Here is a 114,796-nt window from a genome sequence, read left to right on the forward strand (position 1 = left end):
TTGCGGTTGTTTACGGAGAATGATATGCACCAGAAAACTGATTGTTGTCCGGCCGACTCCTCCAATGTTGGAAGACGTACCGTACTGAAGACTGCCCTGAGCGTCGCAGCCGTTGGGCTGGCGGGAAGCATGGGGGGCGTTGAATCGGCTTACGCGGCGGCGCTATCGAAGTCTGAGCGAGACAAGTTGACACCGGACCAGATTATCGAGAACCTGAAGCAGGGAAATCGACGTTTCCGTTTGGGGAAAATGCTGCCTCACGATTATTTGGCGCAAAAGAAAGCTACTGCCGGCGGGCAATATCCGGCGGCGGTGATCTTGAGTTGCATTGACTCCCGGGCTCCGGCCGAGATTATCCTTGATACTAGAATTGGAGATACTTTTAACGCGCGTATCGCGGGCAATATCGCTAATGAGGATCTCATTGGAAGCCTGGAGTTTGCTTGTGCGGCGGCCGGCGCTAAAGTTATATTGGTTATGGGGCACACCGGATGCGGGGCAATCAAGGGTGCCATTGATCACGTTGAACTGGGAAACCTGACGGGTCTCCTGGCCAAGATCAGACCGGCTGTGGATGAAACGCAATACTCTGGTGACAGAAGCAGTAAGAATTATGAGTTTGTCGATGCGGTGGCGAAAACCAATGTTCGACGCACGATCGACGCAATACGAAATGGCAGTAACGTACTGGCCCCGATGGAGAAGGATGGAAAAGTAAAAATTGTTGGAGCGATGTACCACCTAGACGGTGGGGTCGTCGAATTCCTGGTCTGAAAATGGACGTGGCACAGGGAATCCATGTCGCCGAACACCGCCTAAGGTGCCGGGTTCAGCACATAACCCGCGCCCACCACGGTATGAATCAGCGCCACCGGAAAATCGCGATCCACCTTCGCCCGCAGCCGATGCATGTGCATATCGATGATATTGCCGCGCGGCTCGAAATCGTAATTCCACGCCGCCTCGAGCAGCATGCTGCGCGTCACGACCTGGCCCTCGCGACGCGCCAGGCATTCGAGCAACAGAAACTCGCGATGCTGCAGGCGCAGATCGCGGCCGCCGCGCGTCGCGGTTCGCGCCCGGGTGTCGAGCACCAGATCCGCGCATTCGAGCCGCTCGCTCATCCTGCTGCGATCCGCGCGCCGCGCGAGCGCCTCGATTCTGGCCAGCACCTCGACGAAGGCATACGGCTTCATGAGGTAATCGTCGCAACCGGCGCGGATGCCCTCCACGCGTTCGTTCAGCCCGCCAACTGCTGACAGCATCAGCACCGGCGTGGTATCGCCACCGGCGCGCAATTGCCGCACGAGGGCGACGCCGTCGAGCGCCGGCAGGAGCCGATCGGTCACAATCACGTCGTAAATGCCCTCCCGCGCGTAGGCGAGCCCGGTCGCACCGTCGGCCACGGTGTCGACAATGAGACCGCTTTCACTCAAGCCACGCGCCAGAAAATGGCTGGCGCGCGTATCGTCTTCGACCAGCAGGATTCGCATACGCTAAACAGGGTGATGGGGCCTACATTAAAATTTTTTCATGTTGGCGCGAAACGCCTGTGCAGCTTCGCGCGGCATACTTCGGAACATCGTAGGTACGAACGTAGTGTAAACGGCCGGCTCGCACCGGCTCGCGGCGCGCTCACTTCTGGAAAAACGCATGTCGAACGTATTGGTCGTCGAAGACGACGAGCAAACCCTCGCGGAGATCGTTGAAGCGCTGACCGATCACGGCTGCAAGGTGCAGACCGCGAGTACGGGCCGCGACGGTTTGATGCTTGCGGTCGCCAACAGTTATGACGCCATCGTGCTCGATCGCATGTTGCCGGGCGGACTCGAAGGGCTCGGCATGCTGGCGGCGTTGCGCAGCGCCGGTGTGCTCACGCCGGTGTTGATTCTGAGCGCGCTCTCCGCGGTCGACGAACGTGTGCGCGGTCTGCGCGCCGGCGGCGACGACTATCTGACCAAGCCGTTCGAATTCATCGAGCTGACCGCCCGGCTCGACGCACTGATGCGCCGGCGCGAAGCGGCGCCCGGTGTGCAGGAATATCAGGTCGGCCCGTTGCGTCTCGACCCGCTCAAGCGCGAAGTGAGCTGCGCGGGCCGTCCGGTGCCGCTCCTGCCACGCGAATACCGGCTGCTCGAATACCTGATGCAGCATGAGGGCCAGGTGGTGAGCCGCACCATGCTGTTCGAAGCGGTATGGGATTACCGGCTCGACGAGCGGACCAATGTGATCGACGTGCATATCAGCCGCCTGAGAAAGAAGCTGGACCCGGACGGGACAGCTCCGATGATCGATACCGTGCGCGGTTCGGGATACATGCTCCATGCGCCTGACTGACCTGCACCGCACCACCGGCTTTCGCCTCGCCACGCTGTTCCTGATGCTGTTCGGCGTGATCGCGATACTGCTGTTCGGCTACCTGTATCGCGAGATCACCGGTTTCGAACAGGAGCGCATCGACGACTGGCTGATGCGCGAGCACGCACAGTTGCAACGCGAAGCACCGGACGAGCTGGTCGCGCGATTCGAACATCAAAACCAGTTCGATCCGCGCCACCAGCGCCCGTTCGGTCTGTTCGACGCTACCGGCAAACATCTTGCCGGCGGCTACGCGGGCGATCAGCCGGTTATCCCTGTTTTCGACCAACCGTTTTCCATGCGGCTCGCAAAGCTGCCCGGCCACCCGCCCGGCCGATGCATCGCCGCACGCGTGCCCGATAGCCGCATCGTGTTGCAATGCCAGAACACCCGCGAGCTCGACCACTTCGACGAAGAGCTGCTGCACGCGCTGCTTTCCACCGCCATGATCACGCTCGTAATCGGCCTGGTCGGGGCGAGCCTTATCGGCATTTCAGCAATGCGGCGGCTCGACGCGGTGACCGCCTCGATCGAGGAAATCGTCGCCGGCAATCTCAGCAGGCGTTTGCCGATGCATTCGAAACGCGACGACGTCGATCGCCTGGTCGGCGTCGTGAACGGCATGCTCGACGAAATCGAGCGGCTCATGAACGAGGTCAAAGGCGTGTGCGATGCGATTGCACATGATCTGCGCACGCCGCTCACCCGAATGCTCGCTGGACTCGAACGTGCGCAACGGCGCGCCAAAACCGAACCGGAGTATCGCGCGGCAATCGATGAAACCATCGTCGAGACTAGTGGGCTGCTGCGCACCTTCAACGCGCTGCTGCGCATTTCGGAAATCGAAAGCGGCGTGCGCCGCGCGGGATTCACAACGGTCGATCTGGCCGCCGTTGCCGATGACGTGTTCGAGTTCTACGATCCGACTGCCGAAGACAAGCAGATCGCCTTCGAACTGCAGCGAACGGTATCGGGGCTGCTCGACATCCAGGGCGATCCGAACCTGCTATTCGAGGCGCTGGCGAATCTGGTGGAAAACGCCATCAAGTTCGCGCCGTACGGCGGCCATGTGCGGATCACCGTGTTCCGCGACAAGACCGGCGCGGGCGTCACCGTTTCGGACAACGGGCCGGGCATTGCATCCACCGAACAGCAAGCCGTGCTGCGGCGCTTTTATCGCGGTGAGGCGAGCCGTCACACGCCTGGCAGCGGGCTCGGCCTGAGCCTTGCGCTGGCGGTGGCCGGCATGCACGGCATGTCGATCCGTTTCAAGGACGCAGCGCCGGGCTGCGAAGTCATACTGTGCAAACCAAACGAATAACACCGCGTGCATGTTCGATGCACACCGAGCGATTCACAGCTGCGCCAAAGGGCATTACGACGCCTCGGCAAACCGTTCGCACGACTCTTCTTCGCGCAGGATGTAGCCGAGGCCGCGCAAGGTCATGATCTTCGCGCTGGAACTTGCAAGATGCTTGCGCAAGCGGTGAATGTAGATGTCGATGGCATCGGCGCTGGGTTCGTCGTCGAGCGTGAAGACCTTGTCCATCAACGTGGACTTTGAGACCGTCTTGCCCTGCTTCAGTATTAGCGTTTCGAGAATGGCGTGTTCGCGCCGCCGCAACGGCATGGGTTCGTTTTGTAGTACGAACTCGCGGGAATCGAACAGATAGCGCAGATCGCCGCAGTCGATCGACTGGCCCTTGTCGCCGGCCGCCTGGCGGCGGATCAGCGCCTTGATGCGCGCCACCAGCTCGCGCGCGTCGAAGGGTTTGACGACATAGTCGTCCGCGCCGGCCGAGAAGCAGGCTACTTTGTCGTCGGTCGAGCCGTTGGCGGTGAGCATCAGCACCGGCACGTTGTCGCGTTTGCGGCGCAGTCGCGCCAGCACGTCCTTGCCGCCAATGCCCGGCAGCCGCAGATCGAGCAGCACCGCGTCGTAGCACTGCAAGCCGAGCAGCGTCTCCGCCCGCTCGCCGTCCTGCGCCCAGTCAATTGCGAAATTCTCGACCTGCATCAGGTTCATCACCCAGCGCGCGAGGTCAGCGTCGTCTTCAACGAGCAGCAGTTTCATAAGTATCTCCTGATGTGGCCGCGCATCAAACCGCCGCCGACCATAGTCGCATCTCGACGGTGGCGATCAGGCCGACACCGTCCTCTCCCGGCTCGAGCGTGACCGTGCCACCCTGCCGGTGGGCAATCTCGCGCACGATCGGCAAGCCGAGGCCGGTTCCTTCGGCGTGACTCGACGCACGATAGAAACGCTCGAACACGCGCGCCCTCGCTTCGGCTTTGAGACCCGGTCCATTGTCGATCACGCGCACGATAGCCCTGTCATTGCTGCGCTCCGTATGCACAGTGACGCGGCCGCCGGGTTGCGTATAGCGCAACGCGTTGTCGACGAGATTGGTCACGAGCGCCGCGGTCAACGCCTCGTCGCCGGTCACGTATAAACCGTCTTCCAGTTCCGCGCCCAGATCGATTGCACGCGACTGCGCGAATGCAATCAGTTCCTCCAGCACACCCGCGATCAACGCGCTCAGATCGACCCGTTCGCGCGTATTGGAGGGCGCCGCGGACTCGGCCTGGGCGAGCAGCAACAGTTTGTTGGTCAAGGTGGTCAGCTTGCGGCTGCTTTTATGCATGCCGGCCAGTGCTTCGGTGAGCGGCACGTCCCGATTCTCACGTTGCCGCGCGAACTGGATCTGCGCAACCAGCAGCGCGAGCGGCGTGCGCAACTGATGCGCGGCATCGGAGATGAATTGCCGCTGGGTCGCGGCCTGCTGGCCCATGCGCGCGATGCACTGGTTGATCGCTTCGACGATAGGCCTTAATTCCACATGCAAGCGCGCCACGCGTATCGGTTCAAGTTGCGACGCGTTGCGATCGGCGACGTCGTCTTTCACCTTCATCAACGGCCGCAATTCGAAGGTCAGCCCGAGATAGACGAACACCATCGCGAGCACCAGCGTGAGCACCTCGCCGAATAGTTGCGGACGCAACAGACGCCACACCATGGCATCGCGCGAGCCTTCCGTCTTCGCGACCGCTACGACGACTTCTTCGGTGCGGCCCGAGTCGTATAGCTGCCGCACGTAAGTAGCCGCGCGCACGGCGCGGCCGTCCGCGAGATGGGTGGAATAGACCATGGGGACGTCGCCCGCGCCGCGCGGCACCGGCAACTCGAGACTGCCGGCCAGCAGGCGGCGGCCGCTCGCTTCGACGCGATAGAACACACTGTCCTGTTCCGGCGACTCGAACAGCTCGAGCGCGGCCGGCGGAATCTGGACCGACACGTTGCCGTTATCCCAGTCGATGTCCTCGCCAATGATGCGTATCGACGATAGCAATGCGTTGTCCTGAACCAGGTCGGCCGTGGTTTGCGCGTTGCGATACGAAATCATGCCGGAAATGGAAACGAAGGCCGCCAGTGGCAGCAAGAGCCACCACAGCAAGCGTCCGCGCAAACTGCCTGAAAACACGATTTGTCGTTCCTCTCTTCTGGATGAAGCAGCTGATTTACCCGGGCTGAGGTCCTTCCGTCGCCGCACGCGGAAACGAGACAGTCATGTGTACGCCTTTTCCGCCTTCACCCGGCTTCAGCACGATCTCCCCGTGGTGCGCGTCCGCGATTTCGCGCACGATGGCGAGGCCCAGCCCCGTTCCTTCCGTATCCGCCGACGCCCGGAAAAACGGCTCGAACACACGGCTGCGCGACTCGGCCGGAATGCCGGGGCCGTCGTCCAGCACCGACACGGCAACCGAATCGGCGTGTGCGCTGACCGCTACCGTGACGTGGCCGCCACTGCCGGTATAGCGGATCGCGTTCTCCGCGAGATTGGCGATCAGCGCCTGAAGCAGGCCCCGATGCCCAGCCACCGGCGCGGGGCCGCTCAGTTCCGCGCCGAGATCGATGTCCCGAGCCTGCGCGAGCAGCGCCAGATCTTCCACCACTTCCATTGCCAGCGGCACCAGATCCACCGTTTCCACCGCCAGTTGCGTGTTGTCGGCGGCCTCGGCCTGCGCCAGCAACAGCAGCTTGTTGGTGAGTCCGACCATCGATCGGTTGCTGCGATGCATCGCGGCGAGCGCTTCGTCGAGCGCGGGATTCAGACCGTCCTGCTGGCGCGCGAACTGCAACTGCGTGCCGAGCAGCGTGAGCGGCGTGCGCAACTGGTGCGCGGCGTCGGCGATAAAACGCCGTTGTGCGGCCACCTGCACGCCGAGCCGCGCGATACATTGATTGATCGCTTCGACGATGGGCCGCAACTCGGTATGCAGGCGCTCGACGCGAATTGGCTCAAGCTGCATGGGGTCGCGGTCGGCGACTTCTTCCTTCACCTTCATTAGCGGCCGCAACTCGAAAGTGAGGCCGATGCAGGCCAGCGCGACCGCCAGCACGATCATCTCGATCTGCCGCACGAGTTGCGGCTGCCACAATTGCTGCGCCATCGCGTCGCGCGAGCGCACCGTCTTGCCCACTGTCACCCGTACGCGGCGCGTCGCGCCGTTGTCGTACATCAGGCGCACGAGGCCCACCGCACGCACGGACTGGCCGTGGAGGTCGGCGTCGTAGTAATCGGCCGTGTCGGGCGAAAGCGCCGAGCGCTGTGGAAAATCCGGCGTGCCCGCCAGCAGGCGGCCATCGTCGACCCGCACGCTGTAAAACGCCTGATCGCGATATGGCGACACGAACACTTCTAGCGCGGCGGGCGGCACGTCCACGCGCAGAAAACCGTCCACCCATTCCACTTCACCAGCGATCATCCGCGCCGACGAGATAAGCTGGTTGTCCTGCACCAGATCCGCCGTGTGCCGCGCGTTGTCGTACTCGGCTTTGCCGGTGACGAACACATATAGCGCGAGCGGCACCAGCAGCCACCACAGCAGGCGCATGCGCAGGCTATTGGTCATCTTCTTTCTTGCGCAGCAGGTAACCCAGCCCACGCAACGTGACGATCGCTGCCGAACTGCCGTCGAGCTTCTTGCGCAGCCGCGAAATGTAGATTTCGACCGCGTCTTCGCTCGGCTCGTCAGCGAGCGTGAAGATCGCGTCGACCAGCGCCGGTTTTGTCACCGTCTTGCCCAAACGCAGGATCAGCGTTTCGAGCACCGAGCGCTCGCGCGGCGTGACGTTCAGCGGCGCGCCCTTCAGCGTGAACTGGCGCGTGTCGATGTCGAACGAGAGATCGCCGCACACCACCTCGCTGGAATTCGACGGCGACTGACGCCGGATCGCCACCTTGATCCGCGCAACCAGCTCGCGCACTTCGAAAGGCTTGACCAGGTAGTCGTCCGCGCCGGCGCCGAGCAGTTCCACTTTTTCGTCGATGGAGCCGCTCGCCGTGAGGATCAGCACCGGCGTGGCGTCACCGCGCTGGCGCAGACGGCGCAGCACGTTCTTGCCCGACAGCTTCGGCAGATTCAGGTCGAGCAGGATCACGTCGTAGTGATTGGTGCGCAGCAAGCGGTCGGCGGAGTCGCCGTCCTGCACGGCGTCGAGCGCGAACGCCTCCTGCTCCAGCATCTTCGCGAGCCAGTGCGCCAGCGTGGGGTTGTCTTCGATAAGCAGCAGCTTCATGGCGGGGGCGGCGAAATAGGCAACTCAATGCGCGGCAAAAGTCAGGACGCCGATTGTGCCGTAAAACAAGGGCTTTGCGCGCGGCTTGCGTAGTTTGTGGCACACGTTGTGGGGTTTTCCTAGGGGTGGCGGACCCGTTGCGGTGGATTATCGGGTTAACACCCATGAATTGCCCCAGGCCTCGAAAGCTGCCAGAAGGTTTCCGATTTCTATAATCCCCGTCATTCATCCAGAAAGCGCCGCATCCGCACATCGCGGCGACCAAACCTAAGGAGACTGCTTCATGCGTACCTTGCGCCAGATTGCCGCTGTGTCAGGTGTTGCGTTCACCCTTGCCGCCGCTTCGGCCGCGGCTCACGCCGAGAAGCTGACGATCATGGTCGGCGGCGCCACCAAGATCATCTATCTGCCGGCCAAGCTCACGGAGCAACTCGGCTACTTCAAGGACGAAGGCCTCGACGTCGAAATCCTCTCGCAACCGGCCGGCGTGGATGCGGAAAACGAACTGCTCGCAGGCGCGGTGCAAGGCGTGGTGGGCTTCTACGATCACACCATCGACCTGCAGAGCAAGGGCAAGGAAGTCCAGGCGCTGGTGATTTTCGGTCAGGTGCCGGGTGAAGTGGAAATGGTCTCCACCAAGGCCTCCGAAACGTTCAAGAGCATGGCCGACTCGAAGGGCAAGACGCTGGGCGTGACCGGCCTCGGCTCGTCGACCAGCTTCCTCACGCAATACCTCGCGCAACGCGCGGGCGTGCCGTCCACGCAATACACGCTGCTGCCGGTTGGCGCGGACAACAGCTTTATCGCGGCCATCAAGCAGAACCGCATCGACGCGGGCATGACCACCGAGCCGACCGTCTCGCAACTGCTTAAGACCGGCGACGCCAAGGTGCTGGTCGACATGCGCACGGTGGAAGGCACGCGCGCCGCTTTGGGCGGCACGTATCCGGCTTCGAGCTTCTACGTGCAGCGCGCATGGGCCGAGTCGCACAAGGACGACGCCGCGAAACTCGCGCACGCGTTCGCGAAGACGCTGAACTTCATCGCGACGCATAGCGCCGAAGAGATCGCCGCGAAGATGCCGAAGGACTACTACGGCAACAACAAGGACCTGTACGTCGGCGCGCTGAAGGCGTCGCTGCCGATGTTCACGAAGGACGGCAAGATGCCCGCCGACGGCCCGGACACTGTTCTGAAGGTGTTGTCGGCATTCAATCCTTCGGTGAAGGGTAAGCATATCGACCTCGCCAAGACCTACTCCAACGACTACGTGTCGTCAGCGGTCAAGACCGCGGCGAAGTAACGCCCTTTCAACATCAAGAGAACTGCGAGGCACCAGCCGATGAATCAACCTATGTCCCGCGATACGCCCGCCATCGAGATGCGCAACGTATCGTGCCGTTTCATTTCTCCGGACGGCAAAGCGACGATCGCGTTGCGCGACTTCAGCATGTCGGTCGCGCGCGGCGAATTCGTCGCGGTTGTCGGTCCGACGGGCTGCGGCAAGTCGACCACGCTCAGCATGATCACCGGCTTGCTGAAGCCGACCACCGGCGAAGTGCGTGTGATGGGCGCGCCGGTGGACGGCATCGATCCGCGTATCGGCTTCGTGTTTCAGGCCGACGCCGTGTTCCCGTGGCGCTCGGTGATCGACAACGTCGCGGCCGGCCCGCTGTATCGCGGCCGTTCGAAATCCGCCGCCTACGACGAAGCCAACGAATGGCTGCGCCGCGTGGGCCTCGACAAGTTCGGCAAGCACTATCCGCATCAACTGTCCGGCGGCATGAGAAAGCGCGTGGCGCTTGCGCAAACCTTCATCAACAAGCCGGAAATCCTGCTGATGGACGAGCCATTCTCGGCGCTCGACATGCAGACGCGCACGCTGATGCAGGACGAACTGCTGCAACTGTGGGGCGGCGCCGGCTCGGTGGTGTTCGTCACGCACGATCTGGAAGAAGCGATTGCGCTCGCCGACCGTGTGTTCGTGCTGACGGCACGCCCGGCCACGCTGAAGAAAGTGTACGAAATCGATCTGCCGCGTCCGCGCGTCACGTCGGAGGTTCGTTACGACCCGCGTTTCATCGAAATCTCGCGCGACATCTGGCATGACCTGCGCGAAGAAGTGCAGATCGGTTAATCAAGGAACGGCAAATATGTCTACTACCCCTCAACAAACGATGCCTTCGGGCATCGATCCCGCGACGCTCGCCCAGGTCGAGCGTGTCGCGCAAAAACGTATCCGGCAACGCCATGCGCTGGTGATCTCGCTGCGCATTATCGTGCTGGTGGTTGTGCTCGGCGGGTGGGAACTGTCCGCACGCCTGAAATGGATCGATCCGTTCTTCTTCTCGATGCCGACCGCGATTTTCAATCAGATCATCGACTGGTTCGTGAACGGCACATCGCAAGGTCCATTGCTTACGCAGGTCTGGGTCACGCTGGAAGAAACCGGTCTTGGCTTCATCATCGGTTCAGTGGCGGGCGTGTTCTGCGGCATCGTGCTCGGCCGCAACAAGCTGCTGTCCGACGTATTCAGCCTGTACATCAAGATCGCCAATTCGATTCCGCGCGTGGTGCTCGGCTCGATCTTCGTGATTTCGCTCGGTCTTGGCATGGCTTCGAAGGTGGCGCTGGCGGTGGTGATGGTGTTCTTCGTCGTGTTCGCCAATGCGTTCCAGGGCGTGCGTGAAGCGGACCGCTACATGATCGCGAATGCGCAGATTCTGGGTGCGTCGCGCCGTCAGGTGACGACTTCAGTGGTGATCCCGTCGGCGTTGAGCTGGATTCTTGCCAGCTTGCACGTGAGCTTCGGCTTTGCGTTGGTCGGTGCGGTGGTGGGCGAGTTCCTCGGCTCGAAGCAAGGTATCGGTCTGCTGATCTCCACTGCGCAAGGTGCGTTCAATGCAAGCGGTGTGTTTGCGGCAATGATCGTGTTGGCCGTGGTCGCGCTGGCTGCGGACTATCTGTTGACGACGGTCGAACAGCGGCTGTTGAAGTGGCGGCCTGCAGCAGTTTGAGTTGACCGTCAGGTCGTATAGAAAGAAAGGGCGCCGTCGGCGCCCTTTTTTCGTTCCGCTTTGTTTGTTCCGCCTCGCACTCATTCAGCATAACGGATCGAAGCACAACACACTTTCGCAATGGCGCGTTTTGCGCTACGTTTGCAACGCTGGCATCACCTGATCGAGCTGACACGGAAGTACGCACAAAAAATCCATCCAATCCCCTGCTGGAGCGTTGAATATGAGTGACGTCCACGACGGCGAAGCGGCAGCAAGCGAGGCAAACACGTCAAAGGCGGCAACTGCGGCGAACGCGCCGAAGGACCGGATCGAACATGTCGTCCTGCTGTTGATGGAAAATCATTCCTTCGATCAGATGCTCGGCTGTCTGGACGAAGTGCACGCCGGTCTGGATGGAATACGCAACGCCGCGTCAAAGTCCAACGACGACGGTAAAGGCCATACATTCTTCCCTCAGGCGACGCAAGAGCGGCAGATGCAGCACGATCCGGATCACGGACACGAGGCTGTGCTGGCCCAGATCACGGGAAACAACGGCGGCTTCGTTCGATCGTTCGCGAACGACTACCCGAAGAGCACCCTCGCCGCGCGGCAAGACATCATGGGTTATTACCCGCGCGGTTTTCTCCCGGCATTACACACGCTCGGCGAGCAATTCACCGTGTGTGACAAGTGGTTTTCGTCGTTGCCCGGCCCAACCTGGCCGAATCGGTATTTCGCGCTGACGGGCACGTCGATGGGTGAAGTGGGGATGCCCGTGGGACTCGACGCCCTGAATCCGAGGTGGTACACGGAGCAAAACCAGGACACGATTTTCGACCGCCTGAATGACGGAGAGAAAACGTGGAAGATCTACTTCTACGACTTTCCGGCGTCGCTGCTGCTGAAAAACCAGCGTCGAGCGAAGAACCTCGCAAATTACCGGCGTTTCGACACATTCTTCGACGATGCGGCCGGCCCCGCGAACGAGTTTCCGGAGTTCGTTCTCATCGAACCGAAATACTTCGGTGAAGCACAGAACGACGACCATCCGCCGCACAACATCATGAAGGCGGAGAAGCTGATCGCCGACACCTACAATGCGTTGCGTTCCAATCAGGCATTGTGGGAAAGCACACTGTTAGTCATCCTGTACGACGAGCACGGTGGTTTCTTCGACCATGTGCCTCCGCCGTCGAACGCGGTAGCGCCCGACGAACACACGGACAGTTTCGACTTCACCCAACTCGGCGTGCGTGTGCCCGCCATTCTCGTCTCTCCATGGTGCGATAGAGGCGTGTGCCATACACAATTCGATCATTGCAGCCTGCTGAAATACCTCTGCGACAAGTGGGACCTTGCACCGCTCGGCAACCGCACGCAGGCCGCGGCAAGCGTCGGACTGGCGATCCGCTCTACAGGAATGGCCCGGACCGATACGGCGCCTTTTATCCGCGTGACCAATCAATCGCTGATTGCGGAGCACGTCGACCTGGAAAGAAAGTCGTCGAACAGCAATCAGCATGGACTCCATCATTTCGCGGACCACTTGCACGCAGAATTGGATAAATTGGCCGCGGATCTGGTGGAGTCGGCTTCGCGCCTCGCGCTTACCGAGACGGGGTGGGTTCGGTTAAAGAGCGCGCTCGGTTCCGCGATGATGCGTTTTGGGCAGTGGCTCAGCAAAGACTTCTATCAAGCCCGAGATGATCGTGAAGCGCGCACCGCGCAGGCATTCACGCGGCTGTCGCAGTCCGCAGAGGTCCCTGCGAAGACGCCGCAAGACGGCGCCCCGGTCGCAGCATCGCGCTCGTAGCAAGCCGTGCGCGCAAGGGCTCATCAATTGAAGTTCCCTTCTTTTATCTCAAATCTCGCAACAAACCTTACCTGAATTGCTGATTACTCCGGCCAGATCGCAAAACTACAATGCAATCACTGACTACGAACAAGAACGTTCGTAGCAAGATAAAGACCGAACTGGAGGTAGTTCATCATGAAATCGCTGATTCAAGCCGTTGTTATCGCGACTGTGCTGGCCGCTCCCGTTGCCTCGTTTGCGCAGTCCAACCAGCCCGTGACCCGCGCTCAGGTGCGTGCAGAATTGATTCAACTCGAAAAGGCCGGCTACGAGCCGGGCCGTGCCGACCCGTACTACCCGGCTGACATTCAGGCCGCGCAAGCCCGTGTCGCTGCGCAAAACGGTACCGCGCAATCCGCGGAAAGCGGTTACGGCGGTGCGGTGAGCGGCTCGTCGCAGTCGGGCCACCCGGTTCCGGCGAACGGTCCGAAGTCGGTTTACTTCGGCAACTAAGCTGCTAACTGCCCAGGCAACCCAGCGGGCAACTGAGCTGGCGAGCAGGCCGGCAACCCAGCTGTCCAGCGAAACGATCCGCAGAGGCCCCGCCCTTTGCCCTGTCGGCCGCTAAGCGCGCAAAACACCCGCGCGCTCTGATTCAAACGAACTGGCCCGCGACCGAGCATCCCCGATCGCGGGCCAGTTCTGTATTCGATACCTCCGTCATCGGGCTCCCGATGACTTCGCCCGGACCTTCACGGTCTGGGCGCTTTTTCTTTATGTAGTGTTACGCCCCGTTGAAGCCTCAGTGATGCCAGGCTGCTTGCGTCATTCGCGAGCGATCAGATCGCCCACTTGGCCACGCCCCGTGACAAGGCAGCTCGACAGGAAATTTTCGCCCTGGCTGCTGGCCCCGGCGTCACCGAAGCCTTTTTTCAACGCGTTCGACTTGACCAGTTCCGCGCCCTGGTGGCACGTTATTGTTCCCATTTCCCCCGCTTGTGCGCGCATCAGCGCCCTATCTGCCATCAGATAGCCAAGCAACAACACCACGGCAATATTGAACGCTTGTCTCATGGACCGTCTCCTCTTTTGAAGAGACTAACGCGAACTATCAATGCAGGATGCTAGGGGTTTCCCGATTCGGGGCTATTCAATGATGCGGATTAAGTTAAGGGGTACTGCCACGTGAATCAGCTATGCGGCATGGCTGGATCAGGCTTGTTCCGTAGAAAGCGGAATTGCCGGATGCCACGTTGCATGCGTTTCGCATTCTGCTCGAACAGCAGGTACGCCGTGAACGCATATACGTAGCAGATAATCAGCATGGTCACGAACACCAGCGCGCCCCGGCCGTCGAACGGGATGCGCTGGCCGAACATGATCGCCACTACCATGGATAACTAACTAACTGCAAAGCGGAAGCGACACTCAGAGTCGCGCTTCGATTTGCTTGATCCGCTTTTCAACCGACGCCCGCACCAGGCCATTCGAAGGCACCAGCAGCAGTGAATACGCGATGATCTGGTACACCTGATTGCGCCGGACCTTGGAGACCTTGGCCGGGTCGAGCCAGGCATCGTTATCCACCAGCAACAGCAGCGTCTCCAGACCGATCAGAATCGGCCACAAACAGGCGAGGCGTAAACGCACCGACAACGCGGGAATCGCCAGCGTGTAGTCCAGGGCCTCACGGAAATGATCTAGTGCCTTGCGCACGAGTTCGACCATCAGAGGCCGAGCGCGAACGGAGTTGACGGGCTGCAAGAGATCTTCCGCGCTTAGGCGATATTGACCGAGCATCGTCTGCGGAAGATAACAGCGGCCGATCCGCAAATCCTTGCCGCAATCGCGCAGCACGTTGGTCATCTGCAGCGCTTTGCCGAAACGCACGCCGCGGCGCGCCATGGTCTCGGGCCGCTCTTTCAGCGTGCCGGGCATGTGCGCGTAGGTCATGGTGGTCCAGAATTCGCCGACGCAGCCCGCCACCAGGTAGGTATAGCGGTCGAGTTCCTCGTACTCGCGTAGCGCGGCGATCTGGCCGGAACGTTCGTCGGGGAACGTGCGAAGGTCGAATTCCATGCCCTCGGTCAGCGTCGACACGATCTCGCGGACGGCCTTCCGGTCGGACTCGCTCAGTTGCGAAAGCACCTCGAGTGCCGGACCGAGCGATTCCAGCAGGACCTTTTCATCGGACTGGACCTGTTGACCCGCCACTTCGGCAGCCATGCGCTGGAACAGCGCGCCGTCGTCCGGGGCGCCGTTGACCTGGTCGCGCAGCGACAGCAGCAATGCAAGGCGTTGCTCGGGCGAGATCAGCGAGGTGTCCGCAATCGTGTCGGCCGCACGTGCCAGCAGGTAGGCGAGGCCGATCGGATCGCGCATCCCGACGGGCAGCACGCGCAGGGTGAGATAGAAGGAGCGTGAAACGCCTTTCAGGAGCGGGCCGAGAAGAAAGGCCCGGGTCGGATTCGGCATGAGTGGGATCAGGTCAGTATTGGGCAAAAGTCAGGCGCTGCCGAATTGTATACGGCGCGTTGAAAAACTTGCCTGCACGCCGGCGATAACTGCCGGTGAGCAATAGACCCCTCGCGCACGCTCCTGCACCCTCACTCGCATTGCGTTCCGCCGCCGACCCGCCGTTCGCCAACTGGCCGGGCCAGAGCGGAATCCGCGCATCCATTGCCTGCACGCGACGCCGCCACAACGAGCGGGAATGCGAATTGCTGACACGTTGCGAATGAGCGATACATGCGTAGCCACCCATGAAAACCATCCTGTTCGTGGACGACGAGTTCGACATCGTCACGGTCTGGCGACTGTTGCTGGAGCGGCACGGCTATACCGTGCTGACGGCGTCCAACGGCGGCGCCGCCCTTGAACAGATCCGCATGACCCGGCCCGACATCATCGTGTCGGACTGCATGATGCCGGTCATGTCGGGGCCGCAACTGTGCGCCGCACTGTATGACACCCCCGATCTACGCGCCATTCCGATCATCCTGTGCAGCGCGGCCGCGGAAATCCCCGCGCAGCCGAATCCCACCATCGAATACGCGCGCAAGCCGCTTTCATTCAACACCCTTCTCGCGATGCTGGAGCGGATGGCGGTTTGACGGCTGGGTAAACGCCCACTTCGAGGGCGAAACACGGCGAAGCGCGCGCTACGGCTGCACCTTGAGACGATCGCGCCATTTGTTGAGCCGTCCCCGCATTCACCGCTTTACCGCCGGCTTCTACAGTGCGTTATCGATCGCGCAAAGCTGGAGGGCCGGAGTGCCGGCCACCGGAGTGCCGGCCACCGGAGTGCCGGCCACCGGAATGCCGGAGCGCATCGCAACGTTTCGGAGGATGGGTGATGAACAGCAATCGTGGCACGATTCCGGTTTCTTTCTTCGGCATCGCGGTGGGCGCGCTGGCGTTCGCCAACTTGTGGCGTGTGGCGATCAGGGTGTGGCATCTGCCCATGGTCGCCGCAGACGTGTTGACCATCGCAGCGCTTGCGGTGTGGCTGGTGGTTCTGCTGGCCTACGGGCATAAGTGGCTGACGAATTCAGCCGAAGCTCGTGCGGAAATGCAGCATCCGGTGCAATCATCGTTTGCGGCACTCGGGCCGGTTTCGAGTCTGCTGGCAGCGCAGCTCTTGCAGCCTTATGCGCATTCGGTTGCGCTTGCGCTGTTCGGTGTGGCTGTGGCCGCCCAATTGGCGCTCGGCGTGTACCTGCATGGACGGCTCTGGCAAGGCGGCCGCAAGCCTGAGCTGATCACGCCCGCCATTTATCTGCCGACCGTGGCACCGAGTTTTGTCGCGGGCACGGCGGCGGCTGCCTTCGGTTTTCATCAGCTTGGCGGGCTGTTCTTCGGCGCCGGCTTGCTGTTGTGGCTCTCGATCGAATCGCTGATCCTGCACCGCGCCGCCGTACATGAACCGCTGCCCGAAGCACTGCGTCCCATCCTCGGCGTACAGCTCGCGCCGCCGGTGGTGGGCGGTGTGACGTACCTGAGCCTGAGCAGCGGGGCGCCCGACCTGTTCGCGCTGATTCTGCTCGGTTACGGGCTCTACCAGGCCTTGCTGCTGTTGCGCCTGCTGCCGTGGATTCGCCAGCAAGCATTCGTGCCGGGATACTGGGCGTTCAGCTTCGGTGTAGCCGCATTGCCGACAATGGCGGTCCGCATGGTCGAACGAGGCGCAACGGGTCCGCTCGAATGGATTGCGCCGGTTTTGTTCGTCGCGGCGAATGTGGTGATCGGAATCCTGGTGGTAAAGACGCTTGGGTTGCTGGTGCGAGGCAAGTTGATTCCGGCTGCAGTCGCCCCTCAGTCTGTAGCTCAAATTCCGGCCGACTCGCGTATTGCGCGCGCCTAGAAATGAAAACGCCCAAGTCCACGGATAGCCGACCGTCTGTTGCTAGTCAGGTATTTGTCGTGGCCCTTGGGCGGAAAAAATTGTGCGCGATGACGCATGGTTTGTCAACGCACGCCTCGATCAAACCAACGCCGCCACCAACGCACCGACGCTTGCAATCGCCGCATTGCAGCGTGCCGCATCGCCATTCGTCTCAGTAAGGTAGACCGTCACGAGAATCGGCCCGCGTCCCGGCGGCCAAAGAATCGCGACGTCGTTTGCCGTACCGTGATCGCCCGTGCCGGTTTTATCGCCAACGCCCCAATCCTTCGGCAGCTTCGCGCGAATCCGTTCGCCGCCGGTCTGATTGGCGGCGAGCCAGGCCAGCAGTTGCGCACGCGACGACGAGGACAAACGCTCGCCCAGCAGCAACTCGCGCAGATTGCCGAGCATTGCGTTGGGCGAGGTGGTGTCGCGCGGATCGCCGGGCGTCGCTTCGTTCAGCGTCGGCTCGTTGCGGTCAAGACGCGTGACGCCATCGCCGATACTGCGCGCGAACGCGGTCAAAGCGGCGGGGCCGCCAAAGCTCGCCAGCAGCAGATTGGCCGCGGTGTTGTCGCTGAGCGTAATGGCCGCCTTGCACAAGTCGGCGACGCTCATCCCCGCGTCGCCGGTGCGTTCGCGGGTGTGCTGGCTGGTGGCCGGCGAGTACGGCACAAGATCGTTTTTCGAAAACACAATGCGGCGTTCCAGATCCTCTTGTCCGTGATCCACGCGCGTCAGCACAAAGCCCGCCGCCAGCAGTTTGAACGTGCTGCACATCGGAAATCGCTCGTCCGTCCGCAAACCGGCATGCAATCCGGACGTCGTATCGACGATCGAAACGCCGAGCCGTCCGCCGCTTTCCACTTCGATCTGTGCGAGCCGTTGACGAATCGCGTCCGCCTTGGCCACGCCGCCTCCCTGCTTTATGGCGCCCGCCTTCACCACTTTTCCAAACGCGCCGCCACTACCAACCGCAACCCCAGCTATCGAAACGCCGAGCATCGCGCCCGCGAACTTCCGTCTTGTGATCATCGCCGCTCCTTATGTGAAGCCGCAACTATCGGTTTTCCGGCGGCTGCTGGCAAACGATGATAAGTTAGTCGATACCCTAGAAAAACTTATGCCTTCGCCATGAGACCGTATCTCCCGTTGAATGCGCTGCGCGCCTTCGAATCGTCCGCGCGACATCTGAGCTTTACGCGCGCCGCGCTCGAATTGAACGTCACCCAGGCAGCCGTGAGCCAGCAGGTCAGGACACTGGAGGAACGGCTGGGCACCGCGCTCTTCAAACGTCTGCCGCGCGGATTGGCGATGACGGACGAGGGCCTCGCGCTACGCCCTGTCCTCACGGATGCGTTCGATCGCATCGAAGCCGTACTCAAGCAGTTCGACGGCGGCCACTTTCACGAGGTATTGACGGTCGGCGTGGTGGGCACCTTCGCGGTGGGCTGGCTGATGCCGCGGCTCAAGTCGTTTCGCGACGCGCATCCGTTTGTCGAGCTGCGGCTGCTGACGAACAACAATCTGGTCGATCTCGCCACAGAAGGCCTCGACTTTGCGATTCGTTTCGGCGACGGCACCTGGCCAGGTTCGCTCGCTACCCGGCTGCTCGACGCGCCGCTCGCGATTCTGTGTGCGCCTGAAATCGCCAGGCGTCTGTCCGAACCCACGGATCTCGCCAGCGAAACCTTGTTGCGGTCCTATCGCGTCGACGACTGGATGACCTGGTTCGCGGCCGCCGGCATCCCGCCGCAGCCGATTCGCGGACCGGTGTTCGATTCGTCGCGGCTCATGGTGGAAGCGGCCATGCAGGGTGCGGGTATCGCGCTGGCGCCGGCGCTGATGTTCGATCACGAGATCAACACGGGCCGGCTGGTGCGCCCGTTCGAGGTGGAAGTTCATGCCGGCAGCTACTGGCTGACGTGGTTGAAGGGCAAACCGATGACGCCGGCGATGCTGCTGTTCAGTCAGTGGATCGTCAAGGAAGCGGCCTCGCATGCCCAAAGCTAGCAAACTGCCGCGCGGCGATGGCCGTTCATGGCAGGCCGCTCGGCTTGCGGCGGAAACACGTTCCACGAGCCGTCGTCATGACGGAAGAAGAAGATTGACAGCAAGCCGCTGGGCCGCAGTGCTTCCACGCAGACGTAGCGCTGATGCTGCGACGCGCGGTGGCAAAACCGCACGACACGCGCAGGCATCGACGGTGTCGGCGCGAGCCATTTATCGACGGCCCAGTGCAAGCTCTTTTCCGCGGTAACCATGATGCGCTCCTTGAATCCCTGAATTCCTCAACTCGTTCCCGCTCGCTCACGCGAGCTGGGCGGCAACCTGACCATTCTTCGCGGCGCTTTCGACAAACGCCTTAACCAGACACACCAGCGCATGCATGCCGGCGCGGGGATGCCTTAAGCAGCAATGCACCTGTTCGCTGCGGCTTTCGCCAAGCAGGCACCAAGAACAGAAGTGCTCGCAGTTATTCGTCAGCAGGCGGTAATGGTTTTCGCCGAGGCGGGAGCGCGCGCGGCGCACAGCTTCGTCGCCAACGTAGCGGGCGCTCGGAGTCGGGCGGATCGTCAATGGATGACCGGCGGCGAAGCGGGTTAATTCCACCTCTTCCACCGGGCCGCGATGCGCCGAGCTCGCAAAGCCCGCGTAATGGACCACGCGGCCATTGCCGACGTAAATTCCGTGATGTTCGTAGCCGCTCCGTTGCGTGACGAGGTGCGCGCCGATCGGCAGGTCGATGGTCGATGCTTCATTGCATCTTGCGTCGCGGCCTTCGCTGCTCGTCGGAAGATGGTTCGTGTTCATGGCTGGCCTCGCTTCAATATCCAACACTGTTGCGAGTTCTTTCGCATCATCCGGGCCAGGCGCGTAAAAGCCTTTATTTAAAGGGCTGGCAGGAATTGCAAGGGGGTTTGAGTCCAGCAGGTGTCCGTTGTGAGCCGACAGAAAACAAGCCGATGTGTTGGCCTACGTCGATCATTTCGGGGCGCCGGTTGAGCCGTCGCGAGCGTGTCCTTCAGGGTTCGGAAGACTGCCCAATGTGTTGGGTCCTGCATCGGTGCACACGCCCGGATGTTGGGTACGTCCCGACCTCTGCATCGCTGCATGAACAGGCGCCGCATACACAAGCGCACGGAATCGCCGCGCAATCAACGCGTTACGAGAAAGCGTGCGCGCGAGCCGCGAATTGGCATAGCACTTGCACCATCACGTCTAATTCCTTTTCAGCCGCGCGCCCGACGCAGGCGGCCAACCGGAGAACGACATGGCTTCAATCACTGTGAACGACCTCTCGCTCAACCTCGCGCTCGACCGTAAAGCGATGGCGGCGATCCGCGGCGGCGGCGGCGCGCCGTGGGTGTACGGCTGGATTCAGCCCTTTGTGCGGGAAACGCCGAGCATCGGTCCGGTCGTGAACCTGTACGACATTTCGAACAACTTCTATGCTAACCAGATGATCAACACGTTCCAGTCGGTGGATGTGCGCAACACCGGCGCGAACTCGAATATCAACGTCTCCCCGGACGCACGCAGCAGAAACGATACGGTGCAGCCCTTGTGACCTGTCCGAGCCAATTTCGATGGACGTCGTCCGCGCGTTCCGACGCCGGACGCGTCCGTGAAATCAACGAAGATGCCTGCCTCGACCAGCCCGAACCCGGGCGCTGGGCCGTCGCCGATGGCATGGGCGGGCATGCGGTCGGCGATCTGGCGAGCCGTCTGGTGATCGATGCGCTGAGCCGGCTCGCGCCGCCGCTCGCCATGAAAACCTGCATCGCCGACGCGCGGGCACGGCTGCAAACAGCCAACCGCCAACTGCGGGACGAAGCCGCTCGCCGCCAGGTGCAACGGATCGGGAGCACAGTCATCGTGCTGCTAGCCTGCGACCGCTTCTGCGGTTATCTATGGGCCGGCGACAGCCGCCTCTATCTGTATCGAGAAGGGCAATTGCGGCAACTCACGCGCGATCATAGTCAGGTGGAAGAACTCAAGTCGCTCGGCGTGATTACCGACGAAGAGGCGCGGCATCATCCGGCGCAGCACATGATCACGCGCGCGGTCGGCGCGACGGATGTGCTCGAACTCGATGACGATGCGATCGAAGTCGCGGACGGTGATGTCTTCCTGCTATGCAGCGACGGGCTCAGCAACGAAGTCAGCGATGCGGAAATACTGGCGGTGCTGACCTCGGTGGCGTGTGAGCGCGCGTCCGATGAACTGGTCGAATTGGCCATAGCGCACGGCGGACGTGACAATGTCACCGCGGTGGTGGTGCAAGCTGAAGATCTGTACGCGTCCGACAAAACCCTGCTGAACCCCGCGCCTTGAAAGCACAGGTTTGATTGCCAGCATGCAGAGGTAGGGCGGTGCCCGAATCGCCGATCGTCGTCCCAAAGGATGTGCCTGACGACTCAGCGGGTACAGTGCGACGCCGATCTGCCGCATTGAGCACGATCGTCGTCGCAACAGCCAGTCTCACGAGGTTTTCACACAGACGTCAAGGCATCAGCACCGTGTCTACGACATGAATCACACCATTGGATTGCATGACGTCGCCAATCGTCACATGTGCGACATCACCTTTGTCGTCGGTGATGGCCCAACCTTTGCCGTCCTTGCTGACGATAAGCGAATCGCCTTCAACCGTTTTCAGGCTTGCCTTACCGCCCCCCTGTTCGACGGCCATGGCGAGATCGCGTGCGGTGACCCGGCCCGGTACGACGTGATACGTGAGCACTTTCACCAGCGTCGTCTTGTTCTCAGGTTTGAGCAGCGTCTGGACTGTCCCGGGCGGCAACGCCGCGAATGCTTCGTTGGTCGGTGCGAAGACCGTAAATGGCCCCTTGCCCGACAGCGTATCCACTAGACCGCCGGCCTTGACGGCCGCAACCAGCGTGGTGTGGTCCTTCGAATTCACCGCGTTATCGATAATATTTTTTGACGGATACATCGCAGCGCCGCCGACTTCCACGGTGTTATCCGTGGACATCGATCCGGCTAATGCGGCCGGCGTCACCGTTGCCAAGGTCAGCGCGAGCGCGAACATCGCGCCGATAGTCTTCATATCGTTGCAGGATTGCATTTCGGTTCTCCCCGAAAGATCGACGCTTCCGGACTGGAAGCAATCGAAGATACGGGTCAAACGGACCGGCGGATGCACGCGCGTCAATAAAATGCTGATACACGTGAAGTACATGGCTGCAACAACAGTTCACGTCCCGCCGACAATCCCTTTCGCCAGCACCGGCCCGGTGGGTTGTCCGGTAGGAGAGCCGCCATGCGGCTCCAGCGACACGGCCAGGATCGCACGGGAATTCAATTGCGCGAGCCGGGCCTGCGGCAGCGACACGATAGTCGGCCGGTCCGCCGCAATGACACCCAGCGAGATGGGTCGAGCGCCCTGCGGGATGATCCACAGTTCGGTGGAACGGTCGGCCACCGCCGGTGCGCCGTCTGCGGGAACGATCACCATGCGGGCACGCTGAACGTCGACGGTGGCGGTCCACCCCGCCGCGCCGCCTTCCCGGACGATGCTGGCGACCATGTAGTCATGATTGCCCGGCACGGTAACGGGGGGCCGCCCGACAGGCACCACGGACACGATAGCGAGCGCCGCAGCCACGATGCTCGAACCGATACCGATCAAGCGCCACAAACGAAGGTTGTCCCATAGGCCGACACGTGGCGCGGGCCGCGCTAAACCCAGCTCGGACTGAATGCGCGCCCACACCTTCGGAGGAGCCGTCATCTCGGCGATATCCTCGTTCAACGGCATCAGGCGGTTCTGCCAGCGTGCCACGTTTGCCGCCAGTTGAGGATCGTGCTGCATCGCCTCTTCGATCTCCCTGCGCTCAGCAGCGTCGAGCACGCCCAGTACGTACTCGGCGCACCGCAGGTCGTCGGGGTCGTGTAATGGCGTATTCATTGCTCGAGACAGGCTCTAAGCTGGATCAGGCTGCGCCGGATCCAGCTTTTCATGGTGCCCAGCGGCACATTGAGGCGCTCCGCCAGCTCGGCATACGTTGCGCCCGTGAAAAATGCTTCCCGCACGATCTTTCCGTGTTCGGCCGGCAGCAACTCCAGACAATGCTCCAGACGCCGCCGCTCCTGGCTGCGCTCGGCCATCGCCGCCGGTGAAGGGGTTTCGTCGACGATTTCCTGTTCCGTCGACTCATCCATCGATTCCTCACGGCGGCGGCGCAAGCGATCGATCGCCCGGTTGCGCGCGATCGCCGCGAGCCAGGTGACGGCGCCGGCCAGTCCCGGGTCGAAGATCGCGGCGCGGCGCCATACCGTGACATAGACGTCCTGAAGCACGTCCTCGGCTTCACTGCGATCGCGCAGCATCTTCACGCAAATTCCGAACAGCTTTGCAGAAGTGCGCTGATAGAGCGTGGCGAATGCCGCCTGGTCGCCTTCACCGGTCCGCAACAGAAGCCGGTTCAGTTCGTCGCGACGCCGGGCCTCGAAGTCGCCCGCCTTACGGTCACTATCGGCCGCTGCATTTCCTTGCATGTGCATCGCGTTCTCTGCCGGTTGGCCGCGCATGATCGTGAATAGCGAAAGTGTAGCAGCGCGGCGGCTATTCGAAACGAGTGCTTCCTGTAGTAGTAGCCATCGCATCCTGACAATGGGCCTTACGGATTAAGCGGATTGCCGGATGCAGACTGGCCGAAAAAATATTCATCGCGTCAATTCTGATATCGGCGCACGTAGATGTACGACGTGGCTCGCGCTGGCTTCATCCATGCTCGATGCCGAGCAGCCGCGCGTCCAGCCGCCGCGCTAGCGCCGCGCCGCCTTCGCGCATCACTGCATCGTGGTTCCATCGGAAAACCGGTCGCAACAACGGCGCCAATGCATTCATCCATGCGCGGTTCGTATGCACGCACCAGTCATAGCGGACCACGGTAAGGTTGCGTCCGTCGGTTGAAAAGCTCCACCGGCCGGCGCCTTCGACGTCGCCACTGGCTTCCCCCTCCAGCGCGACCAACGGGTCGACGCGCGTCACCCGCATATCGAACACGAGGCGATAGGGCAACCAGCCTTTCCACGTATAGCGTTGTACGACGCCCACGCCCTGATCGGAGCCCGCCTCTAGCTGATCCACGCGCTCGACGTTATTCCACCACTCGGGCCAGCGCGCCGAATCCTGGATTGCCGTCCAAACTTCGTGCACTGGCGCATCGATGCGCCAAGTGGTGGAAAAGCGGTATTCGACCGTCCGCAAGCTGCCTCCATTCTTAGTATTGTTCTAGAGATTTTGTCAGATGCTCACTGCACTTGCCATCACCGACGAAACAGCATCGCGTTTCCACTCCTCGATATCTCGTCGAGCTATGTGCAACAAAACGTAGGACAGCTTGAGGCAGCCGGGCGGTGCACGAGAGCTGACGGCCGAGAGCTTCACCTCAACCAAACCCAGCCGACTGCTGCTTGACGCGACCGCCTCATGTCGACCCACAGCGGTCAATTCAACAATTGGGAAGCAGATATTCAACGCTCCGGTTCAGCGGCGGGCCGCGCAGCGGACCGTCCACTGCAACCGATTGTTAGGCCGCCCTCACTGACGCACATAGCGCAAGTGTGTGGCAGCTGGACCATCAAGAACCTTGTCAATGCGAAACTGCGGCCCGGGCTCGCGTAGGTTCTCGAAGAGACGCCGCCCACCGCCGAACAACACGGGTGACAAGGCGATTTCCAGCTCGTCAACGACACCCATGGTCAGGTACTGCTGGATCACATCGGCTCCACCCGCGATACGAATATCACGACTGCCTGCGGATTCCCGAGCCAGCTCAAGGGCACGCTCCGGCCCGTCATTGATGAAGTAGAAGGTCGTCCCACCCGGGCGCACCCAGGGTTCGCGTTTCTCATGGGTAAGAACGTATACCGGTGTGTGAAACGGAGCCTCCTCTGGCCAGGCGCGCTCGCCTTGGTCGAACATTCGCTTGCCCATAATGTTGGCACCGATGCGCTCCGTGGTGCTGCGAAGCAGGTCATTGACCGGGCCGGTCTCTCCCCCTGGTCCGAGCTTGAGGTTCTCGCGGAAGTACTGTTGATTGAGGATCCAGGCCATCAGCGCACCCCACTTAGCGCCCCAGTTCTTGTACTCAGGCTTGTCCCAATTCTCCATGGTCATTCCTTCCGGTGCCATGTAGCCATCGAGGCTAAGTCCAATGTTGACGAATACTTTACTCATGATTCTCCTCTCGCATGTTCGGATGTCGGCCTAACTTTGATATAGGGCGACAGTTTTGCGCCCTAACTTCGACGACTGCCGGTTAACTCGGCAGCTAGAACTAGAGATATATTGAATTAGATTAGATAGCTGCGCCATTTTTGACTTCTGCCAAGTCCATTAAATGAAATGCATAAAGCAGCATATCGGAGAATGATCTGCAAATCATCCCTATGACCGCTTTGGAGCGATTGACTGAGTGTCGCCTAGTGGCCCGATTGCGGCTTTCGCAGGTTGCGGCTCAAGCACTCGCGCTGAAGGTAGTCACCACAGTCTTCTCGTTGCGCTGCTCTTGATCTTCCTAAGGTTTATAGAGTTCGCTGACTTACGGATGTTTCCGAAGCGTTCGCCGTAGCGCGATCTTCCCGAAGCGCAGCCTGCAGTGCCGTCGCATCACGTTTCGGAGACGTGCCGAACATGCGAGCATATTCACGGCTGAACTGCGAGGGACTCTCATAGCCGACCTCAAAAGACGCCGTCTCGACGTTGGCGGCACAGGAAATCATCAGCCGGCGCGCCTCGAGCAAGCGGAGTTGCTTCTGATACTGCAATGGTGTCAACGAAGTCAGCGCCTTGAACTGGCGATGAAAAGCCGAAGGGCTCATCTGCGCAATATCCGCAAGGTCCTCTATGCGGACGGCTTCCCTGAAGCGACTGCGCAAGCTGTGCATGGCGCCGATCACGCGCTGCGACGGTCCGTTCGCCAGTGTCAGTCTCGCGACATCAACGCCATGCGGACCGGTGAGAAGCCAATAGCAGATCTCGCGCAGGATGAGCGGGTGAAGCACGGGAATCGCCTTGGGCGTGTCAAGCAGGCGCACGAGGCGTAGCGCGCAATCCGCCAGCGGTCCCTGGAAGTCGGTGACGAAGATGCCACGGCTTGGCTCCTCGCTGGCTAGGGGCGGCGCGTCCAATTCGTCCGCAACGCTTCGCATGACCGCAAGATCCAACTCGAACGCAAGAACGAGACAAGGCTCGCCGGGACTTGCCTCAACGACACGCCCTATCGAGGGCGCCTCGACGCCGATCAGGAGCGCCTGCCCGGCACGGTAGACGAGCCGGCTGCCGCCGAACGTCGCCCACTTCGCACCCTGCGCCACGATGCACAGAGCCGGCCTGGAGATCATGTGAGTGGGTTGCTTAGGGTGGTCTGATCGAAGGATGGCCAGTCCGTCGATCGCCGTCATGAAGGGGCTTTCTCCGGGCTGACGATTCGTATAGCGCAGAAGCGCTTCGGCCAATTGATCCGGCATCTCAGGTCTCCTTTCACGCTGATTCCCACTCGACGCTGGCATGCCGGGCAGGAATAGGCACGAAATTGGATAGTTTCGGCATTCTCGCGCCAGTATGCCGTCGACATAATAAGCCCAGACGTCGCCAGTAAATGACGGGATCTCAAAGGGAACCAACTTATGCCAGCTAGCAAAGTCGCGATCGTCACCGGCGGCAGCCGCGGGATCGGCCGCAACGCCGTACTGTGCCTCGCGAGGCAAGGGGTGCATGCCATCTTTACCTACAAGTCCAATCGGACAGAAGCCGACAACGTCATCGCGCTCGCCACGGATTTCAGTGGCGGCATCGTGCGCGACAATCCGCAGGTCAACAAGGCGGTCGCAGATCATGCGGCGCTTGGTCGTGCCGGCGTCCCAGAGGATGTCGGACCGGTCATCGCTGCGCTACTGTCTGACGATTTCGGCTGGGTCAACGCGCAGCGGATCGAAGTCTCGGGCGGCATGCAGATCTAGGAGCCAGCATGTCGAAAGCGTCCGTAAGCACTGCCGATCGCAAGGCGTACATCGTCACAGGTCCGACTTCAGGCATCGGTCGCCTTGCGGCAATCGAACTGGCAAAGCATGGCACGGTGATCCTCGTCGGCCGGAACCTGGGGAAGCTCGACGAGGTGGCGAGCGTTATTCAGCAAAAGAAACAGCTTGCGATATCGATCGCGTGCGACCTCTCGGACGTCCAGAGCGTTCGCCGCGCGGCAGCGGAGATCATCGCGTTGAATCTGCCCATAGCCGGCCTGCTCAATAACGCCGGGATCATGCAGATGCGTTCAACGACCAACGTGCTCGGCTGGGACACGACCTTCGCGACCAATCATCTCGGCCCCTTTGCGTTGACAGAAGCACTCTTGCCCCATCTTCCCGATAGCGCGCGCGTCATCTTTGTCGCCTCGGGCGTGGAAGACCCGAAACGTGTGCCAGCCAAGGCTGCGGGCTTCCGCGGTGGTCGCGTCATTTCGGTAGCTGCCAGCACGCGCGGCGAGTGGCAACCTGGCGGCTCCAGTAATCCGGGCTTCGATGCCTACGCGACGTCCAAGCAATGCATCCTCGCCGCGACGATGGCGCTCGCACGCGAGAACCCACGGCTACGCATCAACGCAATAGAACCGGGCTTTACGCCGAGCACAGGCCTGGCGCGCGATGCCAATGCGGCCCTCAGACTCGTTGCAAACTACATCCTCCCGCTGCTCGCGCCTTTCATCAGGTATTGGAGCACCCCGAAACGAGCCGCACGACTGGAGACGAAAGTGCTCACCGACCCGTCTGGTCAGACGGGCATTTACTATGACGAGCGCGGGGAGCCGATGCTCGGCTCCCCGCTCGTACAGGACCATGGATTCCAAGACCGTGTCGTAGCGGAGACGCGCGCGTTGCTGTCATCAGTTTGAGCGATAGATGTCCGGGCTGGCCGCATAAAAAGATACGAGATGTCTTATAAGCTCTCGAGATTGTCACGACGAAGCATTGGAGCGGAGTCGAGCACCAAGCCACCAAGCGGAGTCCAGCGGCCCAGTCCGCCCCATCAGAGACGTTCGGCCCGGCGCCACCGCAATGGCCGGTTCGAAGGTGCAACGGCCATTCATGCTGTCGCGTCGGTCGCCACTTGATCGGCCATTGCTATCGTTGGTCCATCAACGCGCCCCTCCCGACAATCGTAACCCTCGCCACATCGACGATCCATTCTGACGACCATCACCCAACAACAACGGGCCATAACGGCCCTTGTTGTTGATGCTTTTACTTAACCTTGCGCCGCCGTTTAGTGGCGCTTTTACACCGCCGCTAACAGCGGGGTTATGTACGATAGCTTGGATCGGCCCGATCGAGTTTGCGCAGCAGCGCGGGCCAAGCGAGGCCCCCACCGGCGCCCCTGGTCACCTTCTCCCACTGAGCCTGCGCGCCGTCGACGATTGACTCTCCGATTCGACGCAAGGGCCGACCACCGCTCAACGCGCGGACCTGGATCGTGCAGGTCGTCTCAAAGAAGTACATCGCCACGAAAGCGTCCGCGACCGACTGCCCCACCGTGAGTAGGCCATGGTTGCGTAACATGAGGAAGCGCTTGTTTCCGAGGTCGCGGACCAGCCGGGGCTTCTCGTCTGCCTCCAGCGCTACGCCTTCGTAGTCGTGGTAAGCAAGCGAGGACAGCACAAAGATCGAGTGCTGGGACAATGGCAGCACGCCTTCGTCCTGCGCTGATACGGCGACCCCATTCACGCTGTGCACATGCAGCACACAATTGGCATCCTCACGGGCCGCGTGAACGGCGCTGTGGATCGTAAACCCCGCCGGGTTGATGTCGTACGGACTGTCGAAAACCTTTGTGCCCTGCAGATCCACCTTGACCAGACTGGAGGCAGTTATTTCGCTGAACATCATTCCGTACGGGTTGATGAGGAAATGATGTTCCGGTCCGGGAACGCGGGCCGAAATGTGGGTGAAGATCAGATCGTCCCAGCCGAACATCGCCACCAGGCGGTAGCAGGCTGCCAGGTCAATCCGCTGCTGCCATTCCGCGGCGCTGACGGTTGGACGCAACTCGAAGGCCTGATCGCTCATGAGGGTTCTCCGTCCACCAGACGCCAACACTATAATATATAGACCGGTCTAGATACGGAGTCAAGATGAACACAAATACCGGCCTCGGCAGCCGCGAGCGCATGATCGAGGCGACGATTGCGCTGATGCGCCGATCCGGGCTATCGGGTGCCGGGATCAACGAGATCATTCGGGAAAGCGGCGCGCCCAAGGGGTCCGTTTATCACTTCTTTCCGAACGGCAAGCTACAGATCGCCACGGAAGCGTTGGCGATCTACTCCCAGCGAGTCCTGGATTTCATGGACCAGGCAATGGCCAGGAAGCGCCTTCCTGGCGATAAGGTGAGGGCCCTGTTCGATGCTTTTGCCAAGCGAGTTGAAGAAGGCGATTTTGAACAGAGCTGTGCCGTTGGTACGGTTACCCTGGATCTGGACACCGATCTGGAGGGACTGCGCGTTGTTCTCGCCGCCGCGTTTTCTGAATGGGCCGCGTTGATCGCACGGCATTTCGACTTTGCCGACACCCGGCGGATAGAATCGTTCGCGGGATTGGTTCTGACTGCGATTGAGGGCGCATATATCCGCTGTCGGGCTGAGCGCTCAAGTCGGCCTTTCAAGGAGGCCGGCGTATGGCTGGCAGAGCTCGCGGAGCGTCGCCGATAGACTCGGATTCCGGCGATACGCCCAGCCATCGCTACAAAAAGCAGACACGTGACGCACGTGATCAAATTGGAGTTGCTCCAATGCCGCTATCCATGTGCGTATTTCAAGTACCTGCAGCACGGATTGCCCGCGCGGCCTGTTAGCGTCCCGGGCTCACTCGCCTGGTGGCGAGCAAGCCTCAACCGCGGAGCGCCACAGTAACCACAACGAGAGCCGAGAAGATCAGCGCCGGGGCGAGATGCCCGAACGGCTCCCGGTTTCGTAGCAACGTGAAGAGCGCGACGACCATGATCGCACCGGCCAGCATTAGGCCCAAAACTCTGGATTGTTGTCCAAAAAGAAGTGCCGCACACAACAGCTCAAGAGCGCCACAGAGCAAATGAAACCATGCCGGGTAACCCCAGCGCGCGAAGTCGCGCTTCACCGCGCCGCGTCCTGCGAGATTGACCACCCCAGCAACCGCGAACAGAACCGCTACGATCATCGCGAGAATCGATTCGAAAGATGCACTGTTCCACGCCATGGTCATGCTCCGTTGATTTGCTGAAAGTGCTTTTGTACAGAGAGGTCCGCAATCAGGCCGGGGCCATGGGGTTTCCACGCAAGAACTCGCCGGGCATGCTGGCCGCTTACTGTCTGATCGAGCGCCAGTGCGTCAGCGAACGGTCCAAGCGATTTGCGAGCATCGTCGAGCGGCCAGGATTCGACGCGATCGGCGCCGACCGAGGCCCGAATCGCTTCACCCATTTCGGCAACGGCAACGGCATCTTCCGCGACCACGTTGAAGATCTGTCCCGCGACTCGACGGTCCCCACTTGCCGCCCGCTCCACCGCGCTCAGGTAGGCCGTGGCGAGATCATCGACGTGAACGGCAGGCCAGTGGTTGCGACCATCGCCGACGACCCTCACACTGCCGGTCTGACGGACCATGCCGGCAAGCATGCCGAAGACGCCGCCGCCGTAGCCGTGCACCATCGCCGGCCTGAGGATCACTGCAGCAATCGAGCGGCGTGCTGCTAGCGCCAGCACCTGTTGCTCCACTGCGGGCCGCCAGGCGATGAGTGGTGTCGGGTTCAGCGCCGATGCTTCAGTCGCGGGCTCCCCCTCCGTATTGCCGTAGACCCAGGTGCCCGACGTATAGACAAACGCCGCGCCCGGATGCGAATGCGAAAGCATCGCTACAGCCGCGGCCTCATCAGCAGCAGCGGCGGAAGCATCGTTGGTCGACGCGGCGTGCACCACGCCATCAGCGGCACCGGCAGTCGCAGCGAAAGACTGTGGCTCACGCAGGTCGCCGGAATGCAGTGTCACACCGAGACGTGCCAGCGCGCGGGCGGCCGCCGAGTTGTCCTCGCGCACCAGCGCCGTCACCTGATGGCCGAGGCTGATTGCCTTGCGCGCGACCGCTTGCCCGATGAAGCCAGTACCACCTGTAATGAACAGTTTCAAAGCGTTCTCCAATGATTGGCTGCGAAGTTGAATAGTCATACAGACGAGACCCGTCGGTCTCGTTTTGACAAATCTAAACGAGACCACCCAGTCTTGTCAACTACTCAACGATCTGTTATTTATCTCGCATGGACACTTCTTCTTTCCCCGGCCTGAGCCCGCTGCAATGCCGCAAGCGGTCTGCAATCCTCGACGGCGCGAGAACCGTTTTCTTACGCGAGGGTTTCGGTTTGGCAACGATGGACGATGTCGCCTCGGCCGCCGGCGTCGGCAAACAGACGGTCTACCGCCACTTCAAGTCGAAGGAGGCGCTCTTCGTTGGTCTGGTGAGCGCGATGTGCGCTCAGGTGGGCGCGCTGCTTGCCAGCGCTCAGGGCGAGCAATCCGATGGCGCACCCGAAGTCGAGTTGCGCGAGTTGGGATGGTTGCTGGCACGAAGCCTTATTACGCCGGATATGCTGGGGCTTTACCGGGCCATCGTTGCTGAGGCCGCACGTTTTCCGGAACTCGGCCAGGTGTTTTACGAAAATGGTGCAAAGGTCGTGCGTGCCTTCGCCGCAAAAATTCTGCGAAGGCGATTTGACGAATCGACTGCTGCATTGCGGGCAGCGACATTCGTTCAGTTGGTGCTAGGCGACGCGCATCTGGAACTGACACTTGGCTACACGGTGCCCGATGTTGAAGCACGCTTTGCGCTGCAGATTGACGAGGCGGTAGCGGCTGCACTTCGCTAAGGAGCGCCGCATAAGATGTCGAGCCGCTGCATGCGGAACGCAACAACGTGTAGCGCGGGAAGCAAGACACTGCGTGTCCGATTCCGAACGCAGTCGCGCACCGGTTTCCGTACGATCCAGGCGCGTTTCTAAAATTGTGAGTGTCGTTTTGTGGCCGGTCACTGCCTACCGCCGATCGACGGCACGCGACCCGGAGCAGCCACTCCATCCACATGAGTCTGCACGGCCGCTTACGGGCAAACTGCAGTCGATCGTTCGCCGCCGTGAACGCCGAATCGCCATGACTCACAGGACATCCCGAGACTTCGACACGTTGTCGGAGTGCGATCTCGATCGATATTCGCATACGAGAAACCATCGACATTTCCGCTTCGTTCTTTTACGACATTTCTAGTGCGTTATCGAAAAGGTGCCTCATCTTTATGAGCTAACTTTGAACCCTGGATATTTGATTGAAGTCGACTCATATTAAGGAGCAGATATGGATCAGCAAGATGAACAGAGCTCAGACAGAGAAACGGATGTGGGAAAGGTACAACCTGACGCAGAGGGATTGGAATCGGGAGAACGCCCGGACCGTACTCTCTTCCAGGTTTCGACGTCTGGCGCACTTGTCGCAGGTCTTTACCAAGGTGCCGTGTCGACAGCCGTCGTTCTGCAGCATGGAGACTTCGGGTTGGGGACGTTCGCCGACCTGGATGGTGAAATGGTGATCGTCGAAGGTCGCGTGTTTCAGGTGAAAGGCGACGGAACGGTGAATGAGGTCGGCGACGATGCGAAAGCACCTTTTGCGGTAATCACAAAGTTCGCCCCCGACATCGATACAGAACTTCCGCCAGCATCGAGCCTCGCAGAGCTGGAAGCGCTTTGCGATGAGCTTCGGCCATCGAACAACATCTTCTATGCGGTGCGGGTTGACGGCGTATTCACCTCTGTCAAGACCCGCGCAGTCTCGCCGCCGCCGGCGGATACGAGGCTCGTCGATGCCGCAAAGGTACAAGCAGAGTTCGAGTTCGCCAACGCATCCGGAACATTGGTAGGACTCTGGTCGCCGGGATTCTCCAGTGCGTTCAGCATTCCTGGCTACCACTTCCACTTCCTCTCGGATGCACGCGATCACGGCGGCCACCTGTTGGCGTGCAGTTCGGAACGCCTGCGCGTTCGAATCGAACGACTGACGGACTTCCATCTCGCGCTGCCTTCAAATGAAGCCTATCTGAAGGCAGATTTGAGCAGGAATTCAGCCGACGAACTCGCATATGCCGAACAGGCACACTAGGAGTGCTTTCATCATGGACGCAAAGACGATTATCAAACCCCAGACCGGCGCAGATCTTGTTGTACAGACGCTGGAAAACAGAGGTGTCGAGTACGTATTTGGCATACCCGGTGCGAAGATTGACGCTGTATTCAATGCGTTGGTTGATTCATCAATCCAGACAGTGGTGTGCCGGCATGAGCAGAATGCAGCTTTCATCGCAGGTGGCATTGGCCGCATGACCGGCAAAGCTGGCGTCGCGCTTGTGACGTCAGGACCTGGTGTATCCAATCTCGTTACCGGGTTGGCGACGGCGAATTCGGAGGGCGACCCGGTTGTCGCTCTCGGCGGTGCAGTGGCGACTGCAGAAGCTCTCAAGCAGATTCACCAGACGATGGATGCCGTACCCCTTTGCAAACCCATCACGAAGTTCAGTGCTGCCGTGCCTGCGCCCGAAGCCGTTGGAGAGGTTGTCGCCAATGCGTTCAGGGCCGCCGAATCAGGAAGACCCGGGGCGGCGTTCGTCAGCCTGCCAAAGGACATCATGACGGCGTCGGCGCGAGGCCGACTCATCGTGCCGCCGCGCTTCTACGGATCCGGACCGGCTGACGGTCAAGCGCTCGCGGAGGCCGGGAAGCTGATTGCTGCTGCAGAGAACCCTGTCGTTGTCCTTGGCCTGCTATCGAGCAAGCCTGTCAACGCTGCTGCAATTTGCAAGTTCATCGAGCACAATCACCTTGCTCTAGTCGGTACTTTTCAGGCGGCGGGCGCGGTCGGGGCCCACCTTCTCAGCAACTTCGGTGGACGTATCGGCCAGCTCGCGAACCAGCCTGCGGACCGTTTGCTTGACGCTGCGGATCTGGTGGTCACCATCGGCTATGACCCTGTCGAATACGATCCGTCGCTGTGGAACAAGGGCAAGGACCGCCCGATCATCCATATCGACGCGGTTCCGGCGGACCTGGACAACTGCTATTGCCCGGTGGTCGAACTCACCGGCGATATCGCGCAGACTCTCGATGCGCTTACGTCCCTCACAGGGCGTCCGGCGAAGCCGCCCATTTCGCAAGCAATCCTTGCCGAAATCAGGAAGCAGAGAGAACTACAGGTCGCAGAGGCTGCTGCGAAGAGCGGCACACCGATACATCCGCTTCGCCTGTGCTACGAGCTTCAGGATTTCATCGGCACGGACGTGACGGTTTGCCTCGACATGGGCTCTTTCCATCTCTGGCTCGCGCGTTACGTCTACAGCTTCCGGGCGCGGCAGATTTTGATGACAAACGGCCAGCAGACGCTAGGTGTGGCACTTCCATGGGGTATCGCTGCGACGCTCGTTCGTCCGTCTGAGAAGGTGCTGACGATTTCCGGCGACGGTGGTTTCCTGTTCTCTGCAATGGAACTCGAAACGGCCGTACGACTCAAGTCCAACGTAGTCCACATGATATGGATCGACGGCACGTACAATATGGTGGGCGTTCAGGAAGTCGCGAAATATGGTCGGGAATCCGGGGTCAAGCTCGGACCGATGGACCCTGTGAAGTACGCAGAGGCGTTCGACGCGACAGGGATGATGATCAACACGCCGGACGAGATCATCCCGACGCTGAAGCGGGCATTCGATGCACAAGGTCCCGTCATCATCGGCGTGAACGTGGATTACTCAGATAACCATAAACTGTTCGAAGAGGTCCACGAAGGCAGTTTTAACTGAGTACTTCTCGTCTCATCGTTCTCCGGTCCCGAACGCCAATTCGGGACTGGACTTAAATACACTCGAAAAGCATTGAACGCAGCCGGTTTAGCAAAACAAGGCGATTGGCAGCGGGGCGGTTCAACGTCACGACATGCGCCGCTCCCGACTACCTGTCAGGTCCGGTCGAGGCTAAATACAGCTTACAGGTTCTTTAGGAATCTCAAATAGAAGGCTGCAAAGACCAAGACAATGCCGATGTTCACTATCAGCCGTTCCCAGAATCGATTCTTAAAGAACAGTAAATCTACGCCAACGACAACGGCTATCATCACCACAATGTAAAGTACGACAGACGTGTTCCTTGTCATTCCAATCACCAGTTCAAATATACCGTTGGTATTCGTCGCGTGCAGCGGGACTGTACGCCACACCAATAGGTTCCCACACGTAGTGGAAAACCTCATCCACTCGCTTGTGTAACTCCAACGCGGAATCGGCCAATTTTCGCCCCATAACGCCCCACTCATTCGCAATGACGAACAATCGGCGGACAGACCCATCAATTGAACGATCTAGACGTAGCAGTCGACTGACCGTTCGTGGCCGCGTACTGCCCGTCGCCACCAACCGAACCAGGCTTTGGTCGGTGATCAATGTTGACATGCAGCATCCATTCGCAAACGCTGACCAGCGACTTACTCTTTTCGGGAATAGTCGCGCCGAACCGACAAGCAAAGCAACACGGCGCCTACGGTAACCATTTCGTCTCGATCGTCAGATGCGGATTCCGGTCACACTGAACATTGATTCCGGCGAGCACTGAACACCCTGCTGGTGCTGACCAGGGCCGGGTGGCCTGCTGCTGTCATGCCCCACAGGCTATATTCTGAAAAGGTCCGCTTTTGACCCAATGAAACGGACATTCTTGACCAGCAGGCAAAAATCATCGACTTGATCGGATCAATCCATAGAAGGGGGTGGCATGGAAACCAGACGTGAGCGAGCGTTGGTCCTCCATGGTGGTGGATCGGCCGGCAATGCGTGGGAGATCGGCGTCGTCGCCGGCCTGTTCGATGCCGGGTTGGATGTGACCGAGGCCGATTTGATGATCGGGACGTCGGCTGGATCGACTGCCGCGGCCCAGATCACTAGCGCGACCCCGACCGAACTGCTTGCCGCCATCCTTTCCGCTGCATCCCAGCAACGGACTGGTCCGAGCGGACCCGAGGGTGGACGCGTTCCCATTGGGCCGGCGGCGAACCATATGGAGATAACGAGCCGAATCATCGCCGCCGCTGAGGATGCGGCCGACATGCGCCGCAGAATGGGTGCGGCGGCGCTCGAAATGGACGCGGCGTCGGACGGCTCCGGGCAAACGCGGTGGCGTGCTGTCGTCGCCGCTCGGCTGCCCAGTCAGCGCTGGCCGGAACGGCCGTTGCTCATCACGGCGGTCGATGCCCATACCGGTGAACCGGTCGTGTTCGACCGCCACAGCGGAGTCGACCTCGTGGACACCGTCGCCGCCAGCACTTCCAACGGCTTCGGTGTCCCTCCCTACAGCATCGGCGACAACCGATACATCGACGGCGGCTACCGACGCAACGAGAATGCCGATCTGGCAGCCGGATACGCACGGGTGCTGGTGCTGTCACCCTTCGGTGGCAGATCACGGCATCCGCTGGAGTGGGGCATGCACCTTGCTGCACAGGTCGACGAACTCCGCGCGGGCAACAGCAGAGTCGAGACGATCTTCCCGGACGGCGACTCGCTCAGCGCGTTCGGTGTCAACATGATGGATCTGTCGACGCGTCCGCCCGCCGCTCAAGCCGGTTACAACCAAGGCAGAGCCCTTGCCGATCAGCTCACCGAATTCTGGCGCTGACGCCTAACATCCGCTTTCGACCGACTGCAGCCGGTCACTGCCTGACGGCGATCGGCGGCACACGACCCGCTACGGTCTCCGTATCCCGCTGCCGTTAACGGCAGCACCCGAAGACACAACGGTCATCCGTTCCATGTACGACCGGCAACGGGCCTTGCACGGGCTGATCGAAAACGCGGCACGCTGTCTCGTGCCACTCCCTCCGCGGCTGAACACACGCACGAGGGTTGTCGAATCATTGCCCGGCGACTGGCTTGAGCGAAGGATCAGCGCTCACTCCCGTGCGCCATCGCAAGCGGATTTCCGTCGCAACCGAGTCCGGCAGTGCGATGTAATCCAGGTCTTCCGCAGCCTGCGCCCCGTTCTTGAACGCCCAGTCGAAGAACTTCAGCGCTTCCTCGCCATGATCTGGCTGGTCCTGCGTTGTATGCAACAAGACGTAGGTCGCACCAATAATTGGCCACGCATCCTTGCCCGGTTGATTGGTCAGGAATTGATTGAGCGCCCCGAACCAATCAGCGCCGGCGGCCGCCGCTTTGAAGGTGCGCGCGCCGGGCTCGACTGCGACGCTCGACGCATTTTTCATGGCCGCGTATGTCATGTGGTTCTGCTTCGTGAAGTCCCATGCGACATAGCCTATGGCGCCCGGAAGATATCCGACGAAAGTGGCCACGCCTTCATTACCCTTGCCGCCTAATCCTCGCGGCCAGTGGACGCTGGTGCCCTCACCAACCTTGCGCTTCCACTCGGGACTAACTTGCGCAAGATAGTGCGTCCAGATGAGTGTTGTACCGGAGCCATCCTGACGACGCACTACGGCAATGGGGGTGTCAGGCAGTTTGATCTTCGGATTCAACTGGGCGATCGCCGGGTCATCCCAGTATTGGATCTTGCCGAGGAAGATGTCGCCGAGCAACGGACCTGACAGCGTCAACTCACCCGCCTTGATGCCGGGAAGGTTGACGACGGGCACGACGCCACCCATAGCCGTCGGGAACTGCAGCAACCCATCTTTCGTCAACTCACCGTCGGTAAGTGGCGCATCCGACCCCGCGAAGTCGACCTCCTTTGCAATGATCTGTTTGAGGCCATCCGATGAGCCAACGCCGTGGTAGCGCACCTTGCCGCCGCCGGACTTCTGGTACTCGGCGGCCCACCTGGCGTAAAGAGGAGCCGCAAACGTGCTGCCGGCGCCAGTAATGTCGGTGGCTTGAGCCGCGGCGACGAAAGACCCGCCAGCCAGAGCGCCAATCAACAGCCGAAAAAGTCTCGCGAATATATCGCTTTGAATTGTCGTGCGACATCGCTGAGCGGGGTTGGCCAGGCGACGAGATACGTCGTGGGAGGAGATTGCGTCTGAGGACATTTTTGCGCTGTCCGGCATGCGTATGTGGCTCAAGAATAATTGAGCATAGCCCCAGTTACAGGACGGTGAAAGTATCAATTGGTATTGATACATGGTCAAACGAACAGAATGATCGGGCAAGGTCCGTTACCTGAGCGCAACCGACGTTCGAATGTGCCGCTGAGACAGTAAATGGATTTACTGCTCACAGTTCCCCCGTGCAACGATCAAGCATCAAGGTAGTACTTACCGCGCAACAAGGTTATTCTTCGACACACCACACTACCCCGGAGTGCCCCATGCAGACAGTCCGTCGTTTCGCGTTCCTTGCTTTGACATGCGGTGTCATCAGTTTGTCCCATTCATCGAACGCATCGGCCGACTCTGCCGATTCGCAACGAAGCCTCATGCAGGTCGTCTCGTTCGGGGACAGTCTTTCGGACGTCGGTACCTACGCGTACGCCCGACAATTCGGCGGCGGCACCTACACCACTAATCCGGGCGCTATTTCGGTGCAGGTTATCGCGGAACATTATGGGTCGGGCCTCACTCCCGCGTTGACGGGCGGCTTCGGGCAACCGAGCGTCGTTCATCCGGAAGGATTTGGCTACGCCCAAGGGGGTGCCCGAGTCGCCGGGCCGCCGAACCCCGGCGATGCAACGGGCGACACCGGCGAGTTACAGACTCCACTAACCTCACAGGTGGCCGCCTATCTTCAGTCGCATACACGCTTCACCGGCCAGCAACTCGTACTGATGCAAGGCGGGGCCAATGACGTTCAGGACGCCTATGGCGCATGGGCGGGAATGGTTGCGAACGGCGGCAATCCGGGCGCCTCTTTGCAGGCAGTGCTACCTTCGCTGAGACAGGCAGCGCAACAATTTGCGGGACTGGTGCACAGTGTGCAACAACACGGCGCCACACATATCGTTGTGCAAAACGTACCGGACATCAGCAAGGCGCCGATCGCGAACCTTCTCGAGCAGCAACTGCCGGGCTCCGCAAAAGTGCTTCGGCGTCTGGCGCAGGTATTCAACACCGCGCTGGATGACGCGCTCCCTTCATCGCCGGCCGTGCTGCGGATCGACGCGTTCACGTTCATTGATGATGAATCAGAGAACTATCGCCAACTTGGTTTTCTCTTCAACGGCAGCATCGGCACCAACGTAGCATGCGCGCCGGCAAACCTGCCCCCGGCATTTCAAGCCGATGACACCAGCGCGCTCTTCTGCTCGCGTTCAACGTATGTCTCCCCCCATGCTGACAACATCTACATGTTCGCCGACGCTTATCATCCGACGACTCACCTGCAAAAACTCATAGCGGACTATGTCGTGGTCCAGATCGACACGTGGTTGCACTAATAGGTCATCGCCCTAGCCCTTCGTTGCCCCGAACGTCAGCCCGGCGACGAAGTGCCGCTGCAACGGTAATGGGCGCCGCCTCGTCTCCCGTGGTGAGGCAAAGCGCCCCTTATCCGTGCCCTGTCACGAACTTTTTCGTCGCGTGATAGCCGTGCTTTGTTGCATCGGCAACTGCATGGCCGGCCTGCTTCGTACCGTGGCCGACCGCGTGCGCGGCATCGCGCACAGCATGCCCGCTCTTCTTTCCTGCCGTCTTGGCATCGTTCTTGAACTCGTGGGCACCTGTAGCCAGGCTCGCATGCGCCAGCGGGCTGAGCAACGCCAACACGAACAGAATGATCGAAATTCTAGTCTTCTTCATCACTTTGGTTTTCCCACATAAGATTGGTGCGCACGATAGCTTGAGAACGCCGCTCGCACCCAGTATGACAGCGACCCGCCCGCTGGTCAGCAGACGCCCGCTAATATTGAATGTTATCCGACACCATCCGGCAATTGTTAAACGGAGCCGGCTAACCTCCGTTTTAAGCACCCAGCCTCAATTATCGCTGTCTTCCTCATCCTGCTCGTCAGCACCGTTTTTACTCGTAGGCGGCGCATTGCGGTTGCGAAAATCCTTTGAATGCAGGCCATGCTTCTTCAGAAGCATTTGCAGATGCGACCGGTTCATGTCAATGCGCCGGGCCAGTTCCGCAACAGTGCCGCTCACTTCGCGCAGGCCGCGCTCCAGGAAGGCTTTTTCCGCGTCGTCGCTCGCGGCGCGCTTCGCGTCGCTTAGCGACATCAGATTCGCCACGCTGATTGGCTCATGTCCCGTCGCAGTGGCTGCATGGGACAAAGCCGTGGCTGACCCAGGTGCGGCCGGCCGCATGTCCACCGGCAGATGATCGATATCCGCCACCTCCCCAGCCAGACACGACACCCGATACATCACGTTGCGCAGTTCGCGAATATTTCCCGGGTATGCGTAGTTCAGCAGAAAGTCCCGCAGACGCGGCGTCAATCTAACAGGCCTGCGTTTTAGCGTACCGGCGGCCTCGTCGCCGAACCACGCAATCAACAACGGGATCTCATCGCGCCTCTCGCGCAGCGGCGGCAATGTGACGTGAATCACGCTGAGACGGTAGAACAAATCCTCGCGGAACTTGCCCTCTTCGCTGAGTTGCCGCAGATTGCGATTGGTCGCCGCGACAATACGCGTATCGACAGCAATCGTTTCATCGGAGCCCACGCGCTGAATCTCGTGCGCTTCCAGCACGCGCAGCAGCTTCACCTGACCGGCCAGCGGCAACTCGCCGATTTCGTCGAGAAAGATCGTACCGGTATGCGCGCTTTCGAATTTGCCCTTGCGGTCATTCGAGGCCCCCGTGAACGCGCCCTTGCGATGACCGAACAATTCCGATTCCAGCAGATTGTCCGGAATCGCGCCGCAATTCACGGAGATGAACGGCTTGTCCGAGCGCGAACCGTTCGCGTGAATCACTTTCGCCATCAGCTCCTTGCCGGTGCCGCTTTCGCCGTCGATCAACACCGGCAAGTCGGTCGGCGCCGCCTTCTCGGCGATTTCGAGCGATTCGAGCAAACGCGGATTGTCGCCGAACGTCCCTTCGAAAATGAAACTGCGCTCGATCAATGCCTTTCTACGCGCGCCACGCGATTGATCGGCAGACGCAGCAGGCTCCGCGGCCGTTGCGGCCTGTACGAAGCGCTCCTTGTGCGAGAGCTGCATGACCTCGTCGCGAAGCGCGGTGGCTTGCCGGAGCAGCTTGTCGATGTCAGCGCGCTCGAGCCGTGATGACCAGCGCAGCGTCGAGCGCAAAATCTCGATGCGCTCGATCAGGCCCGCGTACGAAATCGCCGGGCTGAGCTCTTCTACCTGATCGAGTATCTTCATCACGCACTCAACTGTTTCTGGACCAACTGGTAGTACATGCCGCCGCGCTGGATCAGTTCATCGTGACGGCCCTGTTCGACGATCGCCCCTTCATACAGCACCAGGATCTTGTCCGCACGCATGATGGTGCTGAGCCGATGCGCAATGATCACCGCCGTTCGGCCCTTCAGAATATCGTGCATATTGCCGAGGATATTGCTTTCCGATTGCGAGTCCAGCGCTGAGGTGGCCTCATCGAAAACCAACAGACGCGGGTCGTGATACAGCGCCCGCGCAATGCACAGCCGCTGGATCTGCCCGCCGGATAGGCCAATGCCGCGTTCGCCAACAATTTGTTCGTAGCCGAGCGGCATCTTGCTGATGAACGCGTGCGCGTCGGCCATTTTTGCTACTTCCTCGATGCGGCGCCGTTCCGGCGCGTCGTCACCGCTTGCAATGTTCTCGGCAATCGTGCCGGAAAAGAGAAGATTGCTCTGCATCACATAGCCGATCTGCGCGCGGTAATAGGCTTTATCGACCACGCCGAGGTCGTAACCGTCGATAGTCATCTTGCCCTCGGTCGGCGCGTAGAAGCCGACCAGCAATTTGGCGAGCGTCGTCTTGCCGGAACCGCTGCGGCCCACAATCGCCACCAGTTCACCGGGTTTGATGTCGAAGCTGATATTTTCCAGCACATAGGCCGAGTCGTTTTCGCCGTAGCGGAAATAGACCCCGTTGAGGCTGATTTCGCCTTGCAGTTCAGGCAGCATCACGCGCGACGGCAAATCCTGCGGTTTCTGTTCCGGCTCGATATCGAGCACGTCGCCGAGGCGTTCCATTGCCACGCCCGCGTCGTTCAGCATGCTCCATAAGCCGACCAGTCCCATCAGTGGACCCAGCACGCTTCCCATGAACGCATTGAACGCGATCAGCTGTCCAATGGTCATTTCGCGCGCCAGCACCAGATTGGCGCCGACCCAAAGGATCGCGATCGTGGTCGCCGCGTTCAGCAACTGGCTGCCAAGCCCAATGAGAATGCTGAAGGCATGCGCGCGATATTGCACCTCGAGTGCCTTCGCGTATTTCTTCTCCCAGCGCAACCGTACCGGCCGCTCAATGCCCATGCCCTTGATGGTCTCGACACCGGCGAGCGCTTCCATCAGAAATGACTTCGATTCGGTCGACGCCGTGAATACCTCACGCGCGTAGTTCTTGATCTTCGGTGTGGCGAGCGCGGTCAGCGCCATGATCGGTATCACGAACGCGATCAGCACCAGCGTCATCTTCACGTTGTAGACGAACATGATCGTGAAGTAGATGAACACCATCAGCAGATTCAGCGCGGTGGTCACCGTGGATTCCGTGAGAAAGGCGCGGATCGTCTGGTTCTCCTGGAAGCGCGCGAAGATGTCGCCGGTCTTCCGTTTGGCGAAAAATGAAAACGGTAGCGACATGGTGTGCTTGAAGAACTGCGACATCATCGCGAAGTCCATGTTGCGCACCATGAAATTGGCCAAATACGCGCGAATCGACGACATCAATTGCGAAAACACGTTGGCGATGATCAAGCCGCCGATTAGCAGATGCAGCAGGCTGACGTTTTGATGCACGATCACGCCGTCGAGAATGTTCTGGATAATCAGCGGTGGAATCACGCCGAGCACCTGAATGACGAACGTGGCAAGGAACAGGTGGCCGAGAATCTTCTTGTACGGCCTGAGATAGCCAACAAAGCGTATCCACGGCGAACGCGCGGCCGACATCTGCAAGAGATTCGGTCCACCGGTAAAGAGCAAACACGTGCCGCTCCATCCGCGCTCGAAATCCTCAACCGTCATCTTCCTGAAGCCGAGCGCCGGGTCGGCGACCCACACGTACTCCTTCGAAAGCCCGTACACCACCACATAGTGATATCCCTCCCAATGCACAATGAAGGGCAGATCGAAGCCGCGCAAAGAATCGAATGTGCATTGCACGCCGCGCGCGGTGAAGCCGAGCGATTCGCCCGCGCGCGCGAGACTGTCGAGCGTCGCGCCTTGCGTCGTGACGTTGGCGAGTTCGCGCAGCTTGCCGAGCGTCATCGGGATGTTGTAGTGGCGGCATACCATGGCGAGGCACGCGGCGCCGCAATCCATTTCTTCAGCCTGTTCGACCAGCGCAAAGCGCTTGATGACCTTTTCGCCGAACTCGGGATTGGTCTGTAAATCGAGCATCAACGGCAACTTGCGCCGCTGTTCGAGGCGCTTTTGCCGTTGCAATTCGCGGTCGCCGTAACGAATCCGTTCAGCCAGGACTTCGCGCAGCTTCGGATTGCGCTCCAGAATGAAATGGACGGTGCGCTCCGGGATCACCAGCAGCCGCGTATCGGTCGTCGCCACCACCGACGCCATTTGCTCCTGCCGCATCAAACACGCCTTTTCGCCGAAGATTTCACCTTCGCCTAACGTCGCGAGCGTGTAGTCGTGGCCTTCCTCATGACGGACAATGCGCACTTCGCCCTGCCGCACCACGTAGAGCCGCCGGTCGTCGCGCCCGTCCTGCTTGAGAATTTCCTTGCCGGCGGCCACCTTTTTTACACCGACGCTGCGCACATATTCTTCGAGTTCCGCTTTGTTGAGCTTGCCGCGCAGATCGAATAACTGCGCGACGAAGCCGCCGGCCGAGTTGATCGCCACGTAGCTCGCGATAAATGCCAACGCGGCCTGATTGCCGGCGAGCACCGGTTCGATCGCAGCGCGGGGAATAAACAGCAACTCGGTTTTCGCCGACGCCCGCACTGACGCCTCATGCACATACGCGCGCAACATCGCAATGTCGGCGAAAATCTCGCCGGCTTTGCGCACGCCCATGCTGGCTTCCTTGCCGTGTTCCTCGGTGAAGATACGTACCGAGCCCGAGCGAACCACGTAGAGACCGTCGGCCGTCTCGCCCGTCGAGCACACCGTTTCGCCGAACGAATAGAAGCGTGCCTGCGCGTATTCGGCAAGACGCTCGATCTCTTCGCGCGAAAACGGCGAGAGGATCTCCACCGAGGTGAGAAACTCGGCAGCGGAGGGCGCGGTCTGGGGTGCATCCATGTGCTTGCGGACCTCGATTCGGTTTTGCGTTGCGTTGCTTTAGTCTGCGTTTCGATGTTGCGTTGCGTTGCGATTCGATACACGCGGCTAGCGCGCTTCGATCACATGCTCCTGCGCGCGCGCAATCAGCCAGCTCTCACGCAGCAAACGCCTGACTTCGGCGGCCACATCGGCATCGAGCGTCGCCGGATATTTCGCCGTCACGGCGAAAATCTCGAAACACGAACGATCCGCCGACGGAAACGGCCCAAGCAGATCGCCCACCGCCGCATTGAAAATCTTCGCTTCGATGTCCGGCTTCAACGATCCGCGCAGCACCTTGCCGATCACGCCGCCGGCTTCGCGCGTATCCGCAATCGAATGCTCGCGCGCCATGTCGGCGAAAACGTCGGGATCGTCGTGCAGGTACGAGATCATTTCCTTCGCCTTGCCCTCGCTGTCGAGCACGATATGGCTCACCTCGATCGCATCGAATTTCGGCGAATTCAGCGAGAAGTAATCCTTGATCGCCGCCTCATTGCCGACCACTTCGAGCATCTTCTCCTGATACAACCCGTCCGTAATGAACGCCTCGAACTCGTCGAGGCTCACGCCGAGCGCATCGAGGTACTGATTCATATCCGTCGCGCGGTGCAAACCGCGCACACGGCGGAACTGGTCGGCGCGCTGCTGGATTTCGTCCGCGGTGACGGCAATGCCCTGCTTTTTCGCCGCATGCACCGTAAGCTTGTCGCGCACGATCTGCTCGATCAGGCTGTCGAACTGCCCGGTCAATTTCAGAAGACGAATGAACTCGGAAACGTCCACGACTTCGTCATCGATTCGCACTATCGCGGTCATGTCATTCGCTCCTTTCTTTGATGTGTAATCGGCGCGCTCAACCCGCCACCTGCCTGAACGGATCGAGACCCAGATCGATCAGACGCCGTTCGCGCACCACGATTTCCGCGCTCGCCGTCATGCCGTAGCGCAGCGGATAACGGGTGTCGGCGATCTGGTAGTAGTTCTTGTCGAGCGTCACGCGGCCTTCGTACACCGGCTGCTTGTCCTGTAAGGACGGCTTGGTGGCCGGCGAAATATAGGCGAGCGTGCCGTTGATCAGCCCATAGCGCTGGTATGGGAACGCGTTGAATTTCAGCTTCACCGGCTGCCCCTCGTGCAGAAAAGCACGATCGTGTTCGGCGATTTCAATCTTCAACACCGGCTTCGCGTCTTTCGGCGCGATGCCGCCAAGCGGCGCGTTCGCCTGGATCTTGTCGCCCCGCTGTGTGGAGGTCACGTCGGTGATGACGCCAGAGACCGGCGCGAGGATCAGCAGAAAATTGTCTTTGTCGATGTTCTCGAAGCGGATCCGCGCAGCGGCTTCGGCCACAAGGCGCGCGCTCTGCAATTGCAGGCGCACCTTGTCTTCCGCGTCGGTGATGTCGCGGACTGCCGAGTCGTACTGGAGTTGCAGGTCGGTGGTCTGCTGCCCGCTGGTTTCGAGTTGCGCATTAGCCTGCGCGTATTCGTGACTCAGGCGGAAATCCAGCTCCGCGAGTTTCGATTGCGCGACACGGTAGGCGTTATCCGCTTCCAGCGCGGCGGTCCGTTTCTGCTCCACCTGCAACTCGGCGATACCGCCGCCACCGGGCTGTGCGAAAAGCTGCGAGTAGCGGTCCAACTCCTGATGCGCCGCCTCGCGCGTGCGGCGCGCGTTGTCGAGCACGCTGCGCGCTTCGTCGAGTTCGGCCTTTTGGCCTTCGGCGAGCTTGGTCGTGCCTTCGGATACGCGATTTTCGTGCAGGTGGGCTTCCACTTCCATCTGCGCCTTCAGCGCGGCCGCCTTGCGCTCCATCAGCGCCTTCTTCTCCGGGAACTGCTTCCAGTCGCGCTCGGCGTCTTCGAGTTTGAGCTGCGCCTGCAGCGCGTTGCTCGCTGCCTCGATCGCACCGCGCGCATTCAGCCGCGCCAGCACGTCGCCCTTCGATACCGGCTGCCCCTCGGCGATGTACAGATCGGCGAGCTCGCCGTCGATCGGCGCATAGATGCGGCGCACCTCCGATTCCGGCGAGAGCGTGCCTTGCGCGCTGACGATCACGTCCGCGCGCCCCACGAACGACCACAGCAAGCCGACCACCACCAGCGCGACCATCGCCCAGATCAGCGCGCGAGCGAGCCGCACCGGTTCCGCGGTCAGAATCGCGATGCCTTCGACGCTGTGATCCTCAAGCGCCTCCGACAACGGTCTAGGGTGACTGTCGCGTTTCACTCTGCTCGTCTCCTATCAACGCCAGCTTCGCCTTCAACAGCCCAGGATCCAGCACCATGCGCAGCTCGGTCAACGAGCGGCGCTGCAAATCCGCTTCGGCCTGGATATCCGCAAGCAGGCGGTCGAAGTCGGCAGGATGGTCCGCCTTCAGCTGCGTATAGATGCGCATGCCCTGTTGCGCGGCAGACTGCGCATCGGAAAGCAGACGCGCCTCGCTGCGAAAGCCGGGCGAAATCCCCGCTTCCAGCCGTTGTGTGCCGCCAATCGACCCGCTCGCCCGATACTGCTTCCAGAGGCTCTGCGCGCGCAGCAGCAGGTCTTGCGCGCGCGCCAGCGCTTTGTCGTGCAAAGCGGCGACGTCTTTCTGGATCGATTGCACGAACCATGCGTCCGCCGTCGGATCGAGACTGGCGTAGAAGGACAGCAAGCGTTGGTCGTAATCCTTGCCGCCGCGTGTCTTCTGCAAGTCGGCGAACTGGTCGAGCAGCGCTTTCTTGTGCGCCAGTTCCGCTGCGATCACGTCGGACCACGGCCCGGCAGGCATGGCCTGCAAACCGGCCAGCGCCTGTTGGGTATCGCCGCGCTGCCACGCCGCGCTCGCCGCGTCATGACGCTGGATGACGTCCGCCGACGGCAGGCGGCTCGCGGCCAGTTGCTGAAACTGCGCCTGAAATGGCGGGGTGCTGAAATGCACCGTTTTCAGCAAGGCGAGCAACGGCGTCAGTTGCCGACTGAGCGCGGCGTTCAGCACGTCGGCGTAGTGGCGCAAATCTTCCCGTACACGATCGAGGCCGGCGAGACGCGGATAGCGCTGCGCGTAATCGTCGAGGACGGTGGGTAGCGCGTCAGGCTTGTCACGCGCCAGTTCGGTGCGAATAGTGCCGTTCAGGCGGTCGATGGCGGCGAGATACACCGAGTCGTCGCTTTCCAGTTTGCGCAGATGGCTCAGCGCCTGCGCGTACGGCTCCGCAAAAACTGGCACATACGAGGCGATGCGGTCGAGTGCGCGCTGATGGCTTCTGGCGTCGTCGTCCCATCGTTGCAGCAGGCCGTTGATGGTGGCCTCATCGGTGTACATGCGGATCGGCGCGTCTACCCCGCCGCGCCCCGCCACGAAGCGCTCCAGGTCGCCCACCCATTGCAATTCGCCGACCAGAGAGGCGGCGTCCGCATTGTTCGCACTCAATGACCTCATCTCCTTGAGCAGCGCGTCGGCCTGGTCGAATTGCGCCTTCTGCAGTGTGTTCAGCCAACTGGGGAGTTTCGCCTTCAGCAGCGCTTCGCTCGCCAATGCGCTGACTTTTGTGTCGGCAGGATGGTTCGCCAGATAGCCGTTTGCCGCCGTCACCGCGCTGGTGTAATCGCCGCTCGCCAGCATATTTCTCAAGTCGCGCTCCGATGAGCCGCGCATGTAAAGCGTCAGCGCAATGGCCACCAGAACGGCGAAGGCCGCGCCGCTCCACCACGCGGCGCGACGCCCCATCATGTGATCGCCACCCGCAAAGGCTTTGCTGAGTTCGCCCGCGAGCAGACGCCAACGCTGCGGCCGGCCCTTTGCTGCGTTCGCTCCATGTGAGCCGTTCGAGCGTTGCTTGCCATGCGTCCCGTTTGCGCCATGTGTACCGTTTGTTCTGCTGGTTCCGTTCGTGACGTTCGCACCGTTGGCACCGCCTGCCGGCGTGTCGCGCTTCGCGTGCGCGGACGCGGCCTGCGCCGCCTCGTTGACTTCGTCTTCGCGTTGTAGCCCCGGGTCGACGCAAAAGATATCGAGGAACGAATGCGCGGCGCCAACGAACGTGGTCTTGTCGGTATCGGCGGCTTCGTCGGCAGTGGGATTGAGGAATAGCTGGGTCACGGTCGGCTCGGCTTCAGGGGGGTTTTGCAACGTCACCCTGTAGACGAAGTGGTCGCCGCCAAATGCAAGGACGTCCCCCTCCACAAGCGGCAGCGCGGTTTCGTCGAGCCGCTTTCCACCGACGAATGTGCCGTTGGTGCTGCCAAGATCTTCGAGGTAGAGTTCACCGCCCTTCAGAAAGATGTGCGCATGACGCCGCGAGATGTAGTTGACCTGATGCGGATAGCGGTCCTTGTAACGCGCGAAGACTTCGTCCGCCTTGCTGATAAGAAACGGGAACGCCTGCACGTCGATAGGCTGAAGCCCGAGATCGTCGCGCTGCGGCACCAGCAGCAGGCCGGGTGCGGGTGCCGCACTCGCGGCGGCGACGATCCGCGCGCGCGGCTCGATACTCACCCGATAGCAGAGCTCGCCGCCGAAGCACAATTCGTCGCCGGCACGCACCCGCGCGGGGGCTTGCCGCACCGCAACGCCGTTGAGTGTCGTGCCGTTCTTGCTGCCGAGGTCGGCGACATAAACAGCGCCGTGCTCCGTGAAAATCCGCGCGTGGCGGCGTGACAGGCGGGTAATCCGCTCGGCGGGGTAGTCCGTAAACGGCACCTCGCTGCGGCCGACCGCGAACAGGCTGTCGACGATCCGGATCGCGTCGAGCGCGGGACGCTGCGCGGACGCAACCGGCGACAGCACCACGTCGAACGTGCCGTCCTGGGTCGCGTGCATCTCAGCAATCGGAGCTTCGCCGGCGTTCATTTTATCTGGATCACTAATCGTTTACCCGCCGCGGCGAGAGCGCAACAAGAACGGAAAGCAGAACTACGGCGAATAGTGGACGTTCAAGTGAGCCGCGCGGAACCCGGCCCCTTACAAATTCTAAGTCACGCATAGCAAGTGTCAATTTTCAGATCCTCGGTTGTAAGGGCCATTCATGCGTCATCTGCAGCCGAAATACGCCACACGCGCCACGCCTCGGATTAGCTCAGTGTTCCTTTACTTCCGCTTGCACATCCACACTCGGCCAGCCCCCACCCAGTGCCTTATAGAGCAACACCGTGTCGGACAGAATCAGTTGATGGTTGGCGAGCAATTCCTGCTGCGCTTCCAGCAAGGTCCGTTCGGTTTCGAAAACTTCCAGCTGCGACACCACGCCGAGGCGCAATTGCGACTGAATCTGATCGGCGACGATCTGCAGACGCGACACCTCCTGCTGCAATTCCACCCGCTGCGCCTTGTGCGAATTCAGGTTGACCAGCGCATTTTCCACTTCCTCGAACGCGCCCATTACGGCTACACGATACTGTTGCTCGGCGACCGTCGATTGCGCTTGCGTGACCTTCACGTGGGCCCGCACGCCGGGATCGAGAAGCGGAATGTTGATACTGGGCATGAATCCGTAAGTGAACGACTTCAGCAAATCGGTCAGTGCGAAACTCGCGGTGCCGCCGTGGCCGGTGAGGTTGATGGTGGGCAGTTGCGCGAGCTTGGCCTGGCCAACCAGGTTGTAGGCTTCCAGCACCCTGAACTCGGCGGCCACCACGTCGGGGCGCCGCGCAAGGAGTTGCGCGGGCAAGCCGTCGGGCACCACGGGCAGTTGCACGCGTTGCTGCAAATGTCCTTTCGGCATCTGGAACTCGCCTGCTGGCACGCCGAGTAGCGTGCATAGCGCGTTGTTCGCGAGATCGCGCGAGCGGCGCAGTTCGAGCAACTGGTTCGTCAGACGGTTAATCTCGGCCTGCTGACGCAACACCTGAGTTTGCGGCACGAGGCCGTTGCGGCGTTGGCCGTCGTAGATGGTGAGAATTTGCCGGTTCGTGACGAGCGTTTGTTGCTGCTGCTCGATCTGATCGTCGAATTGCAGGATCTGGAAGTAGGTACTCGAGACATTCGCCACCAGTTCCAGATAACCGGCGCGCCAATCCGCTTCGCTCGCGTGGAATTCGGCCTTTTGCGCCTGCACGCCCTTCTCCACTTTGCCCCAGATATCGATGTCCCAGCTCACCTGCGTCGCGACGTTGTACTGTTTGGAAAACGTCTGCCTCGTACTCTTTTCGAAATCGGCGCCGCCGCCAAGATCCATGGTCGGCAACGCGCCTGCTTTAGCCTCGCCGATCTGCGTGCTGGCCACGTCGATACGCGCGGCCAGCACCTTGATATCGAAGTTGCCTGAGATCGCTTTAGCGATCAGTGTGTCCAGATACGGATCGTGGAAGCCTTTCCACCAGTCCTGCTCGATGGTCGCGGCCGCTGATACCGGCGAGCCCTTTTGATCCGACCAGGACGCCTTGGCGGGCGTATCGGGCCGCTTGTAGTCGGGCATGCTGACGTCGACACACGCGCACAGCGACAGCGCACATGCCGTTGCGGCGCAGAGTCCGCGCAACGCCGCGGCCATGCGGCTCGCACTCGCCGGTCGACGGTTCGCACAGCACCGCGCCGAGGCGCTGAAAAAGCGCTGACGGACCATGGAATCAAGCAACGCTGACACGATTTTCTCCGATGACGCCGGCTACGCTGCACGAGGAGAACGCGCTATTTAAGTAAAGCATGTCCTGCCCGGCTTCACCATCGAAGCGGTACAGGAAGGTCGGCGCGGGGATCGGGCGGTGACGCTGGGGTCGTGTGGAAAGAACGATTGGATGCGAAATCTTTTTGACGCGCTGAGGTTGCGCGTCCCGCGAAGGCTTGAAAGCCTCCACGGCGGCCTGCGCCGTTCAATACATGTTGATGTTGTTGCTCGAGCTCACATGCGGGTCGATCGTGGTGGTCGCACCGGTGACGAACGCTGCGTTGTTGCCGTTGGCGCTCTGAATGTTCATTTCGTTGCTGATCAACTGCGTGGCGATGACATTCTTGCTGTTGTTCGGCGCATACAGAGGCATGAAGTTGAAAAACGACGACGACGGATAGCCGTAGCCGCCACGCACGGCGCTCATGGCCTTGCTGTCGAGTTGTGCGGTGATGGACAGGTCTTTGATCATCAGCGTGTTCATGGTAAATCTCCTGGAAGGGAAACAGCACAGTTCTGCGGTTGGGTTCCAGCATCTTGTCTGCTCGAGTGTCACTAACGCATGGGCTGTGCCAGCTATGATTTCCGATCCCAAGAAATCTTCCGGATGGCTGTAGATAAAGGACTTCGGGGAAGGTAAGCCGCTGGACGCAGCGCGACGGCTGCGAAGCGACAGGTTGGAGCTGGCGGATCGCAACCAACAACGCGCGTGGCAGTGTTGGTTGCAACGTGACACTAAAGCGGAAAAGCCCCGTTGCGCCGATACCCCGTTAGCGCGCAATGACGGTGATCTTCTTCGAGTACACCGGCGGATTGTGCGGCATGTGCATGTCGTCGCCCAACAGCAGTTGCAACGTGTGCTTGCCGGGCGGCAGTTGAATCATCGTTTCCGTTTCACCCGCGCCGAAATGCAGATGGTTGCGATCCGAGGGAATTTCCTGGTCCATCGGCGGCAGGTCGGTGTCGATCAGCAGATGGTGGTGCCCCGTATTCGGATACTTGACGCCTTTCGGCGCCACGCCCATATACCGCAAGCCGAACCATACCCGAAACGGTTTATTGGCCGGCACTACCTGTCCATCGTTCGGATAGCCGATGTAGAGGTGCGCTCCGGGTGGCGATGGTGTCGTGCCGGCCATGGCGAAATTCGGCGAGGCCAGTGACGCCAATGTCGCAAGTGCCACAAGCGCCGCGAGCGCGATGATCTTGTACATGTTGGTCTCTCCGTCCTGACGGACCCGCCTTGAATGAACGGGACAGCTAGTCTTTTAGTACGGTGATGGTGATCTTCTTCGAATACACCGGCGGCACGTGCGGCACGTGGTTGTGGTCGCCGAGAATGAGTTGCAGGGTGTGCTTGCCCGGCGGCAACTCGACGCGCGCGTCCGTCTCACCCGCACCGAAATGCAGGTGATTGCGGTCCGACGGAATTTCCTGGTCGAGCGGCGGCAGGTCGGTGTCGATCAGCAGATGGTGATGCCCGGTGTTCGGGATCGCCACACCCTTCGGGCACACACCCATGTTGCGCAGACCCATGCGGACCCACAGCTTGCCGCCGTGAATCACCGTGCCGTCCGACGGCCAGATGATGTATTCCTCGGCGCCCGGCGGCGAAGGCGTCTGTTCGGCAAGCGCGGAGTCCGACAGCGACGCGATACCGAGCGAGAGGAAAAGCGTGGCGCACCAGGCGGTGCAGAACGCTGCAAGCGTTGCCTTCGTTCCATGACGTAGGTCGAGCACGCCGAGTGGAGGGGTTCTTCGCATTGCGCACTCTCCCGAAGAAAAGTCATAGCCGCCTCGGCTGCGCAAAGCGCAGGCCGGACGCTCCGGCTGGATGTCGTGGATACTCGCGTCGTTTCACGTGGGTTCACGTGACGGATTCACGTCGCGGGTTTACGTCAATGAGCGGCAGCATTATTAAAACGGGCGTACTGCCCTACTTTGTGAATTAGCTTAGGACGTAACTTGCCAAAAAGATACGCCACACTCGTTAACCGTATAACGCAATGACGATGCGCGGACTGTTGTTACGCGCAAACCGCGTGCTATCGTTATTCATAGGTTGTCGATGGAGAGTCGATAGCAGCATCGATGCTGCGCCCGATCCACTCCAACTGCTGATGCGGGCGTCGCGGTCGTCGAAACCCTATGTTCTGTCCGGAACAAACAGGATACGAATATGTGGCGAACATTCCTGCTGGTGTGCATGGCCGGGGCGATTCAGGCGCATTGGGGCACTGTTTTTGCCGCGGCGCAGCGCGACGGCGCGGAGCATGGCGCTGCCGCTACGCGTACGACGGCTACGTTCATCGCACCGCTCACACTGCAAAATAACAAGACGCAGACGGCGCGCATCGCGCTGGTGATCGGCAACGGCGCGTACGGCCATCACACAGACCCGGTTAGCGATAATGCGCTGCGCGACGCCGAAGCCATGCGCGACACGCTGCGTGCGGACGGTTTCGACGTCATCATGCGCACCGATGCGACGCCGGAGCACATGCGGCAAGCCATCAGCGAATTCCGCCAGCGTCTGCAAAAAGGCGGCATTGGACTCTTCTATTTCGCCGGACACGGTTTGCAAATCGGACGGCAGACGCTGCTCGTACCAGCCGGCCTCGATGCTCGCTCGCCGGCGCGACTGGTCAGCGAGGGCGTCGATTTGAATACCGTATTGCAGGCGATGCGCGCGCCGCGCGCCGGCGCGCTCAATCTCGTGATTCTCGATACGTGCCTGAACAACCCGTTCTCCAGCGACGTAACGCTCGATACGTCCGCACTGCCCGCCAATACCGTGGTGGCTTATGCAACGGCGCCGGGTGGGTTTGCCGCGGACGGCGTGCATCATGGCGTCTATACGAACGCATTGCTGCATGTGCTCAATGACGCTTCTTCGTCACAGGATCTTGCCGGATTGTTTCATCGTGTCGCGACGAGAGTTAGCGCTGTTACTGGCGGTGAGCAGACGCCGTGGATCGCGTCATCGCTCGCCAAGAACGCGAGCCTGAGCGAGCCGGTATCTCGTGGCGCTAGCGCGGCGCTCATATCCGTTACCAGCGTCGACCCAATTGTCGTGCTGCACAGCAGAGGCATTCTGCCAAAGGACAGCAGCGAACAATACGAAATCACCTTCTGGAATTCCATTAAGGACAGCAACTACCCGAGCGATTACGAGGCCTATTTGAAGGCCTATCCGAACGGCCGCTTCGCCACGCTTGCCCACGCACGCATCGACCGGTTGCGCGCTGCGGCATCGGCGAGTGCGCCATCCGCTTCTCCATCTGTTGCACCGCCGGTTGCACCGTCACCGCAAGTCGCGCGGCCAACCCCACCCGCCAGCGCTGCGCCACAAGACCACCCACACGCCGCCGCGCCAACGCCGACTCCGACGCCAACTACAACGACCGCCCCACCCGCGGCCCCTGCCGCGCCAGCAGTCGCGCAAAAGGCCACGGCGCATCCACCGGGCGCGGGCGAAAACCGCGATTGCGCCACCTGCCCGATCATGATCGCCCTGCCTGCGGGCGTGTTCTCGATGGGCAGCAGCACCGACGACCCCTCCGAAAAGCCCGTCCATCACGTGGCCATCGGCGCGCCGTTCGCGATCGGCAAATACGCTGTGACCGTCGAGCAATGGAATGCGTGCGTCGCAGCGAACGCCTGTCAAAAGCTGACGCCCGAAAGTAATACGAACAAAGCTGCGCCGGCACGCGACCTCAGTTGGGACGACGCTCAACAGTACGTGAAATGGCTGAGCAAAACGACCGGCAAACCGTACCGCTTGCCCACCGAGGCCGAATGGGAATACGCGGACCGTGGCGGCACCACGACGGCTTACTGGTGGGGCGATCAGATGCGCAAGGGCAACGCCAACTGCAAGGACTGCGGCGATCCCTGGCACAAGGAAGGCCCCGAGACCGCCGGCTCGTTCGCGCCGAATCCGGTCGGCCTGTATGACATGAACGGCAGCGTCTGGGAGTGGGTCGCCGATTGCTGGCACAACTCCTACCAGGGCGCGCCCGCCGACGGCCACGCGTGGGACAGCCCCGGCTGCGACATGCGGGTGATTCGCGGCGGTTCGTGGCGCGAAGGTGGGGGCTACATGCTTAGCGCGACGCGCTTCAAATACAGTGCGAGCGTGCGCCAGTCGCAGGATGGGTTTAGGGTGGTCAAGGATATTAAGTGATGCGGGGGCAACTGGGGTAGCGGGGGCTTCGCGTCCCTCAAGGCGTGCGCGGCTTCGTCGTGATCGGCGCGAAATCGGCGACGATATGATCCTGACCATATTTGCCGGCGATCTGCGCAAGTCGCGTATCCAGTGCGCGCAGATAATCGGCGCGTGATTCGCTTTCGGGCCGCGGCTTATCGAATAGCTGCGTCGGCGTGATCAGAAGCACCACCATCTCCGATCCAAACGGCTTCGAAATAGTCCAGTCACCCGCGCTGCCGACGGTGGCCGCATAGTGCGGAGGCGCCTGATTGTCCTTCGCACGCGGGCTCGGCACCATATGCACGACGCTGCCGTCGAGCTGGTAGTAGTCGAGGTTCACGTACGAGTCGTAACCGGGCGTCGTCACATCGACGACTAGAGGATCGCCTTCGCTCAACTGGCCGCCGGGCGGCCGCACATGCAGCGACGCAACGTGGCCTGTTTGCCAGTTGCGGGTCCAGTAGGGCGCGAGCGCTTTGACCGTGTCGCATTTGTCGTCGGCGAGCGGCTCGACCTGGAGCGCCAGCGTGTCGACGCCCGGCAACGCCGCCAAGGTGTCTTTCAAATGCGCAGCGCCGTAGCGTTGCGAGACGTAGCCGCGCACCGTCAATGAATGGTCTTGCGCAGAAGCGGACAGCGCCGAACACGGCACCTGCGCCAGCACAGGCGCGACAGCGGCTAAGGTCAGCGCGGGTTTGGGCGCGGGCGGCGCAGGAGGTTGTGCTGGGGGTGGTGCCACGGGTGGCGCGGCGATTGGACCGGCACTTGAGGGGGACTCAGGTGCACTCGCTACCGTTGCGGCAGCAACAGGCGCCACCGAAGCCGCTTGATCCGCTGACGCCTCCGAAGCAGCCGCGGCCGGCTGCGTGGCACTCTGACGATTCGGCGCTGACCGCAAAGCAAACACGCCAACCGCCGCGGCACACACCACGGCGAAACCCGCGAACCCCGCCTTGACCAACGTACCCGACTTCTCCGCGCGTGCTTCGTTGTCGAACTCCGCGATGAAACGCGCGACGCTCGGCATGCGCGTGTTGCGATCGAACGAAAGCGCGGCACGCAACGCGCGCCATTGCTTCGCATCGAGATTGGGTGGCCGCTGCGGCTTGAAGTCAGCATTGCGAGCCTGCGTTGCCGACAATCGGTCGAACGGATGGTGGCCCGTCAACAACTCGTAGGTAATGCACCCAAGCGCGTAGATATCGTCACGCGGGTCCGGCTCGCGATGCTCGATCATTTCCGGACTCGCATAGGCGGGCGTCAACGCGCCGAGGCTGCCGGGATCGAACACCGTCGCATCGCTCTCCTCCTCCGGCCGCTGGAACACGCGGGCGATGCCGAAGTCGATTACCTTCACTTCGGCATTCGTCGTGAGAAAGACGTTGGCGGGCTTGAAATCGCAATGCACGAAGCCGTGCTCGTGCGCATAGGCGAGCGCATTGCACATGCCGCGCACAATTGGTAGCGCGGCGCGAACCGGCATTCCCTTATAGCCCGGCGTGCGCAATAGCTGGCTGAGCGGCTTGCCGGTGAGGTACTCCATCGTCAGGTAGACGATCGGTCCGTCGCGGTCGAAGTCGTACACCGTGATGATGTTGCGGTGCGCGAGCACCTGCGCTTTGCGCGCCTCGCGTTGCAGCGCGACGAGCGAATTCGGGTTGCCGCGGAACTGGACGTTGAGCACCTTGATCGCGACATACGGTTTGCGATCCGACGCCTCGAGCTTGCGCATATCGAGCGCTTTGTACACCGTGCCCATCCCGCCGACGCCAAGACATTCCTCGAGGACGAAGCGGTTGTTCAGCGTATCGCCGGTGCCTTTGATCTGATCATGCCCCGGCGCACCGGCGGCATTCGCTGCGCTTGCCGAGCCTGCAGGGTTCGACCCACTCGCCCCACTCGCCCCACTCGTCGAGCGTACTGACGGTATCTCGACGGTGGTCTGTATGCCGGTTTCTTCGCCCCCCGCCGCCACGTTCGAGACGCGCAACTGTTCGATGCGCCGCCGTACTTCGGCGTAGAGATCGTCGGGCAACGGAGATTTGCGATGCGCTACGCCGAGCATTTCCAGCAGCTGCGTGGGACCGAGTCCATCGGTCGTCAACGTGCTGTCGAGTTGAGCGATGAACTCGTCACGTGACAGCTCGCCGCTCTGATAGTCGCGAATCACATGCGCAAGGCTAGCCATTTGTGCGAAGCGCCCCCGCTGCCGTTGGGCCGGATCGCACGCGACCGGAGCCTTTCGGGCTGATAGAAAACCTGTCGTAACCAGTTACATGTGCCGCTTCGATACTAGCTCCCGACCCACGCTTTCGCAAACCAGGATTGCCCCGCTGCGTGCATTGCCGGCGAGTGTCTTGCGACATTCAACAGAATCCGGCGCGTTGTTGGGTGGGCGCCATCAGCAGCCAGTTGTCTGCCAGTGGCCGTACTGCGGCTTCGACGCGGCGGCGTGACGCGAAAGCCTTGTGCATCAAGCCTCCGTCAACTTTCTTAGGAGGCGAGAATAAAACTGGCACAGCCCATGCGTTAGTGACACTCGAGCAGACAAGATGCTCGAACCCAACCGCAAGACTGTGATGTTCCCTTCCAGGATATTTACCATGAACACGCTGATGATCAAAGACCTGTCCATCACCGAACAACTCGACAGCAAGGCCATGAGCGCCGTGCGTGGCGGCTACGGCTACGACTACCCCAGCACGTCGTACTTCAACTTCAGCCCGGTGGTCGCGCCGAACAACAGCAAGAATGTCGACGCTACGCAGTTGATCAGCAACGAGATGAATATCCAGAGCGCCAACGGCAACAACGTTGCGTTCTCCGCAGGCATCACCTCGTCGATCACCCCCTTCGTCACGTCGAGCAACAACATCCACGTCTAGAGCCTGATTCGGCGAAGCGGAGAGGCCCTCGGCAATTTCCGCTTCGCTCCGATCACGCCTGTCTTCCGCGCACCTGTGGAGAATCACCATGTCAGCCCGTCGCTGTGGGGCGCCAATTATGCCAACGTTTAACGGCTTGCAGTAGCGAAGGACCGGGGGCTTCCCTACTGCTGCCTGCTCACATCGAACAGGCGAGCCGCAAGCAGATTTCCTATACTGATAGTGCGACGAGACCTCAGCACACTTAAAGACATACCCGGGCGGCGGCTGGAGAATCACACCGGCCGCTGGCTCAGTCGCTTCCCTGGAGCCGCCATGGCAAAGCTCGTTATCAAGGACCTCACCGACAGCGTCGAACTCGACCGCCAGGCGATGGCCGCCATTGTCGGCGGCGCACGGATCGGTGCGCGTGCGAGTATCGCCGTCCAGTTGGTGCCGGGTTCGGCACGCGTCGTCGACTATCCGCCGGGTTTTCCCGCGGCGCATCAGACCATTGCCGATATGCCCACCGCCGCAGCGCAGCGCAATTCGCCGCGCCGCTAGACACCGGCTCAGACACTCGCCGCAACGGCACGCGCTTAACGCGCGTGCCGTTTTCGTTTGATGCATTTGCGCCTGTTCCGCTTGCCGTGCATATGCGTGCCGGTCGTGCCGGCACACTGCATGGCGCGCTTCGAACCAGATCGATACCGACATCGTCGACAGCCGTATTTGAAGGTCCCTCTTGTAGGACGCGCGAGATGCCTGCAATTGGAAACAAGCGCGGCCGCCGCGCTTTCCCGGCGGCGCTCGACTTGTTCGATTGACCTGGTGAATGTCCGCACGCGGCGACGTTATCGACCGTGCGCTCACCTATGATATTTAGGATGCCACGTGGGTTTATGCCATTCTCGGATAGCACGCGCTATTCGGACGGCACCTTGGCGCAGAAGTGTTTGCGGCGCGGGGCATGTAAAAGCGTCACGCAGCACGAGCGGCGATGACGGCGCGCCACGAGCCGGCATCGCCAATTCATATTTGGAGACACGTAATGAAATTCATCGTGCAATGGGATGGCCTCCCGACGGCGGAAAATTCTGTCATCGAGCGCTTCATGAAAACCGGCGCCCAAGCGCCTGAAGGCGTCAAACTGCTGGGGCGCTGGCATGCGGTCGGCGGATTGCATGGCTTTGCGGTCGTCGAGGCGGAAGATACGCGCGGACTGGCGGCGCTGTCGCTCGACTGGGGCGATTTACTGACGATGAGCATCGTCCCCGCGATGACTGACGAGGATCTCGGCGCGGCATTGGGCGCGCATCAGGCAGCACGCAAATAAGTGCGCAAGCCAGTGAGCAAATAAGACGATCATGACGCCCAGCCTCGACAAGCCTCAACCCAGCGGACAACTCCTGCCGTTTCGCGAGTCGCTGCTGGCGATGCTCGGTATCGCCTTCGTCTCGATGCTGGTGGCGCTCGATCAAACCATTGTCGGCACCGCACTGCCGCGCATCGTCGCCGATCTGAAGGGCTTCGATCTGTACGCATGGGTCGCGACGGCTTACATGCTGGCTTCGGTGATCACCATTCCGATCTTCGGGCGGCTGGGTGATCTGTTCGGCCGCAAGCCGTTTCTGATCGCTGCGATTCTGCTGTTTACCGGCGCGTCTGTACTGTGCGGGTTCGCCACCAGCATGCTGTTGCTAGTCATCTCTCGGGGTCTGCAAGGGATTGGCGGCGGCATTCTGATCGGCACGGTGTTCGCCACCGTCGCCGATCTGTTTCCCAATCCGAAGCTGCGGCTGCGCTGGCTCGTGTTCGTCACGTCCGCGTTCGGGGTCGCCAATATGTTCGGGCCGACGCTCGGAGGCATGCTCACGCAATTCGGCGGCTGGCGGCTGGTGTTCTTCGTCAACGTACCGGTTGGCGTCGTGTCGCTGCTGTTCGTGCAGCGCTTCTTGCCGCCGCTGCACCACCTGCGGCAGAAGGGCCCCGTGCGGCTCGACTGGCTCGGCGCGTTCGTGATCGCGGTCACGTTCGGCGCGCTGCAATTGCTGATCGAATTGTTTCCGAAGTACGGCGTCGACACGATAACAATCGTGCTGGCCGTCGTTGCGGCGAGTTTCGCACTGACGCTGTGGCTATGGGAGCGGAGGATTAAGTATCCGATCATTCCGGTGGATATGCTGTTGGACCGCAAGCTCTCCGCGCTCTTCGCGATGTCGGTGCTCGGTGGTTTCGCGCTGTTTTCTCTGGTGTTTTATGTGCCTCTGCTGTTTCAGGGCGGGTATGCGATGTCCGCGCACGACTCCGGCATGCTGATCACGCCCCTGCTGCTCGGTACGACGGTCGGCAGCGTGGTGAACAATCGTATCGTCACACGGATCCGCCGCGCGAACGGCATCATGTATGTCGGCTTTGCGCTGTCCGCGCTGGCCTGTCTGAGCGTAATCGTACTCAGAGGTACCGAGCCACACCTGGTGTGGATGTCGTGCATGGGCATCAGCGGTCTCGGGCTCGGTCTGGTGGCAACCAGTCTGACGGTCTGTTCACAGCAGATCGTTGCGCGTGACCAGCTCGGCGCGGCAACTGCGCTGCTGCAATCGCTACGTACTTTCGGTGGGATGCTGGGCACGGTGATGACGGGCGCGTTGCTTGGGCATCTCTACACGCAGGGCGTGCATCGCTCGCTCGCCTCGTATCAGGCGACGCAGTGGTTCAAATCGTTTGCGAGCCCCGAGCTGCTAGTGGACCGTGCGGAGCAGGCGGCGTTGATCAATCGTCTGGTGAGCGCCGGGCATGCGGGCGACGCGATGATGAATTCCGCGCGTGATGCGCTCGTGCAGTCGATTCATATCGGCATTCTGGTGGCAGGCGCCGCCGCGTTGATCGGGTTGTGCCTCGCGTGGTTCGTGCCGCCGGTGCGGATCAGTTATCCGGAAACGGAGTTGATGCCCGGCGAACAGACGCAGGCTGACGCGCTTCCGCCGCGGGGTAACGTGCTTTGAGCAACACTTTTCTCAAGCTACCGCATGGAATCCTTGCGTGATCCAAAAAAACCTGAATTAAAGGGAATATTCGACACACTACCCACGCGAACGGTGGTCGGAAAGCTTGACCGGACAATTGCGATTTCTTACCATTGGCGTCGCCGCTTGCGCACTACAACCAACTCGCTCTCACCCAAGCGCGCCCATAAAACAAGGCCAAAACTAAACAACGAGATCTTCCGGGGTTCTTGCATGACAATGGATGAAGACATCGCGCACGTGGCGCGTGTGATGGCGCCGTCGCTGCGTGCCTTTCGTGGTGAACCTGTACTGCTACCAGCATATTGGCGAAAGCGACTACAACGCATACAGGATGAATTCTCTCTGACCGCTTTGCAAACATTCCAGATCGAGCATTTGCTTGGGGAGCTTGATCGGTTTGAGGCGGAACAATGCCGGGGGATTTAGAGGGCCTAACGCGCGGGATCGGAGCACGCGTTACGAAAACAGGCCCTACCAATTGGCATGACTATTGCTGAAGAACAGTGCGCGAAATCGTTCGCGTCACTTCTCCACACGAGCGTCGAGCCAATCCGGCCGCCCCCGACATGCGTATCCTGATCGTAGCTGCCCAATTTCCCACCCTCTCCGAAACCTTCGTCATTGAGCAAGCGAATGCGTTGAAGCTCGCGGGCGCCGACGTCGAAGTGTTAACGCTCCGCCCAGGCGATCGGGATGTCCTAAGAACGATCGCAACGGAGTTTTCGGTCCACGCGGTCCAGCCTGACAGCGTAACCCGCGCCATGAAGCTCGCATCACTCCTGGCGTTTCCGGTCGTTGCGATGCTGTCGTCGCGCGGCCGCAAAGCGTTGCGCGCGGCGATCGCGGCAACTCGCCATGGGCTCGTGTCTCACGCGAAGCAGATCGCACAACTGTTCTATCAAGGCCCTGCCCGTCGATACGACGCGATCGTCGCGCACTTCGGCCCAACCGGCGTCGCGGCACAGTATCTTCGCGAGGCGGGCTTGATCGAAGGCGCTTTAGGGACCGTCTTTCACGGCTACGACGTCAGCATGACCGAGGTCGTGGAACGCTACGCTCCGCACTATCGCAGGCTGTTCGAGTCGGGCGATTTGTTCATGCCCGTCAGTGACTTCTGGGCAGAGCGGCTCCGCGGATGGGGTTGCGATCACCGGAAAATACACGTCGTACGCATGGGCATCGACGTCGATCGATTCGACTATGCCCCCCCGGTTCCACCTAACCGCCAGTTCGAACTGCTCGCCGTGGGACGGCTGACGGAGAAGAAAGGCATCGAATACACGATTCGCGCGGTGGCAATGATCGACGCGCCGGTGAAGTTGACCATCATCGGGGGCGGCGAATTGCTCGAACCGCTTCGACAGCTTGTGGCAACGTTGAATGTCGAGGAGCGCGTACAGTTTCTCGGCAAACAGGCGCACTCGGAAGTCGCACGCCGGTTGCGTCACGCGAACGCATTCCTGTTGCCGTCCGTCACATCCAGCACCGGCGACATGGAAGGCATACCCGTCGCATTGATCGAAGCAATGGCGGCCGGCTTGCTCGTCATCTCCTCAAGGCATAGCGGCATTCCCGAACTGATCGTCGATCGGCAAACCGGGTTCCTCGTCGACGAGCGCGATGTCGAGGCATTGGCCAAGGTCATCGAAGCGATCAGTCGCGGGCAGTTCGATTTGCCGGCTATCACGCTTGCCGCTCGGGAGACTGTGGTTAGGCGCTTCAATTCCTCGGTGGAGGCGTCTAGGTTGATCGACCATTTGCGCCTCGTCTGCAAGGCGAAAGGCGTGGACCATCCAGTCGCAAGAAACCGGTTTCACTCATCAACCTCGACTTCTGCATGACGCGTCGCGGACGCTAAAGGATGTTCCCTTTAACCGTAACGTAGTAACACGTCCCCCGTAACACGCCCCTACTTTAGACACTGCGGATGGTTCTTCCGCGTGTCTAATTCCATATCGACAAACACTAAAAGCACTTAGCCGAGTCCTTGACGCTTAAGAACGGCCGATGTTGCGCCGCTTAAGCGCTATGGCACGCAACCTGCTTTTATCAGTGACAAAGGGACGACGGGGAGTCCTTGCCAATCTGGCGATCGAACTAGCTTTCCATGGCTCGACGCGAGCGCATATCCCGTTTCTCGCAATCATTGAAGCGTGCCGGTATGCGTCGATCCAATTACCTGTCAACACCATCCGACTCTCAGCGCCACATTCCCACGCTAAGGCTTTCACGCGCAGCGTGGCTCCTGATCGCGCTTTGTAACGCGGGAACCGCACACGCACAAACGGATTGGAGCTCGTCGTCTACCGATAAGGGTTCGTACGCTGCCACATATGGCACGTACAGCGACGACACGTCCGACACCGAGAGCGACTACACCGCGTTAATGCCTCGTCAGTCGAGCCTGTCACCGTCTTCCAAATTTGCGTCGACAGGCACACATCAGGGCAGCACATCACGACGATCTACGAGCGCGACCTCGCGCAGCACTCTCGACTCCAGCTTTAAAGGCAAGACCGGTACGTTTGCTTCGCGTGCGGCCTGGAGCAAAAACCGCTCGGCAACCGACCCGACTTCTAGCGACTACATGGGCCAGTCCGACACGGACACCGGTTCGTATATGGCCACGACCTCGTCACTCAGGGCGGGCGCACGCGCGACCGGCAGCAAGAACCGCGCGCTGGAAAACATCGACGCGAGCGCACCGGGCATCTATCCGGGCGGCCAATACAGCACCACGGACAACGCTTCGGCAATCTATGCGCCGGTATGGAAAGCCGATCCGTATCCTGTTTATTGACGCAAGCAGTTTGGCATGCGTTCAAGGATTGAAAGCTTTAACTGGCAGTCCGAATGACAACATAAATCACCGGGGAAAGAAAAATGACACATCTACGTCGATACACACAACGGGCCCAAACAACAGCACTCATCCGAAAGCGCCCGTCATAGCACGCTGATCGCCTAAGCAAGACGCTACGTCCGACACACCGCCTTTCAGACGAATCACTCGTCTCGCTTCGTCACGCCTTGACGTTTTGACGCCCTGGATAGCCGACCCGCTCGAGTCGCGCCAACACAAGACGGACGCACGTCGGATTTGACCGCCAACCTATACGCGAAACCGACTATGACAAGCAACGCACTGCCATTCAGAAATACTCGCGATCTGCTCAGCCACACCAATCTGCTCGATAACGAAGACCATGTCTTCGACATGATCAACACCACGCAAAGCGTTGCAGAGCACCCCATTATTGTTTCGTGGGTGAATGCGCACGCTGTGATGCTCGCTAAAAAAAATCCCGCGTTTTCCGAAACGTTGTCGCGATCGGATCTGATTTTCCGCGACGGTATCGGCGTCTCCATTCTTTTGCGTATGCTTGGTATCGATCCGCGCGGCAACATGAACGGCACCGACCTGATTCCGCAAATCGTTCGCGCTTTTGAGGGCCGTTCGATTGCGCTGTTCGGCACCGTCGAGCCGTATCTGTCGCAGGCCACTGAAGCCTTTAGCCGCCAGGGCGCACGTGTCGTCGCAACGATGGACGGGTTTCAGGATCCGCAAGCGTATGTCGAACGTCTCGAAGGGCTCGACGTGGATCTGGTGGTATTGGGCATGGGCATGCCCAAGCAGGAAGGTGTCGCCGCGTTGCTGGCCGAGCGCATCGCCAAGCCTTGCGTGATTCTCAACGGCGGCGCGATCCTCGACTTCATGGCGGGACGTTTTCCGCGCGCGCCGCGCGTGTGGCGTCAGCTGAAACTGGAATGGCTGTTCCGCGTGATTCTCGAACCTAAGCGACTGTGGCGCCGGTATCTGCTAGGCGGCGTGAGCTTCGTCGCGCATGCGGCGCAGATTGCGATTTCCGCTCGCATGGAACGGTAGTTGTCGATTGAAGAGTCCGCCGGGTCTGCAAATCAGACACGGCACAAAATCACTCCCGATCGCTACGAACCCAGCCCACGCGACGACCGACGATCAGACTGACATACATCGGTACCTTGCGCAGCATATACAGCGGGATATATAACGCGTCCGATCCGGCAAGCAGGTCGCGACCGCTCGTCCACCATGCCATGACGATCGCGCTCGCCGTCAAGCACAGCGATACGCATTGAATAAACACGGGGATCACGCTGCCGCCCAATGCATGAAAACACGCACTGACGGCGAAGCACGCTATCTGAGCAAACACCAGCAAGGTCAACGGCACCACAATGAGATCGAGTGCCGTTGCCAGACACGTCCACGAGCGACGCATGATCGCCGATAGCAGCAAACGCGGAAACATATGCGCAATCGTGCTCAGGTGCCCCTGCTCCCAGCGCTTTCGTTGCGCGTGGTGTCCTGTGTCCGACGACGGAAGCGGACTGGTCACAAGCGCCTCGGGACAATAGAGCGGCGGCCGTCCGGCCAGTGTCAGATCGATCCCAAGCGCGAGGTCTTCCACGATGTTCGACGTTGCGAGTTGAACACCGGAGAGCACCGGCCATGGAAATGCCATTCCGCTGCCATTCAGCGAACAGGGTGCGGCGAGTCCAAGATTGCCGAGCGGCCGAACGTGATTTTTCAACCGCACCGCGAACGCCGATACACGCGCGCCAAGACCTGCGGACGGAGGCGCGTTCAATGCATAGCGCGCCTGAACCGGGCGCGTTGTCGCATAGGCGAGCTTCGCCAGCTTGCCGATCGCGCCCGGCGCGACTTCGCAATCGGCGTCGATGAAGATCACGACATCGGGCGCGCCGGACTGCGCGAGATACGCAACGCCATAGTCCAGCGCGAAACCCTTGCCTCGGCGCTGCGCATCGGCGCGAACGAGTACTTCCGCACCCGCTTTCATGCCGACGTCGGCGGTGTCGTCGGTGCAGTTGTCTGCGACCACGACGACACGATCCCGCCTGCGCAATTGCGGCAATACCGTGGCAAGCAACTGCGCCAGCATCTTCGTTTCATTGTGCGCAGGCACGACGACGGCGATGCGCGGTGGCGTTGCGAATTCGTCCACACAAGACGATCGCCGCTTGAACGTCGCCACCATCACCTGAACGAACAGCGTCGCCGAAGGAACCGACACGATCAGAACGGCAACCGTCAAGATTGCACTCGCAGTCTCGCTCATCACCACCCCCTCAGGCTCGACGGCTCCAACTGCCCCGCAAAAAGCCGCGCCAACAGTCCGGCCTCCCGCGCCTGATCGTGGCGCTCCTTGATCAGACGCCGCCCACGATCGCCCATTTCCGAATGCGTGTCTTCATGCGCGGCGATGCATTGGCGAATCGCGCCAGACAGCGACTCGACCGAGCCGGGCGAGTAAAGCCAGCCGGTTTTATCGGTCTGCACGAGTTCGGGAATCGCAGCGATATCCGCGGCAATCACGGCCCGCCCGAGGGACATGGCCTCCATGATCACGATCGGCAAGCCTTCGGCAAAACTGCCCAGCACCAGGCCACGCCCTGCGATCAATGCGTCGCGGACGCCCTCGGTGTCCTTCCAGCCAGTAATTTGCACGGCATGCTCGATCCCTTCGTTGCGAATCAGTGCCTCGATTTCCACACGCATTTCGCCATCGCCGATCAGCATCAGTTCGAGATCGGGAATATCGTCGATAACATTTGCCAGCGCTCTCACCAGCAACATGTGACCTTTCTGCGCCGCAAGACGGCCGACACACACGAGCCGCCTTGGATGCGCGGGCGTCGCATAGCCGGTCGCACCGAACGACGCGTCGATCCCGCATCGGACGATCACCACTTTCTGCCAGTCCTCATACGCGCACCATCGATAGATCTGACTCGCGCAGAAATCGCTGATCGCAATGACGAATTTCGCGTGCCGCACCTTCTTGCTGAGCTTGATGAATTCGGGCTTATCGAACTCGTCGGGACCGTGGACTGTAAAGCTATACGGAATGCCCGACAGCGTCGACGCATGCATCGCCACCTCGGTCGAATTGGTGCCGAAATGCGCATGCAGATGCGTGATGCCGCGACCTTTCATCAGACGCGCGAGAAGGCATGCTTCGGCTAGGGTGATGATATGCAATGCAACACTGCGGTCGCTTTTTCGCACCATTCCCAGCGTATGACCCAGTGCCCGAAAGAAGCGCCCCGTATTGGCCAGCAGCTGATAGAGCACCGCGAACAGCAGCGGCAGCAGTCCACCGCGAAGCAGGTATTCGGTCAGGTTGCGCTCGGCGATATCGGTCGGGTCCACCACATTCTCGGTCCATCCGCGTATCGCATAGCGGCACACCTGCACGCCATGACTCTCCAGTGCAAGGATTTCCCGCCGAATAAAACTATGGCTGACCTTAGGGTATTGATTGACCACGTATGCAACTTTCATTTTTATTCCCCGCCCTCTCACCTTCAGATGCAACTTCAACTTCCACTAAGCTTTGAGCACTTCCAGACGGATCGCAGCAGCAGGCCCCGGATGCTTCAGCACATGAACGACGCAAAGCGGCGCACCGTCGCGCGGTATGGCAATCGAGTCGGTTTCTCTCGGTCTGAGAGACCGCGTTGCGCCAAGGCGCCGCGCGCCATCTCCGGTCCGGATCTCGAACGAGGCCTCACACTCGCCCGCACCGGACGCGATAATCCGATAGACGCTTCCCGCTTGCGGGTTCGTGTACCAACGCATCGAGTCTTGCCATTTGAACCACCCTGCCGGCGACGCGTCGTCTCTCAGGTAAAGAAGTTTTCGAAACACAAGCGGCTGATCGCACGCGGGCAGCGTGAGCAGTCCGCTTGTCGTGTCGAATTCACAAGTGGGCTGCCCGGTTCCATTTGCAAAGGTCCACGGTCCGCGCATCGACAGCAGGTTCATGTCCGACCATGCGGATGGCGCAAATCTCGCACCGTTCGCGTCCAGCCATCCTTCAACGGACATCACCGGTCGCAGCGCATCGCGTATGCGCGTCAAATCCGTCTCCCAACCGCTGTTCCGCGCGCCGGTCCCGCTTCGCGACTGCGACCACGCACTGCCGATCTCGCCGTAGAACGCAAACGTGCCGACCGTCTGATCCACCAGGCGCGCGCCGAATGTCTTCAGCGTGCGCGCAATGGCGCGCGCGTGCGGGAACGCCAAACTCGCTTCGTCGAAATCGTGCGGCAACATCAGCAGGGTGCCCATCGCGAACGGCCCCGTGTAACGCGTGCCGCCGTCGCGGTCTTCCAGCGTCGCGGGAAACACCGGCCCACTGCGCAGCACGTTGGCGTCGGCGGCCACGGCTATCGCATGAGACAGCTCGAGCAATTCCGCTTCGTGAATGCGCAACAATCCCCCAGCAGTCGATACGCCCGCCGCGCGCGGTCCGTCGGGTCTTTCGGGCGAGCCCCAACCGCCGCCACCCGCCTGGACAACCGTGTACTTTTTGGCACGCCACATCCGGGCGTTGGCGTCGTACTTCATGCCGTAGAACGAGTGAATCAATCCGCTCACACGATCATAGATTTCGCAGTGACCATCTGTGCCCGTCGCCGGTTGCGTATCCGCAGGAAAGTGCGGAATCACCACGTTGCGATGGCGCAATTCGTCGGACACCCACGGCCCGTGAGCGTCTTGAGCGCCGGCAATACTGACAGGCGGATCGGACGACGTTGCCTCGAACACGCGGCTTGAAAACTGTCCCTGCTCCAGATACGCCCGGTTATTCGTTGCGGGGATCGCCGTATTTCCAAGCACAGGATTCAGCGGCCTTGCATTCCACAATGACTGCGGCGAGAAAGGCTTTTCGAACAGATCCACTGATTTTGGCTGCGGCTGTGCATGCGCGACGCCGCTCAATGAAGCGAATCCGCCAACCATCGGCGCGATCGCGATCGACTTCGCCACCCGCCGTCGAAACATGTTCGTTTTCATGTCACTGCTCCTGTCGAAGACCCGTACAAGCTCACGTCCCTTGCTTCAAGGCAAGCGCGCGGAATAGCCGCTTTTTGATACCATCAATGCGGTACTTGATCAGCAGCTTGACCGTCGCAGCCCACGCGCCGAACGTCGCCCGAATCCACACCACGGAAGACAACTCAGCGCGCGACATGCCGTTACGCAACGACGCCGCGGCCAGCCGGTACTCAGGCATCAGTAGATAAGGCCCGGCAAAGTGGCAGATCGCGGGATGCACCAGACCGTCGTATCGCTCGAAGCTGCAATAGCCGACGATAGGGTCGATATTCAGCGTACCTTTCAATCCGGTCGGCGTGCGCATCAGCCGTCCACCGTCCCGGTACAGATTCAGGAAGCCGAGTTTCGACAGCGCGAGCGCGATCACCGTTTCATCGCCCGGTCCGCCACGGTCGAATGCTCTTAAGCCGTAGTGCCGATAGTCGTTGAAGTACTCGCGTGCCGCTGAAAAAACCGCAGTCGCTTCCGGCGAACGTCTGAAGTAGTAGACGCCGCCGTTGAACTTGGGAAACGCCTCGCCGCCGACCTTCGTCAGCGCGGCGCGCAAGTCGTCGACATACTCGTCTGTGCCGTCGATCGGGGTCAACAGATCGACGATCGGCGTGATCGGATAGCGGCGAATCTCGTCGAGTTCATCGCCGAAATCGCGCGCTGCGATGCAGTCCGAGTCGATGAAGAACGTCTCTTCGAATGGCGAATAGCGGTCCAGCAACAGCTTTTGCGCAGTCGCGATTGGCATCGAGTGATCAACCGGAATCAGCACGTCGCAGTATGCGCGCATCGTTTCGCTGTCGGACACAATCGCAATCGGTACGCCCGGCATGTTACGTCGCAACGACAACGATAAGGTCTCAGCCTGCTTCAGATAGCGATTCGCACCGGTTGCTATCGTGATGAAGCCCAAACCCCTGAAACGCGCCGCATTCTCTGCTGTCGCGCCATGTATCGCATCTGTGCCCATCACGTCACTCCCACGATGTTCGACAAGCCAACGCCCGTAAAGACCGAACCGCTTCTCGCGGTCTTAAGCACGGATCGCACTCAACACGCTCAATGCACTGTGGCGGATACTCGCGCGCAAAATCCTCAGAAACAGCGCGGGTGACGCGCGCCATTTGAACAGCCGGAGCCAGTCTTCGAACGTCGGACGCGTGCCGTAAAACGGCGAGAAGATTTGCATGTACAAACGGTGATGAAGATGCTTCGGCACATCCAGATGCTTGCTCGAGATCAGATCGAACGCGCGTCGCAGTGAATGGGTGTTGGCGGAGATGCGGTCGCGTCGCGGGTCCACATAGCAGACGTAAGTCGCGTCCTTCTCTCTGAGCGCCGCGCCGTGCGACTGAACCAGCCGCATGAACATCTCGAGATCCTGCCAGGCGGGAAGATCCTTGTCGTAGCCACCTATCTTCAGAATCCGCTCGAGCGGACAGAAAATCTGGTTGCCGATAAAGTTATGCGTGAACAGATCCGCGTAGCTGACCGAGTCTTTCCGGTCCACCGTGACGGTTGCGTTAACGCCGTCCGTCATCACGCTCTCTGTGAAGAGGCACGAGATGGATTGGGCCGCGTCGCCCAGCGATTCCCATTTCGCTACCAGCAACGCGATCCGGTCGGGCAGAAACTCGTCGTCGTCGTCGAGGCCGGTGACGTATTGCGCATTGGCAAGACGAATCGCGAGGTTACGCGCGGACGGCGCTCCCATCGATTTCTCTGTATGGAACACGGTCAGGCGCGGTTCACGGGCAGCGAGTGCGTCGAGGAACTGGCGCGTGTCGTCGGTCGAGCCGTCGTTCACGACGATTGCCGCGATATTCGTGTACGTCTGCCCGAACACCGACGCGAGCGCCCTCTCCAGCAGAACCCGCCTGTTCTTCGTCGGAATGATGATCGCAACCTGTTCGCACGCGTTTGCGTTCAAGCTCGCGGCCGGAGTCTCCGTGGACTGTGGTGCGCCAGTTGACGGCGCACCTTCGATGAGGCGTAGATCAGCGCGCATGGCTGTAGTACCCGGCGCCATACTTGACTCGCTGCTGCGGGATATCGGTCAGAAGCGCGCCCTTGATCGACACGCCCGCATGAAGAAGGCGGTTCGCCGTCTCCGTCACTTCGCCGATCGGGCTATGACCGAAACGGAACACCAGCAATGACACGCCTGCGTGTTTGCAGATCAATACCGGATCGGTGACGGCGAGTACCGGCGGGGTGTCGATAATCACGACATCGTATGCGGCTGAACATTCGTCGAGGACCTTTGTAAAGCGCTCGCGCAACAACAACTCGGACGGATTCTTTTCGTCCGAGCCGCGCGGCAGCACATCGACGCCAGGCAACACATCGCGAACAATGCTGTCGTGCAGACCGCGACCGCGGATCACGTCCGACAAACCCGGCGAACGCGGCATGCCCAGCACGGTATCGAGAACCCCGCGCCGCATATCGCCGTCGATCAGCAAGACGCGCTTGTCGCCGCTCGCAAGCACAGCGGCAAGGTTTAGCGCGATGAACGACTTGCCTGCTTCGGGGCGTGGGCCGGTTAGCGCGATGATATTGTTGGACGCTTCGCCAAGACCGAACTTCAACGCGGTGCGCAGACTGCGAATGCCTTCTACCGCGATATCGTCCGGGGCGGCCAGCGCGAGCACGTTGGCATCGCCCGGCTGGTTGCGACCGAGGCGCCGGTTCATGCGACGCTGCGCAAAGCTTCGCGGTACCGCCGCAAACACCGGCACGCCGAGTGCCGTTTCGATCTCGCTCGCCGTCTCGACGCCGCCAAACACGGCGCGTCTCACGAACGACAGCCCTACGCCCGCGAACAGACCCAGCACTGACGTGATCGCAACGATGATCCAGCGTTTGGGCCACACCGCCGTCTCGGGCGTCACCGCGAAATCGACAAGCCGCACATTGCCGAGCTGCCCCGCCTTCGTGATCCGCAATTGCTGCGCACTGTCGAGCAGACTCGTATAAAGTTCCGTGTCGACACGCACGTCACGCAGCAAACGCAGTGCGGATTGCTCGGTTTCCGGCAGCCCCGCGACGTTTTTGCTCAGCGACTCCTGTTGACCTTGCAGCGCCGTGATCTGCGAATCCAGCGCGACGACCGCGGGATGCGTGTCGGCAAAACGCTGACTCATTTCCAGACGGCGTTGCTGAAGCTCGGTGAGTTTCGCCTTGTTATCGACGACCTGCTGCAGTAGCAAACGCTCTTCTTCCGAGATGTTCGCCGTGCCTTTCCTGTTGCGGAAATCGTTATAGCGCGTCTCCGCCTGCTCCAGTTCCTTGCGCAGATCCGGTAGCTGATGGTTCAGGAATTCCAGCGCTTTCTCCGCGTCCGCGGACTTGCGATCGATGTTCTGCTGCAGATAAGCCTGAGCCAGAGAATTGACGATGTCGGCGGTGCGGGTTGCGTCGGTGCCATCGAGCGACAGCTTGATGATATCGGCCTGCTTGCTCTTCTCGTCGATCTTCAACGCGTTTTGCAGGGTGGCGGTCGCCTTGAGCGGCGATGTCCGCATCAACCGGAACTCAGTGCCCGGTCGCGCGACCAGACGATCGACCATCACCTCGACAAACCGGCCGCGCGCCAGCGTACCTGCCGTGCCATGCAACACCGGCTTATGGTCTGCGTCGAATAGATCGTACGCACCATTTTCCCTTGCGATGAGCGTGTAACGGGTTTCGTAGTCGTCGCGCGGCACATTGAAGGTGGACACGGCGATCTTCTCGCCGCCCCACGCGAATTTCGACAACCCCGGAAGCGGTGACGCGAGCTCTTCGCTCCCGTTGAAACGTGCGATCGCCGCGCCGATCACCGGGAAATAATGCGGCGAAGCGGTGATGTCCAGATGCAGGTTATGGACGGCCTGATCGGCCACCAGCCGCGACTTGACCACTTCGATTTCAGACGCCGCGGTCTGCTTGGTATCGAAAATCGACGCGAGCCCATTCAATGCGCCTTGCGCGGGATTGATGCTCTCTTCGATCTGGAACATTGCGTCCGCACGATAGACCGGACTGGCGAGCAGCGAATACGCGACACCGGCACACGCGCCCGCGATGGTCCACGCTGCGATTGTCTTCCATTTTTCACGCACCACGGAGAGATAGTTGGACAGATCGATCTCTTCATCGCCGGCCGGCGCGATACGGTAGGGTTTATGAATTAGTTGCATGTGCTTGAATAGGTGAGGTTGCCGATCAGCTCGAGCCAGTGTTCGAGTCCGCATTCGATCTGGGCGAGGCATGCTTCGAATGCATCACGCCGTAACCGGTATGGATCTACAACGTCGATCTGTTCTTTATGTCCAAGCCGGTACACCTTCCCAATCGCGAACGGATGCGCGATTTCGATGCGCTTGCATTGCGCCCGCGTCATCGCGAGTACGATCTGCGCGGACCTGACGTGCTGCAATTCGAGTTGTCTGCCGACATGCGCGCCGATATCGATCCCACGTTCAGCCATCAAGCCGCGTGCAATCGGATCGGCGCGCTGCCCGACCAGCGCGCTCAGCCCCGCCGACATCACATCGACACCCGGCAGCGCATTCGCGAGAAGACCTTGAGCCATTGGGCTGCGGCAAATATTGCCTTCGCAGACGATGAGAATTTCGCTGATCATTTGGCTATCAACGCACCGGTAAGCGCTGCATTGACGCCCGGCAGCAGCAGTTGAAGGACACGGCTAAAGCGCACCAGACCGTTACCGTCCACGTAGACGACATCGCGCGGCTGCAACTCGAACTGGTTGGCCAGCACCATCGATACCGGCGATTGCCCGTCGAGATGGAAGACCTTGAGATCGCTTTGGTCCTTGCCGCGAATCACGTAGATTTGCGCCGCATCGGCACTCGCGGTGTTGATGCTGCCCGCCTGAGAAAGCGCATCGCTCAGGGTGAGCGTGCCGGACCTCATCGGCACGGCCGTGGTCGGACGGTTGACCTCGCCCATCACATAGACACCGTTGTCGTCACGGGCCACCACGCGCAGCAGATCGCCGCCCTTCAACACGATTTCTGCCGGGTTGACGCCCTTCGCAATCATCTGCGACAGATCGAGCCGGTACGTCGCGCCGTCTCTGACGAGGATCATGCGGCTCTGGTCGGCTGTCGTCGCGAAGCCTCCAGCCCGGCCGATCGCTTCGTACAAGGTCATCTGGATATCGTTGACCGGCTGCGGACCAGGCACCTTGACCTCGCCATCGACATAGACTTGCTGCGACCGGTACGACGCGACACGTACCGTCAGTTGTGGCCTGATGAACACCTTGGCGAGCTGCGCGTAAAGCTCGACGCGCATTTGCTCGACCGTCTTGCCGACCGCCGGCACGTTGCCGACATAGGGGAATTGCACGTTGCCAAGGCTGTCGATGACAAAACCTTGCGGCGGATCGTTCGGGCGGCTCGTGGCAGGCGCTGTTTGCGTTCCCAACGCGGCATTGAGCTCCGGGTGGTCCCATACCGTGATCTGCAGCACGTCGCCTACGCCGAGCCGATACGCGCCCGCTTTCGCGAACAGCGTCTGGTTCTCTTCGACGCTCTTTCGTGCGCCGGCATCCTGTATCTGCCGGATCAACGTGAGGTCGATCGGCGTAATGGAGATACCCAGATCCGACGCGGGGGTCGCCTCGCCCGCGCTGACCGCCGGCACGCTCGGCGATTTCCCCATCTTCATGCCCGGTGCAACAGCGCATGCGCCAAGTGTTGCCGTTATTGCGGCGCAGGCGGCTACGCGAGCCAACGCGCGCAAAAACGGCCTGACGCTAATCCCCGTGGATAAATAATGATTCACCAACGCCCCGTATTTTATTTAGAGCTACTGTCTCGCCTGGCCGCAAGTCGCGCGGATGGAGCAGCGTCTCTTCTCTCATGCAACCCGAACGTCGAACCGCAACGATCGGCCCCCGATACACTTCTCGATCTAGTAGGCTGCGAAGGCCGCACCGTTGTTCTTTCGATTAGATCCGGCGCGCCTGCAATAAAATTATCTATATTTGAACCAACAGCACTTCTGGTCTGAAATTCTGTTTTTACCTTCATCGACTCAACCTTCCCCGCCCTGGCGTCCGTCAAACGCGCGTTGGATGCAAGCGCCGTCAGGAGGGAAGAATTCATTGCTTATTCCTCTAATGCAGAAAACGTGCCATCGGTACGGACATTCGCAAAAGAAGCGGGCGGGTCTTTCCCATCCCCTTCAGATAGGGGACCTCGTCGATTTTTGTTCGGACTGGCATCGCGGCGATCTGGTGCGGCGCAAAAACGTTACGTGACATCGCTTGCGTGCCGTCCACGTTGTTACGTAACCCCGCAACCGGCATTCAGATGGGTCATTCATAACACGCTGCATCGAACGCGCTTCTCTGCAACAGATTCGTACAGCCGCTTGTCCACCCGAACATCGCCATGCGGGTCTTCCTAATCGTTTCGCACGGTTGAGGAGGCGCTTGAATGCCACGTCCCTTGAGCGAATCCAACTCAAATAAGAGATTGGTACGGATGTTGCGTAAGAAGGCTCAGCTTTTTGAAAAGCGCTGCGTCGGGTACGTCATCAGGTGTTACGGGGGCAATGGGGTTTGCCAACCGGATGACGCGCGAAGCATCAATAAATATCGACACCGCGAATACCATGAAAATAACCATAGTCGGCACCGGATACGTGGGCCTTGTGACGGCCGCGTGCCTCGCAGAACTCGGCAATGAGGTCTTTTGTCTCGATGTCGACTCACACAAGATCGACGCGCTCAATAGCGGTCATATTCCGATTCACGAACCGGGCCTCGATGCGATCATCAGCCGGAATCGCTCGGCTGGACGGATTAGCTTTTCGACCGATATCCGGGCCAGCGTGGAACACGGCGACCTGCAATTCATTGCCGTCGGCACACCGTCCGACGAAGACGGCTCCGCAGACCTTCAGTACGTGCTCGCAGCGGCGCGCAATATCGGCCGCTATATGACCGGCTTCAAGGTGATCGTCGATAAATCCGCCGTACCGGTTGGGACGGGCGAAAGAGTACGACGCGTCATCGAACAGGAACTGACGCGACGCGAGATCAACGATCCGGCGCACACATTCTCGGTGATTTCGAATCCGGAATTCCTTAAGGAAGGCGCAGCGGTAGAAGACTTCATGCGGCCCGACCGGATCGTGATCGGTGTCGAAGCAGACGGCGCGAATAGCCGCCGTGCCGGCGATATGATGCGTCGCCTGTATGCGCCGTTCAACCGGAACCACGAACGTACGCTGTATATGGATATCCGGTCGGCGGAATTCACGAAGTACGCAGCCAATGCGATGCTCGCCACGCGCATTTCGTTCATGAACGAGATGGCCAATCTGTCCGATCGGGTCGGCGCCGATATCGAAGCAGTGCGACGCGGGATCGGCGCGGACCCGCGCATCGGCTATCACTTTCTGTACGCCGGTTGCGGCTACGGCGGCTCGTGTTTTCCGAAAGACGTGCGCGCATTGATCTCGACCGGGCTTGAAGTCGGCGAGGACCTGAAAATTCTCGGCGCGGTCGAATCCGTGAACGATCGTCAGAAGGACGTGCTGATCCGGAAGATCACTCGCGCCTACGGCGACGATCTGTCCTCGATGACATTTGCGGTCTGGGGGCTCGCGTTCAAACCGAATACCGACGACATGCGCGAAGCGCCGAGCCGACGCCTCATCGCCGATCTGCTCGCGCGCGGCGCGCGGGTCCGCGCATACGATCCGGTCGCGATGGACGCGGCACGAGCCGTTTTGGAAGATGATCTCGCGCGACAGCGCGGCACGTTCTCCAGACTGACGTTCGCGGCCAACCCGATCGAGACGGTCGAGGATGCGGACGCACTCGTCGTCGTAACCGAATGGAAAGAGTTCAAGAGCCCGGACTTCGGCGAACTGCACCGTGCGATGAAAGCGCCGGTCATCTTCGACGGCCGCAATCTCTATGAGCCGCAACAGATGCGCGAGTGGGGCTTCACGTATCACGCGATCGGCCGCTCGAGCGGGCTGGAAGTGGCGCTGGAAGTATCGGCGCACTAACGCTGCGAGAGTCGAGTCATGTCCAATCTGAACCACACGATCCGTAAGAGCATCTTCGCGAACTTTATCGGGCGTTACAGCAATACGCTTGTCCAACTGGTCGTGACGGCCGTGCTGGCGCGCCTCCTGAGTCCGTCCGACTTTGGTGTGATCGCCGTTCTGACGGTCCTCGTCACGTTCTTCTCGTTCATCAGCGAGATGGGGCTGGGGCCGGCCATCGTGCAGTTTGAACTGAAACGCGAACAGTTGTCCGCGCTGTTCTGGCTGACGGTGTTCGTCGGCTCGATGCTGTCGATGATTTTCGTATTCGGCGGACCGCTTCTCGCGACGTTCTATCACGAGCCGCGCTATATACCGATCGCGAAAATTCTGGCGCTCAACATTGCGCTGTCATGCTGGGGCATCGTGCCGTTCGCGGTACTGCGCAAGCAGCTGAAGTTTAAAGAGATCGTGATGGTGGAGATTGCCTCCGCGATTCTTTCCGGCTGCGTGGGTATCGCTACGGCATACGCGAACTTCGGCGTGTTTGCGCTCGCCTTGAAAGGAGCGTCCTACGCGTGCAGCATGTTCGCGTTCTGCCTCGTCGCGAGCCGGTTCAACCCTTTCAAGCGACCGATCTTCCGCGGAATGACGCGAATCTTGTCGTACTCGGTTTATCAGTTCTTCTTCAACCTGACCAACTACTTCACGAAGAACCTCGACAAGCTCGTCCTGGGACGGCTGATGGGAAGCAATGCGCTTGGCCTCTACGACATGTCGTACCGGTTGATGCTGCTACCCAATGCCAATTTGACGCAAATTATTTCGCCCGCGCTGCAACCCATCTATGCAGCCCATCAAAACGACAAGGCCACGATCTTCTCTTCGTACCAAACGGTGATCCGCGCGCTGCTGATTGCAGGCGGATTTGCGGGCGTCGGCTGCTTTTTGTGCGCAAACGAGATCATCTTCCTGGCCTATGGCAAGAAGTGGTCGCTTGCAGCGCCGATTTTTTCGATCCTGAGCCTTTCGATTGCAATACAGGTCGTGCTGTCCACCGTCGGTGCGATTTTTCAGGCCATCGGACGCACGGACCTGCTTTCCTTTTCAGGAACGCTGTGCGCAGCCTGCAGTATCGGCGCGATGGTGATCGGCGCGCTGTCGGGCAGTCTGGTGATGTTTGCGTGGCTGGTGTCGGCCAGCTTCGTGATCAACGGCTTGATGACCTTCTACATTCTCGCGCGCCGAGGATTCGGCACGTCGCTGCTTTCGCTGTTCCGGCCGTCGATCGGATGCCTCGGCGGAATCGCGCTGATGCTCGTCGCAAGCGCTGCGCTGAAATTGACGATGAGCGCATCCGAATTCAACCCGATCGTTCTCGCCGCGAAGATCATCGGCGTAACGGGTGCTTACGCCGCGATTTTGCATGTCACGGGCGACCTCCGGTTTCTGCTGAACACGCTGTCACGCCAGCCGACGCGCGCTTCCGTGCTCAAGTCGGACGCGGGTCAGGTTGGCGAAGCCATATAAACAGCAGAAACGCCGACGGCTTTGGGCCATCGTCGGCAGTAAACCGAGGACAAAAATAAAATGACATTGATCAGACGCACGCTTTACGCGATCATCATCATCCGTTCGGCATTGGATATCGTCTTCGAATCGCTCAGGCTCGACGAGGGCGGCATGTCGCCTGGCGCCGCATTGAACGGCCTCATCATCATGCTGGGGCTCGTGGTGCTGCTTCGCAAAGGCCTCTCGATACCCCGCACGCCGCTGCTCTTCTGGATTGCGTATCTCGGCTACTCGCTGCTTTCGCTGTTACGCTCACCGGATTTCTACGAAGGCTTGCGGCTGTTTCTCGGCCAGTTCTCGGCTGCGATGATCTTCTTCATCGCAGCGAATGTGATCACGACGCGAAAGCACGCGGAAGAACTGATCAAGTGCGTGATCTACTCGTCGCTTGCCGTGTCGTTTTTCGCGATCATCCAGTACGTCTTTATCGACAAGCTGGGCGGCCGCCTGCAATCCACGTTCGAACACCCGAACATCCTCGCGTTCTATCTGGTGCTGGTCGTCCTTGCGCTGTTCTACCTGCCTCAGATCGACCCGCAGAGAAAGAATCCGCGCTGGAAAATGATCAGGCTCACGTATGTGCCCTTCCTGCTGATCCTGCTTGTTCTTACCGAAACACGCAGCGCATGGATCGCAATCATGGCGTCGTTCATTCTGTATTCGACGCTGATCAACCGGAAGATGCTGCTCTGTCTGATTCTGGTGCCGCCGCTGCTACTCGTGCCGGCCATCTCGAACAGACTGACTGATCTCGGCACAAGCGGCTCCGCTCAAGACGTGCAAAGCGGCGTGCAACTCGACTCCTACTCATGGCGGCAACTGCTGTGGGAATACGCTTTGATCGATTCCAGCGAAGCACGAACGGAGGGCAAGGGATTGGGCTCGTTCAGAAGCAATTCGCAACGCTTCTTCCCGCTGGAAGATACCGCCGACGCACACAGCGCCTATATACAGACTCTGTACGAAACCGGCGTGATCGGACTCGGCCTGTATATCGCGATGTTCGGCGCCAGTCTCGTCACAATCTGGAAGACACGGATGAACCGGAAATCAGCGGTGATTGCGATCGTGCTGATCGTGTCGTACCTGCTTGAAAGTTACTCGGACAACACGCTCTACTACCTGAGCTACAACTGGTATTTCTGGACGTTCATTGGGTGTCATCTGGCAATGTCCGTCAGGGAGAAGCGCGCCGGCCGCGCGCTACCGCAGCCAACCGGACCCGCGATGGACGGGTCGTTCAGTGTCGAACACCAAACCGTCGGATAGCCACATTGCAGATGAACGGCATCGTCGTCGTATGCACGTCGAACAAATGATGTGCTCGGTGCAATGGATCTTCGTGATGTTTGACTGCGTGAGTGGCGTTCATCCTCAACAGGACGGCGCCACCCCGCCTCAATGAAATTGTTCGTCTGGCTGCGTTACTTCGCCGAACTCCCCGTCCCGGCACTCCCCCCGGTCCCACCCGTCGCTCCACTGCTCCCACTCGGAATCGGCGCCGCTGCCCCTGCCGCCAAGGCGGCCGAAACCAATGAAGCCACCGGCTGCCCGTTACTCAAAATCGCTCCGGCCGTCAGCAACGCATCGAGATCCGCATCCGCACCCGGCGTGCCCGGCGTAAACGAAACCGTCAGGAACGACGACGACGAAAGCGTGATCCCGTACGAGTCTTTGATCAGCTTCGCGACGGCCGCCTCGGCATTCGCAATCACCGTGCTGTTCGACAGCGCGCTCTGATACGAAGTGTTAGATGAGATCCCCGAGAGCAACCCGCTCTCCGTCGTTCCCAACTGCCCCGCCAGATAGTTAAGCAACAACTCCGTCAGCGGCGTCACGTTGAACGTACCCGCGCCGGCCGCAAACGAATGAATCGTGATCGCGCCGCCGGTCGCAGTAATCGCGCAAGGACCGTCAAACGCGAACGTCGTCGTGTAAGCCCCGTTGGAATTAGCCGTCGCGCTACCTGAACCGTTCTTGCAGGTCAGCGTGATGCTTGCATCAGCCAGCGCCGCGCCGACGGCGGCTGTGCCGCCCACCGTCCCCACCGGCGACCCGCCGCTACTGGTTCCACCACCGCATGCAACCAGCGTACTGGTCGCAAGCACTATCGATCCGAACTGCAGCGTGCGCAGCGTGGCGCCGTTTAGAAGCTTCATCGCCTATCCCCAAAGAAAGTCATTCACAATTGACCGGCACCAGTGCCCGTCCGTCGCTTACACCCTGCAAACCGTTTCCGCAGATGCCATGTGAAAGCGCTGCGCCCATCGATACAGCAGGCACACTCACTTGCGGCTTCGGCTTCTTTTCGTCAGTACCAGGCTGCCCGTAACGCAAATACGCATCACGCATCCGGTAAAGCTGAGTCGAGAAGTACTCGCCGCTAAAGCGGCCCTGATTCAGCAAGAACTGCTGCGTGCTATACGGGAAGGTCATGTTCTCCGCCGCATTGGTCGCCACGTAATTCGTCGATCCCACCCGCGTGCGGAAGTCGAGCCCGAACTGTTCCGAGCCGTACACCTGACTGATCCCGGGCTTCATGCCCTGACGCAGCGTCAGCGGGAAGCTGATTGCGGCACCGACGAACGTGCCCTGCCCGCTATGCTCGCCATGCACGCTCACCGATACGTCGTCGAACCAGCGTGTCAGCGTCGCAACCGGTCCCTTGTCCCCGCCAACAAAGCGCGCTACGCCCGCTTCGATCCACAGCTTCCAGGACGGCTGCACCCAGCGGTAAGTCAGCTCGGCGTTCTTCTCGCTCGGCAATGCGTCATGGCCCGGCTCATGGTGCAGATAGGCGAGCCGCAAGCGGATCAGATCGGGGCGGCCCGGCACGAACACCGTTGTTTCGTTTTGCACACCGACATACGAGTAATCGAACTTGCCGACCGATGCCACGTTGAACACTTGCGGCATGATCCAGAAGCTTTGTGCCAATGCGACCGCATTCAGGCCGCCACGCAGGCGGAAATCGCTAAAGACGCGATCTTCGTCCATGTTCTTCGTGTTGTAGATCGGCGCGATATAACTCGCGTACAACTCCGCGCCACGCCACAACGGCACGAACCCTTCAATGTTGGCGCCGAGAGAAATGTCGAAGTTGCCGTACTCGGTGCCGTACAGGTAACTGACGATCGGCTCGATCTGAATCCGCGTTAGCCCATGTGTGTGCTCGTTGCCATGCCATGCGATCGAGTCCGCGTCATAGGTCGGGCGCGTGCGCATCGTCAGCGAGGCGCTTGCGGCTGTCGGCGCGCCGCCTTCAACGAACTGCGCAAATGCATCACGATCGACAATGACTTCGCCTAACGGCTCATTAGCCTTCTTGATAACCACGTGAATCTTGTCGGTGCCGTGCGGCGCGTTCACGCTCGCCACACCGAGCACAATGCCGAGTGCGTCAGCTTCGTTCTGGTTGTAGCGATGGTTCTCGTACTCGACCACCAGATCGCGACCGCTCATCCCGACACGCACACGCTCGAGGCCGGCGGCAAACAGTTGTGCGGCGATTTCGTCGAGCGCGGAGGTATCCAGTGCTTCTGGAATGGCGGGAGACTGCGCATCCGCCGACTTGGCCGCCGTCACGTCACTCAACATCACAGACGCGTACGACTGTAGCGGCGGCACATATGTAATCGGCGCTGCGGCCAGCGCGTTGTTGTTACTAATTGCAGCGCGCGTGTCCACTGGTTGCAGGCTGGCGAGGCGGATCGGGCCGTCATCGCTGGTATCCGCTGTCTGGGCTGCGGACACTTGCGGCCCCTCGCACAAGCCGTCGGCACAACGTGCACTGCTAAAGCGTTTGCCCAGCGGAATCTGAATGCCCACCGAGAACGACGTGCGCGGCGACACCCCATTCGTCGAACGGATCGACCGCATGAACGTGCCGATCACGTTCGCATCGGCCAGCCAACTAATCCGCGGAGATTGATAACGCACACCGGCATAAGGTGTCTTCGAATCGTCTTCTGCGAGCAGCGACAAACCCGTGTTCCACAGCGAGACCTGCGCGCCGCCGAACGGACCATCGAGCCGATCGCCCTGGCCGTAACCGGCAGTCAGAGTCACCGGTCCAAACGTTTGCGACACAACGCCGTATTTCGATCGGAAGAAATGCGTCTGGCCGCCAACGTCAGTGACACCAAATGCAATGCTCGGCTGATACTTGAAGAACTTTGGCACTTCGAGCTTGACGTTCGCCATCAGGTGGCGAAACAGGTTGTGGTCGGCATTGCTGAAGGGTGCGTGGACATCAGCCGGGTAATTGGCGAGTCCGCCAGACACCTCGATGTAAGGCAGCAAACCCACTGCGCCCCAGTACACCTGCGCATCCGTCGCCTGCTTTCCGTAGCGCGGATCGATGTAGTTGTTGTACTGCGCCTCCACCGTTCCTTCGGGCAGTGCAAACGCATACGGAATCACCAAACCACCCGCCTGCCCGAGCGCATTCAGCGCAGGGTCGGCCGCTTGCGCCGAAGCGGAGAAGGCTAAAGCCGCAGCAAGTGACAGCGCGCTTGGCGCCGATCGGAGTTGTTGTCCGCGTAGTTTCATGGCCATGTGTTTTTTTTGTGTGCAGGTGTCAGTACGCATTGCTATGAACCAGACCCTTCGCTATCGTCGCCGCGACTATCCGCATGTCGAGCCCGAACGACCAATTGCGCAGGTAATACAGATCGTGTTCGACGCGTCCTTGCATCTTCTCGATCTGGTCTGTCTCTCCTCTAAATCCGTTGATCTGTGCCCAACCTGTGATCCCCGGTTTGATCCGGTATCGATGGATGTAGCCATTCACTACTTTCTGATAAAGCTCGTCGTGTTCAATCGCATGAGGCCGCGGCCCCACTACCGACATATCGCCCCGCAGTACATTGAAGAACTGCGGCAACTCATCCAGGCTGGTACTCCTGAGAAACGCACCCACTCGCGTAATACGCGGATCCCCCCGCGTGGCCTGTTTCACCACGCCTGTTTCGACGGTATGAGGACGCATCGAGCGGAACTTGTAGATCTTGAAGATGCGTCCATCCGCACCTTTGCGCCGCTGCGTGAAGAACACCGGTCCACGCGATGACAGCTTCACCGCAATCGCAATTGCAATCAGCAACGGGGCAAGCGCAATCAGCGCGCACGCGGCGAACATGCGGTCAAAAATCTCTTTCTTCACCAACGCGCGAGCCGGTACCGGCGACGCGACCAGGTTGATCGCCGGCATACCGATCAAATCGATCATGCCGCTATCGAACAACGCAACGCTGCGCATATCGGGTACAAAGCGCACGTTCACGAGATCGTCGCGAAACTCAGCCACAAAGCGCAACAGCGTGCGTTCCTCGGAGAGCGGCAACGCAAGCCACAACTCCTGCACATCGTGAGATCTCACGTAGGCAGCGAACTTGGTGATGTTGTCGTACACCGGAACGCCTGAGCCTATCGTTCCCAGCACCGGCCGCACGTCAAAGGCCGCTACTGCGCGAAATCCGCTAGTCGTCGAGCCCTCGATATTGCGCACGACCTGATGGCAATGGGCCCCGCATCCCACGACCGCAACCCGGCGAAGGTTCATCCCTGCGTGCCGCACGCGTGCGAGCACGGCATGCACAGCCAGACGCGACGTAATCAGCGCGCCGCCCGTGATTGCCATCCAATAGGCAAACCAGAGACGCGAGATGAAATCCGTGCGATGCAGCGAGAATATCAGCACGAGACCACAGCCTTGAACCACGAACCACGCTAGCGATACCTGACCGGACATCCGCAGCATTGCTCGCCCACGCCATGAGCTGTAGACGCCGAATACGGGGAACAGGACCAGAGTAAAAGCCGCGGCAAACGCAACGAATGCCGTATCGATACGGCTTTGCGTGAGATCTTCATATCGCACCTGCGATGCCGCCAACGCCCCGAGGACGACGAGCATCACATCGAGCAAGCGCGCGATCAGGCCTTCCAACCCCGGTATCGTTCTTCTTTGCTGCGCAAAATTTGTTGTATCCATTCTTATCCCCGCGCTGGTCTCTCACGCCAAACGTTTTTGTCGAGCCGCTCAACTTGTGTCTGCTTGGTGTTCGCTTCGACAGCTCATGTCTTTCGTACTTCAACCACCACGCTCTTCGCGACGACAACACTGCCCCCGCACGCGAAAAAGCGCGCAATGCAAAACAATCTGGATTTCGCTCATCCAGCGCGAAACCGAACGACTGGACGTTCCTGAACAACGATGGGGGATGTACTGCAAGCCGCTCGCACCCGTCTAACCTGGGTACTCAGGCAAAACGCCGCCGCGACGGAATCCGAACAAAGGATCACACCGCTTGTGCGTTGAGGAGACAGACCTGATAACCCCCGACCAGGCCAGCCGCTGATTCGAACTTCACCTTCACTTACTGCTTGTCTTGTCTGTGTTGTGCACCGCGCAACCTTTAAAGCAGCAAGCATGCCAATCTTCAGATTTCTTTAATAATTGATCAGCGCACATCGGGCAAACCCTTGTCGGATATGAATTTTTTGTTCCGATGCTGCGGCTCGAGGGGCCGGCAAAAAAGACGGGAAAGCGTGTTCGGTAACGCGCCCGTTACGTAACGTCGCCCGTAACGGCCTCGATCGATCGAGTGATCGGAAGTGGGAGTGGTGCGGCGCGGTGAGGGTCTGAAGAGAGGAGAGTGGAGAAGTACTTTTACGCGGCCGAAACACTTGCCTTTTCGCTTGCGCTGTACAAAACGGTGCGTAAAACTAGCTCCCCTAGCCCGCGCAAAATGCCATATCTGCACACGCACGCACAGGCTGCGTACGAGCAAGGAGGGACCGATGGCAAACCATGAATACACGCTGTCACATCAGGATGTGGTGAAGGCAGTGATCATTCACCAGAACATTCATGAGGGCTTCTGGACGCTGAACATCAATTTCAACGTCACCGCCACTCATGGTCCGCAAGTGCCGGACCCCTGCCTCGCTGTGACGATCAAGGGCATCGGCATCATGCGGGCCTCGTCTACCGATCCACTCGCCATCGACGCCGCCCTCGTCAATCCGCCAGTGCCTGAACGTGTTGAAAGTGCGGTGCATATAGCGGCGGCCGTCAACGGCACGCATGAAGGCAGCATGCAATTCTGTCGCGACGTCTATCGCAATGTCGCGGTACAAAGCGCGGTCAGAGCGCGGACCAAACCTGGCTGAACGCGATCCGTCATCTGCCTCGCAAGAAAGTGCTCCATGCCCGGCGAGCGCGTCTTCCGGCACTGGTGATGCCGGAATTCGCCCGCGTGCAGCCTTCCTGTGAAGGCAGCGAGACACCGGATGGCAGCTTGTGGCCGCGCAGGACCGCAGGCTTGGGGCCGGCGGCCCGGACGGTTGTCCCGGGCATGAATGCACCCTGAAAATATACCCGGGCGCAGGCTGGATATGCTTCCTAAAGCAATGCACCCACCCGCCGGCTGCAGGACGATCTTCCGTTAGAATGGTATTTATCTGAATAAACTTCCGAGAATGCCGTGACCACCCGAAATCGCCCACTGGACAATCAGGATCGGAAGATCATGCGCGAGTTGCAGAAGAACGCGCGCCTGAGCAACGCCGAACTAGCCGAACTGGTCGGCATGTCGACCACGGCGTGCTGGAATCGCACGCGTCAATTGGAAACGGAGGGGTACATCCGCGGCTACGTCGCGTTGCTCGATCAGCAGAAGCTCGGTTTCGCCGACGTGGTGCTGCTCGAAGTCACGCTAGACCGTCACGACGACGACGCCCTCGCCCGCTTCGGCGCCGAACTGGCAACGCTGACTGAAGTGCTGGAAGCATATCTGGTGTCGGGCGATTACGACTATCTGGTCAAAGTGGCGGTCGACGGTACGGCGGGCTACGAGCGGTTTCTGCGCGAGAAGCTCTATAAGATCGCGGGCATCCGCCATAGCCGCTCGATGTTTGCCCTCCGATGCATGAAGAGCATTCCATCGATAGCGATCTAGTTCGGTTTGCAGAGGAGAAGAACGGGGCGTAGTCGCCGCGCCGGCTTACCTGTCGCGCAACGGAACGCCCACGTCTTTAGTGCTTATGGTGCAGCCAGTCCTTGATCGGATGCGCGTGCAGCCAGCGAGCAATCGGCTGATCATCCTTGTGTTCTCGCCTGTAGCGCGCCGCTGTAAATATTACGAGGCATAGCACCACGACGATTCCTACTACAAAACTCATCATCGATTGAGTCATGGCAACCTCCTTTGAGGTCAAAACCATGCCTATATATTAGGTGACCAGAAAAATAGCACCTGCCGTTGCTCATTAATCCCTACCTGGTTCACACGGCCTGTTTCGCACGGCCTATTCTGCACGGGCGTTCTCGAAATCGGCAGCCCCGAATGCGTTCGAATACATCTGATAAGTCCTATTTCCCCATGGCGACGGGGACGGGGACCGCGACGCGTTGCAGCACAGTCGTCGGACCGAGCCTCTTGATAACTTGCATCTGTGCTGCGTCTCGCACGAAGAGCGATCCCGCAAACCCCAACGCATTCACCGAAATGCCCTCGACGCGTTCCGAAGACCTTGGCACGAGCAGCATCCATCGACGGGTGACAAGCAGGTTGTACGGTGCCGACTGGTGCAGCTCGCCATTCACGTCGATCGATCGCAGGCCAACTGCTTCGAGCAACGCGTGATAGCAATCGAACGCGGCGTGTGCGGCGTGCCTTGAGGCGGCAGGACCTAGTTCCAGATGAGCGAACGCGTGCCTGAAAGCCAGACCGGGTACCGTGCCAATCGGACCCTCCATGCACGCGGACTCAAGAACGGATTCAATGGGGAGCGGCGGACCTGATTCTCCGAGCGGCAGCGGCACGATCTGCAGATGCTTGTGGTGTTGACTCGCGCCGGCCTCCGCGCCGCCATTGTAGAAACCCAGTCCGTCGAACTCGGCCATGCAGGCAATCAATGCAGCAAAGTCCGCGAGATCGAGCAGCGTGTCCTGTGATTCAAAGCGACGGGTGACGATCAGGAGATGATGGTCGATGACGTTGAACTTGTTGAGCAAGGCGACGTGAGTGTCCGATATATCGGACACAAAGAGGTTCGGATCATAAGGAAGGAACGGACTGACCGCGCTGCGCGTTTTGGCCCTCTCTTCAGGCGCCTGTCGCGTTTCCTCCTTGCGAGCGAGGCTTGAGACCTGGCGGACAAGGAAGCGTACGCCACGGTCTTCGATCAGCGTCTGGATTGTCTCGATCTGTCGCAGTGCACCACAACTCAGCGCATGCTCAGTCTGGCGGAGGATGGCCGGCCAAAGGGTGCCGGGCTGGAGACGCGGATGTTCCATGGGTCAGGCAGACCCGCCCCTACGCTTTGTAACCGATAGCACGTAACAGATCCTTGCGCCATTGAACGCCCTCCTCGTTTTCCACGCCGAGCGGCGGGAACCCGTCAACCACACCCAGGATGCCGCGCCCCTGGTCTGTCTCGGCCACCAGAATCTGCGTGGGATTCGCCGTCGCGCAGAAAATCCGGCATACCTCGGGCACAGCCTTTATCGCGTTCAGAACATTGACCGGGTAAAAGCCATCGCCCAGAAAGATCACGAAGCAGTGGCCCGCAGCAATGGCCATGGCATTCTGGCACGCCAACTCGATCAGGTCGGCGTCGGTACCGGACCGGCGCACGAGGCGATTACCCGACGCTTCACAGAAGGCCAAACCAAACTTGATACCCGGCACGGTACCCACCATGGCCTCGTGCAGATCCTCGACAGACTTGATGAAGTGGGTTTGCCCCAGGATGAAGTTCGTCGCTTCGGGTTTGACGATTGTTACCGTAAGCATTTGCATATCGGACCTCGCTCTGTGGCGCCGGGAACACCGGGGGGAGGCTGCTTTCGTCAGCGGATCTCGGTTCGTTACGTTTCGCCAGCCGGCGACTGCCTTCCACAATCAAGCCTAGTACGAACCAGCCGTCAGCGGAAGCGCGGGTCGCGGGTGGCGTCGTCGTAGCCAGTGAGCATTGCGCGAGATAAGACGCATGACTGCGCATTTGCTGCACTAGAATTGATTTTCACAGTGCTGGATCGTGCTGGCGAATCGTATCTGGCCAGCGCAGGTGGGATTCGTTTTGGAGGAAAGCGATGCCGACGTACCAATATCGTTGCGAGAAGTGTGGCGAGTTGTTCGAGCACGCAGAACATCTCGCTGAACATGAGACCGCCCATCCGCGTTGCCCGAAATGCGGAAGCGAAACGTGTCAGCATGTACCGACGCCATTTGTCGCCAAGACGTCGAGAAAGAGCTGATATCTACTCCACATCAATTTGTTCATGGAGCGAATGATTAACTGAGGGCGCGGCCCCTTCGCGTCCGGGCGATGAATGCCCGTTTGATCGACTACCGCCAGGTATGCCCGCAAACGCTGGGTTTTAACGCACGACTGTCAAACGTTGACAACGGCGGCGCTTACCGACATCAGGGGTCGCATGATCGACGATTCGCTTCCGGTCCGTAACGCGCGGTTGAGCGCCCGCCAACGCTGGATGATTTTTGTCGCGAGCACAGGCGGCGCGCTCGAGGTATTCGATTTCGCCGTCTACGGATTTTTCGCACAGAGCATCGGCCGCGAATTTTTTCCGGCACGAATGGGCCTACCCGCAGAGACACTGTCGTTCGCGGTCCTGGCAGTCGGTTCCATGTCGAGGCTCGTGGGCGGCATCTTCCTCGGCCGGCTGGGCGACAAGTACGGCCGGCGCATTGTTTTCGCCTCGTCGGCGATGGTCGCTGCTGTGTCGACCTTGTTCATCGGAATACTTCCTTCATACGAATCACTGGGCGTTGTCGCGCCAACGCTCCTGGTTCTGCTGCGACTCACACAGGGTTTGTGCCTGGGCGGTGAATTGCCGGGGGCGGTTATCTATGCCGTTGAAACAGCGCACGCGAAACCCGGGATCTTATGTGGCATGGTGTTTCTCGCTGTCAATATTGCGCTGATGCTTGCCATCAGCATCAATCTCGGCGTGCAGGTGATTTTCACTTCAGAACAGGTCCGCGCATTCGGATGGCGGATCGGCTTTCTGGTTGGCGGTCTTCTAGGTCTGCTGAGTTTCGCTGTGCGGCGCACGTTGGCGGAAACCGACGAATATGCGAGGAGAGTTAGCGCCCGGCACCGGGAGCCGCTCGCTGTTCTGTTCAGCAAGCATGCCGCGTCCGTGCTGACGGGCGTCGCTGCGGCGTCACTGGTGGGGGCGTCCAGTGGTCTCTTCGTGGCGCACATGCCAGCCTATCTTCAGACGCTGCACTATGACCCGCGGAAGATTGCCAGCGCCCAGACGCTGTATGTAGCCGCCATCTCGGGCTGCATCCTCGTCACAGCGTACTTCGGCGATCTGCTGTCGCGACGTTATGTCTTCATGTCGGGGGCCGTACTGTCAGCGCTGTTCGCCCCTTTCTTTTACGTTGCGGTGACCCGTCATCAGGCCAGCTTGCCCCTGCTGTTTCTGATGGCTGGTGTCGTCGCTTCGTTTGCAAATGGAACCTACGCGTGTGCGATTGCGGAGATGTTTCCCGTCGACGTGCGATTCAGCGGCCTCGCCACCGCCATGAATGTCGGTCTGGCCGCGCCGATGGCAATAGCGCCGCTCGCCGCAAGCATTCTTGCATCCACAACGAACTGGACATTTGCACCCGCGCTTGTCATGGTGCTTTGCGCGACATTCGCATTCGTTGCGTCGTTCCGAATGAAGCGTCACCGCCAGGAGGCCGTAAGCGTCAAAATGGGCAATGAGTCGCTGTTGCAGGAGCGCAAATGAATCCCCAGGAGTTCGTCAGGATTGGAGACACCGAACTCGATATCCAGCGCTACGAATTGCGTCGGGCTGGACAGCAGATCCCTCTTGAGCGTCTGCCGATGGAGTTGCTGATCCTGATGGCGTCCCGCGACGGACAACTCGTGACGCGTGCAGACATCGTCAGGGCGCTATGGGGAGGTAACGCTTTTCGCGAAACGGACAACAGCATCAATACCGCAATTAGAAAAATCCGGATTGCGCTAGATGAAAATCCCGATCACCCATTGCATCTGACTACAGTCAAGGGGAAGGGGTATCGCCTGAACGGCACACGGACGTTCTCCGAAGAGCCTTTGCATATTCCCGCGGAAGCGGTTCGCGTGCTGGTCCTGCCCTTCGAAAACAAGACCGGTGACTCAAGCGAAGACAGTCTCTGCGACGCGCTTGCAGACGAGACCTCCGCCAACATCGGGGTGCTCAATCCCGAGCGGATTCTCGTCATTGCCAGGACAACGGCCGCCCGGTACCGGCGGGTGAATAAGAGCATCGCGGAGATCGCGCACGAGCTGTCCGTCGACTACGTGCTGGAAGGTTCGCTGACGCGGGACGCAGGAATGGTTCGCATCCTGGCGCAACTGATCCGCTGTGTCGATCAGGTGCAGATCTGGAGCCGTGCGCACGAACCGATGACACGAGGCGCACTGGATATCCAGAAAGAGGTCGGAACCGCCCTTGCTCAGGAAGTATCGCCGGCGCTCGCGCAACAACAGCAACACATGCTCGCAAGGCGTCTGCCGGTCGATCCGGTGGCGCACGATGCCTACCTGCGTGGCCGATACTACTGGACTCGACGCGTTCATTTCGATGCGGGGTTCGCCGCGCATCATGCGTTAAATGACGAGGACTTCGTTCGCGCGCGGAGCTATTTCGAAAGTGCTGTCGATCGGGACCCGACCTACGCGCTCGGCTACGTCGGCTTGTCGAATATCTTCGGCTCGACCGCAACGCATGGGTTCTACGCGCCGTCGCAGGGCTACCCCAAAGCACGCGAATCGGCACTTTACGCCCTGGAGCTCGACGCGAATATTCCGGAGGCTCACCAGGCGCTTGCCGGTGTGCACTACTTCTACGACTGGGACTGGCACCGTGCGGAAGCCGAGTTTCTGAAGGCATTGCGGCTCAACCCGAGCCATGCGGAAACCAGCCGCCTGTACGGACGACTTCTGCTGGTGCTCGGGCGAGAAGCGGAGGGAAGGGCGCAGTTCGAGCTCGCCGAAAGTGTGGACCCACTGGGGTGCGAAGGTTCGCGCGTATTCGGTCTCATACAGTCGGGACGATACGAAGAGGTGATCCGCGAGTATCTCGAAACCGGGCACGGGAATAGATCGCCGTTGATCTACCAGTTGCTGGCTACTGCATTCGAAGTCCAGGGGCGGTATGAAGAGGCGATCGAAGCGACCGTCGATGCGTTGACACGGTGCAGCGAGTTTGCGCGAGCGGCGTCCATTCGAGCGATCTGGGACTCTGGTGGCTATCAGAGGGTTCTGCAGTGGTATCTGCAGGATTTACAGGCAAGGAGCCGAAAGCGCTATACATCGCCGCTCCTGTTTGCGGAATTGTACGCACGCCTCGCACAACCGGACCAGATGTTTCAATGGCTCGAGGCCGCGGTTGCCGAGCGCTCGCCGCGATTATGTGAACTGCGCACTAACCCATGGTTCCAGCACTATCGGTCGATGGGACGGTTCCGGAAAGTCGAAAAGCGTGTTGGTTACTGATCGGGCGGTCGTGGCAAAGCCCGGAAGTAGCCTATGCATGCGGCTTGTCGACTTGGTACCGTTGGGCCTCCACTTGCACCGTCATACGTTGCGCGTATTACGTCCTTCGACGTGAAGGCCGACTGGCGGCGCAGGGCGCCGGTTCTTCATTGGCCGTGGTAGAGGTCTCTCCACAGGCGGCTTTGTTCTCCGCTTTGCTGTGAACGAATGAGGTCCTGGTAAACCTGTTGTCGCGAGAGCTTCGCTGCGGATCCCGCTTCGCCCGTTGACGAGCTGATTGTGCCGCCGACGTCCTGAGCGGCAGGTGGTGTTGCAGACTGCACTGGGTTGTCTTGCGCCCACGCTTGTCCAAGAGAGAGGGCGACGGCGCACGTCGCCACGAGTCGAAGTGTTTTCATGTTGACTGACTCCAGCAAGGTAATGCGGACACGGTCAACAGACGGTTGGCCGCAATGGCGGTTTCGAACGACTTCGCGCGCGGCGTCTCGTTCGTAGCGCTTGCCTCATGTTGCAGTCGGACTGCGGAAATCACTATCGACGCAATATGAAGAAATCGTTAACTTGCACGGGCCGGCGCACAGGCGAGGCGGTAGATGTGCTGACGGCATAGTAAACTGCTTCGATCAGGAAGCGATCCTTGTCCGGCACGGCTGGCCGCGCCGGATATCGCAAGTGCGAACGCAACAGCACAAGGACCTCATGAGTCGTCTCGTCGTCGTTTCAAATCGCACTGCCGACCCTCGCAAGCCTGCAGCCGGCGGACTCGCCGTAGCGGTACGAGAAAGCCTGCAACAGACTGGCGGCCTTTGGTTCGGTTGGAGCGGCAAAATCCGGGAAGCCGCGGATGGCACACAATCCGGCCAGGGGGAAGTTCATGTCCAAACGGCCGGCAACGTCACGCTTGCGACGCTCGATCTGAGCCGCGAAGATCACGACACGTATTACCTGGGTTACGCCAACGATGTCTTGTGGCCGGTATTCCACTACCGGCTGGACCTGGCCAATTTCGACACGCGATTCGCAGCGGGCTATCGCAGGGTCAACCGGTTATTCGCGCACAAGTTGCTACCGCTCTTGAAGCCGGACGACCTCATCTGGGTTCACGATTACCAACTGATCCCGCTCGCGGCCGAGTTGCGCGCCATGGGATGCACCAACCGCATTGGCTTCTTCCTGCATATTCCGATGCCGCCGCCGCTGATCATGGCAGCGATCCCGGAACACGAATGGCTGATGCGCTCGCTCTTTGCATACGATCTGGTGGGCTTCCAGAGCGAAGCCGACCTGACGCATTTTTCTCACTACGTTGAATCGGAAGCGCAGGCGCAACGGTTGAGTCCGGATCGCCTTCGGGCGTTCAATCGAACGCTGCGGGTCGGCGCCTATCCCATCGGCATCGACGTCGACGACTTCATTCGCCTTGCCGACTCGAAGGAAGGGCGCGACATGTTTGTCCGGATGCGCGATGAGTATTCGCGGCGGCGTTTGTTGGTGGGCGTCGACCGGCTGGACTACTCAAAGGGGCTGCCGCAACGCGTCCATGCTTTCCGCGAACTGCTGACCTACTACCCGGAAAACCGCGATAGCGCGACGCTGATCCAGATCGCTTCCCCTAGCCGCGAGGACGTCGGGGCCTACGACGATCTGCGGCGTCAGATGGATAGCCTGTGCGGCGCGATCAATGGCGACTTCGGTGAGCTGGACTGGATGCCGGTGCGCTACATTCATCGGAACGTAGCCCGTAAGCGCCTGCCGGGTCTCTATCGCGCGAGTCGAGTGGCGCTCGTCACGCCCTTGCGGGACGGCATGAATCTGGTCGCGAAGGAATTCATCGCCGCACAGGACTCTGCCGACCCGGGCATGCTGGTGCTCTCGCGTTTTGCCGGAGCCGCAGAGCAATTGAAGGAAGCGCTGCTGGTCAATCCCTACGACACGCAAGGTACGGCGCAGGCCATTCAGCAGGCGCTAACGATGTCGCTCGATGAGCGGATCAACCGGCATGAAGCGCTTCTCAACCGGATCCGCAAGTTCGACGTGCACTGGTGGAGTTCGACGTTTCTGCACGCGTTGGAAGACTGCGGGCCGAAAGAAGAGGTGGCGAACGGCATACGCCGAACATCTGGCTGAACACCGCCAACCGCCTGGTGTCGCGCCACGCGCCTGCCTTCAACGCCTGTCAGGCAGCAGGATCCGCTCATCCACCTGACGGATGTCGGTGTGCCCGCAAAAGGCCATGGTGAGGTCCAGTTCCTTCTGGATAATCTGCAGGCACTGCGTGACACCCGCCTCTCCCATTGCACCCAGGCCATAGAGGAAGCTGCGGCCGATCAGCGTGCCTTTCGCGCCGAGCGCAACGGCTTTCAGCACGTCCTGTCCGCTGCGGATACCGCCATCCATCCACACTTCGATGCGCGAGCCGACCTCGCGTGCGATCTCGGGGAGCGCCGAGATCGAAGAGGGCGCACCGTCGAGTTGACGGCCGCCATGGTTGGAGACGATCAACGCGTCAGCGCCGCTGTCGGCGGCAAGGCGTGCATCTTCGACATCCATGATGCCTTTCAGAATGAGTTTGCCGCCCCACAGCTTCTTGACCCACTCGACGTCTGCCCAGCTCAGCGCCGGATCGAACTGCTCGGCGGTCCACGAACTCAGGGACGAGACATCGCCCACGCCCTTCGCATGACCGACGATGTTGCCGAAGGTACGCCGCCGGGTGCCGAGCATGCCGAGGCACCAGCGCGGCTTGGTCGCGAGGTTGATGAGGTTCGCGGGGGTCAGTTTGGGCGGCGCCGACAGCCCGTTCTTGATGTCCTTGTGGCGTTGGCCGAGGATCTGCAGGTCCAGCGTCAGCATCAAGGCGCTGCACCGTGCCGCGCGAGCACGCTCGATCAATCGCACGATGAAATCGCGGTCGCGCATCATATAAAGCTGGAACCAGAACGGCTTGCTGGTTTGGGCGGCAACGTCCTCGATCGAGCAGATGCTCATCGTGGACAAGGTGAACGGGACGCCGAACTTCTCCGCCGCGCGTGCAGCAAGGATTTCACCGTCGGCATGCTGCATGCCGGTCAACCCCGTCGGCGCGAGCGCCACCGGCATGGCGGCCTCCTGACCGATCATCTGAGTGCGCGTGCTGCGGCCCGCCATGTTGACCGCCACTCGCTGGCGCAGCTTCAAGCGATGGAAGTCGCTTTCATTGGCGCGGTAGGTACTTTCGGTCCACGAGCCACTGTCGGCGTAGTCGTAGAACATGCGCGGCACACGCCGTTGAGCAAGCACGCGTAAATCTTCGATGCAGGTGATGGCAGGCACGGTTTCTCTCAGCGCAGGGAACAAGCGGTGAGTGTACGTTCTTGAGAACGTCGCCCGGTATTCTGGGAATGCCTAAGGACAATTCAAATTAACGGCTTCTGGCAAGCCGCCAGCACCGCGCCGGCCGCCAGCAGCAACGCGGAATAAACCAGCCCGCGAGCGAGACCCGCGCCATCCGAGACCCAGCCGATCACCATCGGCCCGACGATCTGTCCGAACGCAAACACGATCGTGAATGCGCTGATGCCCTTGGCCCAATGACTCACCGGCAAATTGTGGCGCACGAAAGCCGTGGTCGACGCGACAGCCGAGAGAAACGTCGCGCCGAACAGCACGCCGGAGACAAACGCCACCCACGGCTGCGTGAACAACGCGGGCAGCAGCGTCGCCACCGCGAGCAATGCGTTGAGTATCGCGAGCGCGTGGCCGCCACGCATGCGGTCGAGCAGACCGGACCACACGCGCGCCGATACGACGGTCGCCACGCCGAGCAACAGGTAGAAACCCGTCACCACCACCGCGCTCATGCCCGCGTTGCGCAGCAGCGCGACGATGAACGTCATGTAGCCGATATAGCCAACACCGAACAATCCATAGCCTGCCAGCGCGGGACTGAAACGCGGCCAACGCGGCGCGTCGGCGGCACCGGAAGCATGTGCGGTAGAAGACCCAGTTGCGTGTGCGCTTTCGATTTTCCTCGCGGCCCCGATGGCGATTGCGGCGAACACGGCGCACGCAGCCGCCAGCGCGAACCACGCAAACTGCCAGCCATGCGCGACGTTGAAAATCGTCAACGGCACCAGCACCGACGAGGCGACGATGCCCCATCCGGTCCCGCCGTAATACAAGCCGAGCACCAGTCCCGCATCGTGCGGTCTCGCCGACGCAAGCCGCGCCGCCAGCACGCCGCCGCTGATGAAAATCGCCGCGCTGCTCGCGCCGGTGATCACGCGCAACGCGAGTAGCGAATGCGTGTCGGCAAGCAGGCCGCTGACGGCCATCAGGAGCGCAGTGGCCCCGCAGCCGGCGCCGAACAACGCACCGGCCGACCAGCGGCGCGCGAGCCGCGGAAAAGCAAGCGCGCCCAGCAGATAGCCCAACGCATTGGCGGTATTCATCGCGCCGGCTTGAGCGAAGCTCCAGCCGAGGTCGAGTTTCATCGACGGTAACAGCAACGCGTATGCAAAACGGGCGAGGCCCAGTGCGATCGCGCTGCCTAACGACAGGCCGGCGGCCAGCATCAAGGTGGGCATGCGCTGCGCCGCTTCGCGGGACGCGTCGGTCGATGCGGCGTCGAGGGTTTTTGTCGGCATTGGCTAGCGTGGGTAGACAAGGATGCGGCAGGCTCGCTGCGGCATTTCGCCATCATATCTGGGGTCGCCTTGCGCGGCTGACCGTTAGTTGCGGAACAGACGCCCGACACTCGGCTGCAAGGCTTCCAGGCTGCTCACCGCCTGCACCAACCCACCGTGTAACGCTTTGTCCAATTTATTTTCTAAATGCGAATGATTTGCATTTGCGAGTAAATTGGCTCATCATGAAACCCATGCCATCAGCCGCCCGCAAAAACTTGAAGCACGCCCTGACGCAAGCCCTGCGTCATCGCCTATCCGTCGCACGCGACATGCGCTGGCCTGCGACGCGGCCCTCATCCGATCAGGCCGGCGCGACCCATTGGACCGTGTCCACTCAGGAGCATCGATGAACTTCCGCTCTCAATACAGCAGCCGTCCCGAACTGGTCGACGATCACGTCACGGATACCACCGACGCGCCCGATCGCACGGTCCTCAGCGCAGTGCGCACGTGGCTGCGGCCGGCGTGTGAAACGGCGCGCGGCGGCGTGCACTGGCGCGACATCCTGAGCGGCGTGGGCCTGCGGCAAGACGGCATCGAACATTTCGATCTGCTGATGCGTTCGCTGATGCATGTGTCCTATCGCCCGCTCGACATGCGATGCCGCTGCGCCAGCGATCTCGGCAAGGACGAAGCCGTGATTCTGCAAACCATCGCGCTGCTGCAAAAAACGCACAGCGGCGCTGCGTTGCGCATGCTGAACGAATGGCTGCCTGCGCCGGCTGTCAGCGGTGTGTTGAAGCTGATCCGTTGGTTCGCCATCGATCTGCTCGACGCCGGTGTCGAACTCGACGTGCAAGCGCGCCGCGTCACGTATATGCATTGAGGATCCGAGCGTATGCCGTTGGATGGCCGAAGGCTTTGGTGTTTGGCGAATCAAGCAAGTAGATGCCTGAGCCGCCACGCACGCCTTCTATCGCGCGAACGTTTTCGTCGACCACGCCAGGCATGCGGAATAGCCTTCTGGCGCCGCGATCCAGCGCGCAGCAATCTCGCGCATGTCATCCGGAACCTCGTTGCGTAGTGTCACCTCGGCGCTGTCACGCGGCAGCACCGTCAGATGCTGCAAGCCGCGTGTGATGCCCACACCCGTCGTTTTCACGAGCGCTTCTTTGGCGACCCATGCGTCGTAAAACGCACCGATCTGCTGCGTGACATCTAGCCGCTCGATCCACGCCGCCTCGCTGGCATCGAGTGTCAACGATGCGATCGAATGCCAATCGAATTTATCGCTGTGACGCCGACGCGCCGGCACGGCGACATTGCGATCAGTCCATGCCAACCCGCATGGGAGACGTTGAAATCGTACGCATCGGAATCGGCGAGACGGGGGCGGCGATTTGCATCGAGCGTCAAGCGGACGGCGTGTGCCGTAATGCCGAGATATCGCGCGAGTTGCTCGCGCAATGCCACGCGCACCGTCGCAAAACGCAGCGCGTCTTCGTGACGGCGAAAGCTTTGAGCTCTCGCGCGTTCTTCGTCGCTGAGTTGCGCGAATGCGGCGTTGTCCAGTGACGCGTCGAAAGCTAAATCGACTCGCCACAACGAAACGTCGGACGGGCCGTCATGAGGTAACGCAATAGGTTCGATCGAATACATCGCGAAGGTTCGGACGTTAGACGCGCGGTCGCAAGAGAATATGCGCGACTCTACCCGATACGACGTTCGACCCCGTTCTATCTCCTGGTCCGATTGGGTACTCGCGCAGAGGAGTCGTTCAACGATGATTGCGGAGCGCTCTTTTTTCGCGCGCCTCCAATCGCGCCAGATGCGGCGGCTTGCAGGATGCGACGGAAGGTGGGGCACTCCATGTGGCTCGGTGCGGGGCAGGCAGCGGCGTGCCGTAGGCCGTCGCGCATGATGCTCAGTTTGCGGATCGTCGTGTCCAGTTCGTCCGCCTTGGCCACGAGCATCTGCCGGTCGATGCGCGGCGGTCCCTCCGCCGCGAACATCAGCGCGATCTCATCGAGCGAGAAGCCGGCGGCGCGCCCTAGCGCTATCAGTGCCAGGCGATCCAGCACGTCCGCATCGAACAGGCGGCGCAGGCCTCGCCTGCCGGCGGACGCAATCAGCCCCTTTTCCTCGTAGAACCGCAGCGTCGATGCCGGAATGCTGGATCGCTGCGCCACTTCGGCGATGTCTAGCTTGATCACCCCTTGACCTCAAGTCGGCTTGAAGTTGCATAGTGTAGCTTCCGCTCCCGGGGACACACACAGGACAACGACCATGGATACCACGCATCAGACCGCCAACGAGCAGGCGGCGCTCTGGAATGGCAGCGCCGGACGCGCCTGGGTGGCGGCACAGTCGGTGCTCGACGAGATGTTCAAACCCTTCGAAAACCTCATCGTCGACACGATGTGCGCCGGGTCCGGGCAGCGGGTGCTCGACATCGGCTGCGGCACAGGCAGCACGACACTGGCCGCGGCGCGGCGGCTCGGTGCGAAGGGCCATTGCGTCGGCGCCGACATTTCAGCTCCGATGATCGCCGTCGCCCAGACGCGCGCCGAACGGGAGGGCTCGACGGCAAGCTTCATCTGTGCCGACGCGCAGACCTACGCCTTCGCGCCGGCGAGCTTCGACAGGATCATGTCACGCTTCGGCGTCATGTTCTTCGATGATTCCGTCGCGGCCTTCGCGAACCTGCGGCGCGCCGCCAGCGACGGCGCCGAACTATGCTGCATCGTCTGGCGGAGTGCAGCGGACAATCCGTTCATGACCACCGCCGAGCGCGCCGCCGCACCGCTGCTGCCGAATCTGCCCGCCCGCCGGCCGGGCGCGCCTGGACAGTTCGCCTTCGCGGACCGGCGCCACGTGTCGTCCATCCTGGAAGAAAGCGGTTGGGCCGAGATCGACATCCGGCCGCTCGATGTGGACTGCACGCTGGCCGAGAAGGAATTGGCCGGCTACTTCACCCGGCTTGGCCCCGTCGGTCTGGTCCTTCAAAACGCGGACGAGCGGACCCGCGCGCAAGTGATCGAAAGAGTCCGCGCCGCCTTTGATCCCTATGTGCACGGCATCGAAGTTCGCTACACCGCGGCCTGCTGGATGGTTAGCGCCCGGGCGCCGTCTGCGTGAGCCGTACCTCGTGAGGCAGCAAATTCCAGCGCACCCGTCTGGTCGATACGGAAACAGACCTTCAGGGCGTCATCCTCGGCGAGACTGTCGGGCGCCGTGGGGACTCTCCCAAGACACGGGGTATGAAATGCCACTACCCAGACTCGGGGTTAGAGAAGTGCTGGAGCGTTACCATTTCGGTCGCTGGCGGAGCGGCGGCTCCCGACCTTCCAGGCGCGCAATCGCATCGCCAGGATGCGCCCACGGACGCTCGCGCTTTGCGCTGATCCACCACGGCGAACCCTGCTTTCTGTACCACTTCAAGCCATTCGCGCGTGAAATCTGCCAGCCCCGATCCGGGCAGGCGCCGTCCGCAATGTCCTCGAAATACAGTCGCATGGCAACATGGTCACGCCAGATCGGAACGAAAGTCCAGATGCCCCAACAAGGTACGAAAGCCAGCACGACGCCCCCTATCCACACGGTAGCCTTACTGCCAGGCTCGCCGTCGAAAGCCATCCCCATTGCGATCATGATCGCCGGAGACAACATGCTCAGCAGCAGCCAGCGGTAGACACGCCAGAGGGTCCGTGACCAGTAGCGCCATGCTTCTTTCCTGGCTTCCCTGCGCTGGTACCTCTCCCATGAATTGATTGCAGGGTGTGGGCGACGTTCTTTCATGTTTCTCCTGTGCCGGAAGGGTGCGAACTTACCATGGCAACCGGCGGTAAAAGTCATCGGCGACCTGGTTGCGTCTTACCAGGGAAACGAACGCCTGCGCGACCAGTATCACGGGGAAGCTCACAAACAGCGCAACGAAGTAACCTGCGGAAAGCTGCGCGTCGATGAATACAAGCAGAAGCAGGAGGAACACGCCGCCTGCCAGTAGCGTGAAGCAGACATTCAACGGGGTCGGAATTCGCTCTTCGACACCTTGAACCGGTTCGATATTGGTCCCGATGAGATTCGGCACGACTCCTCCCTTGTGCGGGGTCGCGACCAGTTGCGTTCCCTGGCCGTGCTGCACCATCTGCGCCGCAAGCGCCTGGACGAGTAGAGTATTGACCGGACCTGGCACGCCGATGGCGGTATCCAGGTCGTGTACTTCGAGGTTCAGTTCGGTATCCTTCACCGCTGTTTCCGTGGCATGCTTTCCTTGGCCCGGTATATTGCTGAGCCACAGATGCTTGATACGCTCGTTCGGCGTCTGCCGTGCCGCCAGCAAGGTCTTGAGCCTGTCGAAAATCGTATCCATCGCTGCGGGAATGGGCCGGAACACCCACGCCTCCGGTTTGAGCCTGCCCTTGCTGTCGTCGATGACGGTACTCGACGCAAAGAGCAGTGCAACTGCCGCTTCGGAACAGGTAGGCTCCTGTCCAGTCGCGTGAAGGTGATATGCGAGTACCAGACAGAAGCCCGGCATCCCGTTATTGGATAGCCATTCCTCGACCAGTCCCATGTCCAGTGCCTTCGGAACCCTTGCTATCTTCATGGAACCGAAATCGCGCGGTGACAGCCTGCGCAACAGCGCACGAAGATCATTGAGGTCTTCTTCGCGTTCCGACTGCACGACGATATTGAACGTATGGCGTCCCACGTAGGCAGACAGATATGACGCAAACGGCGTCACCAGTTGTTCCAGCACCTGCTGGACACGCGACGCCGAATTGCTTTTCTCTATCGCAAGCGGCAGGATTTTCCCGGCATTCATGGGCACGCTGCCTTCGAGCCCGAGCATGCGCTCTGCCAATTCCTTCTCCGGTGCCAGCGTTACGCGACCAAGGATCGCGACGCATTCCTGCGCCCACCAGCGCCAGTGTGCATACGTCCTGCGGCACAGGTTGTTAAAAAGATCGACGCGTTCGTTCCAGTCTTCGTAACCGAAATAGATCAGGCTACATATCATCCCCCAGAAGATCAGGGGAACCAGTAGTACGCGCACGAAAAACTCCGCATACATAACCGGCTTACCCTGCTTCCAGTTCAGTACCGTCAAGACAAAGCAGACCGCATAGATAACGACAAAAGCAACGACGCTGATCCAGATAGAAGGCGGTTCGCTATGCTCGTATTCCTCGATCTTCGGTTCCTCCCACTTTGTGCTCATGACCGGTTCTTCATCCCTGACTGGCTCGCAATGACGAGGCTGCCGCATCGTGTGCGGCACTGATCGACAACCCACTTACGGCCACCTTCCTTGTAGCCTTCACCGTCCTCGGTGATCGGGTTGTCTCCATGCTCCGGGCAGGTCACGATATCGCCCAAAAGCGCGACGCGCCGCCCTCCGAGCTTGAACGAAGCCGAAGCATTCTTGACTACGCCGCCGTGCGTGGTTTTGTCGCCCTCACGTACCGGATTTTTCATAGTATCTCTCGACCTGGATTAATCGACGCGTGCGATAAAGTTGCGTAACTTGCCGTTGGTATCACCCTCGCCAAGAACGGTATGGCCGTCATCGCTAACTGCATATATAGAGACATGGCTCCAATCTGGCAGTGCGACGCCCGAGCGCCTGAACCACTCGGCGACGGTTTCATCGCCCGCCGAGGTCCAGCGAATGGGCACACGCTTGTCGCCTGACGAAGTTGCGCAAGATACGCCACCGAATATCGCGCCATTTGCATCGGCGACGTTGGCTCGGGCTTTACTGCACCCCTGCGGCACGGGAAGCGCAACCGGTTTAAGGTTGCCATCCCAGACCTGGCTGCTCACCTCAGTCTGGCCGGTCACAATGCTGTTGAGCATCTGCAAAATCACGACTGAGCCATCGCGATTGGTGACGAGTTTCGCACCGGCCTTCTGATCGAATCCGGCCGGTAACGCCGCGGTCTTCATAACGGCGCCATTTACTATGCGCGCCAGGATACTATCTCCTCCCTCACTTCTAATGGTCGCCAGCCATGCAGTTCCATCGCCGGTCACTGTGAATATCTCGGTGCCGTACAACTGCTTGCCGAGCGAGACAGTTTGGTAGCCGCCTGATTCGCTCCACGACCTGATTGTTTCCCCATAGCTATTGGCGAATTGCTGATGCGTGGCGAAGTAGACCGTTTTACCGTCACGCGTGATGCCAAGTACAGCGTCGATCCGCTCGTCGCGGTATCGGCTAAATGGAGGAAGGACCTCGAATCCCTTTCCGGAAGTCCACAGGAACAGATGGTCCGGCATCATATCGTCGCTATCACGCATCTGCCCAGCAACTACGGCGCCATCCGCACTGAGCGCTCCCACACGAACGGGTGCGTCGATGGCCACGTCCGTCAGTTTCACGAACCCTCGATCACGGCTCCACAGTTGCGGCGTCGAAATGTCGGATGTGTCTATTTGCCCAATGACCGCCTCGCCGTTCGCACTGAGGCGCAACGGGAAAAATCCGTTGTCGGGCAGGACAGTTACATTCGATTCCCCCGCATTCGCGAGCGGAAGAATACAAACGCCAGATAGCGCGAAGGTCGCACATAATTTTGCTAAAGCGATCCTCATTGAACTCTGCTTGCTGACTTGTCTATTTTTCATTTTTGTATGGGTAGGTTGGAAGACGGACGCATCCTAGATGGCGCGTGCTGACCTTCAGGAGTGTGAATCACTGCGTAAGCGGCGCATCGGGATTGGTCGGCTTGATCGAGACGTCACAGGTTATGTGGTCCTGGCCGGATGGAGTATGTAGACCGGTCGGAGCTTTAGCATCGAAATCAATATGCATCCCGTCAGGCAACTTCTCCTTTGCGAAGTAGACTAAACCGGGAAGCAAGGGATATCTGGTAGTCGCTGTTCGATCGGTCGTCTCACCGAGTCCTTCACTTACATAGAGGGCATCTTTTGTCGCGGTAACCGTGTACTTCTTGGAATCTTCAAACGGCCTGAAGCTATGCGGCATGTAAACGATTGAATGAAAATTCTCCCCGCCATCGGTTGAGTAAAAGAGAACAACGGTACAGCCACGGTCCCCACAAACTAGGCGCTGTGGAAACGCAAGCGGAAGCACAATATTGTTTCCACTCAGATCGGCATTGATGATCTTCCGCTGGAAGTTCTCGAAATAGCCGATGCCGATCCTCTGGCGGATATTTTTCTTTTTGTCGTTGTAGAACGTCTCACCGTGATTGCAGTCCCGGTAGTGCTCCAGCGTCACAAAGCGATGGTCATCAATGCGGTAGATCACCTGAGGCGGCGAGTCGCAGGGCAGCGACTTCGCGCTCATGAAATCCGAGAGCGTGAACGAATACGGTTGCTGTGCTGCACAGCCGATGACAGTCGCCGACAGGGCAAGTGCAATGAGTTTACGAACCACGATAATTTTCCCCAAATTGAATGCGTTTCGCTTCTGCCTCACTCACTTTTTCCGCGACAGTGGTCCAGTCGATAGTCCCGGGTTTATCTACCTTGCCGAACGTGCCGTAGTCGAAATACGTGTCGTGTCCGCTCGTCCACTCTGCCATCTTGATAAGGTCGAACCAGAATTCCCGGTCATCGAAGGAATCACAGAACCCGACAGGCAGATCGTAAGCCGCTACCCGCTTCATGAATTCCGTATGTGACGGAAGCGCACTGTGATTGGTTGGTTCGGGTTTGTAGTCGCTAATACGGTCAATCATTTCATCATGCGACTCCCGCTCGGTCCTTTTCCCGGTCGGGGTGTACACGTCGTCGCGGGTCACGTACTTTTCCGGCTGGTAGATCGACCTGTAATTCGGAAACGAAGAATCCAAGTAGTGCCCCGTGTTGGGGTTATTGATGTCCTGGACAAACCTGCCATATTCCGGTGCATCTTTACGGGAATTCTCGAATGTGCTCATGTCGTCCGCCGTCAGCGGATTCGGCACTTTCTCAGCATTGACGGTCACCATCTGGTTCGCATTCGGGACTGCCCATAAATACGGCAGGCCGAAATGTGCGCCACCGACCCGACGATTTCCGTTCCAGAAGTCGGTCGGCTTTGCCTCGGCCACAAGCTGGTCCTCCGGGATCGGTGGCAGCGTGCCAAACTTGCGCACGCCAGGCTCGTCGCCAACCGGCGTACTGCGCGCGAGCATGCGCTGCTTGATGGTATCGCCAAGTTCTGCGAGTAGCTTGTCGTTCACACCCTGCCAGCCGATGCTCTGCAAGAGCGCCGCCCCCATCACGCGGTCATGCGGCGTGAAATAGACGTAGAGACGACCATGGTTGTCTCGTTCCGGCACACCATAATTCAGCTTCAGGTCGGGACGCCAGAAGTTCATACCCTGTGATGCACCGACATGCAACTGCTGCATCATCTCTTCGGTGTAGACCTGCTTGTCCTGCTTGATACGATTCGCGACAGCACGGAACGTATTGACGCGAGCTTCGCCAGTGGGGCGCTCACCGCCGCAAGTCAGCGCATCGGTGGGCTTGTCCTCAAGTGCATACGGAGAATTCATCACGAACAGAGCATCAGGTGCGCGCTCCTTGCAGAGGAGGGTTGCGGCCATCGCAATCATCGTTCCCTGGCTGTGCGACATCAGCGTAATGGTGTCACGTGCGTATTCCTTACGGATTTTATCGACCAGTTTCGCGAGACGTTGCGCCGCATGGGAGTAATAGACGCGTGGCGGCGCACTCTGCAGCTGCCGATCGACTTCCGTATTTAGGTGCTGCATGTCGAAGCCGTACACTGTGCGCGAGAAACCCTTTTCGCTCCATAGCTGCTGAAGGTTGTTGGTGCCGTTCTGGAACGCACCGCCGCCCCAATACCACGGACCACCATCCATGGGACACTCCGGCGCCCAATAATCGTCACCTTCAAGGTTGCGCAATGGTACCTTCCACCGTTTCAGGTCATCGTAGTCGCCGCGATAGCCCCAATAGAAACGGATGACGGGAGAATTGCTAAATGTCTCTATCCGGCGCGGCCCTACGCGGTCGCCCCCTTCCGCCTTATCCGTGTATGAGTTTCGTACCAACATGGTTTCATCAGTTCGCCCAAGCCTGATATTTAGCCCTTCACACAAGGCCCCTTCTGCGAAGTCGTACCACTCGCCCTCGGAGTTGACGCCATGCACGAAGATGATGACACCGGGCATGTGCGGCGGAACGCGCGCTTCGGCCCGCACCTGAAAACCCGCTGGCGACATGTAGGACTCCCAGAACGGGCGTCCAAGGTGATCGCGCTGCATCGGCACCACGTTGGTCATAACATCGTGCTGATAGGGTTGCGGCTGTGCGTCGGACTGCGCGTCCGGCTGGTTGTTCTGCTCACCCATTGAATCAGGTCCTCTTGATTTTCGAAAGCAACAACTTGATACCCCGCGCGATATCGTTCTGCGTCAGCGACGTTTCGCCCTTATCGTTCGTGACGCCTTCCACGATGCGGCCGTCTGCCGTCTGAACCTTGTACGGACGATTTGCGAGCGGGCGTCCGGTGACATGGTCACTGAGAATGAACCGTTCATCGCTGGGAGCGTCGGTCTGGTTGAACTTCGGCAGCGGTAGCGACACGGCGCCAGCCCCCGCCTTGTCGATATCGGGGACCTTGATGATGAGGTCTCCCGCGCCGCCGATTTCGACGTTATCGCCCTGAATCTTGATATACGCCGTACCGCCACCGCTCAGGACAATCCCGTTCGCAGCGTTGGCGGTCAGTGTTCCCGCCACGCTGGAAAGCTGCATGTTCAGTTGTGAGACAAGCTCCATCGCATCCGCCTGGGCCTGAATCTGGACCTTTCCACGCATCGCAAGCAGGCGGATTCCCGCGCGCTGCGCGAACACGGAAACGGCCTCGACCGCCGCAAGAGCAATGTTCTTCAGCGCACTTACGTTAAACCCGGATGAGGTCGCAAAACTTGTGTCCTTGCCCGACGACACCATGAAGCGACTGGGCGTCGCCATGCCGATGCCGCGCGGGGCTGACAGTGCAATAACAGCCTCTTTCAGGCCCACCAGTTCATTCTTCAACCACTCGTTCTCAGCTTTCAGGTCAGCAATTTCGGCCTTAGCCATCGCGCCTGCGTTGGCAAGCCCTTGCGCCTGCGCCTGGGTCACGTTGAACTGGCTCGACATCGCGTCCATGTCGGTCAACGGGCCGCGCGCCTTCTCCTGCATGTAGGTTGACACCAGCATGCCGCCACCAGCACGCAGATGGCCCTTCATGTCCGTACGCAGTTCGTAACCCGCGCCCCGTTCCTCGTTCTCGCGATCTACGGCGTGACCCAGGCTGAGCTGCGTCTTGCCGTGCTCGGTTGCGAGCTTGATGTGCTCGCGGCCTGCGCGGTCCTCGAACTGGAGCGTGTTGTTCATGCGCGTGCGCAACGTATTGCGCGTGGCCCACGGATAGGCTGAATTGACTGGATCGGTATCCTGCGCGGTGTGCAGTACCTGACTGATGAAGGGAAGGTCCGGGCAGCCCCACAGGAAGCCCACGGTCACGATCGTCCCTTCGACCAGACCGAAATGGAAACCGGTTTGTCCTGCGCCCGCGAACGGCTTCGCCAGTCGCATCGGGCAGCTTTCCAGTCCGGGGGTGCGCTTATCCTGATCCGCGTGGATGTGCACGATATATGAGCCCTGCGCGTCCAGATACGGGTCCTTGTACCCGCCCGGCGAGGCAATGGTGCCGGTGATGACGCCCTCGATCCTGGGCCACGTATGTTCCAGCAAAGACAGCCGGTACAGCCGGTCGGACGGAATCGCGGTGAACTCGACGCGGTAAGGCTGCTTGCGCGATGCACTGCATTTCACCCGTACAGTGACCAGCCCGTACTCAGCGTCGGGCAGTTTCCGGTTCGAGAACTTGAGGACGCAGCTGGGCGCGAGGTCCAGCATGTTGCAGGTGCCGCGATACACCACCTGTGCAGCCACGGCCGCCTCGCGCCGCAGCAGTGCTTCCGCCCCCGCCTCATCCTGGCTCAGGTCCGGTGTGCCCCATGTATAAGCCTCGCCATAGGTGGTGCGATCCCCAGTGATCGGGCAGACGGCTTCGATCGGTTCGGATACCGGACGCTCGGTGCTGAACGTGCGCACCTTATAGCTCGTCGGCAAGGTCGTCGCGTCCATTTCAAGAGAATCGACCGATTCCGTCCCTGAGCTTTCGAGGCCGCTGAACTGGCGATAAGGCACGGTCAGGTTCGGGTTACGGCGGTAGTGCGTGAAGTCGTCACCAAACCGCACGTTTTCGCAGCGCTCGCCCTCTTCGCAGACAAACCAGATACCGGAGCGGCGGCATAGCCGCGTGATGAAGGTCAGGTCGTCTTCGCCCCATTGCATCACGAAACTACGCTTGCGATAGGTGCGGTACAGGTTGAACTCGAAGCTGCCGTGGATCCTGTCGAAGCCGTGTTCGCGCAGTATCTGCTCAATGATTTCCGGGAAACTCTTCTCAAGGAAGAACCGGCACTTCGGCGTGTTGCGCAGGAGCGCCAGGCGCGAATCCAGCACAACCTCATAGGTGGTTTCGTCCCGGCTGCTGCCCCGCTGGCTGAAGCCTGTGATGACTCCCTGCACACGCCGTTCGGGTTCCGGCTTGAGCGTCATGAGCGGGTTGAATGGCGGCTGGATCACGAACGCCGCAGGCTTGTTCAGGTAGTCGGTGCGCGACAGGTCCGGCTGCGGATGCGTGAACCGGATCTGATACCGGGTAGGCTCCCCGATGGCCCGCTCACCCTCAAAGGAAAAGATATCGGCCAGCTCGGCGCTACTGGCCTGTGGCATGTCGAGACGGTAGTGCCGGTGCCTGGAACCAGTTTTTTGACTCAAGCCCCCTCCTGTTAGAGATTCACGGGATACCCCGGCAAAAACTCTAGTGGACTTTGGGACCGAATCAAATAGGACAGTCTCAGAATGATGTCATTTTTTGTCAACGCAATTCATTTAGTATTGCAAACTGTTAAAGAGATAACTAAATCGCATACTATTGCAGCGTCGTCGTGGACGTCCCCAAAGAACATGCTTCTATCTTCCCTTCATCCTCCTGGCGGAGTGCAGCGGGCAATCCGTTCATGACCACTGCCGAGCGCGCCGCCGCTCCGCTGCTGCCGAATCTGCATGCCCGCCGGCCGGGCGCGCCTGGTCAGCGGCCTGTACAAGTCTTAGATGCGCTGCGCTTCCTTCGGCACGCCAAGCAGCAAGGCCACACCGCTGACGAACAGCAACGCTGTCAGCACAAACAACGCATTGTCCATGCTGCCGGTGTGCGTCTTGATCAGACCGATCACCCACGGGCTGACAATCCCGCTCGTAATGCCGATGCTGCTGATCAGCGCAATCCCGGCCGCCGCCGCCGCGCCGGACAGATAACCCGATGGCACAGTCCAGAAAATCGGCAACGCGGCAAAAATCAGCACGGCAGCCACCGAGAGGATCGCGAGCATCGCCGGGAAGCTGCTCAGATGCAGCGTTAGCAAAGAAAGCGCAATGCCGCCGCCGATCGTGCAAACCGCAAAGTGCCGGCGTCGTTCGCCACGGCGATCCGAGTTGCGCGCAATCAGAATCAGGCCCACTGCGCCGACCGCATTCGGAATCACGGTGTACAGGCTGATCGCCAGCACATCGTGAACGCCGAAGTCGCGAATCATCAGCGGCATCCAGAAGTTCAGCGTCAACGACGCGCAGGTGAGCGAGAAATAGATGAACGCGAACAGATAGACCCGTGGGTTACGCAGCGCTTGCATGACGGAACGCGACGAATGCGCGTCCGACGAAACGGGGCGATCTTCATCGCGCTGCGCAATCAGTTTCGCCTTCTCTGCGGCGTTGAGCCACGTTGCGTGTTGCGGACCGTCAACCAGATAAAACGCCGCGAGCAGGCCGAGCACGATGGCCGGTGCACCTTCGATCACGAACATCCACTGCCAGCCGAACAGCCCCATCACGCCGCCCATATCGCGCATGATCCAGCCGGACACCAGACCGCCGAGCACGCCCGCCACCGCGACGCCCGCGAAGAAAATCGACAACACAGCTGCGCGCCGCCGCGCCGGGTACCAGTAGGTCAGATACAGCACGATGCCGGGGAAGAACCCCGCTTCGAACACGCCGAGCATGAAACGCAGCACGTAGAAGTGCGTGGGCTTCGACACCAGCATCATGCCAACCGATGCAATGCCCCACAGCAGCATGATCCGCGTGAAGGTGCGGCGCGCGCCGAAGCGCGCCAGCAGCATATTGCTCGGCACTTCGCACAGCACGTAGCCGATATAAAAGACCGCCGCACCGAGACCGTACATCGCGTCGCTGAAACCCAGGTCGTGCTTCATCTGCAACTGCGCGAAGCCGATATTGATGCGGTCGAGAAACGACACCACGTAACACAGGAACAGAAACGGAATAATCCGCTTCGAGACCTTGCGATATAACAGGTCGTCGTGCACAGCAGCGGATGCGCCCGGCGCGAGCGTGGGGGCGAGGGATTGGCTCATCAGTGTCTCCAAACGTGAGGGTCCAACGGACCCGCTGGGTCCGGCGTCTTGATGCGCCGCGTTTCGGTTTTCTACTGAGACGGCATGCGGCGGTATAGGTGCGCCGCGCGCCGTGGTGGATTGCGCGTGGCTCGAACGGCCACGCGCGTACAGCGATTCATCGTTACTGCTCGTACTGCTCGTGCTATTCGTGCGGTTTGGACCCGCTTGTCCTGTTTGGTCAGGCGGCCAGCGGATGCGTCTGTGCGCCTTGCACCGAAGCATCGGTCACGCCTTCACGTGCGTGCCGCATCGCCTCGAGCAGCGTCTCGTGATCGCCGATATGGTTGGCGAGCAACAGGATCAGTTGCGCATTGGCCGACTGACTCTGCGCATCGTCCAGATCGCGATGCATGTCGATCAGCGCCTCGTAGAAATCGTCGGGGCGGGCGAGATTGGGTTGCGTGTTCAATGCCATAACTGTCTCCTGCTATTTTCTTTTGCCGATGTGCTGCGTGTGCCCTGCCCTCAGGCCGTGCCTTCCACGCACAACGCGCGCTTCAATGCACCATCCACAAAGCTCACGTCGAGTTGCCGCCGGCGCGCGCAGACATGCTGGTCCGGGCGGAGCAAATAGAACGTGCCGGGTTTGCCGTCGTAACGAGCGGCTGCAAGACCGTCGACGTCGTGCACCACCTTTACACCCGAGGTCGCCGCGACCTGCGCATCGCCACTCATCACCACGACGAGCTTCAGCGGAATCGGCCCGCTCCGCAATGCATCCAGCGCAGCTTGCGTCGCCTGATCGATACCTTGCGAGCTGCAGAACAACACGCCCGTGAACTGCTGACCGAGTTGCTGTAACAGCCACGCCGGTTGCCCCGCTGCATGAACTGGCGCATCGAGGCATGATGCCCCCGGCACCATCAGACCTTCGAAGCTATCGCTGTCCGATGTATTCAGCGGGGAATCGCGCAACACCGCCGGCACGGACAAGCGGCCGCTATTCGTCAACTGCCGCGCAAACGGGTGATGCCGCGCGAGCTTCAGCACAGCATCGCGGAACACGCGGCTAACCGGGCTCTTCGGCGTAATGAAATCGGTCGAGCGCGTGGAGTTGCGAATGTTTTCGTCGGCGGCGAATTCGCGCTCGCTTGCATACGTGTCGAGCAAGGTGTCGGACGCTTTGCCTTCGAGCACCATCGCCAGTTTCCATGCGAGGTTTTCCGCGTCCTGCACGCCGCTATTCGCACCGCGCGCGCCGAACGGCGACACGCCATGCGCGGAATCGCCCGCGAACAACACGTTGCCATGCCGGAAGCGTTCCATGCGCAAACACGAAAACGTATAGACGCTGACCCATTCCAGCTCAAACTCCGCATCCGGTCCGAGCAACGCACGCACGCGCGGGATCACACGTTCCGGCGTTTTTTCCAGCACCGGATCGGCGTCCCAGCCCAACTGGAAATCGATCCGCCACACGTTATCCGGCTGACGATGCAACAGCACCGATTGATTCGGATGGAACGGCGGATCGAACCAGAACCAACGCTCGGTCGGAAACTCCGCTTCCATTTTCACGTCGGCAATCAGGAAGCGGTCTTTGAACGTGACGCCTTTGCTGTCGAGTCCCATCAGATTGCGCATCGGACTGCGCGAGCCGTCGGCGGCCACCACAAAGCGGCCGCATAACGGGTACTGACCGTTGGGCGTGTCGACGGTCAGCGTCACGCTGGCGTCTTGCGTACCAGGCGTGCCGTTCTGCTGCACGCCGACCACTTTGCTCTTCCAGCGGATCTCGAGATTCGGCATCTCCTGCGCGCGTTCGAGCAGAAAGCCTTCGACGTAGTACTGCTGCAGGTTGATGAACGCGGGCCGATGGTGGCCCGCTTCCGGCTGCAGATTAAACGTGTACACCAGTTCATCTTTCAGGAACACCTTGCCGACATTCCAGCTGATGCCCTTGTCCACCATGCGCTGCCCGCAGCCGAGCCGGTCGAAGATATCGAGCGAGCGCTTCGAGAAGCAGATCGCCCGCGAACCTGTGGATAACGAACAATCGTCGTCGACCAGGACGACCGGCACGCCCTGCTGCGCGATATCGATCGCGGTAGCAAGGCCCACCGGCCCCGCGCCGACCACGATCACGGGATAGGGTGCCTGATCCGCTCCGCTTTGCCCGCTCTGTTCGCGGCACGGCTGATACTCGAACGACAGCGTCTGGTAGTTGATGCTCATCTTGTGTCTCCGTCCTTCTCTGCTCTGCTTGACGCTTTCCGGCGTTTCTATGCGGTTATCCGGCTTGCAATCAGGCTTGCAGCGCGTCCCACATTTCCTTGTCGCGCCGCGCGGTCCAGATGCGCGGATGCGTGATGCCGCTCGCTTCGTCGAAGGCACGCGAAACGTCGAACGGCAGGCAGTGCTCATAGATGAAGACGTGGCCGAACTTCGGGTCCATCGCCTTGCGCGTGTGCGCCATCGCGGCCTTCAGATCGAGCTTCTGTTCGACGGCTTCGCGGCCTTGCTGCAGCAACGTGGTGACGAAGTCTTTCGTGTAATCGAGGCCCTTGTTGACGTCTTCCGGCGTGGTCAATGCAGGACCGCGGCCCGGCACCAGCTTCTCAGCCTTCAGCGCACGCAGTGCTTCGAGCGTGGCCGGCCATTGTTCGAGTTGAGCATCGCCGCAATAGCAGGCAGCGTCGTATTCGACCAGGTCGCCGGAGAACAACACCTTCTGCGACGGCAGCCACACCACCGTATCGCCCTTCGTGTGACCGGCGCCCAGATGCGCGATACGCACTTCGAGCTTGCCGAGGAACAGCGTCATTTCTTTTTCGAACACGAGCGTCGGCCACGTCAGGCCCGGCACCGTTTCGACACCGGCGAACAAGCGCGGGAAGCGTTCGATTTCCGACTTCATGTCCGCTTCGCCGCGTTCGACGATCATCTCGTACGTGCCACGGCTCGCGATCACCTGCTGCGCGCCTTCTGCGAAATACGCAGACGCGCCAAGCACGCGCACTGCGTGGTAGTGCGACAGCACGACGTATTTGATCGGTTTGTCGGTGACGCTGCGAATCTTCGCGATGAGGTCTTGCGCCATGGCCGGCGTGGCGGTGGTGTCGACGATCAGCACGCCGTCGTCGCCGATGATCACGCCCGAGTTCGGATCGCCTTCAGCGGTGTACGCGTAGGCGTTCTCGGACAGCTTGGTCCACGTGACTTTCTTGACTTCCAGGTCGGCCTGGGATGCGAATGCCTTTGCCATGCTTGTCTCCCTCAAAAGTTGGACGTGAGGCGAGACGGCCGGCTGCGCGCTCAGATTTCAGATGCGCGGGCTGACGGTATTGGAGCTTGTCTCGCCCCGTTTTGACTCTGTGACTGCACCGGTATGTCGGGGTGAATGCATCTTATGGTCGGGCCAGTTTATTTGTCAATAGCGAAATGTATCGCTATACGCAAATCTTAAAGCGCCTAAGATGAGGACAGGAAGGCGCGGGCTTTCGCGCAGGGCTTCGGCTAACATGGACCCTTTTTACGGACGAGCGCGGGTGTGAGCAAAGCAGCGAAACCGGCCACCGGCAAAGGCGCGGGCGGCAACGAGACGGCGGATGGCGGCAAGACGCAGCGCGGGATTCAGAGCGTCGAAGTGGGCGGCCGCGTGTTGCTGGCGCTTGCGCAGGCGCGCAGTCCGCTCGCTTTGTCCGATCTCGCCACTGCCGCGCAGATCGCGCCGGGGCAGGCGCATGCTTATCTGGTGAGCTTGAGCCGCTTAGGTCTGATCAAACGTGACGAGCTGTCGGGCCGTTATGAACCCGGGCCGCTGTCGTTGCGGCTTGGATTGATGCATCTGGAGAACCAGCCGGCGTTTCGCGCCGCCGTGCCGCGCGTGGCGGCATTGGCCGAGGCGATCGGGTTCAGCGTCGCGATCTGTATTGCCGGGCCGCAAGGGCCGACCATCGTTCGCTATGAACATGCGGGCTTTCCGCTGCACGTGAATCTGCATGTGGGCACGGTGATGTCGCTGCCGGCTACGTCGACGGGGCGCGTATTTTGCGCTTATCTGCCACACGAGGCGCTGGAGGGGATGTGGGCGAATCAGTCGGGCTCGATGAATAGCGCGATGACGCCCCCTGACGAAAGCGCCGCGTTCGAGGCCACTTTGGATGCAATCCGCGCACGCAGGTTGGAATGCAGCGTCGATGCGCCGAGTCCAGGCATCAGCAGTTTGAGCGCGCCGGTGCTCGATGCCGACGGCCGCTTGTGTCTCGCGCTGACGGTGATCGGCTCGACCGGCGCGATCGATGTCGCCGCCGATGGCCCGACGGCTCGCGCGCTGCTTGCCGCTGCTCATGACATCAGCGCTGAACTTGCGGCAGCCCCTTCCTTGTTAGCTTCTTCCGCATCGTGACCGACTCTCTCGACACTTCTTATGCTGGCTTCGGCGTTTCTGCCGCT

The 114,796-nt window shown here is 60.4% G+C and carries 105 protein-coding genes and 2 pseudogenes (1 of these 107 cut by a window edge); 45 read left to right on the forward strand and 62 right to left on the reverse strand.

What is annotated here, in order from left to right:
* On the forward strand, positions 1-774 hold the full coding sequence (locus GNZ13_RS25475) for a carbonic anhydrase family protein (RefSeq protein WP_236002183.1): 774 nt from the start codon (positions 1-3) through the stop codon (positions 772-774).
* Between the two features lie 41 nt (positions 775-815).
* On the opposite strand, the gene GNZ13_RS25480 is transcribed toward GNZ13_RS25475, so the two are convergent.
* Positions 816-1,493, reverse strand: coding sequence for a response regulator transcription factor (locus GNZ13_RS25480; RefSeq protein WP_172169519.1), 678 nt, complete (start codon positions 1,491-1,493; stop codon positions 816-818).
* Between the two features lie 160 nt (positions 1,494-1,653).
* On the opposite strand from GNZ13_RS25480, the gene GNZ13_RS25485 reads away from it, so the two are divergent.
* Positions 1,654-2,337: a response regulator transcription factor gene (locus tag GNZ13_RS25485; RefSeq protein ID WP_172169522.1), complete on the forward strand. Its 684-nt coding sequence runs from the start codon at positions 1,654-1,656 to the stop codon at positions 2,335-2,337.
* A complete protein-coding gene (locus tag GNZ13_RS25490; protein ID WP_172169525.1) occupies positions 2,324-3,679 on the forward strand; it encodes a sensor histidine kinase in 1,356 nt (451 codons plus the stop codon). The genes GNZ13_RS25485 and GNZ13_RS25490 overlap by 14 nt, the downstream gene beginning before the upstream one ends.
* Positions 3,680-3,733: 54 nt before the next feature.
* Here the strand turns inward: GNZ13_RS25490 and GNZ13_RS25495 are convergent, their stop codons facing one another.
* Genes GNZ13_RS25495 through GNZ13_RS25510 form a run of 4 tightly spaced genes read right to left on the reverse strand, consistent with a single transcriptional unit; the run spans position 3,734 to position 7,939 of the window.
* Positions 3,734-4,432 (reverse strand): response regulator, encoded by a 699-nt coding sequence (locus GNZ13_RS25495; protein WP_172169528.1) that lies wholly within the window; start codon positions 4,430-4,432, stop codon positions 3,734-3,736.
* A 25-nt stretch (positions 4,433-4,457) separates the two neighbouring features.
* Positions 4,458-5,840, reverse strand: coding sequence for a sensor histidine kinase (locus GNZ13_RS25500; protein WP_172169531.1), 1,383 nt, complete (start codon positions 5,838-5,840; stop codon positions 4,458-4,460).
* A 37-nt stretch (positions 5,841-5,877) separates the two neighbouring features.
* Positions 5,878-7,272, reverse strand: coding sequence for a sensor histidine kinase (locus GNZ13_RS25505; RefSeq protein ID WP_172169534.1), 1,395 nt, complete (start codon positions 7,270-7,272; stop codon positions 5,878-5,880).
* On the reverse strand, positions 7,262-7,939 hold the full coding sequence (locus tag GNZ13_RS25510) for a response regulator (RefSeq protein WP_172169537.1): 678 nt from the start codon (positions 7,937-7,939) through the stop codon (positions 7,262-7,264). Before GNZ13_RS25510 ends, GNZ13_RS25505 begins: the two co-directional genes overlap by 11 nt.
* A 283-nt stretch (positions 7,940-8,222) precedes the next feature.
* Between GNZ13_RS25510 and GNZ13_RS25515 the strand changes: the two genes are divergently transcribed.
* The 5 genes from GNZ13_RS25515 to GNZ13_RS25535 all read left to right on the forward strand — a co-directional run bounded on the left by GNZ13_RS25515 (position 8,223) and on the right by GNZ13_RS25535 (position 13,249).
* The gene (locus GNZ13_RS25515; RefSeq protein ID WP_172169541.1) at positions 8,223-9,242 is read left to right on the forward strand and encodes an ABC transporter substrate-binding protein; all 1,020 of its coding nucleotides are present in this window, start codon (positions 8,223-8,225) and stop codon (positions 9,240-9,242) included.
* 39 nt (positions 9,243-9,281) lie between these two features.
* A complete protein-coding gene (locus tag GNZ13_RS25520; protein WP_097395642.1) occupies positions 9,282-10,076 on the forward strand; it encodes an ABC transporter ATP-binding protein in 795 nt (264 codons plus the stop codon).
* Between the two features lie 16 nt (positions 10,077-10,092).
* Positions 10,093-10,956 carry an ABC transporter permease gene (locus tag GNZ13_RS25525; RefSeq protein WP_172169544.1) on the forward strand — a complete coding sequence of 288 codons (864 nt, stop codon included), beginning with the start codon at positions 10,093-10,095 and terminating at the stop codon, positions 10,954-10,956.
* A 223-nt stretch (positions 10,957-11,179) separates the two neighbouring features.
* Positions 11,180-12,754 (forward strand): alkaline phosphatase family protein, encoded by a 1,575-nt coding sequence (locus GNZ13_RS25530; protein WP_172169547.1) that lies wholly within the window; start codon positions 11,180-11,182, stop codon positions 12,752-12,754.
* Positions 12,755-12,931: 177 nt separating this feature from the next.
* Positions 12,932-13,249 carry a DUF4148 domain-containing protein gene (locus GNZ13_RS25535; RefSeq protein ID WP_172169550.1) on the forward strand — a complete coding sequence of 106 codons (318 nt, stop codon included), beginning with the start codon at positions 12,932-12,934 and terminating at the stop codon, positions 13,247-13,249.
* 312 nt (positions 13,250-13,561) lie between these two features.
* Here GNZ13_RS25535 and GNZ13_RS25540 read toward each other — a convergent pair whose 3' ends face one another.
* The 3 genes from GNZ13_RS25540 to GNZ13_RS25550 form a co-directional block, all read right to left on the reverse strand.
* Complete coding sequence (locus GNZ13_RS25540; protein WP_054035535.1) at positions 13,562-13,810, reverse strand: hypothetical protein; 249 nt, start codon at positions 13,808-13,810, stop codon at positions 13,562-13,564.
* A 116-nt stretch (positions 13,811-13,926) separates the two neighbouring features.
* A complete protein-coding gene (locus tag GNZ13_RS25545) occupies positions 13,927-14,115 on the reverse strand; it encodes a hypothetical protein (RefSeq protein ID WP_172169553.1) in 189 nt (62 codons plus the stop codon).
* Between the two features lie 49 nt (positions 14,116-14,164).
* Entirely contained in the window at positions 14,165-15,211 is a 1,047-nt protein-coding gene (locus tag GNZ13_RS25550) for a phytoene/squalene synthase family protein (RefSeq protein ID WP_172169556.1), read from the reverse strand.
* A gap of 287 nt (positions 15,212-15,498) precedes the next feature.
* Here GNZ13_RS25550 and GNZ13_RS25555 point away from each other — a divergent pair, with 287 nt between their 5' ends.
* Positions 15,499-15,849, forward strand: coding sequence for a response regulator (locus GNZ13_RS25555; RefSeq protein WP_172169559.1), 351 nt, complete (start codon positions 15,499-15,501; stop codon positions 15,847-15,849).
* A gap of 242 nt (positions 15,850-16,091) precedes the next feature.
* Positions 16,092-17,099, forward strand: a complete 1,008-nt coding sequence (gene tehA, locus GNZ13_RS25560; RefSeq protein WP_172169562.1) for a dicarboxylate transporter/tellurite-resistance protein TehA — start codon at positions 16,092-16,094, stop codon at positions 17,097-17,099.
* Positions 17,100-17,219: 120 nt separating this feature from the next.
* Here the strand turns inward: tehA and bla are convergent, their stop codons facing one another.
* The gene (gene bla, locus GNZ13_RS25565) at positions 17,220-18,155 is read right to left on the reverse strand and encodes a class A beta-lactamase (protein ID WP_172169565.1); all 936 of its coding nucleotides are present in this window, start codon (positions 18,153-18,155) and stop codon (positions 17,220-17,222) included.
* Positions 18,156-18,254: 99 nt separating this feature from the next.
* Between bla and GNZ13_RS25570 the strand changes: the two genes are divergently transcribed.
* Positions 18,255-19,133, forward strand: coding sequence for a LysR family transcriptional regulator (locus tag GNZ13_RS25570; protein WP_172169568.1), 879 nt, complete (start codon positions 18,255-18,257; stop codon positions 19,131-19,133).
* Here GNZ13_RS25570 and GNZ13_RS25575 read toward each other — a convergent pair.
* A complete protein-coding gene (locus tag GNZ13_RS25575) occupies positions 19,130-19,384 on the reverse strand; it encodes a hypothetical protein (protein WP_172169571.1) in 255 nt (84 codons plus the stop codon). The genes GNZ13_RS25570 and GNZ13_RS25575 overlap by 4 nt on opposite strands.
* Before the next feature lie 46 nt (positions 19,385-19,430).
* Positions 19,431-19,934 carry a lecithin retinol acyltransferase family protein gene (locus GNZ13_RS25580; protein WP_172169574.1) on the reverse strand — a complete coding sequence of 168 codons (504 nt, stop codon included), beginning with the start codon at positions 19,932-19,934 and terminating at the stop codon, positions 19,431-19,433.
* 460 nt (positions 19,935-20,394) lie between these two features.
* On the opposite strand from GNZ13_RS25580, the gene GNZ13_RS25585 reads away from it, so the two are divergent.
* Together GNZ13_RS25585 and GNZ13_RS25590 are read left to right on the forward strand one after the other, a co-directional pair.
* Positions 20,395-20,691 carry a hypothetical protein gene (locus GNZ13_RS25585; protein WP_172169577.1) on the forward strand — a complete coding sequence of 99 codons (297 nt, stop codon included), beginning with the start codon at positions 20,395-20,397 and terminating at the stop codon, positions 20,689-20,691.
* The gene (locus GNZ13_RS25590; RefSeq protein ID WP_172169580.1) at positions 20,688-21,458 is read left to right on the forward strand and encodes a PP2C family protein-serine/threonine phosphatase; all 771 of its coding nucleotides are present in this window, start codon (positions 20,688-20,690) and stop codon (positions 21,456-21,458) included. Before GNZ13_RS25585 ends, GNZ13_RS25590 begins: the two co-directional genes overlap by 4 nt.
* Before the next feature lie 169 nt (positions 21,459-21,627).
* Here GNZ13_RS25590 and GNZ13_RS25595 read toward each other — a convergent pair whose 3' ends face one another.
* The 6 genes from GNZ13_RS25595 to GNZ13_RS25620 all read right to left on the reverse strand — a co-directional run bounded on the left by GNZ13_RS25595 (position 21,628) and on the right by GNZ13_RS25620 (position 26,624).
* On the reverse strand, positions 21,628-22,212 hold the full coding sequence (locus tag GNZ13_RS25595) for a fasciclin domain-containing protein (RefSeq protein WP_172169583.1): 585 nt from the start codon (positions 22,210-22,212) through the stop codon (positions 21,628-21,630).
* A 129-nt stretch (positions 22,213-22,341) separates the two neighbouring features.
* Entirely contained in the window at positions 22,342-23,055 is a 714-nt protein-coding gene (locus GNZ13_RS25600; RefSeq protein ID WP_172169586.1) for an anti-sigma factor, read from the reverse strand.
* Positions 23,052-23,645: a sigma-70 family RNA polymerase sigma factor gene (locus GNZ13_RS25605; RefSeq protein ID WP_236002184.1), complete on the reverse strand. Its 594-nt coding sequence runs from the start codon at positions 23,643-23,645 to the stop codon at positions 23,052-23,054. Before GNZ13_RS25605 ends, GNZ13_RS25600 begins: the two co-directional genes overlap by 4 nt.
* 226 nt (positions 23,646-23,871) lie before the next feature.
* Positions 23,872-24,360, reverse strand: coding sequence for an SRPBCC family protein (locus GNZ13_RS25610; protein WP_172169592.1), 489 nt, complete (start codon positions 24,358-24,360; stop codon positions 23,872-23,874).
* A 333-nt stretch (positions 24,361-24,693) separates the two neighbouring features.
* The gene (locus GNZ13_RS25615; RefSeq protein ID WP_172169595.1) at positions 24,694-25,332 is read right to left on the reverse strand and encodes a dihydrofolate reductase family protein; all 639 of its coding nucleotides are present in this window, start codon (positions 25,330-25,332) and stop codon (positions 24,694-24,696) included.
* Between the two features lie 347 nt (positions 25,333-25,679).
* Positions 25,680-26,624, reverse strand: a complete 945-nt coding sequence (locus GNZ13_RS25620; protein WP_172169598.1) for an AraC family transcriptional regulator — start codon at positions 26,622-26,624, stop codon at positions 25,680-25,682.
* A gap of 159 nt (positions 26,625-26,783) precedes the next feature.
* Here GNZ13_RS25620 and GNZ13_RS25625 point away from each other — a divergent pair, with 159 nt between their 5' ends.
* The gene (locus tag GNZ13_RS25625) at positions 26,784-27,116 is read left to right on the forward strand and encodes an SDR family oxidoreductase (protein WP_172169601.1); all 333 of its coding nucleotides are present in this window, start codon (positions 26,784-26,786) and stop codon (positions 27,114-27,116) included.
* A gap of 8 nt (positions 27,117-27,124) precedes the next feature.
* The gene (locus tag GNZ13_RS25630) at positions 27,125-28,045 is read left to right on the forward strand and encodes an SDR family NAD(P)-dependent oxidoreductase (protein ID WP_172169604.1); all 921 of its coding nucleotides are present in this window, start codon (positions 27,125-27,127) and stop codon (positions 28,043-28,045) included.
* 406 nt (positions 28,046-28,451) lie between these two features.
* Here GNZ13_RS25630 and GNZ13_RS25635 read toward each other — a convergent pair whose 3' ends face one another.
* Positions 28,452-29,216, reverse strand: a complete 765-nt coding sequence (locus tag GNZ13_RS25635; RefSeq protein WP_172169607.1) for a class II aldolase/adducin family protein — start codon at positions 29,214-29,216, stop codon at positions 28,452-28,454.
* A gap of 65 nt (positions 29,217-29,281) precedes the next feature.
* On the opposite strand from GNZ13_RS25635, the gene GNZ13_RS25640 reads away from it, so the two are divergent.
* A complete protein-coding gene (locus GNZ13_RS25640) occupies positions 29,282-29,857 on the forward strand; it encodes a TetR/AcrR family transcriptional regulator (RefSeq protein WP_172169610.1) in 576 nt (191 codons plus the stop codon).
* 178 nt (positions 29,858-30,035) lie between these two features.
* On the opposite strand, the gene GNZ13_RS25645 is transcribed toward GNZ13_RS25640, so the two are convergent.
* Together GNZ13_RS25645 and GNZ13_RS25650 are read right to left on the reverse strand one after the other, a co-directional pair.
* Positions 30,036-30,380: a DoxX family protein gene (locus GNZ13_RS25645; protein WP_172169613.1), complete on the reverse strand. Its 345-nt coding sequence runs from the start codon at positions 30,378-30,380 to the stop codon at positions 30,036-30,038.
* Positions 30,381-30,382: 2 nt separating this feature from the next.
* Complete coding sequence (locus GNZ13_RS25650) at positions 30,383-31,306, reverse strand: NAD-dependent epimerase/dehydratase family protein (RefSeq protein ID WP_172169616.1); 924 nt, start codon at positions 31,304-31,306, stop codon at positions 30,383-30,385.
* Between the two features lie 128 nt (positions 31,307-31,434).
* Between GNZ13_RS25650 and GNZ13_RS25655 the strand changes: the two genes are divergently transcribed.
* The 4 genes from GNZ13_RS25655 to GNZ13_RS25670 all read left to right on the forward strand — a co-directional run bounded on the left by GNZ13_RS25655 (position 31,435) and on the right by GNZ13_RS25670 (position 36,873).
* Entirely contained in the window at positions 31,435-32,040 is a 606-nt protein-coding gene (locus GNZ13_RS25655) for a TetR/AcrR family transcriptional regulator (RefSeq protein ID WP_172169619.1), read from the forward strand.
* 481 nt (positions 32,041-32,521) lie between these two features.
* The gene (gene budA, locus GNZ13_RS25660; RefSeq protein WP_172169622.1) at positions 32,522-33,319 is read left to right on the forward strand and encodes an acetolactate decarboxylase; all 798 of its coding nucleotides are present in this window, start codon (positions 32,522-32,524) and stop codon (positions 33,317-33,319) included.
* A 13-nt stretch (positions 33,320-33,332) separates the two neighbouring features.
* Positions 33,333-35,009 carry an acetolactate synthase AlsS gene (alsS, locus tag GNZ13_RS25665; protein ID WP_172169625.1) on the forward strand — a complete coding sequence of 559 codons (1,677 nt, stop codon included), beginning with the start codon at positions 33,333-33,335 and terminating at the stop codon, positions 35,007-35,009.
* Positions 35,010-35,973: 964 nt separating this feature from the next.
* The gene (locus GNZ13_RS25670) at positions 35,974-36,873 is read left to right on the forward strand and encodes a patatin-like phospholipase family protein (protein WP_172169628.1); all 900 of its coding nucleotides are present in this window, start codon (positions 35,974-35,976) and stop codon (positions 36,871-36,873) included.
* A 235-nt stretch (positions 36,874-37,108) separates the two neighbouring features.
* Here GNZ13_RS25670 and pstS read toward each other — a convergent pair whose 3' ends face one another.
* Positions 37,109-38,359 (reverse strand): phosphate ABC transporter substrate-binding protein PstS, encoded by a 1,251-nt coding sequence (pstS, locus tag GNZ13_RS25675; RefSeq protein ID WP_236002185.1) that lies wholly within the window; start codon positions 38,357-38,359, stop codon positions 37,109-37,111.
* A 266-nt stretch (positions 38,360-38,625) separates the two neighbouring features.
* Here pstS and GNZ13_RS25680 point away from each other — a divergent pair, with 266 nt between their 5' ends.
* Entirely contained in the window at positions 38,626-39,582 is a 957-nt protein-coding gene (locus GNZ13_RS25680) for an SGNH/GDSL hydrolase family protein (RefSeq protein ID WP_236002186.1), read from the forward strand.
* A gap of 109 nt (positions 39,583-39,691) precedes the next feature.
* On the opposite strand, the gene GNZ13_RS25685 is transcribed toward GNZ13_RS25680, so the two are convergent.
* From GNZ13_RS25685 to GNZ13_RS25730, 10 genes are all read right to left on the reverse strand, one after another.
* Positions 39,692-39,943 carry a hypothetical protein gene (locus tag GNZ13_RS25685; protein ID WP_172169631.1) on the reverse strand — a complete coding sequence of 84 codons (252 nt, stop codon included), beginning with the start codon at positions 39,941-39,943 and terminating at the stop codon, positions 39,692-39,694.
* A 177-nt stretch (positions 39,944-40,120) separates the two neighbouring features.
* Entirely contained in the window at positions 40,121-41,479 is a 1,359-nt protein-coding gene (locus GNZ13_RS25690; protein ID WP_172169634.1) for a sigma-54 interaction domain-containing protein, read from the reverse strand.
* The gene (locus tag GNZ13_RS25695; protein WP_172169637.1) at positions 41,476-44,532 is read right to left on the reverse strand and encodes a peptidase domain-containing ABC transporter; all 3,057 of its coding nucleotides are present in this window, start codon (positions 44,530-44,532) and stop codon (positions 41,476-41,478) included. Before GNZ13_RS25695 ends, GNZ13_RS25690 begins: the two co-directional genes overlap by 4 nt.
* A gap of 87 nt (positions 44,533-44,619) precedes the next feature.
* Positions 44,620-45,372: a peptidylprolyl isomerase gene (locus tag GNZ13_RS25700; RefSeq protein WP_172169640.1), complete on the reverse strand. Its 753-nt coding sequence runs from the start codon at positions 45,370-45,372 to the stop codon at positions 44,620-44,622.
* Positions 45,373-45,409: 37 nt separating this feature from the next.
* Positions 45,410-46,783, reverse strand: a complete 1,374-nt coding sequence (locus GNZ13_RS25705) for an HlyD family efflux transporter periplasmic adaptor subunit (protein WP_172169643.1) — start codon at positions 46,781-46,783, stop codon at positions 45,410-45,412.
* A complete protein-coding gene (locus GNZ13_RS25710) occupies positions 46,761-49,388 on the reverse strand; it encodes an FHA domain-containing protein (RefSeq protein WP_172169646.1) in 2,628 nt (875 codons plus the stop codon). The genes GNZ13_RS25705 and GNZ13_RS25710 overlap by 23 nt, the downstream gene beginning before the upstream one ends.
* 226 nt (positions 49,389-49,614) lie before the next feature.
* Entirely contained in the window at positions 49,615-51,027 is a 1,413-nt protein-coding gene (locus GNZ13_RS25715) for an efflux transporter outer membrane subunit (protein WP_172169791.1), read from the reverse strand.
* A gap of 319 nt (positions 51,028-51,346) precedes the next feature.
* Positions 51,347-51,625, reverse strand: a complete 279-nt coding sequence (locus GNZ13_RS25720; protein ID WP_172169649.1) for a hypothetical protein — start codon at positions 51,623-51,625, stop codon at positions 51,347-51,349.
* A gap of 286 nt (positions 51,626-51,911) precedes the next feature.
* Positions 51,912-52,355, reverse strand: a complete 444-nt coding sequence (locus GNZ13_RS25725; protein ID WP_172169652.1) for a DUF4399 domain-containing protein — start codon at positions 52,353-52,355, stop codon at positions 51,912-51,914.
* 46 nt (positions 52,356-52,401) lie between these two features.
* Positions 52,402-52,905, reverse strand: a complete 504-nt coding sequence (locus GNZ13_RS25730) for a DUF4399 domain-containing protein (RefSeq protein WP_172169655.1) — start codon at positions 52,903-52,905, stop codon at positions 52,402-52,404.
* 442 nt (positions 52,906-53,347) lie between these two features.
* Between GNZ13_RS25730 and GNZ13_RS54355 the strand changes: the two are divergent.
* Together GNZ13_RS54355 and GNZ13_RS54360 are read left to right on the forward strand one after the other, a co-directional pair.
* Positions 53,348-54,079: pseudogene (locus GNZ13_RS54355) on the forward strand (caspase family protein); the annotation flags it as partial.
* On the forward strand, positions 54,056-55,327 hold the full coding sequence (locus GNZ13_RS54360; RefSeq protein ID WP_407945665.1) for a formylglycine-generating enzyme family protein: 1,272 nt from the start codon (positions 54,056-54,058) through the stop codon (positions 55,325-55,327). The pseudogene GNZ13_RS54355 and the gene GNZ13_RS54360, both read left to right, overlap by 24 nt.
* A gap of 37 nt (positions 55,328-55,364) precedes the next feature.
* On the opposite strand, the gene GNZ13_RS25740 is transcribed toward GNZ13_RS54360, so the two are convergent.
* Complete coding sequence (locus GNZ13_RS25740) at positions 55,365-57,539, reverse strand: serine/threonine protein kinase (RefSeq protein ID WP_172169661.1); 2,175 nt, start codon at positions 57,537-57,539, stop codon at positions 55,365-55,367.
* A 415-nt stretch (positions 57,540-57,954) separates the two neighbouring features.
* On the opposite strand from GNZ13_RS25740, the gene GNZ13_RS25745 reads away from it, so the two are divergent.
* From GNZ13_RS25745 to GNZ13_RS25780, 8 genes are all read left to right on the forward strand, one after another.
* Positions 57,955-58,236, forward strand: coding sequence for a hypothetical protein (locus GNZ13_RS25745; RefSeq protein ID WP_172169664.1), 282 nt, complete (start codon positions 57,955-57,957; stop codon positions 58,234-58,236).
* A 315-nt stretch (positions 58,237-58,551) separates the two neighbouring features.
* Positions 58,552-58,779, forward strand: coding sequence for a hypothetical protein (locus tag GNZ13_RS25750; RefSeq protein ID WP_172169667.1), 228 nt, complete (start codon positions 58,552-58,554; stop codon positions 58,777-58,779).
* A 436-nt stretch (positions 58,780-59,215) separates the two neighbouring features.
* Entirely contained in the window at positions 59,216-59,551 is a 336-nt protein-coding gene (locus tag GNZ13_RS25755; protein WP_328807289.1) for a DUF3303 domain-containing protein, read from the forward strand.
* 31 nt (positions 59,552-59,582) lie between these two features.
* On the forward strand, positions 59,583-61,220 hold the full coding sequence (locus GNZ13_RS25760; protein WP_172169669.1) for an MFS transporter: 1,638 nt from the start codon (positions 59,583-59,585) through the stop codon (positions 61,218-61,220).
* 24 nt (positions 61,221-61,244) lie between these two features.
* Positions 61,245-61,670, forward strand: a complete 426-nt coding sequence (locus GNZ13_RS52685) for a hypothetical protein (RefSeq protein WP_236002187.1) — start codon at positions 61,245-61,247, stop codon at positions 61,668-61,670.
* Between the two features lie 140 nt (positions 61,671-61,810).
* Complete coding sequence (locus GNZ13_RS25770; RefSeq protein ID WP_172169671.1) at positions 61,811-63,085, forward strand: glycosyltransferase; 1,275 nt, start codon at positions 61,811-61,813, stop codon at positions 63,083-63,085.
* Between the two features lie 746 nt (positions 63,086-63,831).
* A complete protein-coding gene (locus GNZ13_RS25775; RefSeq protein ID WP_172169673.1) occupies positions 63,832-64,044 on the forward strand; it encodes a hypothetical protein in 213 nt (70 codons plus the stop codon).
* A 330-nt stretch (positions 64,045-64,374) separates the two neighbouring features.
* Entirely contained in the window at positions 64,375-65,130 is a 756-nt protein-coding gene (locus GNZ13_RS25780) for a WecB/TagA/CpsF family glycosyltransferase (RefSeq protein ID WP_172169675.1), read from the forward strand.
* 49 nt (positions 65,131-65,179) lie between these two features.
* Here GNZ13_RS25780 and GNZ13_RS25785 read toward each other — a convergent pair whose 3' ends face one another.
* The 8 genes from GNZ13_RS25785 to GNZ13_RS25820 all read right to left on the reverse strand — a co-directional run bounded on the left by GNZ13_RS25785 (position 65,180) and on the right by GNZ13_RS25820 (position 74,826).
* Positions 65,180-66,367, reverse strand: coding sequence for a glycosyltransferase family 2 protein (locus GNZ13_RS25785; RefSeq protein WP_172169677.1), 1,188 nt, complete (start codon positions 66,365-66,367; stop codon positions 65,180-65,182).
* Complete coding sequence (locus GNZ13_RS25790) at positions 66,367-67,593, reverse strand: glycosyltransferase (RefSeq protein ID WP_172169679.1); 1,227 nt, start codon at positions 67,591-67,593, stop codon at positions 66,367-66,369. Before GNZ13_RS25790 ends, GNZ13_RS25785 begins: the two co-directional genes overlap by 1 nt.
* 45 nt (positions 67,594-67,638) lie before the next feature.
* On the reverse strand, positions 67,639-69,111 hold the full coding sequence (locus tag GNZ13_RS25795) for a hypothetical protein (protein ID WP_172169681.1): 1,473 nt from the start codon (positions 69,109-69,111) through the stop codon (positions 67,639-67,641).
* Positions 69,112-69,142: 31 nt separating this feature from the next.
* Positions 69,143-70,114, reverse strand: a complete 972-nt coding sequence (locus tag GNZ13_RS25800) for a hypothetical protein (protein WP_172169684.1) — start codon at positions 70,112-70,114, stop codon at positions 69,143-69,145.
* 63 nt (positions 70,115-70,177) lie between these two features.
* Complete coding sequence (locus GNZ13_RS25805) at positions 70,178-71,074, reverse strand: glycosyltransferase family 2 protein (protein WP_172169687.1); 897 nt, start codon at positions 71,072-71,074, stop codon at positions 70,178-70,180.
* A gap of 67 nt (positions 71,075-71,141) precedes the next feature.
* Complete coding sequence (locus GNZ13_RS25810; RefSeq protein WP_172169690.1) at positions 71,142-73,328, reverse strand: polysaccharide biosynthesis tyrosine autokinase; 2,187 nt, start codon at positions 73,326-73,328, stop codon at positions 71,142-71,144.
* Positions 73,319-73,774, reverse strand: a complete 456-nt coding sequence (locus GNZ13_RS25815; RefSeq protein ID WP_172169692.1) for a low molecular weight protein-tyrosine-phosphatase — start codon at positions 73,772-73,774, stop codon at positions 73,319-73,321. Before GNZ13_RS25815 ends, GNZ13_RS25810 begins: the two co-directional genes overlap by 10 nt.
* Entirely contained in the window at positions 73,771-74,826 is a 1,056-nt protein-coding gene (locus GNZ13_RS25820) for a polysaccharide biosynthesis/export family protein (RefSeq protein WP_172169695.1), read from the reverse strand. Before GNZ13_RS25820 ends, GNZ13_RS25815 begins: the two co-directional genes overlap by 4 nt.
* 951 nt (positions 74,827-75,777) lie before the next feature.
* Between GNZ13_RS25820 and GNZ13_RS25825 the strand changes: the two genes are divergently transcribed.
* The 3 genes from GNZ13_RS25825 to GNZ13_RS25835 are packed head-to-tail and all read left to right on the forward strand — an operon-like array spanning position 75,778 to position 80,004.
* Positions 75,778-77,184, forward strand: coding sequence for a UDP-glucose dehydrogenase family protein (locus tag GNZ13_RS25825; protein WP_172169698.1), 1,407 nt, complete (start codon positions 75,778-75,780; stop codon positions 77,182-77,184).
* An 18-nt stretch (positions 77,185-77,202) separates the two neighbouring features.
* Positions 77,203-78,693: a lipopolysaccharide biosynthesis protein gene (locus GNZ13_RS25830; RefSeq protein ID WP_172169701.1), complete on the forward strand. Its 1,491-nt coding sequence runs from the start codon at positions 77,203-77,205 to the stop codon at positions 78,691-78,693.
* A 60-nt stretch (positions 78,694-78,753) separates the two neighbouring features.
* Positions 78,754-80,004, forward strand: a complete 1,251-nt coding sequence (locus tag GNZ13_RS25835; RefSeq protein ID WP_172169704.1) for an O-antigen ligase family protein — start codon at positions 78,754-78,756, stop codon at positions 80,002-80,004.
* 155 nt (positions 80,005-80,159) lie between these two features.
* Here the strand turns inward: GNZ13_RS25835 and GNZ13_RS25840 are convergent, their stop codons facing one another.
* The 3 genes from GNZ13_RS25840 to GNZ13_RS25850 are packed head-to-tail and all read right to left on the reverse strand — an operon-like array spanning position 80,160 to position 84,694.
* Entirely contained in the window at positions 80,160-80,894 is a 735-nt protein-coding gene (locus tag GNZ13_RS25840) for a carboxypeptidase regulatory-like domain-containing protein (protein WP_172169707.1), read from the reverse strand.
* A gap of 19 nt (positions 80,895-80,913) precedes the next feature.
* The gene (locus tag GNZ13_RS25845) at positions 80,914-83,292 is read right to left on the reverse strand and encodes a YjbH domain-containing protein (RefSeq protein WP_172169710.1); all 2,379 of its coding nucleotides are present in this window, start codon (positions 83,290-83,292) and stop codon (positions 80,914-80,916) included.
* 22 nt (positions 83,293-83,314) lie between these two features.
* Positions 83,315-84,694 (reverse strand): undecaprenyl-phosphate glucose phosphotransferase, encoded by a 1,380-nt coding sequence (locus GNZ13_RS25850; protein ID WP_328807291.1) that lies wholly within the window; start codon positions 84,692-84,694, stop codon positions 83,315-83,317.
* A gap of 845 nt (positions 84,695-85,539) precedes the next feature.
* Between GNZ13_RS25850 and GNZ13_RS25855 the strand changes: the two genes are divergently transcribed.
* Both GNZ13_RS25855 and GNZ13_RS25860 read left to right on the forward strand, forming a co-directional pair.
* Positions 85,540-85,911 (forward strand): hypothetical protein, encoded by a 372-nt coding sequence (locus GNZ13_RS25855; RefSeq protein WP_172169716.1) that lies wholly within the window; start codon positions 85,540-85,542, stop codon positions 85,909-85,911.
* Between the two features lie 314 nt (positions 85,912-86,225).
* Positions 86,226-86,699, forward strand: coding sequence for an Lrp/AsnC family transcriptional regulator (locus GNZ13_RS25860; protein WP_154562395.1), 474 nt, complete (start codon positions 86,226-86,228; stop codon positions 86,697-86,699).
* A 76-nt stretch (positions 86,700-86,775) separates the two neighbouring features.
* On the opposite strand, the gene GNZ13_RS25865 is transcribed toward GNZ13_RS25860, so the two are convergent.
* From GNZ13_RS25865 to GNZ13_RS25875, 3 genes are all read right to left on the reverse strand, one after another.
* Positions 86,776-86,937 (reverse strand): hypothetical protein, encoded by a 162-nt coding sequence (locus GNZ13_RS25865; protein ID WP_172169719.1) that lies wholly within the window; start codon positions 86,935-86,937, stop codon positions 86,776-86,778.
* A 175-nt stretch (positions 86,938-87,112) separates the two neighbouring features.
* Positions 87,113-88,039 carry an ATP adenylyltransferase family protein gene (locus tag GNZ13_RS25870; RefSeq protein ID WP_172169722.1) on the reverse strand — a complete coding sequence of 309 codons (927 nt, stop codon included), beginning with the start codon at positions 88,037-88,039 and terminating at the stop codon, positions 87,113-87,115.
* 19 nt (positions 88,040-88,058) lie between these two features.
* On the reverse strand, positions 88,059-88,544 hold the full coding sequence (locus tag GNZ13_RS25875) for an adenosine-specific kinase (RefSeq protein WP_063500318.1): 486 nt from the start codon (positions 88,542-88,544) through the stop codon (positions 88,059-88,061).
* Positions 88,545-88,837: 293 nt separating this feature from the next.
* Here GNZ13_RS25875 and GNZ13_RS25880 point away from each other — a divergent pair, with 293 nt between their 5' ends.
* The 4 genes from GNZ13_RS25880 to otsA all read left to right on the forward strand — a co-directional run bounded on the left by GNZ13_RS25880 (position 88,838) and on the right by otsA (position 94,392).
* Positions 88,838-89,002: an FmdB family zinc ribbon protein gene (locus GNZ13_RS25880; RefSeq protein WP_172169725.1), complete on the forward strand. Its 165-nt coding sequence runs from the start codon at positions 88,838-88,840 to the stop codon at positions 89,000-89,002.
* Between the two features lie 180 nt (positions 89,003-89,182).
* Positions 89,183-90,508, forward strand: a complete 1,326-nt coding sequence (locus GNZ13_RS25885; RefSeq protein ID WP_172169728.1) for an MFS transporter — start codon at positions 89,183-89,185, stop codon at positions 90,506-90,508.
* Positions 90,505-92,265 (forward strand): winged helix-turn-helix domain-containing protein, encoded by a 1,761-nt coding sequence (locus GNZ13_RS25890; RefSeq protein ID WP_172169731.1) that lies wholly within the window; start codon positions 90,505-90,507, stop codon positions 92,263-92,265. The genes GNZ13_RS25885 and GNZ13_RS25890 overlap by 4 nt, the downstream gene beginning before the upstream one ends.
* 699 nt (positions 92,266-92,964) lie before the next feature.
* Positions 92,965-94,392, forward strand: coding sequence for an alpha,alpha-trehalose-phosphate synthase (UDP-forming) (gene otsA, locus GNZ13_RS25895; protein ID WP_172169734.1), 1,428 nt, complete (start codon positions 92,965-92,967; stop codon positions 94,390-94,392).
* Positions 94,393-94,431: 39 nt separating this feature from the next.
* Here otsA and GNZ13_RS25900 read toward each other — a convergent pair whose 3' ends face one another.
* Together GNZ13_RS25900 and GNZ13_RS25905 are read right to left on the reverse strand one after the other, a co-directional pair.
* Entirely contained in the window at positions 94,432-95,577 is a 1,146-nt protein-coding gene (locus GNZ13_RS25900) for an alpha-hydroxy acid oxidase (RefSeq protein ID WP_172169737.1), read from the reverse strand.
* An 83-nt stretch (positions 95,578-95,660) separates the two neighbouring features.
* Positions 95,661-96,890 (reverse strand): YbfB/YjiJ family MFS transporter, encoded by a 1,230-nt coding sequence (locus GNZ13_RS25905; protein WP_172169740.1) that lies wholly within the window; start codon positions 96,888-96,890, stop codon positions 95,661-95,663.
* A gap of 388 nt (positions 96,891-97,278) precedes the next feature.
* Here GNZ13_RS25905 and GNZ13_RS25910 point away from each other — a divergent pair, with 388 nt between their 5' ends.
* Positions 97,279-97,758, forward strand: coding sequence for a hypothetical protein (locus GNZ13_RS25910; protein ID WP_172169743.1), 480 nt, complete (start codon positions 97,279-97,281; stop codon positions 97,756-97,758).
* Positions 97,759-97,845: 87 nt separating this feature from the next.
* Here GNZ13_RS25910 and GNZ13_RS52690 read toward each other — a convergent pair whose 3' ends face one another.
* The 3 genes from GNZ13_RS52690 to GNZ13_RS25920 form a co-directional block, all read right to left on the reverse strand.
* On the reverse strand, positions 97,846-98,133 hold the full coding sequence (locus tag GNZ13_RS52690) for a 4'-phosphopantetheinyl transferase superfamily protein (RefSeq protein WP_236002188.1): 288 nt from the start codon (positions 98,131-98,133) through the stop codon (positions 97,846-97,848).
* Positions 98,130-98,531 (reverse strand): 4'-phosphopantetheinyl transferase family protein, encoded by a 402-nt coding sequence (locus GNZ13_RS52695; RefSeq protein ID WP_236002189.1) that lies wholly within the window; start codon positions 98,529-98,531, stop codon positions 98,130-98,132. The genes GNZ13_RS52690 and GNZ13_RS52695 overlap by 4 nt, the downstream gene beginning before the upstream one ends.
* 77 nt (positions 98,532-98,608) lie before the next feature.
* Positions 98,609-99,085, reverse strand: a complete 477-nt coding sequence (locus GNZ13_RS25920; protein WP_172169746.1) for a helix-turn-helix domain-containing protein — start codon at positions 99,083-99,085, stop codon at positions 98,609-98,611.
* A gap of 73 nt (positions 99,086-99,158) precedes the next feature.
* On the opposite strand from GNZ13_RS25920, the gene GNZ13_RS25925 reads away from it, so the two are divergent.
* Positions 99,159-100,010, forward strand: coding sequence for a class I SAM-dependent methyltransferase (locus GNZ13_RS25925; RefSeq protein WP_172169749.1), 852 nt, complete (start codon positions 99,159-99,161; stop codon positions 100,008-100,010).
* Positions 100,011-100,178: 168 nt separating this feature from the next.
* Here GNZ13_RS25925 and GNZ13_RS25930 read toward each other — a convergent pair whose 3' ends face one another.
* The 7 genes from GNZ13_RS25930 to GNZ13_RS25960 all read right to left on the reverse strand — a co-directional run bounded on the left by GNZ13_RS25930 (position 100,179) and on the right by GNZ13_RS25960 (position 108,698).
* Positions 100,179-100,670 (reverse strand): hypothetical protein, encoded by a 492-nt coding sequence (locus tag GNZ13_RS25930; RefSeq protein ID WP_172169752.1) that lies wholly within the window; start codon positions 100,668-100,670, stop codon positions 100,179-100,181.
* Between the two features lie 28 nt (positions 100,671-100,698).
* Positions 100,699-102,096 (reverse strand): hypothetical protein, encoded by a 1,398-nt coding sequence (locus tag GNZ13_RS25935; protein WP_172169755.1) that lies wholly within the window; start codon positions 102,094-102,096, stop codon positions 100,699-100,701.
* A complete protein-coding gene (locus tag GNZ13_RS25940) occupies positions 102,093-102,353 on the reverse strand; it encodes a PAAR domain-containing protein (protein WP_172169758.1) in 261 nt (86 codons plus the stop codon). Before GNZ13_RS25940 ends, GNZ13_RS25935 begins: the two co-directional genes overlap by 4 nt.
* An 18-nt stretch (positions 102,354-102,371) precedes the next feature.
* Positions 102,372-103,505 carry a hypothetical protein gene (locus tag GNZ13_RS25945; RefSeq protein ID WP_172169761.1) on the reverse strand — a complete coding sequence of 378 codons (1,134 nt, stop codon included), beginning with the start codon at positions 103,503-103,505 and terminating at the stop codon, positions 102,372-102,374.
* 67 nt (positions 103,506-103,572) lie between these two features.
* Positions 103,573-104,280, reverse strand: a complete 708-nt coding sequence (locus GNZ13_RS25950; protein ID WP_328807290.1) for a T6SS immunity protein Tli3 family protein — start codon at positions 104,278-104,280, stop codon at positions 103,573-103,575.
* Complete coding sequence (locus tag GNZ13_RS25955; protein WP_172169764.1) at positions 104,270-106,210, reverse strand: T6SS effector phospholipase Tle3 domain-containing protein; 1,941 nt, start codon at positions 106,208-106,210, stop codon at positions 104,270-104,272. Before GNZ13_RS25955 ends, GNZ13_RS25950 begins: the two co-directional genes overlap by 11 nt.
* A 4-nt stretch (positions 106,211-106,214) precedes the next feature.
* Entirely contained in the window at positions 106,215-108,698 is a 2,484-nt protein-coding gene (locus GNZ13_RS25960) for a type VI secretion system Vgr family protein (RefSeq protein ID WP_236002190.1), read from the reverse strand.
* A 212-nt stretch (positions 108,699-108,910) separates the two neighbouring features.
* Here GNZ13_RS25960 and GNZ13_RS52700 point away from each other — a divergent pair.
* A pseudogene (locus GNZ13_RS52700) lies at positions 108,911-109,015 on the forward strand (SAM-dependent methyltransferase); the annotation flags it as partial.
* Positions 109,016-109,030: 15 nt separating this feature from the next.
* On the opposite strand, the gene GNZ13_RS25965 reads toward GNZ13_RS52700, so the two are convergent.
* The 4 genes from GNZ13_RS25965 to GNZ13_RS25980 all read right to left on the reverse strand — a co-directional run bounded on the left by GNZ13_RS25965 (position 109,031) and on the right by GNZ13_RS25980 (position 113,606).
* On the reverse strand, positions 109,031-110,359 hold the full coding sequence (locus tag GNZ13_RS25965) for an MFS transporter (protein WP_172169767.1): 1,329 nt from the start codon (positions 110,357-110,359) through the stop codon (positions 109,031-109,033).
* Between the two features lie 220 nt (positions 110,360-110,579).
* The gene (locus tag GNZ13_RS25970; protein WP_172169770.1) at positions 110,580-110,816 is read right to left on the reverse strand and encodes a DUF2783 domain-containing protein; all 237 of its coding nucleotides are present in this window, start codon (positions 110,814-110,816) and stop codon (positions 110,580-110,582) included.
* A gap of 50 nt (positions 110,817-110,866) precedes the next feature.
* Entirely contained in the window at positions 110,867-112,576 is a 1,710-nt protein-coding gene (locus GNZ13_RS25975) for an FAD-dependent oxidoreductase (RefSeq protein WP_172169773.1), read from the reverse strand.
* Positions 112,577-112,646: 70 nt separating this feature from the next.
* Positions 112,647-113,606 (reverse strand): MBL fold metallo-hydrolase, encoded by a 960-nt coding sequence (locus GNZ13_RS25980; protein ID WP_172169776.1) that lies wholly within the window; start codon positions 113,604-113,606, stop codon positions 112,647-112,649.
* 285 nt (positions 113,607-113,891) lie between these two features.
* Between GNZ13_RS25980 and GNZ13_RS25985 the strand changes: the two genes are divergently transcribed.
* Together GNZ13_RS25985 and GNZ13_RS25990 are read left to right on the forward strand one after the other, a co-directional pair.
* Positions 113,892-114,749: an IclR family transcriptional regulator gene (locus GNZ13_RS25985; RefSeq protein WP_172169779.1), complete on the forward strand. Its 858-nt coding sequence runs from the start codon at positions 113,892-113,894 to the stop codon at positions 114,747-114,749.
* Positions 114,746-114,796: part of an IclR family transcriptional regulator coding region (locus tag GNZ13_RS25990; RefSeq protein ID WP_172169782.1), annotated on the forward strand (this coding region is incomplete at its 3' end). Its footprint extends 485 nt past the window's final position; the window shows 51 of its 536 annotated nt. The genes GNZ13_RS25985 and GNZ13_RS25990, both read left to right, overlap by 4 nt.

Source organism: Paraburkholderia elongata (assembly GCF_013177735.1).
Lineage (GTDB): Bacteria > Pseudomonadota > Gammaproteobacteria > Burkholderiales > Burkholderiaceae > Paraburkholderia > Paraburkholderia elongata.

Excerpts from the sequence above, each read along its gene's own strand:
- GNZ13_RS25825 (WP_172169698.1), top strand. The coding sequence starts at position 75,778 with ATGAAAATAACCATAGTCGGCACCGGATACGTGGGCCTTGTGACGGCC.
- GNZ13_RS25575 (WP_172169571.1), bottom strand. The coding sequence starts at position 19,384 with ATGGTTACCGCGGAAAAGAGCTTGCACTGGGCCGTCGATAAATGGCTC.
- GNZ13_RS25830 (WP_172169701.1), top strand. The coding sequence starts at position 77,203 with ATGTCCAATCTGAACCACACGATCCGTAAGAGCATCTTCGCGAACTTT.
- GNZ13_RS25855 (WP_172169716.1), top strand. The coding sequence starts at position 85,540 with ATGGCAAACCATGAATACACGCTGTCACATCAGGATGTGGTGAAGGCA.
- GNZ13_RS25820 (WP_172169695.1), bottom strand. The coding sequence starts at position 74,826 with ATGAAGATGGGGAAATCGCCGAGCGTGCCGGCGGTCAGCGCGGGCGAG.
- GNZ13_RS25725 (WP_172169652.1), bottom strand. The coding sequence starts at position 52,355 with ATGTACAAGATCATCGCGCTCGCGGCGCTTGTGGCACTTGCGACATTG.
- GNZ13_RS25905 (WP_172169740.1), bottom strand. The coding sequence starts at position 96,890 with ATGCCGACAAAAACCCTCGACGCCGCATCGACCGACGCGTCCCGCGAA.
- GNZ13_RS25640 (WP_172169610.1), top strand. The coding sequence starts at position 29,282 with ATGAACACAAATACCGGCCTCGGCAGCCGCGAGCGCATGATCGAGGCG.
- GNZ13_RS25795 (WP_172169681.1), bottom strand. The coding sequence starts at position 69,111 with ATGAAAACGAACATGTTTCGACGGCGGGTGGCGAAGTCGATCGCGATC.
- GNZ13_RS25495 (WP_172169528.1), bottom strand. The coding sequence starts at position 4,432 with ATGAAACTGCTGCTCGTTGAAGACGACGCTGACCTCGCGCGCTGGGTG.
- GNZ13_RS25890 (WP_172169731.1), top strand. The coding sequence starts at position 90,505 with ATGAATCCCCAGGAGTTCGTCAGGATTGGAGACACCGAACTCGATATC.
- GNZ13_RS25550 (WP_172169556.1), bottom strand. The coding sequence starts at position 15,211 with ATGCCGAATCCGACCCGGGCCTTTCTTCTCGGCCCGCTCCTGAAAGGC.
- GNZ13_RS25845 (WP_172169710.1), bottom strand. The coding sequence starts at position 83,292 with ATGGCCATGAAACTACGCGGACAACAACTCCGATCGGCGCCAAGCGCG.
- GNZ13_RS25940 (WP_172169758.1), bottom strand. The coding sequence starts at position 102,353 with ATGAAAAATCCGGTACGTGAGGGCGACAAAACCACGCACGGCGGCGTA.
- GNZ13_RS25680 (WP_236002186.1), top strand. The coding sequence starts at position 38,626 with ATGCAGGTCGTCTCGTTCGGGGACAGTCTTTCGGACGTCGGTACCTAC.
- GNZ13_RS25620 (WP_172169598.1), bottom strand. The coding sequence starts at position 26,624 with ATGCCGGATCAATTGGCCGAAGCGCTTCTGCGCTATACGAATCGTCAG.
- GNZ13_RS25485 (WP_172169522.1), top strand. The coding sequence starts at position 1,654 with ATGTCGAACGTATTGGTCGTCGAAGACGACGAGCAAACCCTCGCGGAG.
- tehA (WP_172169562.1), top strand. The coding sequence starts at position 16,092 with ATGAACAGCAATCGTGGCACGATTCCGGTTTCTTTCTTCGGCATCGCG.
- GNZ13_RS25505 (WP_172169534.1), bottom strand. The coding sequence starts at position 7,272 with ATGACCAATAGCCTGCGCATGCGCCTGCTGTGGTGGCTGCTGGTGCCG.
- GNZ13_RS25695 (WP_172169637.1), bottom strand. The coding sequence starts at position 44,532 with ATGGATGCACCCCAGACCGCGCCCTCCGCTGCCGAGTTTCTCACCTCG.
- GNZ13_RS25755 (WP_328807289.1), top strand. The coding sequence starts at position 59,216 with ATGACGGCGCGCCACGAGCCGGCATCGCCAATTCATATTTGGAGACAC.
- GNZ13_RS25515 (WP_172169541.1), top strand. The coding sequence starts at position 8,223 with ATGCGTACCTTGCGCCAGATTGCCGCTGTGTCAGGTGTTGCGTTCACC.
- GNZ13_RS25525 (WP_172169544.1), top strand. The coding sequence starts at position 10,093 with ATGTCTACTACCCCTCAACAAACGATGCCTTCGGGCATCGATCCCGCG.
- GNZ13_RS25835 (WP_172169704.1), top strand. The coding sequence starts at position 78,754 with ATGACATTGATCAGACGCACGCTTTACGCGATCATCATCATCCGTTCG.
- GNZ13_RS25555 (WP_172169559.1), top strand. The coding sequence starts at position 15,499 with ATGAAAACCATCCTGTTCGTGGACGACGAGTTCGACATCGTCACGGTC.
- alsS (WP_172169625.1), top strand. The coding sequence starts at position 33,333 with ATGGACGCAAAGACGATTATCAAACCCCAGACCGGCGCAGATCTTGTT.
- GNZ13_RS52695 (WP_236002189.1), bottom strand. The coding sequence starts at position 98,531 with ATGTATTCGATCGAACCTATTGCGTTACCTCATGACGGCCCGTCCGAC.
- GNZ13_RS25520 (WP_097395642.1), top strand. The coding sequence starts at position 9,282 with ATGAATCAACCTATGTCCCGCGATACGCCCGCCATCGAGATGCGCAAC.
- GNZ13_RS25910 (WP_172169743.1), top strand. The coding sequence starts at position 97,279 with ATGAACTTCCGCTCTCAATACAGCAGCCGTCCCGAACTGGTCGACGAT.
- GNZ13_RS25885 (WP_172169728.1), top strand. The coding sequence starts at position 89,183 with ATGATCGACGATTCGCTTCCGGTCCGTAACGCGCGGTTGAGCGCCCGC.
- GNZ13_RS25645 (WP_172169613.1), bottom strand. The coding sequence starts at position 30,380 with ATGGCGTGGAACAGTGCATCTTTCGAATCGATTCTCGCGATGATCGTA.
- GNZ13_RS25720 (WP_172169649.1), bottom strand. The coding sequence starts at position 51,625 with ATGAACACGCTGATGATCAAAGACCTGTCCATCACCGCACAACTCGAC.
- GNZ13_RS25930 (WP_172169752.1), bottom strand. The coding sequence starts at position 100,670 with ATGAAAGAACGTCGCCCACACCCTGCAATCAATTCATGGGAGAGGTAC.
- GNZ13_RS25480 (WP_172169519.1), bottom strand. The coding sequence starts at position 1,493 with ATGCGAATCCTGCTGGTCGAAGACGATACGCGCGCCAGCCATTTTCTG.
- GNZ13_RS25775 (WP_172169673.1), top strand. The coding sequence starts at position 63,832 with ATGGGCCAGTCCGACACGGACACCGGTTCGTATATGGCCACGACCTCG.
- GNZ13_RS25585 (WP_172169577.1), top strand. The coding sequence starts at position 20,395 with ATGGCTTCAATCACTGTGAACGACCTCTCGCTCAACCTCGCGCTCGAC.
- GNZ13_RS25570 (WP_172169568.1), top strand. The coding sequence starts at position 18,255 with ATGAGACCGTATCTCCCGTTGAATGCGCTGCGCGCCTTCGAATCGTCC.
- GNZ13_RS25715 (WP_172169791.1), bottom strand. The coding sequence starts at position 51,027 with ATGGCCGCGGCGTTGCGCGGACTCTGCGCCGCAACGGCATGTGCGCTG.
- GNZ13_RS25780 (WP_172169675.1), top strand. The coding sequence starts at position 64,375 with ATGACAAGCAACGCACTGCCATTCAGAAATACTCGCGATCTGCTCAGC.
- GNZ13_RS25615 (WP_172169595.1), bottom strand. The coding sequence starts at position 25,332 with ATGAGTAAAGTATTCGTCAACATTGGACTTAGCCTCGATGGCTACATG.
- GNZ13_RS25875 (WP_063500318.1), bottom strand. The coding sequence starts at position 88,544 with ATGCAAATGCTTACGGTAACAATCGTCAAACCCGAAGCGACGAACTTC.
- GNZ13_RS25880 (WP_172169725.1), top strand. The coding sequence starts at position 88,838 with ATGCCGACGTACCAATATCGTTGCGAGAAGTGTGGCGAGTTGTTCGAG.
- GNZ13_RS25800 (WP_172169684.1), bottom strand. The coding sequence starts at position 70,114 with ATGGGCACAGATGCGATACATGGCGCGACAGCAGAGAATGCGGCGCGT.
- GNZ13_RS25530 (WP_172169547.1), top strand. The coding sequence starts at position 11,180 with ATGAGTGACGTCCACGACGGCGAAGCGGCAGCAAGCGAGGCAAACACG.
- GNZ13_RS25580 (WP_172169574.1), bottom strand. The coding sequence starts at position 19,934 with ATGAACACGAACCATCTTCCGACGAGCAGCGAAGGCCGCGACGCAAGA.
- GNZ13_RS25510 (WP_172169537.1), bottom strand. The coding sequence starts at position 7,939 with ATGAAGCTGCTGCTTATCGAAGACAACCCCACGCTGGCGCACTGGCTC.
- GNZ13_RS25545 (WP_172169553.1), bottom strand. The coding sequence starts at position 14,115 with ATGTTCGGCCAGCGCATCCCGTTCGACGGCCGGGGCGCGCTGGTGTTC.
- GNZ13_RS25760 (WP_172169669.1), top strand. The coding sequence starts at position 59,583 with ATGACGCCCAGCCTCGACAAGCCTCAACCCAGCGGACAACTCCTGCCG.
- GNZ13_RS25740 (WP_172169661.1), bottom strand. The coding sequence starts at position 57,539 with ATGGCTAGCCTTGCGCATGTGATTCGCGACTATCAGAGCGGCGAGCTG.
- GNZ13_RS25630 (WP_172169604.1), top strand. The coding sequence starts at position 27,125 with ATGTCGAAAGCGTCCGTAAGCACTGCCGATCGCAAGGCGTACATCGTC.
- GNZ13_RS25595 (WP_172169583.1), bottom strand. The coding sequence starts at position 22,212 with ATGCAATCCTGCAACGATATGAAGACTATCGGCGCGATGTTCGCGCTC.
- GNZ13_RS25770 (WP_172169671.1), top strand. The coding sequence starts at position 61,811 with ATGCGTATCCTGATCGTAGCTGCCCAATTTCCCACCCTCTCCGAAACC.
- GNZ13_RS25970 (WP_172169770.1), bottom strand. The coding sequence starts at position 110,816 with ATGGCATTGAACACGCAACCCAATCTCGCCCGCCCCGACGATTTCTAC.
- GNZ13_RS52685 (WP_236002187.1), top strand. The coding sequence starts at position 61,245 with ATGGAATCCTTGCGTGATCCAAAAAAACCTGAATTAAAGGGAATATTC.
- GNZ13_RS25965 (WP_172169767.1), bottom strand. The coding sequence starts at position 110,359 with ATGAGCCAATCCCTCGCCCCCACGCTCGCGCCGGGCGCATCCGCTGCT.
- GNZ13_RS25700 (WP_172169640.1), bottom strand. The coding sequence starts at position 45,372 with ATGACCGCGATAGTGCGAATCGATGACGAAGTCGTGGACGTTTCCGAG.
- bla (WP_172169565.1), bottom strand. The coding sequence starts at position 18,155 with ATGATCACAAGACGGAAGTTCGCGGGCGCGATGCTCGGCGTTTCGATA.
- GNZ13_RS25810 (WP_172169690.1), bottom strand. The coding sequence starts at position 73,328 with ATGCAACTAATTCATAAACCCTACCGTATCGCGCCGGCCGGCGATGAA.
- GNZ13_RS25490 (WP_172169525.1), top strand. The coding sequence starts at position 2,324 with ATGCGCCTGACTGACCTGCACCGCACCACCGGCTTTCGCCTCGCCACG.
- GNZ13_RS25955 (WP_172169764.1), bottom strand. The coding sequence starts at position 106,210 with ATGGGTGAGCAGAACAACCAGCCGGACGCGCAGTCCGACGCACAGCCG.
- otsA (WP_172169734.1), top strand. The coding sequence starts at position 92,965 with ATGAGTCGTCTCGTCGTCGTTTCAAATCGCACTGCCGACCCTCGCAAG.
- GNZ13_RS25785 (WP_172169677.1), bottom strand. The coding sequence starts at position 66,367 with ATGAGCGAGACTGCGAGTGCAATCTTGACGGTTGCCGTTCTGATCGTG.
- GNZ13_RS25730 (WP_172169655.1), bottom strand. The coding sequence starts at position 52,905 with ATGCGAAGAACCCCTCCACTCGGCGTGCTCGACCTACGTCATGGAACG.
- GNZ13_RS25980 (WP_172169776.1), bottom strand. The coding sequence starts at position 113,606 with ATGGCAAAGGCATTCGCATCCCAGGCCGACCTGGAAGTCAAGAAAGTC.
- GNZ13_RS25975 (WP_172169773.1), bottom strand. The coding sequence starts at position 112,576 with ATGAGCATCAACTACCAGACGCTGTCGTTCGAGTATCAGCCGTGCCGC.
- GNZ13_RS25790 (WP_172169679.1), bottom strand. The coding sequence starts at position 67,593 with ATGAAAGTTGCATACGTGGTCAATCAATACCCTAAGGTCAGCCATAGT.
- budA (WP_172169622.1), top strand. The coding sequence starts at position 32,522 with ATGGATCAGCAAGATGAACAGAGCTCAGACAGAGAAACGGATGTGGGA.
- GNZ13_RS25685 (WP_172169631.1), bottom strand. The coding sequence starts at position 39,943 with ATGAAGAAGACTAGAATTTCGATCATTCTGTTCGTGTTGGCGTTGCTC.
- GNZ13_RS25840 (WP_172169707.1), bottom strand. The coding sequence starts at position 80,894 with ATGAAGCTTCTAAACGGCGCCACGCTGCGCACGCTGCAGTTCGGATCG.
- GNZ13_RS25625 (WP_172169601.1), top strand. The coding sequence starts at position 26,784 with ATGCCAGCTAGCAAAGTCGCGATCGTCACCGGCGGCAGCCGCGGGATC.
- GNZ13_RS25605 (WP_236002184.1), bottom strand. The coding sequence starts at position 23,645 with ATGCAAGGAAATGCAGCGGCCGATAGTGACCGTAAGGCGGGCGACTTC.
- GNZ13_RS25935 (WP_172169755.1), bottom strand. The coding sequence starts at position 102,096 with ATGAGCACAAAGTGGGAGGAACCGAAGATCGAGGAATACGAGCATAGC.
- GNZ13_RS25870 (WP_172169722.1), bottom strand. The coding sequence starts at position 88,039 with ATGGAACATCCGCGTCTCCAGCCCGGCACCCTTTGGCCGGCCATCCTC.
- GNZ13_RS25635 (WP_172169607.1), bottom strand. The coding sequence starts at position 29,216 with ATGAGCGATCAGGCCTTCGAGTTGCGTCCAACCGTCAGCGCCGCGGAA.
- GNZ13_RS25945 (WP_172169761.1), bottom strand. The coding sequence starts at position 103,505 with ATGAAAAATAGACAAGTCAGCAAGCAGAGTTCAATGAGGATCGCTTTA.
- GNZ13_RS25600 (WP_172169586.1), bottom strand. The coding sequence starts at position 23,055 with ATGAATACGCCATTACACGACCCCGACGACCTGCGGTGCGCCGAGTAC.
- GNZ13_RS25815 (WP_172169692.1), bottom strand. The coding sequence starts at position 73,774 with ATGATCAGCGAAATTCTCATCGTCTGCGAAGGCAATATTTGCCGCAGC.
- GNZ13_RS25710 (WP_172169646.1), bottom strand. The coding sequence starts at position 49,388 with ATGAACGCCGGCGAAGCTCCGATTGCTGAGATGCACGCGACCCAGGAC.
- GNZ13_RS25655 (WP_172169619.1), top strand. The coding sequence starts at position 31,435 with ATGGACACTTCTTCTTTCCCCGGCCTGAGCCCGCTGCAATGCCGCAAG.
- GNZ13_RS25745 (WP_172169664.1), top strand. The coding sequence starts at position 57,955 with ATGAACACGCTGATGATCAAAGACCTGTCCATCACCGAACAACTCGAC.
- GNZ13_RS25750 (WP_172169667.1), top strand. The coding sequence starts at position 58,552 with ATGGCAAAGCTCGTTATCAAGGACCTCACCGACAGCGTCGAACTCGAC.
- GNZ13_RS25925 (WP_172169749.1), top strand. The coding sequence starts at position 99,159 with ATGGATACCACGCATCAGACCGCCAACGAGCAGGCGGCGCTCTGGAAT.
- GNZ13_RS25535 (WP_172169550.1), top strand. The coding sequence starts at position 12,932 with ATGAAATCGCTGATTCAAGCCGTTGTTATCGCGACTGTGCTGGCCGCT.
- GNZ13_RS25865 (WP_172169719.1), bottom strand. The coding sequence starts at position 86,937 with ATGACTCAATCGATGATGAGTTTTGTAGTAGGAATCGTCGTGGTGCTA.
- GNZ13_RS25670 (WP_172169628.1), top strand. The coding sequence starts at position 35,974 with ATGGAAACCAGACGTGAGCGAGCGTTGGTCCTCCATGGTGGTGGATCG.
- GNZ13_RS25540 (WP_054035535.1), bottom strand. The coding sequence starts at position 13,810 with ATGAGACAAGCGTTCAATATTGCCGTGGTGTTGTTGCTTGGCTATCTG.